This window comes from Streptomyces sp. NBC_01237 (genome assembly GCF_035917275.1).
Lineage (GTDB): Bacteria > Actinomycetota > Actinomycetes > Streptomycetales > Streptomycetaceae > Streptomyces.
Genome location: NZ_CP108508.1, coordinates 6,185,651 through 6,300,993, shown reverse-complemented (window position 1 = coordinate 6,300,993; position 115,343 = coordinate 6,185,651). Strand labels below are relative to the sequence as shown.

Here is a 115,343-nt window from a genome sequence, read left to right as displayed (position 1 = left end):
CGGCCCGCCGGGCAACGACTCCACGAAGAACGGTCCGGCGGAAAGCTGCGCGACGAGCGGGGCGCTGCTTCCGTCACTCGCTCCCCTGCTCCGTGAATGGCTGCCCCGGCAACGGTGGTTCGCCGGCAAGGGGCAGCCGGTCACCGGCTTCTCCCTCCTCTCGGCGACCGAGATGCTGCCGGTGGACAGCGGCTCCACGGGGCCGGGTCTGCTCCATCTGCTCGTGCGGGTCCAGCAGCCGGCCCTGTCCGCCCGCACGGCCGACGACTGCTACCAACTCCTCCTCGGCGTACGGGCATCCCTGCCGCCCCGGCTCGCACCCGCACTGATCGGCCGGGTGACACAGGGGCCGCTGGCCGGGCGCACCGTGTACGACGGGCTGCACGATCCGCGGCTGGCGGGCCTGCTGCTGGAACGATTCCGCTGCCCGGGGGTGCTCGGCCCCCTCCGCTTCGACCGGACCGCGCCGATCCCGCCGGGGCTCACCCCCCGGGTGCTGGACACCGAGCAGTCCAACTCCTCGCTCGTCTACGGCGACGCGTACATCCTCAAGATCTTCCGCCGGGTCTTCCCCGGCACGAACCCGGATCTGGAGCTGCCGCTCGCGCTCACCCGCGAGGGGTGCGGACGGGTGCCCGCCCCGGTCGCCTGGTTCGAGGCCACCGCCCCCGAGCCGCTCACCCTCGGTGTGCTCCAGCCCTTCCTGCACGGCGCCCGGGACGGCTGGCAGCTCGCCCTGGGCGCGCTGGCCGAGGGCCGCGACTTCCTCCCCCAGGCGCGGGCACTGGGCCGGGCCACCGCCGAGGTGCACACCGCGCTCGCCGCCGCCCTGCCGACACCCGCGCTGGGCGGGTCGCAGACCCGGCACCTCGTCGCCGGGATGACCCAGCGCCTGGAGGCCGCCGCCCGGGCCGTCCCGGCGCTCGTGCCCTACGTCCCCGGGCTGCGCACCGCGTTCGACGCCGTCGCGGCCCTCGGGCACCAGGGCCGCGACTGGGCCGCGCAGCGGATTCACGGCGATCTCCACCTCGGCCAGACGCTCTGCTCCGACGACGGATTCTGGTCACTGATCGACTTCGAGGGCGAGCCGTCCCGCCCCCTTCCGGAACGCCGCCGCCCACAGCCGCCGGTACGGGATGTCGCGGGCATGCTCCGCTCCTTCGACTACGCGGCCCGCTCGCACCACCCGTGGAACGCGGAGTGGGCGGCGCACTGCCGTGCCGCGTACTGCGAGGGCTACGCGGAGGCCGCGGGCGCCGACCCGCGCGGCGAACCGGAGCTGCTGCGCGCCCACGAGACCGACAAGGCGGTGTACGAGGTGCTGTACGAGGCACGGCACCGCCCCGACTGGCTGCCGGTGCCGATGGCCGCCATCCACCGCCTGGCCACAGCCACCACGGTCTGAACGCCTTCTCCCCCTTCCCCTCCCCACCCCGCGCTTTCCCCGACACCCTCCGAGGAGGCAGTCCCTGTGACCGCCCGCAAGCCGTCCCGCAATCCGTCCCGATCCCGCAAGACGTCCGATGGCGTCGAGGTCCCGCCCGTCCAGCAGCCGGTGCCCACCGGGATCACCGCACCGGCCGCTGTCTCCGTGGCCGCGTCCCCCGCGACCGCCGACGCCGGCACCGCTGCCGCCCCGCCACGCCCCCGTCGGAGCGGCGGTCACGGTGTCCGGCCGGCGCCGCCCCTGGACGGCGGGGACCGGGGCCGGCTGCTGGCCGGTGAGCACCACGCCCCGCACGATCTGCTGGGGGCACACCTGACCCGGAGCGGGGTGGTGCTGCGGGTGCTGCGCCCGTTCGCCCACTCGGTCACGGTGCTCGGCCAGGGGCTGAGGACCGAGCTGCACGAGGACGGCGACGGCTTCTTCTCCGGGGTGCTGCCGGTGCCCGCCGTACCCGAGTACCGGCTCCAGGTGGCCTACGAGGACGACGAGATCGAGGTGCAGGACCCGTACCGCTTCCTGCCCTCGCTCGGTGATCTCGATCTGCACCTGATCGGCGAGGGCCGCCACGAGGAGCTGTGGACGGCACTCGGTGCGCGGACCATGGAGCACCAGGGTGTCGCCGGGACCCGGTTCACCGTGTGGGCGCCGAACGCTCGCGGGGTGCGGGTGAGCGGTGACTTCAACTACTGGGACGGCACGGGCTTCCCGATGCGTTCGCTGGGCTCCACCGGGGTGTGGGAGCTGTTCGTGCCCGCGGTCGGGGAGGGGACCCTGTACAAGTTCGACATCTGCCGGCCCGACGGTTCGCACACGCTGCGGGCCGACCCGATGGCCCGCCACGCGGAGGTGCCGCCCGCCAACGCCTCGGTGGTCACCGCATCGCACCACGAGTGGCAGGACGCGGAGTGGATGGCGCACCGGGGCGACCGAGCGGTGCACGAGGCCCCGTTCTCGGTCTACGAGGTGCATCTGCCGTCCTGGCGACCGGGCCTGACCTATCGTCAGCTGGCGGCGCAGCTCCCCTCGTACGTCAAGGACCTGGGTTTCACGCATGTGGAGCTGATGCCGGTCTCCGAGCACCCCTTCGGCGGCTCCTGGGGCTACCAGGTCACGGGCTTCTTCGCGCCGACCTCGCGCATGGGCACCCCGGACGACTTCCGGTTCCTGGTGGACGCGCTGCACGGGACGGGCATCGGCGTGATCGCCGACTGGGTCCCCGCGCACTTCCCACGTGATGACTGGGCACTGGCGGAGTTCGACGGGCGCGCGCTGTACGAGCACTCGGACCCGTCGCGGGCCGCGCACCCGGACTGGGGGACGCTGGAGTTCGACTTCGGCCGCAAGGAGGTCCGCAACTTTCTTGTCTCCAACGCCACTTACTGGTGCGAGGAGTTCCATATCGACGGGCTGCGGGTCGATGCCGTCGCCTCGATGCTCTATCTGGACTACTCCCGCGAGGACGGCGAGTGGTCGCCCAACGAGCACGGCGGCCGGGAGAATCTGGACGCGGTCGCCTTCCTCCAGGAGATGAACGCGACCGTCTACCGGCGCAATCCCGGGGTCGTCACCATCGCCGAGGAGTCCACGGCCTGGGACGGCGTCACCCGCGCCACGCACCATGCCGGCCCCGGCGGCTTCGGCGGTCTCGGCTTCGGGCTGAAGTGGAACATGGGCTGGATGCACGACTCGCTCGGCTACGTGGAGAAGGAGCCGGTGCACCGCAAGTACCACCACGGCGAGATGACCTTCTCCATGGTGTACGCGTACAGCGAGAACTACGTCCTGCCGATCTCGCACGACGAGGTGGTGCACGGGAAGCGTTCGCTGGTGAGCAAGATGCCGGGCGACTGGTGGCAGCAGCGGGCCAACCACCGGGCGTACCTCGGCTTCATGTGGGCGCACCCCGGCAAGCAACTCCTCTTCATGGGGCAGGAGTTCGCCCAGGGTGCCGAGTGGTCCGAGGGGCACGGACCCGACTGGTGGCTGCTCGACCCGTCGTACGGGGCGTCGCCGGACCACCGGGGCGTCCGCACGCTGGTCGGCGACCTGAACGCCGTCTACGGGGCGCTGCCGGCCCTCTGGCAGCGCGATACCGTGCCGGAGGGGTTCAGCTGGGTGGACGGCGGCGCGTCCGAGGACAACGTGTTCGCGTTCCTGCGGTACGACGCCGACGGCTCACCGCTGCTGGCGGTCTCCCACTTCTCCCCCGCCGTACGGCACGACTACCGCCTCGGTGTGCCCGGGGCGGTAGAGGCCTGGGTGGAGGTGCTGAACACGGACGCGGCCCGCTACGGCGGCGGCGACGTTCGCAACGAGGAGCCGCTGAAGCCGGAGGCGGTGGCCGCGCACGGCAGTCGGGCGAGCATCACGGTGACGCTGCCGCCGCTGGCGACGGTGTGGTTCCGGCCCGCCTGATCCACCGGAGGGCGCCGGGGGCCGCACCGCCGCGGTGGCGGGCGCGGCCCCTGACGTGAGCGTGGGTTCAGCGCTCGTCGAGCACCTCGACGATGCTCGACCAGGAATCGGGGCCGTGCCCCGCGGCGATGGCCCGCTCGGCGGCCGCCTTGATCGCGACGAGCTGCCCGGTGTCCAGACCCCGCCCCTTGGTGGTGTGCAGGATGTGATCGACGCTCGCGGTCATCATGGCGAGGTTGGCCCCGCTGCCCTCGTACACACGGGAGTGCACATCGGCGCCCGTGCGCTCCACGATGTCCGGGAGAATGCCCGCGATGGTGTTCAGGTAGGGGGCAAGCGCCGCGCCGTCGATGCCCTCGGCCCTGGCCAGCGCGAAGGCGTGGACGAGACCGCCCATGGCGCCGTAGAAGAAGTCCAGCATCGCCATGTCGTAGGCGGCGGCGAGACCGTGGTCCTCCCCGAGGAAGGCGGCGGGCTCCCCGATCGCCCTGAGCGCGCTCCCGCACCTGTCGAACACGGCCCGCTCACCGGCGTAGAGGACCAGCGCCCGCGCCGTGCCGACCACCCCGACGGGGACCATGACCGCCCCGTCCAGATAGTCGAGGGAGTGCTCCTTCGCCCAGGCGGCGGCCTCCCGTGCGCGCTGCGGAATGTCGGAGCCGAGGTTGATCAGGACGCGCCCGGCCAACGCGCCGGCCAGCGGCGTGAGGACCTTGTCCGAGGCGTCGTAGTCGACGAGGCAGACCACGACGAGTTCACCGGCCCGGACGGCCTCCTCCGCGGAGGAGGCCCGCACGGCGCCCCGCGCCACGAGCTGCTCGCCCTTGCCGGTGGACCGGTTCCACACGGCGGTGGGGTGACCGGCGTCCAGGAAGGCACCGGCCAGGGCCTGGCCCATGGCGCCGAGACCGAGGACAGTAATGGGTATGGGGGAGTTGTTCGCATGCGTCATGAGCACGATGGTCATCGGGCGAACACGGCTTGCATAGAACGCACTTGGATGTCAGATGCTGACAATCGGGTAAGTAACCAGCTCAGGGGGGCACCGAGTGGGCACAGCCACATGGACCGCGATCGTGTCGGCCGACGGCGTGGGCGTGGCGGCGCTCTGCGCCCTCATGCTGACGTTCTCCGGGCGGCGCTTCGGCCGCTCGGGCCGCGCCCCGGTCAGGGATCTCGACCCGTACGAGGTGGCGTACCTCGTGGGCGGCCCGCCACGCGTGGTGGAAGCGGCGCTCCATGAGGTGTGGGGCAGCGGCGGTGGGGTCGCCCACCACAACGGACGGCTCCGGCTCCCCCCGCCCCCGGAGGGACGCGACGCCCCCGTGGAGCGCGCGGTGATCACGGAGTGGGGAGCCCCGGGCGGCACCGCACCCGCACGGCTGCGGGCGCGTGCGGTGCGCAGCGGCCCCGTCCGGGAGACCGGGGACCGGCTCGTCGGCGACGGCCTGGTGCTGCGCCCCGGGCGTGCGCGGGCGCGTCGGCTGGCGGGACGGGTGCTCGCCGGCGCGGCGTGCGCGACGACGGCGCTGGCGGCGTGCGCTCTCGTACGGGGCCTTCCGCACCCCACCCCCCTGCTCGCCATCGCCGCCTGCGGCTGGGCCGTCCGCTCGGCGTGCCCCACCCGGGGAACGCTGACCCCGGCGGGACGCCGCCACCTCGTCCGGATGCGGCGGACCGCTCCATGGGCCGCGTCGGACCTCGGAGCCGTGGTCTTCGGCGAGCGGAGCGGACTGCCCGGGGAGCCTCCCGCAGGCCGGTTGCACCACGGGGCCCATCCCGGCCTGCCGTCGGTCGGCCGGACGCTGATCAAGCTCGGCAAGGCCCTGGACCGCGAGGACGAAAGACACCCCGGCCCGGGTGCGGACGACAGAACAGGTGATCACGGCGGCCTGTCCGACGCCCCCGCCCACCACAGCTGCGGATCGGGCAGCAGCTGCGGCAGTTCCTACTGAGGCGCGAACACGTCCTCCAGTTCCTGGAGCAGCTTTCGCTTCGGGCGGGCGCCCACCATCGACTTCACCGGTTCGCCCGCGCGGAACACCATCAGGGTCGGCGTCGAGAGCACTCCGTACCGCACGGTGATGCCCGGGTTGCGGTCGACGTCGAGTTGGACGATCTTGAGCCGGTCGGCGTCCTCCCGCGCGATCGCGCTCAGCACCGGGGCGAGCTGGCGGCAGGGGCCGCACCAGTCGGCGGTGAACTGCACCAGGACGGGCAGGCCGGCCGCCAGTACCTCCTGGTCGAAGGTCTCATCGGTGACGTCGGCGACACCTTCTGCATGGATCATCTGTCATCCTCCCAGTTCACAACGTGGTTCCGGACCGCCGGGCAGCTCGGCGGACGCTTCGAGTTCCGCCCGTGCGAGCTGTGCGCCGACCTCCGTACGGACCGTGCGCAGCTGCTCGATGAGCGCGTCGAGTTCGCCGAGCTTGCGCCGGTAGACGGCGAGCGAGGCGGGGCAGGCGTCGCCCGCCGGGTGACCGGCGCGCAGGCAGTCGACGAACGGCCGGGTCTCCTCCAGATCGAACCCGAAGTCCTGAAGGGTCCGGATCTGCTGGAGCATCCGCAGGTCGCTCTCGTCGTACGTGCGGTAGCCGTTCACCGCGCGCCGTGCCTGAAGAAGTCCGCGTGACTCGTAGTAGCGCAGAGTCCGCGTCGTCGTCCTGGCCCGCTCGGCCAGCTCACCGATTCGCATGCGCCGACGGTAATCCTTGACGCGGACGTCAAGGCAAGGACGACCGACCCCTCACCTTCCGCGAGGGGTCCGTTGCTCTGTGCATTCAAGAAGTTAAAAGTGCGGCGCCATTGACGACTCCTTCGTGTGCATCTACAAAAACTGAGAGCGCTCTCAGAAAACTCACCAGCACCACCTCACCGGAGGTGTCCCTTGAGCACGAGCCGCATCCCCCACAGACGCACCACCGTCCTCGCCGCACTGACCGCGTCCGCCCTCGCACTCGCGGGGCTGGTCACCGTCCTCGGGTCCGGGTCCGCTCGGGGTGACGTACCGCCCGCCCCGGGCTGGAGCCTTCAGTGGAGCGACGACTTCAACGGCGCCGACCGCTCGCTCCCCTCGGCCGCGAACTGGCAGATCGACACCGGCCACTCCTACCCCGGCGGGCCCGGCAACTGGGGCACGGGCGAGGTCCAGAACTACACCTCCAGCCCCGACAACCTCAGCCTCGACGGCAACGGCAACCTCCGGATCACCCCGCTCCGGGACGGTGCGGGCAACTGGACCTCGGGCCGGATCGAGACCAGGCGGGCCGACTTCAAGGCTCCGGCCGGCGGCACCCTGCGCATCGAGAGCCGCATCCAGATGCCGAACGTCACCGGAAACGCGGCGCTCGGCTACTGGCCCGCCTTCTGGGCGCTCGGATCCCCCTACCGGGGCAACTACTGGAACTGGCCGGGCATCGGCGAGTTCGACATCATGGAGAACGTCAACGGGATCAACTCCGTCTGGGGCGTGCTGCACTGCGGGGTGAACCCGGGCGGCCCGTGCAACGAGACCAGCGGCATCGCCAACAACAGGGCGTGTCCGGGGGCGAGTTGCCAGTCGGCGTTCCACACGTACCGCTTCGAGTGGGACCGCTCGGCCACACCGAACGCCCTGCGCTGGTACGTGGACGACCAGCTCTTCCACACGGTCACCCAGAACCAGCTGGACGCCGGCACCTGGGCCAATATGACCGACCACGCCGGGTACTTCGTCCTGCTCAACCTGGCGATCGGCGGCGCGTTCCCCGACGCGCTGGCCGGGAGGACCCCGACCGCCGACACCGTCCCCGGCCGCCCCATGCTCATCGACTACGTCGGTGTCTGGACCCGTGGAGGCAGCGGCCCCACCGATCCCCCGGACCCGACCGACCCGCCCACCGGCTCGTCCACGCTGGCGCTCCGCAGCGGTGGCGGTCTCGGCGCGGCGCAGTCCACCGCATCGGCCGTCACGCTCGCCCCGGCGGGCGGCGCCAACCATGACGGCACCCCGCACAGCCCGCAGACCTTCACCGCCTCCGGCGTCACCAGGACGTACGACGGCGGGTCCACCCAGTTCGACCTGCTCGTCGACGCGGGCACCGCGATCGCCAACGGGCAGCAGGCGAAGGTGAGTTACGACCGCACGGGCGACGGCACCTGGGACCGCACGGAGACGTACGCCTACTTCCCGACCGACCCCGTACCCGGCTACGAGCACTACACCCGGAGCCGGGGTCTGAAGTCCTCGACCGGAAGCCACGGCAATCTGGTGAACGGCACCGTGAAGGTCGAGATCTGGAACGCCATCGGGAACGGCTCCAGCACCGTCGGGGTCGGCAATCAGTCCGTCGTCCGCATTCCCTTCGGCTGACGGGTCCCTTCGGCTGACGGGCCCCTTCGGCTGACGGGTTCGCGCCTCGGTGATGCGTGGCCGGTACGGGGACTCCCGCACCGGCCACACGTCGTTCCCGGTCGGCGAGGGACGACCGCGCCTGGCCCGGCGTGTCCGGATGTGACAGGGAATCGTCATTGCGGTCATCGTGGGCGGACCCGAGGATGGACGCATGCCCCTTCCCCACCGTGTCGTCATCGCGGTCTTCCCCGATGCCGATCTCCTCGACGTCACCGGCCCGGCCGAGGTCTTCGCCCTGGCCAACCGGGAGACCGCGGGCCGCGCCGGGTACGAGGTCCGCCTGGCGGGGCCCGCCGGGGGCGAGGTGCGGACCTCGGCCGGTGTGCGGCTGCTGGCCGACCTGTCGTTCTCCGAGGTCGGCGGCCAGGTGGACACGCTCCTGGTGCCCGGCGCGGTCGACATGACCGAGGACGGCCCCACCGCGCGCATCGACCAGGACGTCGTGGCCTGGGTGAGGCGCACCGCACCGCACGCCCGGCGGGTGGCGTCCGTGTGCGTGGGCGCTCACCTGCTGGCCGCGGCCGGACTCCTCGACGGGAGGACGGCGACCACCCACTGGTCGACCGCCGCCCAGCTCGCCGCCGACCACCCGGCCGTCACCGTCGACCCGGACCCGATCTTCGTACGGACCGACCGGGGGCGGATCTGGACCGGCGCCGGGATCAGCGCCTGCCTGGACCTCGCGCTCGCCCTGGTGGCGGAGGACCAGGGCGAGGACGTCGCCCTGGCGGTGGCGCGGCAGCTGGTGATGTACCTCAGACGGCAGGGCGGCCAGAGCCAGTTCTCCGTGCCGCTCAGCCGGCCCGCCACCTCCCGCCGCGACATCGACGAGCTGCGCCTGTGGATCGCCGAGCACCTCGACGAGGACCTGTCCGCGGAGGCCCTGGCGGCCCATATGTGCCTGAGTGAGCGGCACTTCGCCCGGGTGTTCAAGCAGGAGACCGGCGCGGGCCCGGCCGCCTACGTCGAGGCCGCCCGGGTCGAGGCGGCCCGGCGCCTGCTGGAGACCACCGACTGCCCGCTCGACCGGGTCGCGGCCGCCGCCGGGCTCGGCTCGGTCGAAACCCTGCACCGGGCGTTCAGACGGCAGCTCTCCACCACCCCGGCGGCCTACCGCCGCCGCTTCCGTACCCGGACCGCCTGACCCTCGCCGCCCACCCGCCCCGTCCCGCCCCTACGCATGCGACGCCGACAGCGTCGCCCTGCGTCCTTCCGCCATGCCTCATCGAGCCGAGGCATGCCTCGTTCCCCTACGAAAGGCACACCATGAGCACCGACCAGCACCCCTCCACGACCCTGCGCGACGTGATCGGCCTCGACAGCCGGCCTGCCGCGCTGAGCGACTCCGTCCTGATCCTGATCGACTACCAGAACACCTACCGCACCGGCGTCATGGCCCTGGAAGGCGCCGAGGAGGCCCTCACGGCCGGTGCCCGTCTGCTGGAGCGCGCCCGTGCGGCGGGCACCCCCGTCGTCCACGTCATCAACGACGGCGGCGAGAACACCCCCTACGACATCCGCGCCCATATCGGTGCCCTCAGCGACGAGGTCGCGCCGAAGGACGGCGAGGCGGTCGTGGTCAAGCAGTTCCCCAACGCCTTCCACCTCACCGAACTGGAGAAGACCCTCACTGGCCTGGGCGCCGCTCCGGGCAGCGGGAAGGCGCTGGTCCTCGGCGGCTTCATGACGCACATGTGCGTCAACCACACCGCCCAGGGCGCCTTCAACCTCGGCTACCGCCCCACCGTCGTCGCCGAGACGACCGCCACCCGCGCGCTCGCCGCCCCCGACGGCACCGTCCTGCCCGCCGCCGCGCTGCAGACGGCTGCCCTCACCGCGATCACCGACCTGTTCGGCACCGTCGTCCCCACCGTCGACGCCCTCCCCGCCTGAAACGGGACCCGCCGCCGGGCGGCAGGGCCGGCACCCTGCCGCCCGGCGGCGGCGACGTCACTTGGGAGGCGTACGGGGGTACGGGGCTACTTCCGCACCCCGGTCCGCCTGCGCATCGCGTAGAAGATCCCGCCGCCCGCCGCCACGGCCGCCGCCGCCGCGCCGATCACCGGCACCGTGGAGTCCGACCCGGTCGACGCCAGGCCGCCGCCCGTCGTCGTCTGCGAGCCGGTGCCTCCGGTGGACGTGGAGCCGCCGGACGACCCGGCCGAGGAGCCCGTACCGCCGCCGGCGGCGGAGCCACCTGTGGTGGACGAACCACCCGAGCCGGACGGACCGCCGGAACCCGAGCCGCCCGAGCCGCCCGAGCCACCGCTCGTACCGCCGCTGCCACCGCCCGGACCGGCGGTGATCACGATCTCGGCGGTGTCATTGGCCGCGTTCCTGTCGAAGGGCCGGGCCTTCCCGCTGAACGACACCTTGCCCACCGCCTTCTTCACGGCCTTGTCGATCCGGAGCACGAAGGGGTACGACTCGCCGCCGTTCTCGTCGACCCAGGACTGCGAAGTCCCGCACCGGTAGTGCGACGCGGTGACCTTGTGGCAGAAGCCGTGCGGCTTCACGACCGACGTCCCGGCCGGTATCCGGATGTCGACGGTCGCGGCACCCTGGCCCTGTTCGAGGTAGACCCAGCCCGGCCCCTCGTTGGTGAACTTCACCTCGGCGGTGACCTTGTCGCCCACCTTGCCGGTGACCTTCGCCCCGGACAGCGCGTAGTCGGCGGTGTTGTCCGAGGTGACGTCGGCCACCGCGTAGTCCTCGGAGTGCTTCTCGCGTTCGGCCCCGTCGGCCGGGCCCTTCTCCACCAGTTTCAGCGGGGCGCCCGTGCCCGGTACGGGGTCGGGCCCCCCGTCGTCGCCCGAGGGGGACGGCTCGGTGCCCCTCACCGTCATGTAGACGTCGTCGTACAGCGCGGAGTCCAGCGCCCTGAGCCCGACCGGCCGCTCGGGGACGTAGACGACACCGGGCTTCAGCGGCTGGTCGATGGCGCAGACCGCGTAGTGCGAGTCGGGGTTCTCGTCGTGGGAGGAAACGGTCCCGTAGCGGCAGTTGGAGTACGAGTCGGCGGCACGGAGACCCGGCGACACGGCGTAGGAGACCCAGACCTTCGCCACCTCCTCGGTCCCCTTGTTCAGCACCGAGAACGGCATGCCGAAGCCTTTGCCGGGCTCGGCTCCGGTGATCCGGGCGAGATTCCCGATCCCGAGGTCGGGCTCCCCCTCGTCGGCGAGCGCCGGTGTGGCGCCCAGCCCGATCAGCGCGATCGCCGCGAGCGAACCGACTCCCCCGCGCAGGATGCGACGGACGGTCTGGGTCTGGTTCATATGGGGTCCTCTGTGTGACGCGTGACGGAACTCGTTACCTGTACGGAAGACACCCGCCGTCCCTCCGTGGTTGTACCGCTGTTCAGCAACGGGCCGGGGCAGCCGGGCCGTTGACGGTCCCGCTGCCCCGGCCCGGGTGGCCGAGGACCCGATGACGTCCGTGTTCCGGAGTGTCAGACCTTCGCCGGCAGCTTGCCGTCCCCGCGCGGCTCCGGGACGTCCGCCGCCGGGGCGTGGTCGTCGACGAGCGTCCTCTCGTCGAAGGGGACCTTGCCGGAGAGGACCCGGTCCACGCGCTCCTTGTCGATCTCCTTCGTCCAGGTCCCGACCAGGACCGTGGCGACCGCGTTGCCCGCGAAGTTCGTCAGGGCGCGCGCCTCGCTCATGAAACGGTCGATGCCGACGATCAGGCCGACGCCGTCGACCAGATCGGGGCGGTGCGACTGGAGGCCGCCCGCGAGGGTGGCGAGACCGGCGCCCGTGACACCCGCCGCGCCCTTCGAGGCGATCACCATGAAGACGAGGAGCGAGATCTGCTCGCTCGCGCTCAGCGGGTCCCCCATCGCGTTGGCGATGAACAGGGAGGACATCGTCAGGTAGATCGCGGTGCCGTCGAGGTTGAAGGAGTAGCCGGTCGGCACGGTGATGCCGACGACCGGCTTGCTGACACCCAGGTGCTCCATCTTCGCGATCAGCCGCGGCAGCGCCGACTCGGAGGAGGAGGTGGACAGGATCAGCAGGAACTCGCGTCCCAGGTACTTCAGCAGCGAGATCAGGTTGACCCCGGCGACCAGCCGCAGGATCGTGCCGAGCACCACGAAGACGAACAGCGCGCAGGTGACGTAGAAGCCGATCATGATGATCGCGAGGGACTTCAGCGCGTCCAGGCCGGTCTCGCCGACCACCGCCGCCATCGCTCCGAACGCTCCGACGGGGGCCGCCCACATGATCATGGCGAGGATGCGGAAGACGAGGCGCTGGATGTGGCCGATGCCGCGCAGGACCGGTTCACCGGCCGCGCCCATGGCCTGGAGCGCGAAGCCCGCGAGGAGCGCGACGAGCAGGGTCTGGAGCACTTCGCCCGCGGTGAAGGCGGAGACCATGGTGGTCGGGATGATGCCGAGCAGGAAGTCCACGGTCGACTCACTGGCGCCCGCCGCCTGCTTCTCACCTGCGGCACGGGCCGCCTCGGTGAGGTGGAGACCCGAGCCGGGCTCCAGGATGTTGCCGACGATCAGGCCGATCGCGAGGGCGACGGTCGACATGACCAGGAAGTAGCCGAGCGCGAGCCCGCCGACGGCACCGACCTTGGCGGCCTTGCGGACGGAGCCGACGCCGAGCACGATCGTGCAGAAGATGATCGGGGAGATCATCATCTTGATCAGGTTCACGAAGCCGGTTCCGATGGGCTTCAGCTCCACGGCGACCCCGGGGGCCACGAAGCCCACGAGAACGCCGAGAACCACGGCACCGATCACGGCGATGTACAGATAATGGGTTCGGTCCCGCTGAGCGGCTGACACTGCCACGGGGGCCTCCTCGGCTCGGTCGTGGGCGCTCCCCGTCCCTGGGGGCTCCGGTGACTATCCACCTCCCTGTGACCCCGGTCACCCTTGCGTTCATATCGTTCACAGGCGCTTTCCGGCCATCGGCGGACCGGCCGGCCGGGGCAGGCAGACTGGGGGCCATGCGCCTCCCCCGTACCCGCCCCCGCAGCCTGGCCGGCCAGCTCTTCGCCATGCAGGTCGTGCTGGTGGCCGCCGTGGTCGCCGGATGCGCGTTCTTCGCGTACGTCTCCGGGAGCGGGCAGGCCGAGGAGACCGCGACGAGGCAGGTACGGGCGGCCGCCATCGCGGTGGCCGGTTCCCCCTCCGTACGGGAGGCCATCCGCACCCCGGACCCGTCCGCCGAACTCCAGCCGTACGCGGAACAGGTGCGCAGGGACACCGGGATCGCCTTCGTCACGATCATGGACCCGGACGGGGTGCGCTGGACGCACCCGGACTCCGGGCTGATCGGCGACACCTTCCTGGGGCACACCGAACAGGCGCTGCGCGGCGAGACGTTCACGGAGACGTACACCGGCACGCTCGGGCCCTCGATACGGGTGGTGACACCGGTCCGCGACGGGGGGAGGATCACCGGCCTGGTCAGTGCGGGCATCACCGTGGAGCGGGTCTCCACCCAGGTCCGCGACCAGCTGGGCGCGCTCGGCCTCGCGGCGGGCGGTGCGCTGGCGCTCGGCGGGCTCGGTACGTATGTGATCAACGCCCGGCTGCGACGGCACACCCACGGCATGAACGCCGCCGAACTGAGCCGGCTCCACGACTACCACCAGGCCACGCTGCACGCGGTGCGCGAGGGGCTGCTGATGCTGGACGGGCGGCGCCGGATCGCACTGATCAACGACGCGGGCCGGGAGCTGCTGGGCCTGGCGCCGGGGGCGGTCGGCCGGAAGGTCGACGAGCTGGCGCTGCCCGCCCCGTTGACCGGGGCACTGCTGGATTCCGAAGCGCGGGTCGACGAGCTCCATCTGACGGCGGACCGGGTGATCGTGGTCAACACCCGCCCGGTGGTGGGCGGCGAGCGGCGCGGCACGGTGGTGACGCTGCGGGACCACACCGAGTTGCAGGCGCTGTCGGGCGAGCTGGACTCGGAGCGCGGGTTCACGCAGGCGTTGCGTTCCCAGGCGCACGAGGCGGCGAACCGGCTGCACACGGTGGTCTCGCTGATCGAGCTGGGCCGGGTGGAGGAGGCCGTGGGGTTCGCCACGGCCGAACTGGAGCTGGCGCAGGAGCTGACGGACCGGGTCGTGGGCGCGGTCGCGGAACCCGTGCTGGCGGCGCTGCTCCTGGGCAAGGCGGCGCAGGCGAACGAGCGGGGGGTGGAGCTGGTGCTGGCGGACGACAGCCTGATCGACGACGGGGCACTGCCGGGCGGCCCGGCGCAGCGCGATCTGGTGACGATCCTGGGGAATCTGATCGACAACGCGGTCGAGGCGGCGTCGGAGGCGGCGAGCGGCACCCCGGGACGCGGCGCGGGCCCCGACGCCGTCCCCGCACCCGGCACCGGCTCCGTCCCCGCTCAGCGCGGCTCGTCCCGCGCCCGGGTCACCGTGACCGCCCTCGCCGTGGACGGCCTGCTCCTGTTGCGGGTCGCCGACACCGGGGCGGGCATCGGCCCGGACGACGCGGCCGAGGTGTTCCGGCGCGGCTGGTCGACGCACGGCGCCGGGCGCGGGCTCGGCCTGGCGCTGGTGCGGCAGGCCGCGCACCGCAACGGCGGCACGGTCGAACTGGACCGGGGGCCGGACGGCGGCGCACGGTTCACGGTCCGGCTGCCCCTCGGGGACCGTACGGCGAAGGAGGTCACCGCATGATCCGGGTACTGGTGGTGGAGGACGATCCGGTGGCCGCCGACGCCCATCAGCTGTACGTGGGCCGGGTGCCGGGTTTCGAGGTGGCCGCCGTGGCGCACACGCGGGCGGAGGCGGTGCGGGCGCTGGACCGTACGCCGGTGGATCTGCTGCTGCTGGATCTCTATCTGCCCGACGGGCACGGGCTGCAACTGCTGCGGGCGCTGCGGGCGGCCGGTCACGGGGCCGATGTGATCGCCGTGACGTCGGCGCGCGACCTCGCGGTGGTCCGGGAAGGGGTGTCGCTCGGGGTGGTGCAGTACGTGCTGAAGCCGTTCACGTATCCGACCCTGCGGGACCGGCTGGTGCGGTACGCGGAGTTCCGGGCGGCGGCCGGTGAGGCGAGCGGGCAGGAGGAGGTGGACCGGGCCCTGGGCGCACTGCGCGTCGCGCATCCCGCCTCGCTGCCCAAAGGGCTGAGCGGTCCGACGCTGGAGGCGGTGACCCGGGTGCTGCGGACGGCCCCGGACGGGGTGACCGCGGCGGCCGCCGGGGAGGAGCTGGGGATCTCGCGGATCACCGCGCGCCGTTACCTGGAGCATCTGGTGACGGTGGGCAGCGCCGCACGGCGTCCGCACTACGGTCAGGTGGGGCGCCCGGAGCTGCACTACCGGTGGCTGGCGCACGGCCGCTGACACCACGGGCCCCGGAGCACAACAAGCGCTTGCCGCAAGGGCATTGACCTCCTCGTCGGGCCGGACCTACGGTCACGGTCAGCCCTCGTGGCCATGAGGAGGTCGTGCCCGTGCGCCCCACCGCCCCACTGATCCTCGCCGCCGCAGCCACCGTGCTCGCCGCCGGTTCGCTCACCGCCTGCTCCTCCGGTTCCGACAGTGACCCGGACACCGTGAAGGTCGCGTACAACCGCTCCACGGACAACAAGATCCGCTTCAAGGACAAGCATTTCCAGTCCGTCAAGGAGCAGTTCGAGAAGGAGCACCCCGGCAAGAAGGTCAAGCTGGTGCCGATCCAGGCGCCGGACAACGACTACGCCACCAAGGCGCAGCAGATGATGCGCTCGCCGAAGACGGCCCCGGACCTGGTGTACGAGGACACGTTCCGGATCAACTCCGACATCAAGGCCGGGTATCTGCGTCCGCTGGATCCGTATCTGGCGAGGTGGGACACCTGGGACCGGTTCGTGGACTCGGCGAAGACGGCGGCGAAGGCGGAGGACGGCAGGACGTACGGCGTCCCCGACGGCACCGACACCCGTGGCCTCTGGTTCAACAAGGAGATCTTCGCGAAGGCGGGTCTGCCGGCCGACTGGCGGCCGAAGAACTGGGACGAGCTCCTGGACGCGGCGCGCACGGTGAAGAGGAAGGTCCCCGGCGTCATCCCGTTGAACGTGTACACCGGCAAGGGTCCCGGTGAGGCGGCGGTGATGCAGGGCTTCGAGATGCTGCTGTACGGCACGGGCGCGGACCCGCTCTACGACGCGACGGCGAAGAAGTGGGTGGCGGGCGGCAAGGGATTCAAGGACGCGCTCGCCTTCGTGGAGAGCGTGTACGGGGAGAAGCTCGGCCCGGACCCCTCGGACGCGCTGGACCCGAACATCGGCACCAAGGTGGCCACCGAGCTGTTCCCCGAGGGGAAGCTCGCGATCTCGCTGGACGGCTCCTGGATGGGCCAGAACTGGATCAACGGCGGGCCGAGGGCCTGGCCGGAGTGGGAGACGACGCTCGGGCAGGCCCCGATGCCGACGCAGCACGGCCAGGCGCCCGGGAAGGTGTCGATGTCCGGCGGCTGGGCCTGGGCCATCCCGCAGAAGGCGAAGAACCCCGATCTGGCCTGGGAGTTCATCGAGACGCTCCAGACCGCCCGCAACGCGGCCACCTGGGACGTGGTGGGCGCGCAGATCGCCGTGCGGGAGGACGTGGCGCGGGACCCGGCGTATCTGAGGTCCATGCCGGGCATCGAGTTCTTCACGGCACTCGTGGACCACACGCACTACCGTCCGGCGCTGCCCGTCTATCCGCAGGTGTCGACGGCGATCGGTGAGGCGATGGAGAAGGTGACGACGGGTGACGGCTCACCCGGATCGGCGGCGAAGGAGTACGACGAGCAGCTGAGGACGATCGTCGGCGACGCGGTCGTCGGCGGGTGAGCGGCGCGGAGGCCGGGGCTCCGGAGGGCGCCGGGGACGGGGGCGCTGCCGGGGGCGGACGGGCGCGGGTGGCCCGCTGGCTGCCGGTGACCCCCGCCGTCGTGCTGCTGGTGCTCTTCCTCGCCGGGCCCATCGGCTACTGCGTCTGGATCGCGTTCACCGACACCCAGCTCACCGGGGCGTCCGGCTCGTCCTTCGTCGGCCTCGACAACTTCCGCCGGGCCTTCGGCGACGACGACTTCCGCAACGCCGTCGTCCTGACCCTCGTCTTCACCTTCCTGTCCTCGATCGTCGGCCAGAACACGCTGGGCCTGGCGCTGGCCGGACTGATGCGGGCCGCGTCCCGCCCGGTCCGTACGGTGGCGGGAGCGGTCGTCATCACGTCCTGGGTACTGCCGGAGATCGTGGCGGCCTTCCTGCTGTACGCGTTCTTCCGCCGCGAGGGCACGCTGAACGTGATCCTGGACTGGCTCCATCTGCCGTCCCAGAACTGGCTGTTCACGCTGCCCATCCTCGCGGTGTCGTTCGCGAACGTGTGGCGCGGTACGGCGTTCTCGATGCTGATCTACTCGGCGGCGCTGTCGGAGATCCCGCAGGACATCAAGGAGGCCGCCGAGGTCGACGGGGCGAGCGGGCCGCGCAGGCTGTGGCACGTCACGCTGCCGATGATCCGGCGTTCCATCGGCACCAACCTGATGCTGAACACCCTCTCCACGCTCTCCGTCTTCGGGCTGATCTGGGCCATGACCCGGGGCGGTCCCGGCAACCGCAGTCAGACCCTCCCGGTGTTCATGTACGACCAGGCGTTCGTCAACAGCCTGATCGGCTACGGGACGGCGGTGGCGCTGCTGCTGCTCCTGGTCGGGGCGCTGTTCTCGGTGGTCTACCTGCGGCTGATGAAGGTGGAGGTGTGATGGCGACCCGCCGCACCCGGGCCCGGCTCGCGGCCGACGGGGCCCTGCTGCTGGTGGCCGCGTCGTTCGCGCTGCCGCTGCTGTGGCTGCTGTTCGCCTCGGTGGACAGCGAGGCGAATCTGCGGGTGCGTCCGCCGACGTCCCCCACCCTGGACAACTTCGACGCGGTGCTCACCGACGAGATCACCTTCACCCCGATGCTCAACAGTCTGCTGCTGTGCGGCGGTGCGACCCTGCTGACGGTGGTGTGCGCGGCACTCGCCGCGTATCCGCTCTCCCGCCACCGCTCGCGCTTCAACCGCCCGTTCCTGCTGACGATCCTGTTCACGACGTGTCTGCCGATCACCGCGATCATGGTGCCGGTGTACGGGCTCTTCGTGCGGGTGGACCTGATCGACACGATGCACGGCACGGCGCTGTTCCTCGCCACCTCCCAACTGCCGTTCGCCATATGGCTGATGAAGAACTTCATGGACGGCGTACCGAAGGTCCTGGAGGAGGCGGCCTGGACGGACGGGGCGTCCATGACGCAGACCCTGCTGCGGGTGGTGCTGCCGATCATGGGACCGGGCGTGGGAGTGGTGACGATCTACACCTTCATCATGCTGTGGGGGAACTTCTTCGTCCCGTTCATGCTGCTGCTCTCCCCCGAGCAGCTGCCCGCGTCCGTCTCGATCTTCACGTTCTTCGGCAACTACGGCTCCGTGATCTACGGGCAGCTGGCGGCGTTCTCGATCCTGTACTCCACTCCCGTACTGCTGCTGTACATCCTGATCTCGCGCCGGCTGGGCGGCGGATTCGCGCTCGGAGGTGCGGTGAAGGGGTGAGGGGGGCGACGGAGGGCGACGGGGCGGCAGGGGCGCCGGCCGCCTCGGATTGGCCCCGGTTCGTCCTAGGAGTTTCCTACGAAGCATGTTCTGGGCGGAACGTACCGTAGCCAGGCCCGTTTCCGACTTCTACGGTGGGGCCGTGCACCCCACCCCGCCGTTTCACGCCCCCGCCGCGCGCCGACTTCGCGAGGCTCTGGGGATGGCACCCGGTCATGTCGCCTACGGTCTCGCCGCCCAGTACGGTCTCCGCATCAGCGCCGAGACGGTGATGGCCTGGGAGCGCGGGGCCGCCGCACCGGACGAACGGGAGCTCACGGCACTCGCCGGGGTGCTGTGGTGCGCGCCGGGCGAACTGCTGGCGGCGGCTTCCACGTTGCGGGAGCACCGGATGACCCGGAACCTCACGGTGGACGACCTGGCCCGGCAGCTCGGGATGACCGGGTCCTCGTACCTGCGGATGGAGGAGTCGGGGCGCTGGCGGGGCAACGAGCGGCAGTCCGCCGCGCTGCGCGAGGCGCTGAATCTGTCGCCCGCGCAGTTCCTCACCGTGACCGGCCGCAACGAGGAACTGGCGGAGCTGCTGAACAGTGCCGTCACGACGCGCTGGCAGGCGTATGTGCGCCCGGTGTCCAGGATCGTCCCGCTGGAGCGGCGTCTGGTCCAGGACGTGCTGGAGCAGCTGCACGCCGATTACCAGGCGCTGATGGTGTCGACGCTGAGCTGGAGCAGCACCGGTGGGGAGCGGTCCGGGGCCACCGGGGACGCGGGGCGGGCGTTCCTGTCGCGGATCATCGACCACTTCTGGCGGACGGCGGGCGTGTAGGCGGCCGGCGCGGGCGCGGTCACGGGGAGAGGCGGCCCGCCGTACCGGCGGGGACAGAGGCGGCGAGGAGTTCCACGCGGGGCTCAGGAGTGGATTGCGGCACATACCGGAGGGGGGAACGGTATGCGGCCCTGACCGTCCACGGGGGACGGTCAGGGCCGCAGGTGCTGCCCGGGGGCCGGGCGCGGAGGGGAACGGGCCGTGAGCGGGTCAGAACACCGACTCGGCCTCGTACATCCGGTCGTCGGGCACGGTCTTCAGCCGGGTGACCGCGTCCGCGAGCGGCACCATGACGATCGCGTTTCCGCGCAAGGCGGTCATCCGGCCGAAATCACCGCGGTGGGCGGCCTCCACCGCGTTCCAGCCGAACCGGGTCGCGAGCACCCGGTCGTACGCGGTCGGCGTGCCGCCGCGCTGGACATGGCCGAGAATGACCGGTCGGGCCTCCTTGCCGAGCCGGGTCTCCAGCTCGACGGCCAGGCGGTTGCCGATGCCCTGGAAGCGCTCGTGGCCGTACTGGTCGATCGCGCCCTTGGCGTACGGCATCGAACCCTCGGCCGGGTGCGCGCCCTCGGCGACGCAGATGACGGCGAACTTCTTGCCGCGTGCGAAGCGCTCCTCGACCATTTTGACCAGGTCGTCGACCTGGAACGGCCGCTCGGGCAGGCAGATGCCGTGCGCACCGCCCGCCATCCCGGACTCCAGCGCGATCCAGCCCGCGTGCCGGCCCATCACCTCGACGACCATGACCCGCTGATGCGATTCGGCGGTGGTCTTGAGGCGGTCTATGGCCTCGGTGGCGACGCCCACCGCGGTGTCGAAACCGAAAGTGCGGTCGGTGGCGGAGATGTCGTTGTCGATGGTCTTCGGTACGCCGACGACCGGCATGCCCGCGTCGGAGAGCATCCGGGCGGCGGTGAGCGTGCCCTCGCCGCCGATCGGGATGAGGGCGTCTATGCCGTACCGGCGGCTCAGCTCGCCGCAGTTCTCGGCGGCTTCGCGCAGCCGGTCGCGCTCCAGCCGGGCCGAGCCCAGGATCGTGCCGCCGCGGGCCAGGATGCCGCTGACCGCGTTGAGGTCCAGTGGGCGGAAGTGACCGTCGAGCAGGCCCTTGAAGCCGTCCTCGAACCCGATGACTTCATCGCCGTGACCCACGACGGCACGGTGCACGACCGACCGGATCACTGCGTTCAGGCCAGGGCAGTCGCCGCCTGCGGTGAGAATTCCGATGCGCATCGTGCTGTGTCTCCTGCTCGCTAGTGCCGCGCTGTTCGGGGGCCAGCCGAAGAATCCCCCGTACCGTGAGCCGTGACGATTGTCCCACGCCTGGTCCGGACCTCGCGCTTTCGGCCGGTCCGGCGGGAGAACAACGGGAGAACCGGGGGCGAAGGTCCGCGACGCGGCGGGCCGGAGGTCCTGCCGTCGGGGGGCGTGGGTCCCGGTCCCGGGCAACGGGCGAAGGACCTCGGACCTGCCCTTCGGCCGGCCCCGGGCACGGCGGAACGCCGCGGACACGGCCCGGCTCGGCGATGGGTCACTCCGGCGGGCGGCTCGGCTGTCCGCGCGGGTATCGTCAAAAAGCAATGCCAGCCAAATCCACCCAATCAGGACGGGAGAGCACGCGTGGCGCGCAGCGTGTACGTGACGGGGATCGACCGGGGGGACGGCCGTCAGGTCGTCGACCTGGGAGTCATGGAGCTTCTGACGCGCCAGGTGGACCGGGTCGGTGTCTTCCGGCCGCTGGTCCATGACGGCCCCGACCGGCTCTTCGAGCTGCTGCGGGCCCGCTACCGGCTCTCCCAGAGCCCCGCCACCGTCTACGGCCTGGACTATCACGAGGCCTCGGCGATACAGGCGGAACAGGGTACCGACGAACTGGTCTCCCGGCTCGTCGAGCGCTTCCATCAGGTGGCCCGGGAGTACGAGGTGGTCCTGGTGCTCGGCAGCGACTTCGCCGACACCCAGCTCCCCGACGAGCTGGCGCTCAACGCCCGGCTGGCCAACGAGTTCGGCGCCTCGGTGATCGCGGTGGTCGGCGGCAAGGACCAGACCGCGGAGTCCGTGCGGGCCGAGACGCGCAACGCCTACCGCGCGTACGCCGGGCTCGGCTGCGACGTCCTGTCGATGGTGGTGAACCGGGTGGCGTCCGAGGACCGCGAGATCATCGCCGAGCGGCTCGCCGCCCGGCTGCCCGTCCCCGTCTCGGTGCTGCCCGACGACCCGGCGCTCTCGGCGCCCACCGTCGCCCAGGTCACCGCCGCGCTGGACGGCACGGTGCTGCTCGGCGACGACGCGGGCCTGGCCAGGGACGCGCTGCACTTCGTGTTCGGCGGCGCGATGCTGCCGAACCTGCTGAACGCGCTGACCCCGGGCTGCCTCGTCGTCACCCCCGGCGACCGGGCCGATCTGGTCGTCGGATCACTGGCCGCGCACAGTGCGGGCACCCCGCCGATAGCGGGCGTGCTGCTGACCCTGAACGAGCGCCCCGGCGAGGAGATACTCACCCTGGCCTCCCGGCTCGCACCGGGCACCCCGGTCGTCTCGGTGGCCGGCGGCTCCTTCCCCACCGCCGCGGAACTCTTCACGCTGGAGGGCAAGTTGAACGCGGCGACGCCCCGCAAGGCGGAGACCGCGCTCGGCCTCTTCGAGCGCCATGTGGACACCGGCGCCCTGCTGGAGCGGATCTCGGTGGCCCGCAGCGGCCGGGTCACGCCGATGATGTTCGAGCACGAACTGCTGGAGCAGGCCCGTGCGAACCGGCGCCGGGTGGTGCTGCCCGAGGGCACCGAGGAGCGCGTGCTGCGCGCCGCCGATGTGCTGCTGCGCCGGGACGTCTGCGATCTGACCCTCCTCGGCGACGTCGACGTGATCCGCAAGAAGGCCGCGGACCTCGGCATCGATCTCGCCGGGACGCAGCTGATCGACCCGCAGGCCTCCGAACTGCGCCAGAACTTCGCGGAGCGGTACGCCGAGCTGCGCGCGCACCGCGGAGTGACGGTGGAACTCGCCTACGACGTGGTCGCCGACGTGAACTACTTCGGCACCCTGATGGTCCAGGAGGGCCTGGCGGACGGGATGGTCTCCGGTTCGGTGCACTCGACCGCGGCGACGATCCGCCCGGCCTTCGAGATCATCAAGACCAAGCCGGACGCCTCGATCGTCTCCTCGGTCTTCTTCATGTGCCTGGCCGACAAGGTGCTCGTGTACGGCGACTGCGCGGTCAATCCGGACCCGGACGCCGAGCAGCTCGCGGACATCGCCATGCAGTCCGCGGTGACGGCCGCCCGGTTCGGGGTGGAGCCGCGGATCGCGATGCTGTCGTACTCGACGGGCACCTCCGGCTCCGGCGCGGACGTCGACAAGGTGCGCGAGGCGACGGAGCGGGTGCGGGCGTTGCGGCCGGAGCTGAGCGTCGAGGGCCCGATCCAGTACGACGCGGCCGTCGAGCCGTCCGTCGCGGCGACGAAGCTGCCCGGCTCCGAGGTGGCGGGGCAGGCGACCGTGCTGATCTTCCCGGACCTGAACACCGGCAACAACACCTACAAGGCCGTGCAGCGCTCGGCGGGCGCGGTCGCCGTCGGCCCGGTGCTCCAGGGGCTGCGCAAGCCGGTCAACGACCTGTCGCGCGGCGCGCTCGTGCAGGACATCGTCAACACCGTGGCCATCACGGCGATCCAGGCGCAGGGCGAGGAGTGAACGGCATGTCCCGTACGACCACCACCGACGAAGGTCCGGCCCCTGTGGAACCCCATCGCGTACTCGTCCTCAACTCCGGCTCCTCGTCGGTGAAGTACCAGCTCCTCGACATGCGCGACCACTCGCGGCTGGCGGTCGGCCTGGTCGAGCGGATCGGCGAGGCCGACTCCCGCCTCGTGCACACCCCGCTGAGCGGCGGCGGCGCGGAGCCCCGCGAGCGCGTCGGCCCGATAGCCGACCACGGGGCGGCGCTGAAGGCGGCGGCCGAGGAGCTGGCGGCGGACGGGCTCGGGCTGGACTCCCCCGGACTCGCGGCGATCGGCCACCGGGTGGTGCACGGCGGGCTGCGGTTCACCGAACCGACGGTGATCACCGAGGAGGTGCTGACCGAGATCGAGCGGCTGGTGCCGGTGGCGCCGCTGCACAACCCGGCGAACATCACCGGTATCCGCACGGCGCAGGCGCTGCGTCCCGACCTGCCCCAGGTCGCGGTCTTCGACACGGCGTTCCACACGACGATGCCGGAGTACGCGGCGCGGTACGCGATCGACGTCGAGACCGCCGACGCGCACCGCATCCGCCGCTACGGGTTCCACGGCACGTCGCACGCGTATGTCTCCCGGCGTACGGCGGAGCTGCTGGGCCGCCCGCCGGAGGAGCTCAACCTGATCGTGCTGCACCTGGGCAACGGTGCCTCGGCCTCGGCGGTGGCGGGCGGGCGGTGCGTGGACACCTCCATGGGGCTGACCCCCTTGGAGGGGCTGGTGATGGGTACCCGCTCCGGAGACATCGATCCGGCCGTCACGTTCCACCTCAAGCGGGTGGCGGGCATGTCGGCGGACGACATCGATGTGCTGCTCAACAAGAAGAGCGGTCTGGTCGGGCTGTGCGGCGACAACGACATGCGGGAGATCCGCCGCCGGGTCGACGAGGGCGACGAGCGGGCCGCGCTGGCCTTCGACATCTACATCCACCGCCTGAAGAAGTACATCGGCGCCTATTCGGCGGTCCTCGGGCGGGTGGACGCGGTGGTGTTCACGGCGGGGGTCGGCGAGAACTCCGCGCCGGTACGGGAGGCTGCCGTCGCCGGCCTCTCGGAGCTGGGTCTGGCGGTGGACGCCGGTCTGAACGCCGTGCGGTCCGGCGAACCGCGGCTGATCTCGCCGGACTACGCGCGGGTGGCGGTCGCCGTGGTGCCGACGGACGAGGAGCTGGAGATCGCGAACCAGACCTTCGCCCTCATCGGACGGACCACCGCCGGACAGGCCGGCACCGCCGTCGGACAGGTCGACAACTGAGCACCCCCGCGCCCCTTTGTATCTTCCACCAGACGGAATATTCCGTAGCGAAACAAACCGATAGGATCCGCCTCATGCGCCGTTCCAAAATCGTCTGTACCCTCGGTCCCGCCGTCGACTCGCATGAGCAGCTCGTCGCTCTGATCGAGGCCGGCATGAGCGTGGCCCGCTTCAACTTCAGTCACGGCACCCACGAGGAGCACCAGGGTCGTTACGACCGGGTCCGCAAGGCCGCCGCCGAGACCGGCCGCGCGGTGGGCGTGCTCGCCGACCTCCAGGGCCCGAAGATCCGCCTGGCGAAGTTCGCCGAGGGGCCCGTCGAGCTGGTCCGCGGGGACGAGTTCACCATCACCTCCGAGGACGTCCCCGGCGACAAGTCGATCTGCGGCACGACCTACAAGGGTCTGCCCGGCGACGTCACCAAGGGCGACCCGATCCTGATCAACGACGGCAACGTCGAGCTCAAGGTCATCTCGGTCGAGGGCCCCCGGGTCAGGACCATCGTCATCGAGGGCGGTGTCATCTCCGACCACAAGGGCATCAACCTGCCCGGCGCGGCGGTGAACGTCCCGGCCCTGTCCGAGAAGGACATCGAGGACCTGCGCTTCGCGCTGCGGATGGGCTGCGACCTGGTGGCCCTGTCCTTCGTGCGGGACGCCGAGGACGTCAAGGACGTCCACAAGGTGATGGACGAGGAGGGCCGCCGGGTCCCCGTCATCGCCAAGGTGGAGAAGCCGCAGGCCGTCGAGCACATGGAGGGCGTCGTCATGGCGTTCGACGGTGTGATGGTGGCCCGTGGCGACCTGGCCGTCGAGTACCCGCTCGAAAAGGTCCCGATGGTGCAGAAGCGCCTCGTCGAGCTGTGCCGCCGCAACGCCAAGCCGGTGATCGTGGCGACCCAGATGATGGAGTCGATGATCACCAACTCGCGGCCGACCCGCGCCGAGGCGTCCGACGTCGCCAACGCGATCCTGGACGGCGCGGACGCGGTCATGCTCTCCGCCGAGTCGTCCGTGGGCGCCTATCCCATCGAGACGGTCAAGACGATGTCGAAGATCGTCGTCGCCGCCGAGGAGGAGCTGCTCTCCAAGGGCCTCCAGCCGCTGGTGCCGGGCAAGAAGCCCCGTACCCAGGGCGGTTCGGTGGCCCGCGCGGCCTGCGAGATCGCGGACTTCCTGGACGGCAAGGCGCTGGTCGCCTTCACCAAGTCCGGTGACACGGCCCGCCGCCTCTCCCGCTACCGCGTCGCGCAGCCGATCCTCGCCTTCACCACGGACGAGTCCACCCGCAACCAGCTCTCGCTGAGCTGGGGCGTCGAGGCGCACGTCGTGCCGCACGTGGACAACACCGACGCCATGGTCGAGCTGGTCGACGCGGAGCTGCTGAAGCTGAACCGCTACAACGACGGCGACACGATGGTCATCACGGCCGGCTCGCCCCCCGGCATCCCCGGCACCACCAACATGGTCCGGGTCCACCACCTGGGCGGCGGCGAGCGCGACTAGCCCGCCCGGCTGTACGGTCCCGGCCCCCGGCTGCACACGCTGCCGGGGGCCGGCCCGTGTCCGGGGCCCTGTCCGGGAACAGGGCCGGTCCACGCACTCCACGCGCCGGGCCGTGTCCACGAACGAGGGGAACCACATGTCCCGGACCGACGGGCAGTCTCCGTCCGAACCCTTCCGGATGTACGTCCGGGTCATCAGCGAATCGCTCCGGCCCCAGGAGATCGATGCCCGGCTGGGAATCCGTGCCGACCGCTCGTACGCACGCGGGACCCGCAAGCGTCCGCAGTCGCGGCCGTACGGACACACCGGCTGGCAGCGGCACGTCCCGGCGCCCGGACCGGGGGCCCGCCCGGAGGACCTCGAACGGATCGTTCTCGGCTGGGGCGACGCGTTCGCCCGCGCGCTGGGGGAACTCTCCGACAGCGGCGACGCGGACGTCTCGCTGGTCATGGTCCAGAGCATCCACGATCTCGACGACGGGATGGCGAAGGGCATCGCCCTCGGTGCCCCGCTCATAGCCTGGCTCGCCACGGCTCGCGCCGATCTGGACATCGACCAGTACGTCTTCCACGCGTGCGACGATCCTGCCGCGCCGTGAGACATGACGGTGGCCCGCACCCCTGACTCCAGAGGGTGCGGGCCACCGTCATTCCGTGCGGCTCCCATGACGGGTCGTCGGGCGGCGCGGGCCTAGCCCTTGCCGCCGGTGAAGAAGTTCTCCAGGCCGGGCACCGTGAGCGAGCCGCCGAACTGGCCGGCCTGCGTCACCTTCACCTTGGTGAAGAAGGCGAACGGGACGTTCAACGGCGGCGGGGTCTCCGTGTTGAAGGTGATCGGGATGAGGCCGAAGAGGTTGCCCTTCAGCTCCTCCGTGTACATCGTCACCGTGCCGTTGCGGATGGTCGACGTGGAGCCGGGCCGCGACTTCACATGGCCCGTGGTGCCGGCCACCGGACCGGTCGTCAGCTGGTGGAGGTCCTTGATGTCGATCGAGCTCGCGGTGAACTTCAGCACCTTCTTGATGCTGCCGTCCGCCTTCCGCACCTCGACGATGCCCTTGTAGTCGAGACCGTTGAGCGTGAGCATCGACGATTCCAGGATCCACGGGTCGGTCGGGAGCAGTGGCAGGCCCTGCTCCAGGTCGGCCGCGGCGAGCGCGTCGGGATCGGCGGTCGGGCACGGGAAGCGCGGCTTGGCGCCGTCCGGGATGTCCTCGTCCTTCTTGGGGTCGAGGCCCTTGACGTCCTCGTCGAGCTCCTCGACGTTCTTGCCCGCCCGGTCCGCCGCCTCGCGGATGGCGTCGGCGGTCTTGTCGGCCGTGCCCTTCTCCCGGTCCCCGTCCTTGCCCTTGTCCTTGTCGGCCGGGGCGGTGGTGGCGGAGTCCGACGGCTTCGGGGTCCCGGTGGTGGCACTCGGGGACGGGCTCGCCGTCTCCTTGTCCGGTCCGTCGAAGAGGTCCTTGAGGGCGTCGCCGACACCGAGCGGGTCGAGCGGGTTCTTCGACTTGGTGGGCGTAGGTGTCGGGCCGGGCGTCGGGGCGGACTTCTCCTTCGCCGCGTCGCCCGCCGGGTCCTCACCCGTCGGGGTACTGGCCGACGGCTTCGGGGTCGCGCCGTCGTCCTTGCCGGACTCCTCGCCCTTGCCCGCCTCGTCCTTGGACGTGGCCGACGGGGACGGCGTCGCCTTCGGCGACTCGGACTCGCTCGGCTCGTCGGACCGGGTCACGCACGGGCCGGGAGCGAACGGGATGTCCGCGTGGTCGTCGGCCAGTGCCAGCTTGGGAGTGAGTCCCATGCCGACGAAGACCGCCGTGGGCATCGCGGCGAGCGCGAACGCCTTCTTGCCGTTGGGCATGTGAAGCTTGGTCAGCAGCGACTTCTTGGGGGCCGCGTGGCGCGGTCCTCTGCGTTCGCGAAGGCCCTCGCCGGGGAGGGCGTTCGTCCGCTGTGCGTCGTCACCCCGCATGATGCCTCCCGCCGTCGGCCTCAACTGCCTTGTCGAACCTGACTGGTTGCTGAGGAAGGGCCGCTGGGTGCAGGGCGTCCTCGGGACGCGCGCCGTGCGGCTGGTGCTCCGCGAACGCCTCGCCCGCGGGGGTGGTGCCCTCGCCGAACGCGGCCTCGTCCTTCACCGGTTCGCCCGGGGCCCAGGAGATGGACAGCGCGCCGCCCAGCAGGGCGAAGAGGAAACCGATCAGGAAGCCGCCGATGTTGGCGACGGGGATGGAGATCAGCGCGAGCAGGATCGCGGCGACACCGGCGAACACCCGGACGATGTGGTGGAACCACATGGTCAGGCCCAGTGTCATCAGCAGGATCCCGATGATCAGGGATCCGGCGCCGGCGGTGGTGGACATCGCCAGCGTCATATTGCCGAGATGCATATTGGCGTACGGGAAGTAGGCGATGGGTACACCGCCCACGATGGTGAACAGGCCCGCCCAGAACGGCCGGTTACCCCGCCAGGTGCGGAATCCCCGCCGGAAGACGGTGAGGTAGTGCTCGTTCTGCCCTGTGGACTCGGGGCTCATGGAAAACAGCTCCCTGGAACCGGTACTGCTGTGAGAAGAGAAAGGGTGGGCGGCCGGAGGCCCGCAGGGAGCGTTCCGGCCACCCGGGCGAGTGCTAGAAGCACTCCTTGACGCCCTTGTGCAGCTTCAGACTCAGGTTGCTGAGCTTGAAGGTGCCGGCCGTGGTCGCCCAGGCCGTCTGCTCCACACCGGTCAGCGTGGCCGTGTCGGCCCGCTGCGAGAAGCCGTTGAGGTTGGCCTGAGTGCCAGGCTGGATGCCTATGCTCTCCGGGTTGTTCGGGTCCTTGAGGGAGCCCGCCGCCACACCGATGTCGATCTTCTCGAAGTACGCGTCGGCGTCGAGCTGCGAGATGTCGAGGTACAGGTTGGTCGCCACGACCGGCTTCTTCGGGTCCGTGCCCGCGTTCAGCTCCAGGCTGACGCTGCCGAGACCGAAGGGCAGGTTCGGCGTGACCACCGACTGGCACATGTTGGTGATCGTGGCCTTGCTGAAGCCCGACACCGCGACGGGGTGCGCCGCCGCCTTGCCCTCGAGGTCCTTGCCGACCGCGACGCTGCCGTACTGGACGAAGTTCTCACCGACGAGCTTGTCCGTGCTGACCTTGAAGCTCTGGCCGGACACACTGAACGACGCGGCGAGCGCGCCCTGCGCGAGACCGACACCCACAGCTGCGGTCGCGACGACGCTCGGCACCATGACCAGAGCGAAGCGCTTCCATCTCGTTCCACCGCGAACCTGGGAACTCATAAATTTCCTCCTTCTCGGACGTTCATCTCCGGACGGACATCGTGCCCGCCCCGGGATGGGAGAAGTGCTACGTCCTCGGGAAGGAGAGCGCCCGTACCGGAGGCGTACCGCATCCGATTCACCGGCGTTCACCCCCGAGCGACAACCACTGGCCGCGCGTTCTGCGCGACCGGTCGGACAGGCCCTGCCGGTCGGCAGGAACCCCCCTGTCCGCGACCGGCGCCACTGCCGCCGGCCCACTCGGTGGGGACCCAACAGGCCCTCCCGCACCGGCTGGAGGCCGGGCCGGCGGTATTGGACCGAGCGTGGCCGATCGTGGTCCATTCGCGGCCGGGGCACAAGGGGGTTCGTTACTCGCTAGTAACGGCCCGATAACCGGGCCGCGACGCGGGGCCATCGCCCGGCCACACAGGGTGGCACGAAAGGGGCAGCGGAATGGGAGGAATCAGGGATCGACCCGGACAGAACGCCGAGCGCGATTTACTGCGAGTAACAGCTCGCGCTTTTATCAAGATTTGGTAAAGCACAGGTGTCTCTTATCGTCCGGACGCGAAAACGGCCGCGACACCCGGGGGGTATCGCGGCCGTGTTGTCACATCAGAACAAGACCCGTGCCAGCGCGGTCCTGGCGGAGCTGACGCGCGGGTCCTCGGGGCCGATCACCTCGAAGAGCTCCAGCAGTCGCACCCGCGCCGCGTCCCGGTCGTCACCGAAATTCCGGCGGACCGCCTCGACGAGCCGCCCGAAGGCGTCCTCGACATGGCCGCCGACCAGATCCAGGTCCGCCGCGGCGATCTGGGCCGCCACATCGGCCGGGTCCTCGGCGGCGTCCTTGCGCACCTGCTGCGGGTCCATGTCCTGGACGCGCGCCAGCAGTTCGGCCTGTGCGAGGCCGAGCTTGGCCTCCGGATTGCCCGGGTCGTCGACGAGCACGTTCTTGTACGCCTGGACCGCACCGCCGAAGTCATTGGCGTCCAGCGCCTGCGCGGCCGCCTCCAGCAGCGCGTCGTACGGCCCGGCGGGCACCTCGGCCGGGGCGGCTCCCTCGGTACCGGCGTCCGGGTCGACGACGATGCCGGTGAGGCCGAACCGCTCCTCGCCGACCTGGATCAACTGGTCCAGGGTCTCGCGGATCTGGGCCTCGGGGGCCGCGCCCTGGAAGAGCGGGAGGGCCTGACCGGCGACCACGGCGAAGACCGCGGGAATGCCCTGGATGCCGAACTGCTGCATCAGCATCTGGTTGGCGTCGACATCGACCTTGGCCAGCAGGAAGCGGCCGTTGTACTCGACGGCCAGACGCTCCAGGAGCGGCCCCAGCTGCTTGCACGGCTCGCACCACTCGGCCCAGAAGTCGATGACGACGGGGACCTCGGCGGAGCGCTGGAGGACATCGCGCTCGAAGCCGGCTTCGTCGACGTCGATCACCAGGGCGGCGGGCGCCACGGCACCGGTGCCCCCGTTGCGGGCGGCCTCCGCGCGGGCCTGCTCCGCCTTCACCTTGGCCTCGCCGGCCGCCTTGACGGCGGCGAGGTCGACGACGCCGCTCATGGACATGTTCCTAGGCTGCATACGTACATCCTCCCCCCTGAGCACACCGTTCCGGAAAGCGATACGAGAACCGGTCCGGTCCGCCGCCCCTGCCGGAGTGCGGGGCGGACGGGCGAACACGGTGCCGGAGCCCCTGAAAGACCCCGGTGGGCCCCCGAAAGACCCTGGTGGGCCCCTGAAAGACCCGGTTCGGCGACGGGTCCCCACCCGGCGCCTGTGGCTGTCGCTCGTTCGTGGCGAGGGGAAGGCAGGGCTGCCTTCCTTACGCTACGACCCGTAGCGTAACTGTCAGGTGGCCCTCTCGAACAGGAGTCCCCGGTGATCTGTCTCACGGGGACCGGGCCCGACCGGTTTCCCTACTCACCGGTATGGTCACCGCATGCTGAGCCACAGCGACCCCAAACCCTCCCGAACAGGACGTCCGCGCAGTACCGCGGCAGATGCCGCGATCCTCGAAGCGACCCGCGCGTCCCTGGTCGACCTCGGCTGGTCGAAGCTGACGATGGGTGATGTGGCGACCCGTGCGGGCGTCGCGAAGACGACCCTCTACCGACGCTGGGCGGGCAAGAACGAACTGGTCGTGGACGCGGTGGCGGTCCTCTTCGACGAGCTGGAACTCCCCGACCGGGGCAGCCTCTCGGCCGATGTGCAGGGCGTGGTGCTCCAGTTCGCGGCGCTGCTGGAGCGGCCGGAGACCAGGACCGCGCTGATGGCGGTGGTCGCCGAGTCCACCAGGGACGACCTGCTGCGCGAGCGCATCAGATCGGCGATCGTGGACCGGCAGAAGCGGCTCGTGATCCTCGGGCGGGAACGGGCCCAGGCCCGCGGCGAGTTGTCGTACGAGGACGACGCCGCCTCGGCCGCCCGCAACGCGGACCTGATCTTCGATGTGATCGCCGGCGCCGTCGTGCACCGGACCCTGGTGAGCGCCGAACCGGTGGACGCCGAATGGGCGTGCAGCTTCACCTCGCTCCTGCTGCTGGGGCTGGCCGGCGCTCAGACCTGGTAGCGGCCCGGGGCGAACAGCCGGAGGTTCTCCGCGACCCACGCGGAGGTCCGCTCCAGCCCGTCCGTCAGGGACACTTCCGGCCGCCAGCCCGCCCATTCACGGGCCCGCGTGTTGTCGGACAGCAGCCGGAGCACCTCGCTGCCGTTGGGCCGCAGCCGCGCCGGGTCCACGACCACCTCCGCGTCCCGGCCGGACGCGGCGATCAGTGCCGCCGCCAGATCCCCGATGGAGATCTCCTGCCCGGTACCGAGGTTGACGCTCTCGCCGAGCGCCCGGTCGCAGTCCGCCAGCGCCAGGAAGCCGGCCGCGGTGTCCGTGACGTAGGTGAAGTCCCGGGTGGGGGCGAGCGAGCCGAGCCGGATCTCCCTCGCTCCCGCGTGGAGTTGGGCCAGGATCGTGGGGATCACGGCGCGGGCCGACTGCCTCGGGCCGTAGGTGTTGAACGGCCGCACCACCGTCACCGGCAGTTCGAAGGCGTGCCAGTGCGACAGCGCCATCATGTCGGCGCCGATCTTCGACGCGGAGTACGGGGACTGCGGCTGGAGCGGGTGGCTCTCGCTGATCGGAGCGGTGAGCGCACTCCCGTACACCTCGCTGGTGGAGGTGTGCAGCAGCCTGCGGACGGAGTGGCGGCGGCAGGCCTCCGCGACGTTCTCCGTGCCGACGACGTTCGTGCGGACGTACGCGCCCGGCGCGTCGTAGCTGTAGGGGATGCCGATGAGCGCGGCGAGGTGGAAGACGGTGTCGCAGCCCGCGACCGCGTCCATCACCCGGCCCGCGTCACCGACGTCCCCGGCGATCATCTCGACGGGGCTGTGCGGGTCGTCGAGGTAGCGGGCGAGGTGGCCCTTCTCGGCGTACGGCTTGTAGTGGACCATCGCGCGCACCCGGGCGCCGCGCCCGACGAGCAGGTCCACGAGGGTCGAGCCGATGAATCCCTCGGCGCCGGTGACGAGGACGGTGCGGCCGTTCCAGTCGATGCTCATGAGGTGAACTTCCTTTCGGTTACGGGGTGGTGGCGAGACGGATGACCTTGGCGGCGAGCAGGTCCGCCGCCCGGCCGTGGTTGCCGGGACCGGCGGCGCGGCCCATCACGGCGAGCCGGGCCGGGTCCGCGAGGAGCGGGCCGACGAGCGTGGCCAGCCGCTCGGCGGTGGTCTCGCCGTCGGGCAGCAGATGGGCGGCGCCCGCGTCGGACAGCACCCGGGCGTTGTGGGTCTGGTGGTCGCCGGGGGCGTGCGGGTACGGCACGAGGACGGCCGGTACCCCGGTGGTGGCGAGTTCCGCGACGGTCGCCGAACCGGCCCGGCACACCACCAGATCGGCCACCGCGTAGGCCAGGTCCATCCGGTCGAGGTACGGCACGGCCCGCGCGACCCGGTCCGCGCCCGCTTCGGCGAGCCGCTGCCTGGTCCCGGCCAGCGCCGCCGGACCCGTCTTGATCAGCAGGTGCACATCGGTGCGGTCCCGCCAGGCGGCGGCCAGGCCGGTCGCGGCCGCGGTGAGGCGGGCCGCGCCCAGGCTGCCCCCGTTGAACAGCACGACCCGGGCGCCGTCGGGTATCGCGAAGGCGGCGCGTGCCTCGGCGCGCAGGGCCCCGCGGTCCAGGGCGGCCAGCGTCGCGGCGACCGGCATGCCGACGGTTTCGGCGTCCTGGCCGCCCGTCAGGTGCGCGCGGCTGCCGTCGAAGGCGACCGTGACGTGCGGGGTGAGGCGGGCGGCGAACTGATTGGCCCGGCCCGGTACCGCGTTGGACTCATGGATCACGCTCGGCAGCCCGGCCATCCGGGCCCCGAGGATGACCGGTGCGCTCGGGTAGCCGCCCATGCCCACCGCGACCCGGGCGCCCTGTGTGCGCAGGATGGACCGGCACTGGGCGCCGGACCTGACGAGCGCGGCGGGGAGCAGGAAGCGCTTGGCCCCCAGGGCCGGGTCGAAGGGGATCATGTCGACGGTGTGCAGCCGGTATCCGGCGGCCGGGATCAGCGTGGTCTCCAGCCCGCGTTCGGTGCCGACGAAGGAGACGACCGCGTCCGGATCGGCCCGGCGCAGGGCCTCGGCGAGGGCGAGCCCCGGATAGATGTGGCCGCCGGTGCCGCCCGCACCGATCACGACGGAGAGTGGTGTGCTCATGGCCGCCACACTCACGAAGCGGCTTAAGAAGGTTCTAAGAGTCCCCTTTGGCAGGCTTCGGGGTATGACCAAGATCCTGGTGGCCGACGACGAGCCGGAAGTGCGGGCCGCCGTCGAGGACGGACTGACCATTGAGGGGTACGAGGTGCGGGGCGTCGGCGACGGCCTCGCCGCGCTCTCCGCCGTCGCTTCGTGGCAGCCCGACGCACTCGTCCTCGATGTGATGATGCCGGTCCTGGACGGTCTCGGGGTCTGCCGCAGGCTGCGTGCGCTGGACGACCGGACCCCCGTCCTGGTCCTCACCGCGCTGGGCTCGGTCAGCGAACGCGTCGACGGTCTGGACGCGGGCGCCGACGACTATCTGGTGAAGCCGTTCGCGCTGGACGAACTGGTGGCCCGGGTAAGGGCACTGCTGCGGCGGGCGGCCCCGGCACCGCTGGAGCACGACCTGTCCTTCGCGGACCTGACACTGGACCCGGTGACCCGCACGGGGCGGCGGGCGGGCCGTCCGCTGGAGTTCAGCCGCACGGAGTCCGCCCTGCTGGAGCTGCTGGTGCGCCATCCGGGGCAGGTGCTCCCGCGCGAGGTGATCCTGGAACGCGTCTGGGGTCAGGACTTCGGCCCGGACTCCAACTCGCTGGCGGTGTACGTGGGGTATCTGCGCCGCAAGCTGGAGGCGGGCGGCGAGCCGAGGCTCGTCCACACGGTGCACGGGGTCGGCTACCGGCTGGACGTGGCATGAGCGGCGGGCGCAGACGCGGGCTGGGGGCACGCTGGCGGCGGCGACGGCCGTTGCGTACCCGGCTGGCCGTGGCGGCGTCGGCGGCGGTCGCGCTGGTCGCGGTGGGGATGTGCGCGGCGGCGTTCTTCGTGATCCGGTACGAGATGGTGCACCAGCTGGACCTGAGTCTGACCCAGTCGGCGACCCGGCTGATCCAGGAGCACCGTGGCGGCGGGCCGGAGGTGCTGGCGGGCGAGTGCCGTTATCTGGCGTCGCCCGCGTGTGCGCAGATCGTTCCGGCCGACCCGGCCGCGGACCCCGCCGAGCCGTATCTGCTGCCGGTCTCCGCCCCCGTCAGAGCGGTGGCCGCGGGTGAACGGGCCGCGTACTTCAGCTCCGTCACGCTCTTCGGCCGGCCGATGCGGATGCTGACGACCCGGTTCGGCGAGGACACGGCGGTGCAGCTGGCGCTCCGTTCGGACCCGGTGGACCGGGGAGTCCGGCAGGCGGCGCGGCTCCTGGCGGTGGTCGGCGGGGCGGGCGTCCTGCTGGCGGCGGGCCTGGGCTACGGGGTCTCGCGCACGGGTCTGGCACCGGTCGCCCGGCTGACCGCGACCGCGGAGCGCATCGCCGCCACCCGGGACCCGCGCCACCGCATCGAGCTGCCGCCGGGGCCGCCGGGGCGGCAGGACGAGGTGACCCGGCTCGCCGCGAGCTTCAACACCATGCTCGGCGAGCTGGAACAGTCGGTCACCGCCCAGCGCCGGCTGGTCGCGGACGCCTCGCACGAGCTGCGCACACCGCTCACGGCGCTCCGGACGAACGCGGAGCTGCTGGCCCGCGCCGACCGGCTCACCGACGCGCAGCGCGACCGGGCGTCGGGCGCGCTGGGCCGGCAGATCCGCGAGGTCACGGGCATGGTGAACGACCTGATCGAGCTGGCCAGGGACGAGGAGCCGCTGCCGCTGCTGGAGGAGGTACGCCTCGCGGAGCTGACCGGGCACGCGGTGGCCACGGCCGGGGCGCACTGGCCGGACACCCCGTTCCTGCTGGACGTCGAGGAGCGGGCGGCGGGGGCGATGCGGCCCGGCGTACCGGCCCGGCTCGTCCGGCTGCTCACCAACCTGCTGGACAACGCCGCGAAGTTCAGCCCGCCGGGCGTACCCGTGGAGGTCGCCCTGACCGCGTTCGGGGACGGGGGACGGGGCGCCCTGGAACTCACGGTGCGCGATCACGGCCCCGGGATCGCCGCGGCGGACCTCCCGCATGTCTTCGACCGCTTCTACCGCGCCGAGTCCGCCCGCGCCCTGCCCGGTTCGGGCCTGGGGCTGGCCATGGCCCGGCAGATCGCCCGCGCCCACGGTGCGGACCTCGTGGCGGAGGCCGCACCGGGGGGCGGGGCGCTCTTCCGGCTGACGTTTCCCGGGGCGCCGCGGTCTCAGAAGCCCGGCGGCTCCGTGTAGGTGCCCCACTCCTCGCGCAGGACACCGCAGATCTCGCCGAGCGTGGCCTCGGCCCGTGCCGCGTCCAGCATCGGCACGATCATGTTCGAGCCGTCCCGGGCGGCGGCCAGCATCGCGGCCAGCGCGGCGCTCACCTTGGCGTCGTCGCGGCCGTCCTTGCGGGCGCCGAGCTCGCGCACCTGGTCGCGCTCGACCTCGTGGCTGACCCGCAGGATCTCCAGATCGCCGGTGACGGAGCCGTGGTGGACGTTGACGCCGACGACCCGCTTGTCACCCTTCTCCAGCGACCGCTGGTACTGGAAGGCGGACTCGGCGATCTCCCCGGTGAACCAGCCGTCCTCTATGCCGCGCAGGATTCCGGAGGTGATCGGGCCGATCGGGTGCTGTCCGTCCGGCCGGGCGCGGGTGCCGCGCTCCTTGATCTGGTCGAAGATCTTCTCGGCCTCGGCCTCGATCCGGTCGGTGAGCTGCTCGACGTACCAGGAGCCGCCCAGCGGGTCGGCGACATTGGCGACGCCGGTCTCCTCCATCAGCACCTGCTGGGTGCGCAGGGCGATCTCGGCGGCCTGCTCGGAGGGCAGGGCGAGGGTCTCGTCGAGGGCGTTGGTGTGCAGCGAGTTGGTGCCGCCCAGGACGGCGGAGAGCGCCTCGACGGCGGTGCGTACAACGTTGTTGTACGGCTGCTGGGCGGTGAGGGAGACCCCGGCCGTCTGGGTGTGGAAGCGCAGCCACTGCGCCTTGTCGGTCTTCGCGCCGTACGTCTCCTTCATCCAGCGGGCCCAGATCCGGCGGGCGGCGCGGAACTTGGCGATCTCCTCGAAGAAGTCGAGGTGCGCGTCGAAGAAGAAGGAGAGTCCGGGGGCGAAGGTGTCGACGTCGAGCCCTCGGGAGAGGCCGAGCTCCACGTAGCCGAAGCCGTCGGCCAGGGTGTACGCCAGCTCCTGCGCGGCCGTCGCCCCGGCCTCGCGGATGTGGTAGCCGGAGACGGAGAGCGGCTTGTACGCGGGGATGTCGCGGGCGCAGTGCTCCATCAGGTCGCCGATGAGGCGCAGATGGGGCTCGGGCTGGAAGAGCCACTCCTTCTGCGCGATGTACTCCTTGAAGATGTCGGTCTGGAGCGTGCCGTTGAGCACGCCCGGGTCGACGCCCTGGCGCTCGGCGGCGACCAGGTACATGCAGAAGACGGGGACGGCGGGGCCGCTGATCGTCATCGAGGTCGTGACGTCGCCGAGCGGGATGTCCTTGAACAGGACCTCCATGTCGGCGGCGGAGTCGATGGCGACGCCGCAGTGCCCGACCTCGCCGAGCGCCCGCGGGTCGTCGGAGTCGCGGCCCATCAGGGTCGGCATGTCGAAGGCGACACTGAGTCCGCCGCCGCCGTTGGCCAGGATCGTCTTGTAGCGCTCGTTGGTCTGCTCGGCGTTGCCGAAGCCGGCGAACTGGCGGATGGTCCAGGTGCGGCCCCGGTAGCCGGTGGGGTAGAGCCCTCGGGTGAAGGGGTACTCGCCGGGCCAGCCGATCCGCTCGAACCCCTCGTACGTATCGCCGGGGCGTGGCCCGTACGCGGGCTCCACCGGGTCCCCGGAGAGCGTGGTGAAGTCCGCGTCGCGCTTGCGGGCCTTGTCGTAACGGGCCTGCCAGCGGAGGCGGCCTTCCTCGATCGCGTCAGCGTCCATGGACTCGAATTTACTAGGACGTCCTAGTAAATGTCGATGGCAAACCGCCCGGCGCTTCGCACGGGGCGGTTTCGGGTGGTGCGGCGCGGCGCCAATCAGGCCTTCGCGGTCACCGGGGAACGGTCCGCGATCAACGGCTCCACCTCGGCGACGACCTTGCGCTCCACGAAGAACGCGGCCGTCGGGATGGTGCCCGAGATCAGTACCCACAGCAGCTTGCCGACGGGCCACTTCGCCTTGGAGCCGAGGTCGAAGGCGAAGATCAGATAGATGATGTAGAGCACGCCATGGATCTGCGAGACCACGAGGGTGACGCCCTCACCGGTGTCGAATCCGTACTTGAAGACCATGCACAGGCAGAGGATCAACAACATGACGGCGGTGACGTATGCCATCACCCGATAACGGGTCAGCACGCTGCGTTTCATGGCATCGAGCCTAACCGGGCCGCCGGGGCGATCTTGCAGCGCCCTGCCCCTCACCGCGCGTGGACTACTGGTCCTCGAAATCGTGTGCGGCGACCCGCAACGGGCGCAGCATCGCGAAGATCTCGGCGCACTCCTCGGAGTCGTAGGCCCCCAGACCGAAGTCCATCGCCACCAGGTCCCGGGTGGCCGCCTCGACGACCTCGCGGCCCCTGGCGGTGATGGAGGCCAGGGTGCCCCGCCCGTCGTTCGGGTTGGGGCGCTTGTCGACCAGACCGGACTTCACCAGCCGGTCGACGGTGTTCGTCACGGAGGTGGGGTGCACCATGAGCCGCTCGCCGATCTTGGACATCGGCAGCTCACCCGCCTTGGAGAAGGTGAGCAGCACCAGCGCCTCGTACCGGGCGAAGGTCAGTCCGTACGGCTTGACGACCGCGTCGACCTCGGCGAGCAGGATCTGCTGGGCCCGCATGATCGAGGTGATCGCCCCCATCGAGGGCACGGGCCCCCAGCGCTGATGCCAGAGTTCTTCGGCACGGGCGATGGGATCGAAGGGAAGGCTGAGCGGCTTCGGCACGGCACCGACCTTACCGACTGGTCATATGCCGGTCAGCCCCGTCTCGCCCTTCGGTACCGGGCTTCGGCGCGGGAGCGGTCCTGCGCACCTCGACGATCAGCAGCACCGTGCACGCGGTCCCGAGGGCCCCGGACGCGGCCACCACCTGGTGCACGGGGAGGAACTCGGCCGCCAGCCCGGCCAGTGCCATGCCCACGCCCTGGCCCGTCATCAGCCCGGCGGTGAGCAGGGTCATGGCCCGGCCGCGCAGCTCCGGCGGGACGGCGTCGACGAACCACTGGTCGAGCCCGATGATGTACGCCGCCCCCGCCCCGGCCAGCACGAGGGCCACCACGGTCAGGACCAGCCCGGGGCGGACCGCGTACACCACGAGGGGCAGCAGTCCGGCCGCGGCGACCGGCAGCACGATCCGGGACCGGGTACGGGGGCTGAGGGCGGAGCCCGCGTACAGCTCGGCCCCGATGTGGCCGACCGCCATCGCGCACATCATCAGCCCGAGCGCGGCGGGTCCCGCGCCGATGGCGTCCGCGTACGGGGCGGCGAGCGCCTCCGGGGCGACGACGAACACGGCGGGCACCCAGAAGAGCAGTATCAGCGCGCGGATCCTGCGGTCGGCGAGCACGGTGCGGGCTCCGGCCAGCGACTGCTTCAGCAGCGCGCCGCCCCCGTCTCCCCCGGTCCGGGCGGGCCGGTCACGGGTGCCCAGGCGGAGCAGGGCGGCCGAGCAGAGGAACGTACCGACCGTGATCGTGATCGCCCCGCGCGGGGACACCACGGCGAGCAGCAGTCCGCCGACGCCGAAGCCGACGAGTACCGCGCTCTGCGAGACGATCCGCAGCAGCGAGCGGCCCAGTACGAAGAGGTCCCCGTCGCCGAGGATGTCGGTGAGGGCGGCCATCCGGGTCCCGGTGAACACGGGCGACACCGCGGCGACCAGGCAGCGCAGGGCCAGGAGCCCGGCCACGGGGGTGCCGGGCAGCACCATCACGGCGACGCAGCCCGCGCAGATCAGGTCACAGGTGACGAGGACCCGGCGGGCCGGGTAGCGGTCGGCGACCCCGGCGAAGAGCGTGCCGCCGACGAGGTACGGGAGGAAGCCGAGCGCGAAGGTGAGGGCGCTGAGCAGGGGCGAACCGGTGAGGTCGTACACGAGGACCGTGAGGGCCAGCTCACTGATGACCACCCCGAGGAGCGAGAGGAGGTGCGCGGCGAAGACGGCCCGGAACTCCCGGACACCGAACACGGCCCGGTAGCCGCGCCCGGGTGCGGGGCCGGACGCCACGGGGGCGAGGGGCGCGGGGCCAGCGGGCACGGAGGCGAGGGGCGCGGGGCCGGCGGGTGCGGGGCCGGTGGGTGCGGGGTCGGTGGGTGCGGCTGTGAGGCCGGTGGGCTCCCGGAGCGGCGCCGCGGGGCCCGGGTCGGGGTGGGCGGCGCGCTCCGGGGGCGTAGCCGGAGGCGGTACCTCGGGGGCGGGCCGGTCGCGGGGTGTACCCGCCGGGGTGTCGGTATCGCTCGGCATGGGGCGAGCCTGTCCCGGCCGCGGCCGCAGTCGTTAGACTTTCGGCTGACGCCGAATCTTCGCGAGGCCCCGGTCATGCCGTTCCATCTGCACTTCGACGAGAACGATCTGCTGCGCTGCCGCTTCGCGCTCTCGCCGCTCTGGGAGACCCAGGAAGCCGTGCGCACCCTGGCCCGCGCCTACCGCCACGGCTACCACCTGCCCTGGCTCCGGCAGATCCGGGCGGAGGCCGCGGCGCTGGACCTGGAGCCGCTGTGGCTGCTCATGCCGGACGGGGGCCACAACCCGGACTTCATCTGCCCGCCGCCGCTCGGCCCGCTCGCCACGTTCGAGGAGGAGATCGCGGGCCTCCGGTCGGTCGACCCCGAGGTCGCCCGTGCGGACATGGCGATGGCCCTGGCGGAACGGCCCGGCGGCCTGGTGTCCGCCGCCGGACGGCGGATGCTCGCCGATCCCGCACGGACCGTCCGGGAACTGGCCGATCTGCTGGAACGGGCCTGGCAGGTGCTGGTCGAGCCGCACTGGCCACGGCTGCGCGCGCTGCTGGAGGCCGATATCGCCTACCACTCCCGACGGCTCGCGGAGGTCGGCTTCGAGCGGCTCCTGGGCGAGGTGAGCCCGCAGCTGCGCTGGACGGAATCCACGCTCACCATCGTGGGGACCAAGGGGAACCATTCCCGGGTCCTCGGCGGGCAGGGGCTCGTCCTGATGCCGAGCGCGTTCGTCTGGCCGGAGGTGGTCGGCGGGTACGAGGAACCCTGGCTGCCCGCGGTGATCTACCCGGCGCGCGGGATCGGCGGACTGTGGAGCGAGGCCGCCGACCGGACCCCCGAGGTACTCGCCCGGCTGCTCGGCCGCGCGCGGGCCGATGTGCTGTGCGCGCTGGACGAACCCGCCGGGACGAGCTCGCTGGCGCACCGGCTCTCCCTCGCCCCGTCCTCCGTATCGGCACATCTGTCGGTACTGCGGGAGGCGGGGCTGCTGACCTCACGGCGGTACGGGCACCAGGTGCTGTACGAACGGACTCCGCTCGGGATCGCGCTGGCGGTGTCGCCCTGAGGACGTGCCCGGTGACAACGCGCGCCGGTGACGACACGTGTTGCCGGTGGGCGCGGGACGGTGAGCGCGGGGACGCGGGACGCGGGACGCGGGGACGCGGGGGGACGCGGGACGCGGGGACGGCGGGGACGCGGGGACGCGCGGGGACGCGGGGACGCGGGACGCGGGACGCGGGGACGCGGGACGCGGGGACGCGGGGACGCGGGGACGCGGGACGCGGGACGCGGGGACGCGCGGGGACGCGGGGACGCGGGGACGCGGGGACGCGCGGGGACGCGGGGACGCGGGGACGCGGGGACGCGGGGACGCGGGGACGCGGGGACGCGGGGACGCGGGGACGCGGGGACGCGGGGACGCGGCAAGCCCCCGGCCGTGTGGCACCGGGGGCTTGCCGGGTGAACGCGGAAGCACCGCTCCGCGGACGGGCGTCAGGGCGCCAGGTACCGCTCCACCGTCTCGACCTTGGAGGTCAGGCCGTCGGTGACACCCGGCCGGATGTCGGCCTTCAGGACCAGGGAGACGCGTCCGGCGCGGGCCTCGACGGCGGCGACGGCGCGCTTGACGACGTCCATGACCTCGTCCCATTCACCTTCGATGGAGGTGAACATGGCGTCCGTACGGTTGGGCAGTCCGGACTCGCGGACGACCCGCACGGCGTCGGCCACGTACTCGCCGACGTCCTCGCCGACACCCAGCGGGGAGACCGAGAAGGCGACGATCATGCGCTGACCGTCCCCTCGCGGCGGGCGCGGGCGGCGATGGCGCCGTCGGCCTCGTAGCGCTTGAGGAGCTTGTCGCCGTACAGCCCGCCGAACGGGAGCAGCGCCAGCAGGAAGAACAGGGCGACGCGCTTCAGCGGCCACTTCGCCTTGGCCCATACGTCGACCAGCAGCACGGCGTAGATCACGAAGAGCACCCCGTGCAGCATGCCCAGCGGCATCATCAGGAAGTCGATGTCCGAGACGCGGCTGAGGACCGAGCCGAAGAGGATGAGGGCGGGGAAGGACAGCGCCTCGGGAATCGAGATGAGGCGCAGCCGGTGCAGGGCGGTAGCGGTCTTGATGTCCACGGGGGCACCTTCGGTGGGAGGGTCGTGACGGCTTGTGAACGCGGGCACAAGCGTCCCCCATTGTGGCATCGCCGCCCGGCGCCCCCGGCCCCGGGTGCCGGAAGGGTCCGGGGGGCCTGGTCGGCGTACGGCTCCGGCGGTTACCGTCGGACCGTGGCGATGTTCCGACTCCAAGGCAGCAAGACGCTCGCCGTCGACCTGACCGGCGACGCCGTCAAGGCGAAGAACGGCTCGATGGTCGCGTACGACGGACAGATGGCGTTCAAGAAGATGTCCGGCGGGGGCGAGGGCGTCCGCGGCATGGTGACCCGCCGGCTGACCGGCGAGCAGATGACGGTGATGGAGGTGAAGGGGCAGGGCACCTGTTACTTCGCCGACCGGGCGAGCGAGATCAATCTGGTCTCGCTGCACGGCGACAAGCTGTACGTCGAGGCGAGCAATCTGCTCGCCACCGACGGCGGTCTGCGCACCGGGACGTCCTTCACCGGGCTGCGCGGCGGGGCGAGCGGCAACGGTCTGTTCACCACCACGGTCGAGGGAACCGGCCAGGCCGCGATCATGTCGGACGGCGCGGCGGTGCTGCTGCGGGTGACGCCCCAGTACCCGCTGACCGTCGACCCGGGCGCCTACATCGCCCATCAGGGCAGTCTCCAGCAGCACTTCCAGTCCGGGGTGAACTTCCGCACGCTGATGGGCGAGGGCTCCGGCGAGTCGTTCCAGATCCGCTTCGAGGGCGACGGGCTCGTCTACGTACAGCCCAGTGAGCGGAACACCGTCGGGGGCGATGTCTGATGCCGTTCCGTGAGATCAACGCGAAGATGGTCGAGGCCTCGGTGGCCCCCGGCCAGAAGATGTACAGCCAGCGGGGCGCGATGCTCGCCTACCGCGGCGAGGTCTCGTTCACCCCGAACATGCAGGGCGGCGGAGGCGGTCTCGCCTCCATGATCGGCCGGCGGGTGGCGGGTGAGGCGACCCCGCTGATGACGGTCGAGGGCAGCGGCACGGTGATGTTCGGCCACGGTGGCCACCACATCCAGGTGATCAACCTGGCGGGCGACACCCTGTTCGTGGAGGCCGACCGGCTGCTCGCCTTCGACGGCACCCTTCAGCAGGGCACGATGTTCATGGGTTCGCAGGGCGGGGTGATGGGCATGGTGCGCGGTCAGGTCACCGGGCAGGGCCTGTTCACCACGACGCTCAAGGGCCACGGCGCGGTCGCGGTGATGGCGCACGGCGGGGTGATCGAGCTGCCGATCGCGCCGGGCCGGCCGGTGCATGTGGACCCGCAGGCCTACGTCGCCCACCACGGGGACGTGACGAACAAGCTGTCCACCGCGCTCGGCTGGCGCGACATGGTGGGGCGCGGGGCCGGTGAGGCGTTCCAGCTGGAGCTGAGCGGCAGTGGCGCGGTCTACGTCCAGGCGTCGGAGGAGAAGCTGTGAGCACGCCCGTGATCTTCGATCCGATGACGCTGCCGTCGGACGACAACGTCAACGCGTACACCTTCTGTGTGGAGCTGAAGGGGAGCCAGTGGTTCCTGCAGAAGGGGAAGATGATCGCCTACTACGGGCGGATCGAGTTCAACGGGATCGGGCACGGCCGCTTCGAGCGGCTGATCCGTACGAGCTTCCACTCACCGCTGCACGCGAGCGACTGGGTGGTGGCCGAGGGCAGCGGGAAGATGCTGCTCGCGGACCGGGCCTTCGACGTGAACTCGTACGACCTGGAGAACGGGAACCTGACCATCAGGTCCGGCAACCTGCTGGCCTACCAGCCGACGCTGGCCCTGAAGCAGTCGATCGTGCCGGGCTTCCTGACCCTGATCGGTACGGGGAAGTTCGTGGCGGCGTCCAACGGCCCGGTGGTCTTCATGGAACCGCCGCTGCGGGTCGATCCGCAGGCGCTGGTGGGCTGGGCCGACTGCCCCTCGCCCTGCCATCACTACGACCACGGCTATATGTCGGGGATCATGGGCGGGCTGCGGTCACTGACGGGAATCGGTGGCGCGTCGGGCGAGGAGCACCAGTTCGAGTTCGTCGGGGCGGGCACGGTGCTGCTCCAGTCGACCGAGGTACTGATGCCCGAGCAGACGGTGGGGGCGACTCCGCAGCAGGCGGGAGTGCCCGGTGGTGCGGGTGGTGCCGGTGGGGCGGGTCAACCTGGGTCCGCGCCCCGTCTGCCCGGCCAGCTGGGGGACCTCCAGCGTCGCTTCGGTTGGTGAACGGTAGTCTGCGGAGTGTGACGTCGAACGTGTGCACAGAGCCGATCCCGGCCCCCGGGCCGGGACCCGAACCCCGGCGGTGCCGGGCGTCACACCCCTTACTTTCGTCCGGCTTTCAACTTCTTAGGTAGAATCCATATATGGAGACCGAGACGGCCACGCGCTGGCTGAACGACGCGGAGCAGTGCGCCTGGCGCACCCACCTGGACGTCAGCAGGCTGCTGATGCACCAGCTGGAGAAGGATCTCCAGCCGTTCGGCCTGACCAACAACGACTACGAGATCCTGGTCAATCTCTCCGAGTCGGACGACCAGCGCATGCGGATGAGCGACCTCGCCGCTGCCACCCTGCAGTCCAAGAGCCGGCTCTCGCACCAGATCACCCGCATGGAGACCGCGGGGCTGGTCCGCCGCACCAACTGCGAGTCGGACCGCCGCGGACTGTACGCCGTACTGACCGCGCTCGGCGCCGAGACCATGCGCAAGGTCGCGCCGCACCATGTCGCCTCGGTGCGCAAGCACTTCATGGACCTGCTCTCCCCCGAGGCCCTGGCAGACCTGCACACGGCGCTGACGCCGATCGCGGAGCACCTGCGCGGACGGCGCGGCAAGGCGTAGGGCGCGGCAGCACCACGGCGCGGCAAGGCGCAGGACACGGCACCACGGCGCGAGCGACATCACCGACGGCCGCCCCCTCGTCCAAGGGGGCGGCCCCATCGTGTACGGCCCCGGTGCGGCGGTGTCCTCAGTGCGGGCGGTCCGCGCCGGGCAGCCGCAGCCGGAACAGCGCGCCGCCCTCCGCCGCCCCGTCCACCGTCAGCGTGCCGCCGTGGCGGGTGGCGACGTCCCGGGCGATGGCGAGGCCCAGACCGGCCCCGCCGTCGTCCCTGCTGCGGGCGTCGTCGAGGCGCACGAACCGTTCGAAGATCCGCTCCCGCTCGTCGGGCGGCACACCCGCCCCGTCGTCGCGCACCTCGACGCTCACGCCGTTCGCGTCGGCGCCCACCGAGACCGCGACCACCCGATCCGCGTGACGCTCGGCGTTGTCCAGCAGATTGCCGATCACCCGCGCCAGCTGCCCGCGCGAACCGTTCACCTCGCAGGGGCCCGTGTCCGGCACCGACACCGTCACCGGGATCCGGTCGCCGACGCGCTGCGAGACCTCCTCGCGGACCAGCGCGCCCAGGTCGAGCGGCGTACGCCCCGGCTTCTCCCCCGCGTCCAGCCGGGCCAGCAGCAGCAGGTCGGCCGCCAGCGTCTGGAGCCGTACGGTGTCGGCGACCGCACCCGGCACGTCCAGCAGCTCCGGGTGGGCGGCGCCCACCTCCAGCTGCGTGCGCAGCGAGGCGATCGGGCTGCGCAGCTCGTGCGACGCGTCCGCGACGAAGCGCCGCTGACGGTCCACGGATGCCTCCAGCACGGTCAGGGTCTCGTTGGTCGTACGGGCCAGCCGGGCGATCTCGTCGCGCGAATCGGGCTCCGGCACCCGGCGGCCGAGGTCCTCGGACGCGGTGATCGCGGCCATCTCCCGGCGGATGCCCTCGACCGGCCGCAGCGCCCGACGGGTCACCAGCCAGGTCACCCCCGCGACGACGACCAGCAGCACGGGCAGCCCGGTCAGCATGGCCCCGCGCACGGTGCCCACGGCCTCCTGCTCGGTGGCGAGCGGGGCGCCCGCGTGGACGGTCAGGGTCACCCCGGTGGAGGTGGTCGCCTCGACGGCGGCGAAGCGGTAGTCGGCGGTGTGGCCGTCGACGGTGGCGGTGCCGTTGGTGAAGTCGGGGTCGTCAGAGGACACCTCGCCGCGCGCCGGACGGCCGCCGTCGTCGTCCCCGTCGTCCCGGTCGTCCCGGTCATCGTCGTCGTCATCGCCCGGCGTGCCCGCCGGGGCGGAAGGGACCGGCCGTACGACGCCGCTGTCCGTGCCCGAGATCGCCTCCAGGTCCTGGGAGACGGCCACCACCCGGCCGTCCTCGTCGGTCACCTGGACCGGGTGGTCCTCCTCGTCGTCCAGGTCCAGCGCGCCGTACGCCTTGTCGAGGGCGAGCTGCCCGGCCACCTCGCGGGCCGTCACCTCCGCCTGGAGTCCGGCCTGGTCGGTCAGGTTGGCGCGCAGGACCATGAGGACGGCGAGCCCGGCACCGATCAGCGCCAGGGCGACGACCAGCGTGGCGCCGAGCGCGGCCCTGGCCCGTACGGACCTCACAGCGCCTCCAGCCGGTAGCCGGCACCGCGCACGGTACGGATGGCCGCGGCTCCCAGCTTGCGCCGCAGGGTGCTGATGTAGACCTCGACGATGTTCGGGTCGCCGTCGTAGGCGAAGTCCCACACGTGCTCCAGGATGTCCGCCTTGCTCACCACCTGGCCCGCCCGCAGGGCCAGTTGCTCCAGTACGGCGAATTCCTTCGTGGTCAGCGCGATCTCGTCCTCGCCCCGGTGCACCCGCCGGGCGGCGGTGTCCATCCGCAGGGTGCCCACGGTGAGCACGGGCGAGGCGGAGCCGGTGCCGCGGCGCCGCAGCAGCGCCCGGATCCGGGCGACCAGGACGACGTAGCTGAACGGCTTGGTCAGATAGTCGTCGGCGCCGGTGTCCAGTCCCTCCGCCTCGTCGTACTCCCCGTCCTTCGCCGTGAGCATGAGGATGGGCACCTCGTGTCCCGCGGCGCGCAGGGCGGCGCAGACCCGGTAGCCGTTCATGCCGGGCAGCATGATGTCCAGGACGACGAGGTCGTACGTTCCCCCGCTCGCCAGGTGCAGCCCTTCGAGGCCGTCGTGCACCACATCCACGGCGAAGCCCTCGGCGGTGAGTCCCCCGGCCAGGGACACCGCGAGTCGCTTCTCGTCCTCCACGATCAACAGGCGCATGTGCACAGGGTCGCAAACCCCACCTGAAGAAGGCTTCAGGTGGCTTCAGGCTGCGTTCAGCATCACCCCGGCAGTGTGGAACCCGTCGAACCGGCACATCCCTCGGGGAGGAACCTCATGAAGCGCAACATCGCCGTCGCAGCCGTCACCGCAGCCGTACTCATCGGCGGCGCGGCCGCCACCACCGTCGCCTTCGCGGACGACGACAGCGACCGCACCGCCCGGAGCACGGGCAGCGGCACGGCTCCCAAGACCATCACCACCGACGGGGACGACGACACCGCGCGGACCGTCACGGGCACCACCACGATCTCCCTCGACGAGGCCGTCGCCGCCGCGCTGAAGAGCGTCCCCGGCACGGTCACCGAGGCGGAACTGGACGACGACGAGGACCGCGACGTCTGGGAGCTGGATGTGTACGGCTCCGACAAGGTCTGGCACGACGTGACCGTCGACGCCCGCAACGGCACGGTGCTCAGTGACCGCGACGACAACGACGACGACCGCGACCGCCACGCGCCCAAGTCCGCGTCGCTCCCGCTGGACGCGGCCGTCACGTCGGCGCTGCGGACCGCTCCCGGCAGCGTGACCTCCGTCGACCTGGACAACGACGACGATGACGACGACGGCCGCAGGGGCAACGTCCTGCGCTGGGACATCGACATCGCGGGCAAGGACGGCAGGCACCACGAGCTGCACGTCGACGCGAAGACCGGCAAGGTCACGGTGGACCGTGACGACGACAGCGACGACGACCGCGGGGACGACCACGACGACCATGACGACCGCGGGGACGACGGCGACGACCGCTGACCCGGCGTCCGGCGCGCCCTGAGCCCTTCCCGACGCGGGGCTCGGGGCGCGAAGCCCTTCCGGCGCGGAGCTCAGGGCTCAAGGCCCACGGCTCAGGGCTCAGGGCTCAGGGCTCAGGGCTCAGGGTGCGAAGCCGGACACGACCGATCCGTCGTTGTCGAAGGACAGGAACAGCACGTCCCCGACCGCGATCAGGCGGGAGCTGTCCTCCAACGGTCCGTTCAGGACCTTGCGCTCCGTCATCTCGATGCTCCCCCGGCCGCCCAGCGCGAAGGCGTCCACCACCTCGCCGTCGGCGACGAGGGCGTGATCGCCCGAGACCGACGTACCTCCGGCGAGCGCCAGATCCGAGACATGGCTCCACAGCTCCTCGCCGTCCGAGAGGCGCAACGCGCGCAGCCGGCCGGGCGAGGAGAGGACGACCGTGCCGTCCGCGGAGACGGCGGGCCGGTACGACGCGGTCGCCGCCGTGGCCAGAGTTCTGCGCCGATCGGTGCGGGTCACATCGATCACGGTGATGCCCTCCTCGCCCAGACAGAGCAACTCGGCCTTCCGCAGCACCGGTTCACCGCACGGCACATCGCCCTGGACGATTCCGGGCAGCCGGTCGCCGGAGGCCGCGTCGAAGATCCGGATGTCGCCGCCGACCGCCACCAGCCGCCCCTCGGCGACCAGCAGCGTGAACTGGAACTCGTGGTACTCCACGCTCCACCTCTCCGGCCGCTTCGCGCCCGTCACCTGCTGGGCGACCAGCCGGCCCGTGGAGCCGCCCCGGATCCGCGAGACGTAGTGGACCACCCCGTCCGCGTACACGGCGCCGGTGCCGAGGTACCCCTTCCGCATCGGCTTGCGCCACACCTCCTTGCCGTCGGTGAGACGGAGCCCGAGGAGGGCCTCCGGAACGAACGCGTACACCGTGCCCTCGACGACCGCCGCGATCGACCGGCCGTCCGTGCCCACCGCATCGCCGCCGGTCCGCTCCGGGACGTTCCACCGCTCGGTGCCGGTCGCCGCGTCCAGCGCGGTCACCCCGCGGCTGCCGGAACAGACCAGCGTGTCCCCGGACAGCGCGCAGCCGTGGTCGCCGGTGCCCTTCCCGCCGGTCCACGGCTGCCACCCCGCGGGGCGCGCCGCGCTGTCGGCGCCCCGCTCCCCGAAGTCGCCGGTGCGCCCCGCGTCCGCACCCGGGACGAGCGTGGCGGGGGTGGGCCGCACGGACGGCGAGGGGGACGCGGAGGCACCGGGCCGCCCGCCCGTCGCACCGCCGCTCCCGTCGCCGGTCCCGTCCAGCAGCCCCGGCAGCAGCAGGACGCCGAGCGCCACGCACACCGCGAGGGCGACGGCCGCCACCGCGATCCGCGGGCCGCGCCGCCGGGACGGCGCCGGGTCCGGTGCGAGGGGCGAAAGCGGCGCAGCGGCCGACGGGGCGAGGGGCGCTGGGACGGCAGGCGGCCGGGCGAGGGGCGCCGCCCCAACCGGCGCACCGCCCCCGGGCGCCCCCGGCACCGCACCCGCCTCGACCACCCGGTCCGCGGCGGGCGCCGAGCGCGCGCACTCCCGCGCCTCCCCCGCGTACCGGGAGAACTCCCCGCGCACCGCGTCGTGCCACGGGAACGGCTCCGGGAACTCCCCCGGCCACAGCAGCCCGGCCAGCTCCGGCGGTGTCGGCCGGTCCTCGGCGCGGGCGCTGAGGCAGCGCTCGATCAGCGGCCGCAACCCCACGGGTACGCCGCCGAGTTCGGGCTCCCCGTGAGCGATGCGGAAGATGACCGCCGCCATGTCGGAGTCGTCGAACGGGCCGCGCCCGGACGCGGCGTGAGCGAGCACGGCGCCCAGGCAGAACACGTCGGAGGCGGGCACCAGCGCCCGCGAACCTTCGATGTGCTCGGGCGAGATGTAGCCGGGGGTGCCGACCACCACGCCGGTCCGGGTCAGCCGGGTGGCCTCGAACGCCTGCGCGATCCCGAAGTCGATGACCTTGGGCCCGTCGGCGCCGAGCAGCACGTTGCCGGGCTTGAGGTCGCGGTGCAGCACCCGTACCGCGTGCATGTCGGCCAGCGCACGGGCGAGACCCGAGCCCACCGCGCGCACCACCGGTTCGGGCAGCGGCCCGGTGCGGGAGACGGCCTCGGCGAGCGTGGGGCCGGGGACGTACTCGGTGGCGAGCCAGGGCCGCGGACCGTCGGCGTCCCCGCCGACGAGCGCGGCCGAGTGCGGACTGCGCACCGCACCGGCCGCCGCGATCTCCCGGCGGAAGCGGATCCGGAACCCTTCGTCGAGGTCGAGACCGGTGTGCATCGTCTTCAGCGCGACGAGCCCGGCGAGCGGATCACCGGAAGCGGTCCGCGCCGTGCCGGGCCGGGCGAGGTAGACCTCGCCCATGCCGCCCGCGCCGAGCAGGCCGAGCAGCTGGTACGGGCCGATCCGGGTGCGTACGCCGGGGGCGAGCGGCCCGATCATGAGGCGGCCGGGCCCGGCAGCGGGACGGACAGGACGGTGCCCTGGTCGTAGAGGACGTACACGGCCCCGCCGACCGGCAGGATCTCCGGTGACAGCAGCTCCTGTTCGAACCGCACGCCCCAGTCGAGCTCGTCGTAGGACGGCGGGACCGTGGGGCCGGGCGCGCCCTTGAGCGGGGTGCCGCGGAGCTTGCCGGGCGCGGAGCCGCCGTTGAGCGGGACGCTGTAGAGCGTGGTGGTGTCCGCCCATACGAGGGTGTCGGCCACGATCACCGGCGCGGAGACCGGATTCCTGCGGCCGCCCCCCGCGTCCTTGCGCAGGGGGTAGCGGCCCAGCACCCGGCCGCCTTCCCGCGCGGTCAGGACGATCTCCGGCGCGGTCGTGTCGTCCACCCAGGGCGCACTGCCGCGTGCGAGGACCATGACGTGGTCGTCGACGGCCGCCAGCGTGGTGCCGGTGGTGAGTTCGGGGGTGACCGCGACCTGTCCGGTCAGCCTGAGCGACGGCGCGCGGAGCCGGTAGACGGCGATGCCCTCCTCGTCCGTGGTATGGGTGTAGACGGAGCAGTGGACGAGGGGCAGGCGCACGAGGGCGTCCCGGCAGTCGGCCGTGGTCTCGTCGTCGGCCCGGCCCAGTTCCTCGCCGTCCGTCGTGCGCAGCGCGCGTACCCCGTCCCCGCCGAGGATGTAGAGCACCCCGTCGTCGGTGGCCAGCGGCCAGTAGTCGTACCACTGCGCCTGGGTGATGTCGTCACCGACGAGCGGCTTGCGCCACTTCTCCTCGCCGGTACGGAGGTCGAAGGCGGCGACCTGCGCGCCGTGCGGGGTGTCGCCGATGTCGGCGAACACCAGCCCGTCGGCGACCACCGGGGCGCTCTCCAGCCAGTGCGCGCCGCCGGACCTGCTCTCCCAACGCGTCTTTCCGGTACGGGAGTCCAGCGCGAGCAGCCGGTTGCCGGTGGCCAGGAGGACGGTGTCGCCGTGGATCGCCGGGCGGGTGGAGCCGCCGGGCATGAAGAACTGCCCGGTCGGGCTGACCCGCGCGCCCGGACCGGCGTTCTCCTCGGCTGCCGCGTAGTCCCAGAGCTTCTTCCCGTCGGAGGCGGACAGCGCCTCGTACGATCCGTCGGTCCTGCGGCAGACCACGGCGTACCGGCCGGCCGCGCAGCCCAGCGGCGCGGCGGCGAGCCTGCCCTGCCACGGCTTCCAGCCGGCGGGGCGGATGTCGCGTCCGTAGGGGACGGTGCCGGAGCCCGCGGGTCCGCCCTGGGCGTCGATCCCGGCGAGCACCTGGGCGGGTGTGCCTCCGGTACCCCCGGGGCTTCCGGCGCCGCCGGTCCCGTCCGGATCGTCGTCACGCAGGGCGAGCAGGCCGCCGGTGGCGGCGCCGGCCAGGAGGAGCCCGACGGCCGCGGCGCGTGCGTAGCGGCCCCAGGACGGCAGCGGGGAACGGGCGGCGGACGGCGTGGGCTCCGGGGGCAGGCCCGGTCCGCGGGTGGGCAGCCGATCGGCCGGCACCCTGCTTCCGGTGGCGGCCTCCGTCGGGGTGTACCCCGGCAGCAGGGGCCCCTCCAGCGCCCGGAGGACGGCCAGCTCCCTCTCGTGCTCGGCGATGTGCTCCGCCATCGGTGCCGGCCAGCCGACGGCGGCGTCCGGGGCGAGGCGCGCGGCGAGTTCGGCGGCGGTGGGGCGGGCTGCCGGGTCGGCAGCCAGGCAGTCCGCGAGGACCGCGCGCAGGGCGGCCGGCACCTCGCTCAGGTCGGCCTCGACGTACTTGACCCGGTAGAGCACGGCGGCGACGGGCCCGTCGCCGAAGGGGTCGCGCCCGGTGGCGGCGAAGCAGAGCACGGAGGCGAGGGCGAAGACGTCCGACGCGGACACGACGCGTCCGCTGCCCGCGACATGCTCCGGGGACATGAAGGCGGGGCTGCCGACCATCCGGCCGGTGGTGGTGAGCGGGGTGGCGCTCGGGTTCCGGGCGATCCCGAAGTCGATGAGCCGCGGGCCGTCCGCGGCGAGCATCACATTGCCCGGCTTCACGTCCCGGTGCACCACGCCCGCCGCGTGGACGGCCTCCAGCGCGCGGGCGAGCCCGGCGCCGAGCATCCGCGCCTCCTCCTCGCCGAGCGCCCCCGAACGGCGCACCGCGGCCGAGAGGGTCGGGCCCGCCACATAGCCGGTGGCGAGCCAGGGCACCTCGGCGTCGGCGTCGCCGTCGAGCAGCGGGGCGAGCCAGGGGCCCGTGACGGAGCGGGCGAGGGCGATCTCGCGCCGGAAGCGGGTACGGAAGCCGGGGTCACCGGCCACCTCACGGCGCACCGTCTTGACGGCGACGGGCTCGGCGGCGCCCGGAGCGCCGGGGGCGTCCGGGGCACCCGCACCGCCCGTGGCGCCGGCAGGTGTGTCCGCCCCGCAGGTCGCCTCGTCCCGTACCCCGAGGTAGACCTCCCCCATGCCTCCCGCGCCGAGCCTGGCCCGTATCGCGTACGGCCCGATCCGTCTCGGCGAGTCCTCCCGCAGCGGCCCCGGCATGCGTCGCTTCCCCCCTGGTGCGCACGGTCGGTGCGCACGACCCACAGGACAGGCGCGGCGCGTGTCCCGTGGCATCCTGCCACGCGCGCCGCACGCCCGGCAGGGCCGTGGCGCAACGAACGGCGCACCCGCGTCCCATAACTGACGGCTTCTCAGGGAGAAGGGACGGGGGTGCGCCGTGGGCCGGTTCCCGCGGGCGGCCCGCACGCCGCCCGGGGAACCGTCAGGACTCGCCCGTGAGCCCCGCCACCAGTTCGTCGGCCGCCGCGTACGGGTCGAGACGGCCTGCCACGATGCTTGCCGCCAGGGCGTCCAGGCGGCGGTCGCCGTGCAGATCGGCGATCCGCTCGCGGAGGGCCGTGACGGCGATCGTCTCGACCTCGTGGGCCGCCCGCGCGGTGCGCCGGGCGGCCAGCACCCCGTGCTCGTCCATCCACGCCCGGTGCTTCTCCAGCGCCTCGACGACCTCGTCGATGCCCTCGCCGCGGGCGGCGACCGTCTTGACGATCGGCGGGCGCCAGTCGCCGGGTCCCCGCGACTCCCCGAGGCCCAGCATGTGGTTCAGCTCGCGGGCGGTGGCGTCCGCGCCGTCCCGGTCGGCCTTGTTGACGACGTACACATCGCCGATCTCCAGGATTCCGGCCTTCGCCGCCTGGATGCCGTCGCCCATGCCGGGGGCGAGCAGCACGACGGAGGTGTCGGCCTGGGAGGCGATCTCCACCTCCGACTGGCCGACGCCGACCGTCTCGACGAGGATCACGTCGCAGCCCGCCGCGTCCAGCACCCGGATCGCCTGCGGTGCCGACCAGGCGAGGCCGCCCAGATGTCCGCGGGTGGCCATGGAGCGGATGTAGACGCCGGGGTCGGAGGCGTGGTCCGACATCCGCACCCGGTCGCCGAGGAGCGCGCCCCCGGAGAACGGCGAGGACGGGTCGACGGCGAGGACGCCGACCCGCTTGCCGGCCCGGCGGTAGGCGGAGACCAGCGCCGAGGTCGAGGTGGACTTGCCCACACCGGGCGAACCGGTGAGCCCGACGACGTACGCGTGGCCCGCCAGCGGGGCCAGCGCCGCCATCACCTCGCGCAGTTGCGGTGACGCCCCCTCCACCAGCGAGATCAGCCGGGCCACCGCCCGCGGCCTGCCCTGCCGCGCCTGCTCGACCAGGGTGGGGACGTCCACCATCACCGCTCCGTTCACTCAGTTCTCGGGGTTACGAGTGTCACCTGCCGGGCCAGGGGGCCGCGGCCGCCCTCAGCGGGGAACGCGGATGATCAGCGCGTCGCCCTGACCGCCGCCGCCGCACAGCGCCGCCGCGCCGGTGCCGCCGCCGCGCCGCTTCAGCTCCAGGGCCAGGTGCAGGACCACGCGGGCGCCGGACATCCCGATCGGGTGGCCGAGCGCGATGGCCCCGCCGTTGACGTTGACCTTCTCCGAGGTGACCCCGAGGTCCTTCATCGACTGAACGGCGACGGCCGCGAACGCCTCGTTGATCTCGATCAGATCGAGGTCCTCGACGGTGAGGCCGTCCTTCTTCAGAGCGTGCCTGATGGCGTTGGAGGGCTGTGACTGGAGCGAGTTGTCCGGGCCCGCGACATTGCCGTGGGCACCGATCTCGGCGATCCAGTCCAGGCCGAGCTCCTGCGCCTTGGCCTTGCTCATGACGACGACCGCGGCGGCGCCGTCGGAGATCTGCGAGGAGGTGCCCGCGGTGATGGTGCCGTCCTTGGCGAAGGCGGGGCGCAGCCTGCCCAGCGACTCGACGGTCGTCTCGGCGCGGATGCCCTCGTCCTTGGCGAACAGGACCGGGTCGCCCTTGCGCTGCGGGATCTCGACCGGGGTGATCTCGGCCTCGAAGATGCCGTTCTTCTGGGCGGCGGCGGCACGCTGGTGGGACTGGGCGCCGATCTCGTCCTGGGCGGCGCGGTCCAGGCCGAGGCGGGTGTTGTGCTTCTCGGTGGACTCGCCCATCGGAATGTTCTCGTAGGCGTCGGTCAGACCGTCGTACGCCATGGAGTCGAGCATCTCGATCGCGCCGTACTTGTAGCCCTCGCGGGACTTCGGCAGCAGGTGCGGGGCGTTGGTCATGGATTCCTGGCCACCGGCGACGACGACGTCGAACTCCCCGGCGCGGATGAGCTGGTCGGCCAGGGCGATGGCGTCGAGCCCGGAGAGGCACACCTTGTTGACGGTGAGCGCGGGGACGTTCATCGGGATGCCGGCCTTGACCGCGGCCTGGCGGGCCGGGATCTGCCCCGCCCCGGCCTGGAGGACCTGGCCCATGATCACGTACTCGACCTGGTCGCCGCCGATCCCGGCCCGGTCCAGCGCGGCCTTGATGGCGATGCCGCCGAGGTCGGCCCCGGAGAAGCTCTTCAGCGAGCCGAGGAGGCGGCCCATGGGCGTACGGGCGCCCGCGACGATCACTGAGGTGGTGGTACCGGTCGTTCCTGACATGGGCACGGCCCCTTGGGGTTGTATGTGAACGAGGGTTTACCTGAATGTACTGAGCGGTACCTCGCCCGTCATCCGGCAAAGGGTGTGATGGCGCGCACGTTGCGTAACCATGTCCGGGGCGCTGCACTGGATCCATGCTGACGCGAATCGACCACATCGGGATTGCCTGTTTCGACCTCGACAAGACGGTGGAGTTCTACCGCGCGACGTACGGGTTCGAGGTGTTCCACTCCGAGATCAACGAGGAGCAGGGCGTCAGGGAGGCCATGCTCAAGATCAACGGGACCTCGGACGGCGGGGCCTCCTACCTCCAGCTGCTGGAGCCGACCCGTGAGGACTCGGCCGTGGGCAAGTGGCTGGCGAAGAACGGGGAGGGCGTCCACCACATCGCCTTCGGCACCGCCGACGTCGACCAGGACGCCGCGGACATCCGGGAGAAGGGCGTCAGGGTGCTGTACGACGAGCCCAGGACCGGGTCGATGGGGTCGCGGATCACGTTCCTGCACCCGAAGGACTGCCACGGTGTGCTCACGGAACTGGTCACGTCCCGGACGGAGCACTGACCTCCGCATACCTGGGCCGGTAGAGTGGGCTGTTCCGGGCCGGGGCCGGGTCGGGGCCGCACCGCGTCCCCGTCGTTTGTCTGTCACCATTCCCCGGGGGGCCGTTCGCCGGCGAACGGTGCTCGTTTGGAGAGTTGCGACCAGGGGACGGATGGGACCGCGCAGTGCGGGGCTACGAACGCCAGGAGAGCCACCGAGCTGACGATCATCTCTCGCGGTTCGAAGCCGAGATGGACCGGCTGAAGACCGACCGGGAGAAGGCCGTCCAGCACGCCGAGGACCTCGGTTACCAGGTCGAGGTCTTGCGCGCCAAGCTGCACGAGGCCCGGCGCAATCTCGCGACCCGTCCCGCCTACGACAGCGGGGACCTGGGCTACCAGGCCGACCAGCTGCTCCGTAACGCCCAGATCCAGGCCGACCAGCTGCGCAGCGACGCCGAGCGCGAGCTCCGCGACGCCCGCGCGCAGACGCAGCGGATTCTTCAGGAGCACGCCGAGCACCAGGCCAGGCTCCAGGCCGAGTTGCACACCGAGGCCGTCCAGCGCAGACAGCGGCTCGACCAGGAGCTGGCCGAACGCCGCCAGACCGTCGAGTCCCACGTCAACGAGAACGTCGCCTGGGCCGAGCAGTTGCGCGCCCGCACCGAGTCCCAGGCCCGCCGCCTCCTGGACGAGTCCCGCGCCGAGGCCGAGCAGTCCCTGGCCGCCGCGCGCAACGAGGCCAACCGGCTCGCCGAGGAGACCCGGCGACGGCTCGGCTCCGAGACCGAGTCGGCCCGCTCCGAAGCCGAAGCGGTCCTGCTGCGCGCCCGCAAGGACGCCGAGCGCCTGCTGAACGCGGCGTCCGCACAGGCCCAGGAGGCCAGCAGCCACGCCGAGCAGCTGCGCACCTCGACAGCCGCCGAGACCGGCCAGGCCAGGCAGCAGACCGCCGAGCTGAACCGGTCGGCCGACCAGCGCCTCCAGGAGGCCGAGACCCGGCTGCGCGAGGCCCGCCTGGAGGCCGAGAAGGTCGTCTCCGAGGCGAAGGAGACCGCGGTCAAGCGGCTGGCCGGCGCCGAGTCGCAGAACGAGCAGCGCACCCGTACGGCCAAGTCCGAGATCGCCCGGCTGGTCGGCGAGGCCACCAAGAGTGCCGAGGCGCTCAAGGAAGAGGCCGAACAGGCCCTCGGCGACGCCCGCGCCGAGGCCGACCGGCTGGTCGCCGAGGCGTCCGAGAAGGCCCGCACCACGGCCGCCGAGGACACCGCGGCCCAGCTCGCCAAGGCCGCCCGTACCGCCGAGGAAGTACTGACGAAGGCGTCCGAGGACGCCAGGTCCACCACCTCCGCGGCGAGCGAGGAGGCCGACCGGATCCGCCGCGAGGCGGAGGCCGAGGCCGACCGGCTGCGCGGCGAGGCCGCCGAACAGGCCGACCAGCTCAAGGGCGCGGCCAAGGACGACACCAAGGAGTACCGGGCCAAGACGGTCGAGCTCCAGGAGGAGGCCCGCAGGCTGCGCGGCGAGGCCGAGCAGCTGCGCTCCGAGGCCGTCGCCGAGGGCGAGCGGATCCGCGGCGAGGCCCGCCGGGAGGCCGTCCAGCAGCTGGAGGAGGGTGCCCGCACCGCCGAGGAGCTGCTGACCAAGGCCAGGTCGGACGCCGACGAGCTGCGGACCTCCGCGGGCACCGAGAGCGAGCGGGTGCGCACCGAGGCGTCCGAGCGCGCCGCCACCCTGCGCAAGCAGGCCGAGGAGACCCTGGAGCGCACCCGGACCGAGGCCGACAAGCTCCGGGCCGAGGCCGAGGAGCAGGCGGAGTCCCTCACCGCCGCGGCCGAGCAGGCGGCGGCCGAGCTCCGCGCGGAGACCGAGCGCGCGGTGGCCGCCCGGCAGGCCGAGGCCGCCGACGAGCTGAGCCGGCTGCACACCGAGGCCGAGACCCGCCTCGCGGGCGCCGAGGAGACGCTGAGCGAGGCCCGTACCGAAGCGGAGCGCATCCGCCGCGAGACGAACGAGGAGTCCGAGCGGCTGCGCACGGAGGCCGCCGAGCGGCTGCGCACCCTCCAGGAGCAGGCCGAGGCGGAGGCCGAGCGGCTGCGCGACGAGGCCGCGGCCGATGCCTCGCAGTCCCGCGCGGAGGGCGAGAACGTCGCCGTACGGCTGCGCGGCGAGGCCGCCGCCGAGGCGGAGCGGCTCAAGTCCGAGGCGCAGGACAGTGCCGACCGGGTACGGGCCGAGGCCGCCGCCGCCGCCGAGCGGGTCGCCGCCGAGGCGGCCGAGGCGCTGTCCGCCGCCCAGGAGGAGGCCAACCGGCGCCGCCGGGAGGCCGAGGAGACCCTGGGTTCCGCGCGCACCGAGGCGGAGCGGGAGCGGGTCAGGGCCCGCGAGCAGAGCGAGGAGCTGCTGGCCTCCGCCCGCAAGCGCGTCGAGGAGGCCCAGACCGAGGCCCAGCGGCTCGTCGAGGAGGCGGACTCCCGGGCGACCGAGCTGGTCGCCGCGGCCGAGCAGACCGCCCAGCAGGTACGTGACTCCGTCGCCGGTCTCCAGGAGCAGGCCGAGGAGGAGATCGCCGGGCTGCGCTCCGCCGCCGAGCACTCCGCGGACCGGACCAGGACCGAGGCGCAGGAGGAGGCGGACCGGGTCCGCGCGGATGCCTACGCCGAGCGGGAGCGGGCCGCCGAGGACGCCAACCGCGTCCGCCAGGTGGCGGGCGAGGAGGCCGAGGCCGCGAAGGCGCTGGCCGAGCGTACGGTCTCCGACGCGATCGCCGAGTCGGAGCGGATGCGCGCCGACACCTCGGAGTACAGCCAGCGGGTCCGTACCGAAGCGTCCGACTCGCTCGCCTCGGCGGAGCAGGACGCCTCGCGCGCCCGTGCGGAGGCCCGTCAGGACGCGAACCGCATCCGTTCGGAGGCAGCGGCGCAGTCCGATCTGCTCATCGGTGAGTCGACGGCCGAGAGCGAGCGGATCCGTACCGAGGCCGGCGAAGCGGCCAACCAGCTCGTCGGGGAGGCCACCACCGAGGCCGAGCGGCGACGCGCCGACGCGGCCGAGAAGGCGGAACGCCTCGTCGCGGAGGCCACCGACGAGGCGGAGCGGCTGCGCGCGGAGGCGGCGGAGACCGTCGGTTCGGCACAGGAGCACGCGGCCCGGACCCGCGAGGAGTCCGAACGGGTGCGGGCCGAGGCGGAGTCGGCGGCCGAGCAGATGCGCGCCGAGGCCCGCCAGGAGGCGGACCGGATGCTCGACGAGGCCCGGGAGGCCGCGGCGAAGCGGCGTGCCGACGCCGCCGAGCAGGCCGACCAGCTGGTCAACAAGGCCCAGGAGGAGGCGCTCCGCTCCGCCACCGAGGCCGAGGCGCAGGCCGACACGATGGTCGGCGCGGCCCGCAAGGAGGCCGTGCGCATCACGTCCGAGGCGACGGTCGAGGGCAACACCCTGGTGGAGCGTGCCCGTACGGACGCGGACGAGCTGCTGGTCGGCGCGCGGCGCGACGCCACCGCGAACCGGGAGCGGTCCGAGGAGTTGCGGGCCCGGCTGGAGAGCGAGATCGAGGAGCTGCACGAGCGGGCCCGCCGGGAGACCTCCGAGCAGATGAAGACCGCCGGTGAGCGCGTCGACAATCTGATGAAGGCGGCGACCGAGCAGCGTGACGAGGCCGCGGCGAAGGCCAAGGAGCTGCTGGCGGAGGCCAATTCGGAGGCGAGCAAGGTCCGGATCGCGGCGGTGAAGCGGGCCGAGTCGCTCCTGAAGGAGGCCGAGTCCAAGAAGGCCGAACTGGTCCGCGAGGCCGAGAAGCTGCGTGCCGACGCCGAGACCGAGTCGAAGCAGATGGTCGACGAGGGCAGGCGGGAGCTGGACGTACTGGTACGCAGGCGGGCGGACATCAATACGGAGATCTCACGGGTCCAGGACGTACTGGAGGCGTTGGAGTCCTTCGAGGCACCGACCGGGGGCACCAAGCCCGCCAACGGCAGTTCCCCGGGGAGCACCAAGGCCACGGCGGCGGCGGGTACACGGTCCGGTGGCAAGTCGTCCGAGGGGTGAGCGGACCGGCGATGTCCGATACTTCGTCAGGAGTGTCCGGACCGCGATGTCCCGTGCTTCGTCATGGACATTCAACCCTTCGGGGAGCAAGTACTCCGGAGGTCAGCCACTCAAAAGGGGTGTCATTCTCCAGATCAAACCGGCATCTGCACGCTGACACGCCGTTCAGGCCCCTAGGATTCCCTCTATCACCTCACCGGTCTCATTCGACAGGAACCCCATGAGCGACCCTTCCTCCCCCTTCGGCTTCGAGCTCGTGCGACGTGGTTACGACCGCGGTCAGGTGGACGACCGCATCACCAAGCTCGTCGCCGACCGTGATAGTGCTCTGGCCCGAATCACCTCTCTGGAAAAGCGCATCGAGGAACTCCACCTCGAAACGCAGAACGCCCAGGCCCAGGTCAACGACGCAGAGCCGTCGTACGCCGGTCTCGGTGCCCGTGTCGAGAAGATTCTCCGCCTCGCCGAGGAGGAGGCCAAGGACCTGCGTGAGGAGGCCCGTCGCGCCGCCGAGCAGCACCGTGAGCTGGCCGAGTCGGCCGCCCAGCAGGTGCGCAACGACGCCGAGTCGTTCGCGGCCGAGCGCAAGTCGAAGGCCGAGGACGAGGGCGTTCGCATCGTCGAGAAGGCCAAGGGCGAGGCGACCACGCTGCGCACCGAGGCGCAGAAGGACGCCCAGTCCAAGCGCGAGGAGGCGGACGCCCTCTTCGAGGAGACCCGCGCCAAGGCCGCTCAGGCCGCCGCGGACTTCGAGACGAACCTGGCCAAGCGCCGCGAGCAGTCGGAGCGCGACCTCGCGTCCCGTCAGGCCAAGGCCGAGAAGCGTCTCGCCGAGATCGAGCACCGCGCCGAGCAGCTCCGCCTGGAGGCCGAGAAGCTCCGTACGGACGCCGAGCGCCGGGCCCGTCAGACGGTGGAGACCGCGCAGCGCCAGGCCGAGGACATCGTGGCCGACGCGAACGCCAAGGCCGACCGGATCCGCAGCGAGTCCGAGCGCGAGCTGGCGGCGCTCACCAACCGCCGCGACTCGATCAACGCGCAGCTGACCAACGTCCGCGAGATGCTGGCGACGCTGACCGGTGCCGCGGTGGCCGCGGCCGGTTCGCCGGCGGACGACGAGCCCGTCACCCGTGGTGTCCCGGCTCAGCAGGGCCGCTGACCCTTCGGGTACCTCAGCCGTACCGCTCGTGCGCCCGGTTCCGCCCTTGTGGTGGCGCCGGGCGCGCGGCCGTTCTAGCGTGAACGCATGATCGAGCTTGACGGACTCACCAAGCGATTCGGCGACAAGGTCGCCGTCGACCAGTTGTCCTGCCTGATCCGGCCCGGAATGGTGACGGGTTTTCTGGGCCCTAACGGGGCGGGCAAGTCCACGACGATGCGGATGATGCTCGATCTCGACAACCCCACCAGCGGCTCCGTGCGCATCGACGGCAAGAACTACCACGAGCTGCGGGAGCCGCTGAAGTACATCGGGGCGCTGCTCGACGCCAAGTCGATGCACGGCGGTCGCAGCGCGTACAACAATCTGCTGTGCCTCGCGCAGAGCAATCGCATCCCCGAGAGCCGGGTCGCGGAAGTTCTCGACACGGTCGGCCTGAGCGCGGTGGCGAAGAAGAAGTCCAAGGGTTTCTCCCTCGGTATGGGCCAGCGGCTCGGAATCGCGTCCGCGCTGCTCGGTGATCCCGAGATCCTGATGTTCGACGAACCCGTCAATGGTCTGGACCCCGAGGGCATTCACTGGATCCGCAATCTGATGAAGACACTCGCCGGCGAGGGCCGGACGATCTTCGTCTCTTCGCACCTGATGAGCGAAATGGCACTGACGGCCGACCATTTGATCGTGATCGGTCAGGGCAGACTGCTCGCCGACACCTCGATGGCCGACTTCATCCACGAGAATTCGCGCAGTTACGTACGGCTGCGCTCCCCGCAGCAGGAACGGCTGCGCGATGTGCTGCACGCGGAGGGCATCGTCGTGATCGAGTCGGGGAACGGCACCCTGGAGATCGACGGCGCCTCCACCGAGGCCCTGGGTGAGCTGGCCGCCCGGCACCAGCTGGTGCTGCACGAGCTGAGCGCCCAGCGGGCCTCACTGGAGGAAGCCTTCATGCAGATGACCGCGGGCTCCGTGGAGTACCACGCCCACTCGGAACGGGACGGGGCGCCGCCACCGCGGGTGGGAGCGGGCTGGGGCGACCAGTGGAACCGACCGGGCGGCAGCGGCGCTTCCGGCGACGGCAAGGAGGCGTGACGACGATGGCATCGGTAACCGCGGTCCTGACCTCCGAATGGACCAAGATCCGCACGGTCTCCTCGACGACATGGACGCTCATCTCCGCGTTCGTCGTCACCGTCGCGATGGGCGCGGCCCTCTGCGCCCTGATGAACTCCCAGTTCGACGATCTCTCCGACGCGGAGCGCGCCACCTTCGACCCGACCTTCGTCAGCTTCTCCGGAATGATCCTCGGCCAGCTCGCGATGGTCGTGTTCGGCGTGCTGGTGGTCGGTACGGAGTACAGCTCCGGCATGATCCGCACCTCGCTGGCGGCCGTGCCGCAGCGAGCCACGTTCCTCTTCAGCAAGATCGCGGTGGCCGGGGTCCTGGCGCTGGTCGTCGGCCTCGCCACCAGCTTCATCTCGTTCTTCCTGGGCCAGGCCCTGCTGGGGGACCACCGTACGGACATCGGCGCCGACAACGTGCTGCGCGCGGTCTTCGGCGGCGGCATCTACATGGGCCTGATCGCGATCTTCTCGATGGGCGTGGCGGCGATGCTGCGCAGCTCCATGCTGTCGCTCGGCATCCTGATGCCGTTCTTCTTCCTCGTCTCGCAGATCCTGTCCGCGGTCCCGGGCGCCAAGAGCGTGGCCCGGTACTTCCCCGACCAGGCGGGCTCCAAGATCATGCAGGTGGTCCCGGACGCCATGAACAGCGATCCGGCACCGTACGGACCCTGGGGCGGTCTCGGGATCCTCCTCGCCTGGGTGGCGGCGGCGGTGATCGGCGGATACGTCGTCCTGAGAAAGCGGGACGCGTAGGAAATCGCGCCCCGGCACCTGCCGTCCGGCAGCGGAACTTGGCCGGAACCGTCAAGCGCTGGTTATCCTCCTAACTCTTACGGGGGCGTGCGGCCAGGCAGCCCGGGCCCCGACGACAGATAAGTCGATGGGGCTGGAGAATGATCGAGGCAGTCGGCCTGACCAAGCGCTACGGCGCGAAGACGGCCGTGTACAACCTTTCGTTCCAGGTGCGGCCGGGGGCCGTCACCGGTTTCCTCGGTCCCAACGGGTCGGGCAAGTCCACCACCATGCGGATGATGCTCGGCCTCGACCGGCCGACCTCGGGCCATGTGACGATCGGCGGCCATGCCTTCCGCAGTCTGCCGAACGCTCCGCGCCAGGTGGGCGCGCTGCTGGACGCCAAGGCGGTGCACGGCGGCCGCAGCGCCCGGAACCACCTGCTGTCGCTGGCGCAGCTGGGCGGTATCCCCTCCGCCCGGGTCGACGAGGTGCTGGGTGTCGTGGGGCTCCAGGACGTGGCCAAACGGCGCTCCAGCGGCTTCTCGCTCGGTATGGGGCAGCGGCTCGGCATCGCGGCGGCGCTCCTGGGCGACCCGCAGGTGCTGCTCTTCGACGAACCGGTCAACGGACTCGACCCCGAGGGCATCCTCTGGGTCCGCAACCTGATGAAGATGCTGGCCTCCGAGGGGCGGACCGTCTTCGTCTCCAGCCATCTGATGAGCGAGATGGCCCTCACGGCCGACCATCTGATCGTGATCGGGCGGGGTCAGCTGCTCGCCGACATGGGTATCACCGACTTCATCTCCGCGAACTCCGCCGACTTCGCCCGGGTACGCGTCCCGGAGGGCGCGCCCGAGCAGCGGGAGAAGCTGACCGCCTCGCTCACCGAGGCGGGCGGCCGGGTCATGCCGGAGCCGGACGGCGCCCTGCGTGTGACCGGACTCCCGCTGCCCCGGATCAGTGATCTGGCGCACACCTCGGACGTCCGGCTGTGGGAGCTCTCGCCGCACCAGGCCTCGCTGGAGGAGGCGTACATGCGGATGACGCAGGGCGCCGTGGACTACCGCTCGACGGCGGACGCGAAGGCGGGGCTCCTGGAGCCGCCGCCGGGGGCCCACGGGCCCCTGGGAGCCGGCTACGGGGACCGCCCCGGATACGGCGGCGGATACGGGCAGCCGCAGGCCCCCGAGGCGCCGCAGCAGGGCTGGTACGCCCCGCCGCCGCCCGGACCGAACCCGTACGCGGCCCCTCCGGCCGCTCCCGTGCCGCCCGCCGCCCCCGCGGCCCCCGCGGCTCCCCCGGTGGCTCCCCCGGCCCCCGCGGTGGAGCCCGCGGCCCCCGCCGCAGCCCCGACCGAGCGCAAGACCAGCGAGGACCCCCGATGACGACGCCGGCCACCCCGCAGGCCCCCCAGCAGCAGCCGCAGGGGGCCTGGCCCGCCCCGCACGGCACGTACGCCTCACCGATCCCGGTCCGGGTCCCCACGCTCGGGGACGCCATCGCCTCCGAGTGGACGAAGATCCGCTCCGTACGCTCCACCCTGTGGACGCTCGGTGTGATGATCGCGCTGATGTTCGCCGTCGGGCTGCTGTCCGCGTTCGCCGTCGCCGCGACCGACGCGAACCTGAGCGACGAGCCGGTGCTCAGCCTCGGCTTCTTCGGAGTGCTCCTCGGGTCGATCTGTGTGATCACCCTCGGTGTGCTGACGATCTCCTCCGAGTACGGCACCGGCATGATCCGTACGACGCTGACGGCCTGCCCGAGCCGGGGCCGGGTGCTGACCGCCAAGGCGGCCGTCTTCTTCCTGCTGTCCTTCACCATCACCACGGTGACGGCCGCGATCGTCGCGGTGTTCCAGACGGTGGTCCTGGACGGTGCGGACGCCACGGGCAGCGACTGGCTGCGCGCCACCGTGGGCGTGGGGCTCTACATCGCGCTGCTCGGCCTGCTCTCGATGGGGCTCGGCGCGATCGTCCGGCACTCCGCGGGCGCCATCACCATCATGATCGCGGTGGTGCTGCTGCCGCTCGTGCTGGCGATGTTCATGTTCTACGAGAGCCTGTCCGGCCTCCAGCGGGCGCTCTTCGAGTACTCGATCCCCAACCAGCTCGGTGCCCTCTACGGGGCCGCGATCAGCAACTCCGGGCCGTCCGGCTGGGAGCCGCTGTGGATCATGCTGGGGGTGGCGGCCGTGGCCATGGCCGGCGCCTTCGTCTCGATGGACCGGCGCGACGTCTGAACCCTCAGTAGCGCGGCGCGTTCCTGGACCGCTGCACCCGTGTGGTGCGGCGGTCCCTCGCGTTCCAGCACGCCTTGTGCCAGTGCCGCCGGTCGTCGATGCCACCGAACTCGGGCCAGGCGACGAGGTGCGGGACGCCGGACGGGATCTCCTGGTCGCAGCCGGGGCAGCGGTAGCGCTTGCCCTGCGCGCTCGCACCGCTCACCGGGCGCACCGACCAGTCCTCGCCCTGCCAGTTCTCGCTGGACCCGCCCCCGCCGTACCGCTCCCCCGGCGTACTCGCACTGTCGGTGGAGCTCTCGCCGCCTCGGGGGCGGTTGCGGCGCGGGGACACGTGACACCTCACGGGCTGAACGGGCAGGGTCCTTCCAGCCTAGAGCCATCGCGCCGGGGCAGACGTCCCGTGGGGCACGCGGCGGCCTCCGGCAACGGGGTGAGTTAGCGGAAAATCGCAACAACTTCGGTGCGGACCGTGCCTTTGGCACGTGTCAGACGTTGTTGCCGACAGGGGAGAACCGCGCCGGCCGCAAGGAGGCAACAGGCGATGCGCGTGGGAACGTTCGTACTGGCAGCACAGTTTCCGGGGCAGGGGCAGGGGGAAGCCCTGCACCGGGCGGTCAGGTCCGCCGAGGTGGCGGAGGAGTCCGGACTCGATTCCGTCTGGCTGGCAGAGCATCACTTCGTGCCGTACGGGGTCTGCCCGTCCGCCGTCACCCTGGCCGCGCTGCTGCTCGGCCGTACCCGCAGAATCCGTGTCGGTACGGCGGTGAGCGTGCTGCCCAACCACCACCCGGTGGCGCTCGGCGAGCAGGCGGCACTGCTGCACCTCACCAGCGGCGGACGGTTCTCCCTCGGGGTGGGCCGGGGCGGTCCGTGGGTGGACCTGGAGGTGTTCGGGGGCGGTCTCGACGCGTACGAGAACGGCTTCCCGGAATCGCTGGAGCTGCTTCTCGACTGGCTGCGCGCACCACGGGTGGCGGGGCGCGGCGAACGGTTCGGTTTCCGTGAGGTGGCGGTGGTGCCGCGCGCCGACGAACTGCTGAGCGACGGCCCCGCGGGCCCGCGGGGGCCCGAGGTGGTCGTCGCCTGCACCTCGCCGAACAGTGTGAGGCTGGCCGCGGGCAAGGCGTTGCCGATGCTGCTGGGCATGCACTGCGGCGACGAGGAGAAGGCCGGGATGGTCGAGCTGTGGCGCACGGCGGCCCGGGAGGCGGGTCATCCGCCGGAGGTCGTGGCGGGGGCCGGACATGTCTCCGCGGGGGTGGCCCAGATCGCGGACGATCCCGTCGATGCCACCGAGACGCTGGTGAAGGCCATGCCCGGCTGGCTGCGCCAGGGGCTCGGCGCCCATGTGACGGTCGACAACAGGCACCGGGTGATGCGGGACCCCGTCGCGTACACGGAACTGCTGTGCGGGCTGCATCCGGTGGGTCCGCCCCGGCTGGCGGCGGACCGCCTCGCGGCGACGGCCGAACGGACCGGCATCACGCGCTTCGCGCTTCTCGTGGAGGGTTCGGGCGACCTCGCGGCGACCGAGGAGAACGTGCGTCGGCTGGGCACCGAGGTACTGCCGCTCCTGAAGTGACCGCAGCGCGCCGACGGTGTTGATGGTGCCGGTGGTCCGGATGGTCCAGGTAGTGCCGACGGAGCCTTCGGTGCCGGTGGCACCCTGTGATCCTGGTGGTGCTGGTGGTATCGGTGGTGCTGGTGGTACGGGAGCTGCCGCCCCGGAGCCAGTTGCACCTCCTGCGGCCGGGACGGCAGCAGAAGCGTTCAGCAGTCCCGTAGTTCGGGCGACTGGTTGAGCAACTGACCCCTCACCGAGGTGAATTTGGCCAGTCGCTCGTCGACCGAGGCATCCAGCGGGAACACCGCGACACGGTGGCAGTTCTGGAATGCCAGACGCACCCCGAAGTGCCGCTGCAGCGCGCCGCGGATCGCATCACTCGCGAGCGCACGCAGCAGCTGGCCACGTGCCTGCTCGTCCGGCGGCGGCGTCTGGTTGTCGGCGAACTGTCCGCCGTCGACCTTCAGCTGGGCCACCAGAGAGCTGATCATCTCCCATGCGTAGGGCAGGGAGGTCCGGACGCAGTCGACGAAGTCGGCTTCATCGACCTCGCCTCGCTCGGCCTGTTCCAACAGCGCCGGTGAGACGTCGAGCGACATGGGTTCTCCTCTCGCGACCCCGGCGGGCGGCCGGGGCCTTACGGGCATGGAAGGAGGACGGCGACGCAGCGTACACGGACGGCGACCTCCTGCTTCCACGGTAAGGGTGCAGTCCGGGCCGCACCAGGAGATTGGGAACACAACCGGCCACCTGATGAAGGGGCTCAAAGAGGGGCAAGTTCGCGGGCCGCTGTCAAGAGCGCCTTCGGGTGCGAAGGCGGTGAATCGCGTGGAACCCCGGTAGTCGAGTAGCGTGCCGACCATGCGTCTCGTCATCGCCCGTTGCTCCGTCGACTATGCGGGCCGGCTCACAGCCCACCTCCCCTCCGCCCCTCGTCTGATCCTGGTGAAGGCGGACGGCAGCGTGTCGATCCACGCCGACGACCGGGCGTACAAACCCCTCAACTGGATGTCCCCGCCGTGCACCCTGAAGGAGGGCGCCGACGACAGCGAAGGCGTCTGGACCGTGGTGAACAAGGCGGGCGAGAAACTGATCATCACGATGGAGGAAATCCTCCATGACTCGTCCCACGAACTGGGCGTCGACCCGGGTCTCATCAAGGACGGCGTGGAGGCACACCTCCAGGAACTGCTCGCCGACCGGATCGAGATCCTCGGCGAGGGCCACACCCTGATCCGCCGCGAGTACCCCACCGCGATCGGCCCCGTGGACATCCTGTGCCGGGACGCGGACGGGGCGACGGTGGCCGTGGAGCTCAAGCGCCGCGGTGACATCGACGGCGTGGAACAGCTGACCAGGTACCTGGAGCTGCTGAACCGCGATCCCCATCTCGCACCGGTCAGGGGCGTCTTCGCCGCCCAGGAGATCAAGCCGCAGGCCCGCGTCCTGGCGACGGACCGCGGGATCGGCTGTGTGGTCCTGGACTACGACGCGATGCGCGGCATCGAGGACGACAAGCTGCGCCTGTTCTGATCCCCGCCCCTCGTCCTTCGCCGGACCGGCCCGTTCCCACGGCCGGTCCGGCGTCGGCGTTCCCGGGGGCGCTCCCTTCCCCGTACGGGCCAAGGGCCGTCCCGTCATCCCTGGTGGATCGGCGCGCGGCGTCGGATGCGGTGCGTCGCAAGGCGGAGGGACGTCCGCATACGGGATGGACGCGGGCGATGAGACAACGCCGCGAGGTGCCGTGGCTGTCGTCGCGCGCCCGCCAGGGATTTCGGGACAGCCCTTACGACGGGATGCCCTGGACCGTGTCCGGGGCGCTGCCCGAAGCCGCCGGGCCGCTCGCCGACATGGAGGTGTCCGGCTCGGTCGGCCCGTCGGTCGGCTCGTCCGTGGGCGGCGTCGTCGGGGGTGTGGTGGGAGGCGTGGTCGGCGGCGTCGTGGGCGGCGTCGTCGGGGGCTTGGTCGGCCGGTCCGTCGGCTTCCCCGTCGAGGACGGACCGGACGAGGAGGGGCCGGTCGGCAGCCCGCTGGTCGGCTCGCCGGTGGACGGGGTCCCGTCCGGTCCGGAGGTCCCCGGTGACGGGGTGCCGCTGCCGCTCGGGGTGGCTTGATCCGACGGGCCCGGGGACAGGGAACCGCTGCCGGCGGGCGCACCGCCGCCGGACGCGGAGCCGTCCGTCGGCTCGTCCGCGGGGAACCCGTCCTCGCTGTCCCCGTCGTCGGCCGACTGCTCGGTGGTGACCTTCTGACCCTCCGGCGTATCGCCGCCGGACGTCGCGCCGAGCGTCACCACCGTGCCGAGCACGGCGACCAGCAGGACCCCCGCACCGACCGCGACCAGGTTGCGCCGCGCGCCGCCCAGGACCGTGCGACGCAGCGACCGGGCGGATCCGGTGCCCTGCGCAGACACCTCGGCCTGCCGGGAGACCAGGGTCGCGGACTCCTCGGTCCGCTGCGGGAACAGCGGCAGCACGGGAATTCCGCCGTGCGGTGTGGCCGTCTCCTCCTGGCGTGCGGCGGGCAGTTCCTCGCCCACCGCGCTCCCGGCCACCGGCGCGAGGCTGCCGGAGCGGTCGGCGACCAGTGCCAGCGCGCGGCGTCCGGCCACCGCACCGGACTTGTCGGCCAGCGCACCGCGCATACCGATCGACGTCTCCAGTTCGGCCCTGGCCCGGTCCAGATTTCCGGTGCAGAGCGCCAGGACACCCAACTCGTGGTGGAAGTAAGCCTCTTCGGCGACCTCACCGGCGATCCTGGCGGCCTCCTGGCCGATCCTGAGGACCCTCTCCCAGGCACCCCAGTGCATCCCCGCCGCGAAGGCCGGAGCGGCGCTGCGGGCCAGCAGGACGGCGGCGCTGGCCTGTCCGGCCTCGTCGCCCGGTACCAGCCGGGTCATCGCGGCGATGACGGCGTCGGCCTCGGCGGCGGCCCGCTCTGGGGTGACCGAGGGGTGGCCCGCCCACCAGGCGTAGTGCTGGGCGGCGCTGCGGGCGTGGGCGGCGGCGTCCTCGCCGTAGCCGCCCGTCTCCAGCTGGGCGAGGACCCCGGCGGCCAGCCGGAAGCGGGGTCCGGCCGGGGAGAGCAGACCGCACCCGGCGAGTTCGCCGAGCGCGGCGTCGGCGTGGGTGTCCCCCACGAGCGCCGGCAGGTGCGCCTGGTGCGGTACCTCGCCGCCGAGCGCGACGGCGATGCGCAGGGTGTCCCGGGCCGCCCGGCTCAGTCCGGAGGCCAGCAGGGCGGCGGGCGCCGCGCCCTCACCGAGGCTCGGCAGATCCGGGGAGGGGGACGCCGCCGTGAGGGGCAGCGGAGACGCGTCGCCCGGCCGTGGCTCGGAGGAGCCGTACGTCTCGGGACCGGTGCGCGCGTGGTCGCGCCGCCGCAGCAGGGCGCCCGCCTGGACGAAGCGCAGCGGCAGCCCCTCGGACTCGAACCAGAGGTCGCCCGCCCAGTTCGCCTCCTCGTCGGTGAGCGGGCGTTCGACGACCCGCTCCAGCAGTTCCAGGGAGGCGCCCCGGCCGAGCCCGGCGAGGAGGACCTCTTCGAGGTGGGCGTCGTCGGTGGGCGCCGTCACATCGGGGGTGGTACCGAGGAGAAAGGCGCACTCGGGGGTGGCGTCGAGCAGTTCGTCCAGCGCGGCACCGCCGAACTCCAGGTCGTCCACCACGACGACGGCGCCGATACCGCGCAGCAGTCCGAGCAGTTCCGCACGGTCCGGGCGGTGCAGCGGGGCCAGGTGGACCGCGTCGAAGAGTCCGTACAGCAGGTCCGTGATGGTGCGCTTGTGACCGCTGAGGCGTACGACGCCGTCGGGCGCCAGCTCCGCGCAGTCGGCGGCGACGGCGCTCAGCAGGGCCGTACGGCCGGATCCGGCCGTGCCGGTGAGCCGTACGGAGCGGCCGCGGGCCAGCAGGCGTACCAGCCGCTCGCGTTCCTCCTGGCGCTCCAGGAGGGGCAGCTGCGGACCGGGCGGGCCCGGCGGGACGGGCGGTGCGGTGGCGCGCTCGCGGCCGGTGCGCTGGGCGGCGGTGCGCCGGACGGGCGCGGCGGGGTGTTCGCCGGGCGGGCAGGGTTCGACCTCGCTGCCGTCGACCGGGTTGACCGTGAGCAGCAGGTCGCCGGAGACGAGCTGGACCATGCGGGCCTGCTGCGGTGTGTGCCGGCCGAAGTCGGGGGTCATCGGTTCGGGTGACTGCCGCCGCTCGCCGGCGTCTTCCCCCTGGCGCTCGCGGTCATGCCCGTACTCTTCCGGTCCCCGGTGTGTCGGGTCCATCGCCAAGTCCCCCAGACGCGTCGCGCTCGGTTGCCCCTCCCGGCCTCACACGCCCCGCTGTCGCTGCTGGTCCGGTGTCCGCCCATGGGTTCCGTGTATCGGCGGACGGCCGAACCCTAGACCTTCGCACAGTATCCCCGAACCGGCGGGGTGCCGCGCCGCCCAGGACGTCACCTTCCGTCAGCGATTGTGCGACTTCTGCCGTGGGGTACCTCTACACACGCGGCAGGGAGTCTGCGGCGATTCCACCCTCGATGGCCAGAATGCGATGCAGTCTGGTGGCCACCAGCAGCCGCTGCATCTGCGGCGGTACGCCGCGCAGCACCAGGCGTCGCCCGGCCCGGCCGGCCCGGCGGTGCGCGCCCATGATGACGCCGAGTCCGGTGGCGTCCCAGGAATCCAGCTCGGTCAGGTCCAGCACCAGATCGCCGACTCCGTCGTCGACGGCCGAATGCAGGACCGTACGGGCGTCCGCCGCGCTTCGGACGTCGAGGCGGCCCCCGACGACCAGCTCGGCGTGGTCGCCCCTGATATGCATATGCGCTCCCCGGGATTGCTCCGTTGCAAGGTCCGTCTGTCTGTCCTGTTCTCTGCCACAACTGACTGCCGCAACGACAGAGAAGTTGCCGTCTGTGAGCGAACCGATACCGAATTCACCCCCTGGGGTGACAACAGTCCGCTGAGATCCGACCGCGGCCGGGGGGTGACCCCCGGCGCCCCCCGGCCCCGGCTGACGGCGGATCAGGCGGCCGGGGGCGGAGAACGGTCAGTACGTGTAGAAGCCCTGCCCGCTCTTGCGGCCGATGTCACCTGCATCGACCATCCGGCGCATCAGCTCCGGGGCGGCGAACTTCTCGTCCTGCGACTCGGTGTAGATGTTTCCGGTGGCGTGCAGCAGGATGTCGACGCCGGTCAGGTCGGCCGTGGCGAGCGGGCCCATGGCGTGCCCGAAGCCCAGCTTGCAGGCGGTGTCGATGTCCTCGGCGGAGGCGACGCCCGACTCGTACAGCTTGGCGGCCTCCACGACCAGCGCGGAGATCAGCCGGGTGGTGACGAAGCCCGCGACGTCCCGGTTGACGACGATGCAGGTCTTGCCGACGGACTCGGCGAACTCCCTTGCGGTGGCGAGGGTTTCGTCGCTGGTCTTGTAGCCCCGTACCAGTTCGCAGAGCTGCATCATTGGGACCGGCGAGAAGAAGTGCACGCCGACGACGCGCTCCGGGCGCTCCGTCACGGCCGCGATCTTGGTGATCGGGATGGCGGAGGTGTTGGAGGCCAGCACGGTGTCCTCGCGGACGACCTTGTCGAGGCTCCGGAAGATCTCGTGCTTGACCTCCAGCTTCTCGAAGACGGCCTCCACGACGACATCCGCGTCGGCGACGGCGTCGAGATCGGTGGTCGTGGTGATGCGGGCGAGCGCGGCCTCCGCGTCGGCCGCCGACAGCTTGCCCTTGGAGACGAACTTGTCGTACGAGGCCGTGATGCCGTCGCGGCCGCGGGTCAGCGCCGCGTCGGTCACATCGCGCAGCACGACGTCCCAGCCCGCCTGGGCGGACACCTGCGCGATTCCGGATCCCATGAGTCCGGCCCCGATGACGGCGAGCTTCCTGGCCACGTTCGCACCCCTTGGTTTCTGTTCGCCGCGATGGGCTGGTCCCAGCAGTTGTTCACATGTTCTTCGGCGGAGGTTAGTACCCGTGAGGGACCGTGGGGCGGCGAAGAGATGCGCGTCACGTCTCAAATGACGGACATCACACCGGCACACGTCATTCGGTGGCACGCCGCGCGTAGTTGAGGACCTTCTCGCCGAGCATCTCCTCGATCTCGTCCAGGACGGCCAGGGCGTCGCGGGAGACCTCGACCGCCTTGCGGCCCGCCGTCATCTCCTGGCTGATGTAGCCGACGAGCGCGCCCTCGATCCAGGTGATCTGACCGCCGACGAGGAGCGGCATCGGGTCGTCCGGCGCCGCGCCGGTCTCCTCGCGCAGGGCGCCGACGACGGCCTGGAGGATCTCCTGCTGGAGGTACCAGAGGCGGGCCTTGAGGGTGGGCGCCTCCTCGATGACCCGCATGAAGTCGGCGAAGCCGTCCATCAGTCCGTACTCCGGGGAGACGGCGACGACGGCGGCGCGCAGTTCGCGCAGGACCGCCTCGGCAGCGGACTCCCCCTTGTCGCGGGCGCGGACGAAACGGGCGACGCGCTGGCTGACGCCCTTCATCCGGTCGAGGAAGAGGTCCTCCTTGGCCGGGAAGTAGTTGTAGACGGTGTTCACGGAGACATCCGCCAGCTCCGCGACCTCGGCGACGGTCACCGTGACGAAGCCGTACTTGAGGAACAGCCCGGTCGCCAGATCCGAGATGTGCTGCCTGGCCTGGCGCTTCTTGCGTTCCCTGAGTCCCTCAGCCATGGGCTCATCGTAGGGCGGATACGGGAACGGCACGGAATCCGGACACGTAACTGGAGTCGATTAAAGTTTGGGGTCATTGCAATTTTTCAGTGGATCTGTTTTTGTGGTCGCCATGCCCATCATCAGTACGGCCGGACTCGCCCAGACCTTCCGGACCCCGAACGGCCCGGTGGAGGCCGTGCGCTCCATCGACCTGACCGTCCTCCCGGGTGAGATCGTCGGCCTCCTCGGCCCCAACGGCGCGGGCAAGACCACCACCCTGCGCATGCTCACCACCCTGCTCACCCCCACCGGCGGGGCCGCCACCGTCGCGGGCCACGACCTGTTCGACGACCCCGGCGGCGTACGCGAGAAGTGCGGATACGTCGCCCAGTCCGGCGGCGTCGACCCCCAGCTGACCGTGCGGGAGGAGCTCGTCACCCAGGGGCGGCTGTACCGGCTGAGCAAGGCGGAGGCGATCGCCCGCGCCGGGGAACTGGCCCGCGAACTCGGCCTCGACGAGCTGCTCGACCGCAAGGCGGTCACCCTCTCGGGTGGTCAGCGGCGGCGCCTCGACATCGCGATGGGCCTCACCCACCGCCCCGCCGTCCTCTTCCTCGACGAGCCCACCACCGGCCTCGACCCGGGCAGCCGTGCCGACCTGTGGGACCTGGTGCGGCGGCTGCGCGACGACCACGGCACGGCCGTCGTCCTGACCACCCACTACCTCGACGAGGCCGACGCCCTCGCGGACCGGCTCGTCGTGATCGACCGGGGGACGGTCGTGGCCCAGGGCACGCCGGACCGGCTGAAGGCCACCCACGCGGGCTCCGCCACCGCCTCGCTCCAGGAGGCGTTCCTCGCGATCACCGGGCGCGCCGCCGCCCCCGCCGATGCCGCCCCTCTCACCGTTTAGGACCTCTCCGTGCTCTTCCGCGACACCGCGCTGATCTTCGGGCGGTATGCCCGGCAGACCCTGCGCTCCCGGTTCCAGATGCTGTTCGGCACCCTGATGCCACTGCTCTATCTGCTCCTCTTCGGCCCCCTGCTCAGCGGTCTGCCGCTCGGCTCGTCCGGGGACTCCTGGCAGGTCCTCGTACCAGGACTACTGCTCCAACTCAGCTTGTTCGGGGCCTCGTTCGCCGGATTCTCGGTGATCATCGAGAAGTCGACCGGGGTGGTGGAGCGGATGCGGGTGACGCCCGTGAGCCGGCTCGCCCTGCTGCTCGGGCGGGTCCTGCGTGACGCGCTGCTGTTCATGTTCCAGGCCGTCCTGCTGGTGCTGGCCGCCCTGGTCATGGGGTTGCGGGCGCCGCCGGCGGGAGTCCTGATCGGCTTCGCGTTCGTCGGCCTGCTGACCGTCGCGCTCGCCTCGCTGTCGTACGCACTGGCCCTGAAGGTCCGCACCCCGCAGGAGTTCGGGCCCGTCATCAACGCACTCACCCTGCCGGCCATGCTGCTCTCCGGGCTGATGCTCCCGATCACGCTCGGCCCGGCCTGGCTGGACGTGCTCTCGCACTTCACGCCGTTCCGCTATCCGGTGGACGCGGTGCGGGACGCCTATGTGGGCTCGTACGCCTCGGCACACATGCTGTACGGGGTCCTGGTCACCGCCGGCTTCGCCGCCCTGGCCGTGACGGTGGGCACACGCGTCTTCCGCAGGGCCGGGGCGTGACCCCAGCCCTTAGGCTGGCCGCATGGTCAATCTGACGCGTATCTACACCCGTACCGGCGACCAGGGCACCACCGCCCTCGGCGACATGAGCCGGACCGCCAAGACCGATCTGCGGATCTCGGCCTACGCCGACGCCAACGAGGCCAACGCCGTCATCGGTACGGCCGTGGCGCTCGGGCAGCTGTCCGAGGACGTCGTGAAGGTGCTCGTACGCGTCCAGAACGACCTCTTCGACGTGGGCGCCGACCTCTCGACCCCGGTCGTCGAGGACCCGAAGTACCCGCCGCTGCGCGTCGAGCAGTCCTACATCGACAAGCTGGAGGCGGACTGCGACAGCTTCCTGGAGGAGCTGGAGAAGCTGCGCAGCTTCATCCTTCCCGGCGGCACGCCGGGTGCGGCGCTGCTGCACCAGGCGTGCACGGTGGTGCGCCGCGCCGAGCGGTCCACCTGGGCGGCGCTGGAGGTGCACGGGGACGTGATGAACGCGCTGACGGCGACGTACCTCAACCGCCTCTCCGACCTCCTGTTCATCCTCGCGAGGACAGCGAACAAGGAGGTCGGGGACGTGCTGTGGGTGCCGGGCGGGGAACGCTGACCCCACGCCGGCACCCTGCGCGCCCTGAGCGGGAGGCCCCGGACCGTGTCCGGGACCTCGACGAGACCGTCTAGTGGTCGATCCGTTCCCGGTCCCGGTCCCGCACGCCCTTCGGCTCCGGCTTCGGGAAGACCGTGTAGCTCACGGCGATGATCAGGTTGATGCCGATCACCCACAGCATCGTCTGCTGCCAGCCACGCAGCGTACTGGTGTCACCGGCTCCCCCGACGTACCAGATCGCCGCCTGGAGCAGAGCCAGCGCCGTCGCGGCGGCGACGGTCCAGCGGGCGGCCGTACGCCATTCGTGGACGGCGCGCGCCTTGCCGTACTTCGGCGGCTTCACGGGCGGCGGGCCGCCGGCGAACCGATGGGCCACGCGTGCGTCGACCCACTTGATGGTGGAGTGGCCGAGGCCCACCGTGAAGCCGATGTAGACGGCGGCCAGTCCGTGCTTCCAGTCGGGCACGGTGCCGTTCTTCAGGTCGATCGCCGTCACCACCAGCAGCACCACCTCCAGCAGCGGCTCGCACAGCAGGACGGCCGCGCCCAGCCTGGGCTTCTTCGCCAGGTACCGCAACGCGAGTCCCGCGGCGAGCAGCACCCAGAAGGCGACTTCGCAGAGCACGATCAGAGTGACGATCACGGCACTTCTCCTTCCGGTTGCTTCCAGACTCCCCTCCGCGGGGCGCCGATTCGTCGTCGGCAGTGACGAATCACGACTGCATCGTTCGATGTAGCCACGCCTCACCCGCCGTAGGGACGTCGTGCGGGAACCCTGCGTGTTGGATGGAGGGGTGTTCTCCGTAACCCGCCCGCACCGCGACGACGTCATCATCGCGTCCGCCGGGCTCCTCTGCGGTGTGTTCCTCTGGCTGCTCGGTCTGCATACGCAGGCCGGCCGCCTCTTCGACGCCCCCTGGGTCACCCTGGTGCCGCTCACGGTGCTGGCGGGGCTGGAGCTGTTGCGGCGCAGCGCACCGCAGACCGCGCTGGTCATCGGCACAGTCGCGCTGGTCTCGGACCAGTTCACCCGGGGAAACCTGGCGAGCGTGGTGATGTTCACCGACCTCGTCTACGCGGCCGTGCTGTACGGGCCACCGTCCGCGGCCCGCCGTATCCCGGTGACCTCGTTCCTGATCACGGTCGGGGTCACCATCGGCTTCCTGGCCTGGTTCCGCGATGCCGAGGCGCTGCTGATCGGCATCGTCACCGGCCTGGTCTCGTTCGCACCCGCGATCACCGGGGTCAGCGTGCGCAACCACCGCGACGCGGCGGAGACGGCCCGGCTGCGGGCCGATCAGACGGCGCTGCTGGCCGAGATGGACCGTGCGCAGGCCGTGGTCGCCGAGCGGTCCCGGATGGCGCGGGAGCTGCACGACATGGTCGCCAACCATCTGTCGGCGATCGCCATCCACTCCACCGCCGCCCTCTCCATCGACGACCCGGAGACCTCGCGCGGCGCGCTCGGGGTGATCCGGGAGAACAGCGTCGCCGGGCTGGCCGAGATGCGCCGGCTGATCGGGCTGCTGCGCCAGGGCGGCGCGGACGCGGAACCGAGCGCGGCGCCGACACTCAACGGGCTGGACTCGCTCATCGAGCAGGCCCGGACGAACGCCACTTCCAGCGGGTTGACCTGCACACTTGAGGACAACCGCGGGGAGTCGGGGGCGCTGCCCGCGCCGGTCGAGCTGGCCGGGTACCGCATCGCCCAGGAGTCCCTGACCAACGCGCTGAAGCATGCCGCGCCGGGCCCGGTCGTGGTGCGGCTCGAACTGACGGGGAGGGTGCTCGTGGTCGAGGTCACCAGTGTGTTCGGGGACCGTCCGGGACCGCGGGCGCCGGGGGCGGGGGCCGGGCTCGTGGGCATGCGGGAGCGGGTGGCGCTGCTCGGCGGGAGCATCACGGCGGCGGCCGAACCCGGCGCCGACGGTACGAAGATCTGGCGGGTACGGGCCGAACTGCCCGTCGAGGACGGAGCGGTGAGGGAATGACGATCCGGGTACTGGTCGCGGAGGACCAGTCCGCGGTGCGCGCGGGGCTGGTGCTGATCCTGGGCAGCGCGGCGGACATCGAGGTCGTCGGGGAGGCGGGGGACGGCGAGGAGGCCGTGCGGCTCGCCCGCGAACTGCGCCCCGATCTGGTCCTGATGGATGTGCAGATGCCACGCCTGGACGGGGTGTCGGCGACGAGGCAGGTGGTGGCCGAGGGGCTGGCCGATGTGCTCGTGCTGACCACGTTCGACCTGGACGAGTACGTCTTCGGGGCGCTGCGCGCGGGGGCTGCGGGCTTTCTGCTGAAGACCACCGACGCACGCGATCTGCTCGAAGCGGTACGCACGGTGGCGCGCGGCGAGGGGCTGATCGCCCCGGCCGTGACCCGTCGGCTGATCGCCGAGTTCGCCGGGAACACCCCCGCGCGCACGGCCGATCCGGCGGCGCTCGACGCACTCACCCGGCGGGAGCGCGAAGTTCTGGGCTGCCTGGGTGAGGGGATGTCGAACGCGGAGATCGCGGTGCGGCTCTCGATGGCGGAGGCGACGGTGAAGACGCACGTCAGCAGGCTGTTGGGGAAGCTGGGGCTGCGCAGTCGGGTACAGGCCGCCGTGCTCGCGCAGGAGTTGGGGATCAAGGGTTCGTCCGACCCCCGGTAACTGATCTTTGGTCCAGACCTCTTGACGATTGGTCCAGACCTTCCTAATCTCACCGAACACACTGCGGTGAGTACGCCATGACAAAGCGTGCTCAGGGCGGCGCAGGGTTTGCAGTCCACGGATCACCCCCGCATGTCGGACCTCACCCGAGGAGCACCGTTGAGCACTGAGACCCCCCAACGCCGGACCAGATTCAGATGGAGCCTCACCCGGAACGGCAGGGCGAAGGCAGTAGCGGGCTTCACCGCCCTGCTGCTCCCCCTCGCCGCGATGGTCGGCCTCGCATCCCCGGCATCGGCAGCCACCTCGGCCACCGCCACCTACCTCAAGAAGTCCGACTGGGGCAGTGGCTTCGAGGGCCAGTGGACGGTGAAGAACACCGGCACCACCGCCCTCTCCTCCTGGACGATCGAGTGGGACTTCCCCGCGGGCACCGCGGCCGGATCCGCCTGGGACGCCACCGTCACCAGCTCCGGAAACCACTGGACCGCCAAGAACCTCAGCTGGAACGGATCGATCGCCCCGGGCGCCAGCCTCAGCTTCGGCTTCAACGGCACCGGCTCCGGCTCCCCCACCGGCTGCAAGCTGAACGGCGCCTCCTGCGACGGCGGCAGCGTTCCCGGTGACAACGCCCCGTCCGCGCCCGGCACCCCCACCGCGAGCGCCATCACCGACACCTCGGCGAAGCTCGGCTGGAGTGCCGCCACGGACGACAAGGGCATCAAGAACTACGACGTCCTGCGCGACGGCGCGAAGGTCGCCACGGTCACCGGTACGACGTACACCGACACCGCTCTCACCGCGGGCACCGACTACTCGTACACCGTGCAGGCCCGCGACACCGCCGACCAGACCGGCCCGGTCTCCGGCGCCGTCAAGGTCCGCACCACCGGTGGCGGCACGGGCCCCGGCCCCGGCGGTGACAAGGTCAACCTCGGCTACTTCACCAACTGGGGCGTCTACGGACGCAACTACCACGTCAAGAACCTGGTGACCTCGGGCTCCGCCCAGAAGATCACGCACATCAACTACGCCTTCGGCAACGTCCAGGGCGGCAAGTGCACCATCGGTGACTCCTACGCCGACTACGACAAGGCGTACACCGCCGACCAGTCCGTCGACGGCGTCGCCGACACCTGGGACCAGCCGCTGCGCGGCAACTTCAACCAGCTGCGCAAGCTGAAGGCCAAGTACCCGCACATCAAGATCCTCTGGTCCTTCGGCGGCTGGACCTGGTCCGGCGGCTTCGGTGCCGCGGCCCAGAACCCGGCCGCGTTCGCCCAGTCCTGCTACGACCTGGTCGAGGACCCCCGCTGGGCCGATGTCTTCGACGGCATCGACATCGACTGGGAGTACCCCAACGCCTGTGGTCTCACCTGTGACACCAGCGGCCCGGCCGCGCTGAAGAACCTCGCCTCGGCGCTGCGCACCAAGTTCGGCACGAGCAACCTGGTCACCGCCGCGATCACCGCGGACGGCTCGGACGGCGGCAAGATCGACGCCGCCGACTACGCGGGCGCCGCCCAGTCCATGGACTGGTACAACGTGATGACCTACGACTTCTTCGGCGCCTGGGCGGCCAAGGGCCCGACGGCCCCGCACTCCCCGCTCACCTCCTACGCCGGCATCCCGCAGGCGGGCTTCAACTCCGCCGACGCGATCGCCAAGCTGAAGGCCAAGGGCGTACCGGCCAAGAAGTTGCTCCTCGGCATCGGCTTCTACGGCCGCGGCTGGACCGGCGTCACCCAGGCCGCACCCGGCGGCACGGCGACCGGCGCGGCCCCCGGCACGTACGAAGCGGGCATCGAGGACTACAAGGTCCTGAAGAACACCTGCCCCGCCACCGGCACCGTCGCGGGCACCGCGTACGCCCACTGCGGCACCAACTGGTGGAGCTACGACACCCCGGCCACCATCGGCGCGAAGATGACCTGGGCGAAGAACCAGGGCCTGGGAGGCGCGTTCTTCTGGGAGTTCAGCGGTGACACCGCCAACGGCGAGCTCGTGAGCGCGATGGGCAGCGGTCTCCAGTAATCCCCACGCCGTAGGAACCGCGATACCGGCACCACTCGCACCACCGGTGCCACCCCGAAAGCACCGGGGAGACAGGTCCGCCCCCTGTCTCCCCGGTTTTTCGCGTGTCCCCGTACGGGCGCACGACCTTCCGGGCCCACGCGACGGAACGCGCGGGCCTGAGGTCATGTACGCCGGGTCGCCTCAGGACGTCCACGCCGGGTTGCCCTCAGGCTGTGTACGCCGGGTCGCCTCAGGACGTCCACGCCGGGTTGCCCTCAAGCTGTGTACGCCGGGTTGCCCTCAGGTCATCCACGCCGGGTTGTCCTCAGGCTGTGCACGCCGGGTCCAGCCCACGCGTCAGGACCGTCGGGTCCAGCCCACGCGTCAGGACCCACGGGCCCTGTTCGCCGGGGCCGCAGGTCCGGTAGGACGGTGGGCCTCAGGCCACATTCACCCGCTGGCCGGGCGGTGCCGCCTCCAGCCAGGCGAGGAAGCCGGTCAGGGCGTCCTCGCTCATCGCCAGCTCCAGGCGCGTCTCACGGTGGAGACAGCCGAGCACGACGGAATCGGACAATAGCGCGAGCTCCTCCTCGCCTTCGGGCAGACGGCGGGAGACCACCTCGATCGACGAGCGCTCCAGGGCACGACGGGGGCGGGGCGCGTAGGAGAAGACCCGGAACCAGTCGACCCGGTCGCCGCTGTACCGCGCGACGCCGTACACCCAGCCCTTGCCGGAGGAATCCGGCTCCTCGGACACGTTCCAGCGCAGACTGCAGTCGAAGGTTCCGCCGGAACGCTGGATCAGCCGTCGGCGCAGACCGAAGACGAACAGACCCACCACGACCAGCACGACGACCAGACCGCCCACCCACAAAGCGAGGACCATCTCACCGACCTCCTCGCATCGTCGAGTAACGGATACCGAACCGAACCGAATTGCACCTGCATCGCCTCAGCCGCGACACGGTCTGGATAATTCCAGCTCGGGCCGCGGCTGAGGAAAAAACTTCTTGCGGGGGTGCTAGTGCACCGCCACCGCACGCAGTCGCACATCGGCGCGCCGCTCGGCAGCGGCGTCCGTGTCCGACTTCGCGCGCTCCAGCGCACGCTCGGCGCGCTGGACATCGATCTCGTCCGCCAGCTCGGCGACTTCCGCCAGCAGCGACAGCTTGTTGTCCGCGAACGAGATGAACCCGCCGTGGACAGCGACGACGACGGTCTCGCCGGCGCTCGTACGGATCGTCACCGGGCCCGATTCCAGCACACCGAGAAGCGGCTGGTGACCGGGCATGACGCCGATGTCGCCGGACGTGGTACGCGCGACGACCAGGGTGGCCTCGCCGGACCAGACGCTGCGGTCCGCGGCGACCAGCTCGACATGCAGCTCAGCAGCCAAGGGTGGCTCCTCGGGTCACCACCCGGCCGTCGAGCCGGGTGTTGGGTCAATTCTACGGGGCGTGGTGAGGGGGGCGGGACACACCCACCCCCCTCGGTGAGCCGGAGGCTCAGGAGACGCCGAGCTCCTTGGCGTTGGCCTTGAGGTCCTCAATGCCACCGCACATGAAGAACGCCTGCTCCGGGAAGTGGTCGTACTCACCGTCGCAGATCGAGTTGAACGCGGCGATCGACTCGTCGAGCGGCACGTCCGAACCGTCCAGGCCGGTGAACTGCTTGGCGGCGTGGGTGTTCTGCGACAGGAAGCGCTCGACGCGACGGGCACGGTGGACAACGAGCTTGTCCTCCTCGCCCAGCTCGTCGATACCGAGGATCGCGATGATGTCCTGGAGGTCCTTGTACTTCTGCAGGATTCCCTTGACACGGCTGGCCGTGTCGTAGTGGTCCTGCGCGATGTAGCGCGGGTCCAGGATGCGGGACGTGGAGTCCAGCGGGTCCACGGCCGGGTAGATGCCCTTCTCGGAGATCGGACGGGAAAGAACCGTCGTCGCGTCGAGGTGGGCGAACGTGGTGGCCGGGGCCGGGTCGGTCAGGTCGTCCGCGGGGACGTAGATCGCCTGCATCGAGGTGATCGAGTGACCACGCGTCGAGGTGATGCGCTCCTGGAGCACACCCATCTCGTCGGCCAGGGTCGGCTGGTAACCCACCGCGGACGGCATACGGCCGAGCAGCGTGGAGACCTCGGAACCGGCCTGCGTGAAGCGGAAGATGTTGTCGATGAAGAGCAGCACGTCCTGCTTCTGCACATCGCGGAAGTACTCCGCCATGGTCAGGGCGGACAGCGCGACCCGCAGACGGGTGCCCGGCGGCTCGTCCATCTGGCCGAAGACCAGCGCGGTCTTCTCCAGGACGCCCGACTCGGTCATCTCGTCGATGAGGTCGTTGCCCTCACGGGTGCGCTCACCGACACCGGCGAACACCGACACACCGTCGTGCAGCTTCGCCACACGCATGATCATTTCCTGGATGAGGACCGTCTTGCCGACGCCCGCACCACCGAACAGACCGATCTTGCCGCCCTTGACGTACGGGGTCAGCAGGTCGACGACCTTCAGGCCGGTCTCGAACATCTCGGTCTTCGACTCGAGCTGGTCGAAGGCCGGGGCCTTGCGGTGGATCGGCCAGCGGTCGGTGATCTGCGCCTCGGCCTCCGGCTCGTTCAGGATCCGGCCGAGGGTGTTGAACACCTTGCCCTTGGTGATGTCACCGACCGGGACGGTGATGCCCGCGCCCGTGTCGGTCACCGGGGCCTGGCGGACCAGACCGTCGGTGGGCTGCATCGAGATCGCACGGACCACGCCGTCACCCAGGTGCTGGGCGACTTCGAGGGTCAGCGTCTTGCGAGCGCCCTCCTCGGCCGGGTCGTCGACCTGGACGTGCAGCGCGTTGTAGATCTCCGGCATCGCGTCGACGGGGAACTCCACGTCGACGACCGGGCCGATGACCCGGGCGACGCGGCCCGTGGCAGCGGCCGTCTCAACTGTGGTCGTCATTACTTGTCACTCCCCGCGGTCGCGTCGGCCAGAGCACTGGCACCGCCGACGATCTCGCTGATTTCCTGGGTGATTTCGGCCTGGCGGGCCGCGTTGGCAAGCCGGGAGAGGCTCTTGATGAGATCCCCGGCGTTGTCGGTGGCCGACTTCATCGCGCGGCGACGGGCAGCGTGCTCGGAAGCGGCGGCCTGCAGCAGCGCGTTGTAGATGCGGCTCTCGACGTAGCGCGGCAGGAGGGCGTCGAGGACGTCCTCCGCCGACGGCTCGAAGTCGAACAGCGGAAGGATCTCGCCCTTCGTGCTGCTCTCCTCCACGACCGTGTCGAGCGACAGCGGCAGCATCCGGTTGTCCACCGGGTTCTGCGTCATCATCGACACGAATTCCGTGAAGACGATGTGCAGCTCGTCCACGCCGCCCTCGGCCGTCGGCGCCGTGATGGCCTCGATCAGCGGCGCGGCGATGTTCTTGGCATCCGAGTACGCCGGGCTGTCGGTGAAGCCGGTCCACGACTCCTCGACCTTGCGCTCGCGGAAGCCGTAGTAGGCGACGCCCTTGCGGCCGACGATGTAGGTGTCGACCGCCTTGCCCTCAGCCGCGAGCCGCTCCCTCAGCCGCTCCGCCGCCTTGATGGCGTTGGAGGAGTAGCCGCCGGCCAGACCGCGGTCGCTCGTGATGAGCAGGACCGCGGCCCGGGCCGGGGCCTCGGCCTCGGTGGTGAGCGGGTGCTTGGTGGTGGAGCCGGTCGCGACCGCGGTCACCGCACGGGTGAGCTCGGTCGCGTACGGCATCGACGCCGCCACCTTGCGCTGCGCCTTGACGATGCGCGAGGCGGCGATCATCTCCATCGCCTTGGTGATCTTCTTGGTCGCGGTGACGGCTTGGATGCGGCGCTTGTAAACGCGAAGCTGAGCGCCCATCGATCAGCCCTCGCCCAGAAGCTTGCCGTCCGAGGTCTCGAACTGCTGCTTGAAGGCGGCGATCGCGTCGGCGATCGACTGCAGCGTGTCGTCGGACATCTTGCCGCCCTCGGCGATGCTGGTCAGGAGGTCCTTGCGCTCACGGCGCAGGTACTCCAGCAGCTCGCCCTCGAAGCGACGGATGTCCTCGACCGGGACGTCGTCCATCTTGCCCGTGGTACCGGCCCAGACCGAGACGACCTGCTCCTCCATCGGGAACGGGGCGTACTGCGGCTGCTTCAGCAGCTCGACCATGCGCTTACCGCGCTCCAGCGACGCCTTGGACGCCGCGTCCAGGTCGGAACCGAAGGCGGCGAACGCCTCCAGTTCGCGGTACTGGGCGAGGTCCACGCGAAGCCGGCCGGAGACCTGCTTCATGGCCTTGTGCTGGGCGGAGCCACCGACTCGGGAGACCGAGATACCGACGTTGAGCGCCGGACGCTGACCCGCGTTGAACAGGTCGGACTCCAGGAAGCACTGGCCGTCGGTGATGGAGATGACGTTGGTCGGAATGAACGCCGACACGTCGTTCGCCTTGGTCTCGACGATCGGCAGACCGGTCATCGAACCGGCACCCATCTCGTCGGAGAGCTTCGCGCAGCGCTCCAGCAGACGCGAGTGCAGGTAGAAGACGTCGCCCGGGTAGGCCTCACGGCCCGGCGGACGGCGCAGCAGAAGCGACACGGCGCGGTAGGCGTCGGCCTGCTTCGAAAGGTCGTCGAAGATGATCAGGACGTGCTTGCCCTGGTACATCCAGTGCTGGCCGATGGCCGAACCGGTGTACGGCGCCAGGTACTTGAAGCCGGCCGGGTCGGACGCCGGGGCGGCGACGATGGTCGTGTACTCCAGCGCGCCGGCCTCTTCGAGCGCACCACGCACGGAGGCGATGGTGGAGCCCTTCTGACCGATGGCGACGTAGATGCAGCGCACCTGCTTGTTCACGTCGCCCGAGCGCCAGTTGTCGCGCTGGTTGATGATCGTGTCGACGGCCAGAGCGGTCTTGCCGGTCTGACGGTCACCAATGATCAGCTGACGCTGGCCGCGGCCGATCGGCACCATGGCGTCGACGGCCTTGTAGCCGGTCTGCATCGGCTCGTGCACCGACTTACGGACCATGACGCCAGGGGCCTGCAGCTCGAGGGCGCGGCGGCTGTCGGTCGCGATCTCGCCGAGACCGTCGATCGGGTTGCCGAGCGGGTCGACGACGCGGCCGAGGTATCCCTCGCCGACGCCGACGGAGAGCACCTCACCGGTGCGCTGCACCGGCTGGCCCTCCTCGATGCCGCTGAACTCGCCGAGGACGATGGCACCGATCTCGCGCTCCTCAAGGTTGAGGGCGAGACCGAGGGTGCCGTCCTCGAACTTCAGCAGCTCGTTCGCCATGGCGGAGGGCAGGCCCTCCACCTTTGCGATGCCGTCACCGGCAACGCTGACCGTACCGACCTCCTCGCGCGAGGCCGCGTCCGGCTTGTACGACTGGACAAAGTTCTCCAGCGCGTCCCGGATCTCCTCCGGCCGGATCGTGAGCTCCGCCATCTGGGTTCCCTGCTCTCCTTGTTGGGCCCGAAGTTTCTTAAGGGGGTCTGGGGGCCGACCCCCAGGAATCTTCTGCAATTTCTGCACGGCCCAACCGGGCCGCTGGTCTTGCTTGGTTTCTGTTGCGCTGCGCTGTGTCAGCCGGCCATGCGACGGGTCGCCTCGTCGAGGCGGTCCGCGATGGTGCCGTTGATGACCTCGTCACCGACGCGCACCGAGATCCCGCCGAGGACCGCGGGGTCCACGTCCAGGTTCAGGTGCATCTGCCGACCGTAGATCGTGGCGAGTGCGGCGCCGAGGCGCTGCTTCTGCCGGTCGCTCAGCGGTACCGCCGAGGTGACCACGGCGACCATGCGGTCCCGTCGCTCCGCGGCGAGCCTGGACAGGGAGTCGAGTCCCGCCTCCAGGCTACGTCCCCGGGGCTGGGTCACGAGGCGCGTGACGATGCGCTCGGTCACCGGCTGTGCCTTGCCACCGAGCAGGCTGCGCAGCAGCTCGCTCTTGGCGGCGGTGGTGGCCGTACGGCTGGTGAGCGCGGAACGCAGGCCCGTGTCGGAGCCGACGATCCGGCCGAACCGGAACAGCTCGTCCTCGACGTCGTCGAGTGCGCCGCTGCGCTGGGCCGCGGTGAGGTCTGCGGTGTTCGCCAGCTCCTCGACCGAGTCCACCAGTTCGCGGGACTGCGACCAGCGGGAGCGGACCATGCCGGAGATCAGGTCCACGGCTTCGCCGCCCACCTGACCGCTCAGCAGTCGTCCGGCCAGCTCGGCCTTGCTCTCGCCGCTCTGCGCCGGGTCGGTGAGGACCCGCCGCAGGGAAACCTCGCGGTCGAGCAGCGCGGTGACGGCTGCCAGGTCCTCGGCGAGCTTCGCCGCGTCGACCGACGTGTTGTCGGTCAGCGCGTCGAGACGCTCACGTGCGGCTGCCAGTGCCTCGCGGCTCGCGCCGTTCATCGGACAGCCTCGGCCTTCGCCTCGAGCTCGTCGAGGAACCGGTCCACGGTGCCGCTCTGCCGGGCGTGGTCCTCGAGGGACTCGCCGACAAGCTTGCCGGCCAGGTCGGTGGCGAGCTTGCCCACGTCCTGGCGCAGCGCGGACGCCGCGGCCTTGCGGTCGGCCTCGATCTGGGCGTGGCCGGCGGCGATGATCTCTTCGCGCTGCCGCTGACCTTCCGCCTTCATCTCCTGGATGATGACGGCACCCTGCTCCTGCGCCTCCTGGCGCATGCGGGCGGCCTCGTGGCGCGCCTCGGCGAGCTGAGCCTTGTACTGCTCAAGAACGCTCTGCGCCTCGGTCTGGGCTGCATCGGCCTTCTCGATACCGCCTTCGATGGCCTCGCGGCGCTCTTCCAGAACCTTGTTGATGTTCGGGAGGAGCTTCTTGGCGAGGATGCCGAAGACGATGGCGAAGGCGATCAGACCAATGACGATCTCGGGGACCGCCGGGAGCAGAGGGTTCTGAATCTCCTCTGACGCCAGCTGGTGGGCGATCACATCAATGCCTTTCGTCGAATCGGGCGGTAAGGAATGCCGCGATTAGTCGACCGGGTAGACGAAGGGCATGACGAGGCCGATCAGGGCCAGCGCCTCACAGAGCACGAAGCCGAGGATCTGGTTGGCACGGATCAGACCGGCAGCCTCGGGCTGGCGGGCCAGCGCCTGGGTGCCGTTTCCGAAGATGATGCCGACGCCGACGCCGGGGCCGATGGCGGCCAGGCCGTAGCCGATGGAACCGAGGTTGCCCTGGATGTTGACGGCGGCGAGGGTCTCAAGAGCGGACATGCCGTTTCTTCCTTCTCTTTCAGGACCGGTGGGGGTTGGCCACCGGACGACTATCGGGGTGTGGCCGGCCGGTCAGTGGTGCTCGGCGAGAGCGCCCTGAACGTAGTTGCAGGCCAGGAGGACAAAGACGTAGGCCTGCAGCGCCTGGATGAACAGCTCGAAGACGGTCATCAGCAGGACCATCACGAAGGAGACACCGGCGTAGGCGATGCCGATGCCGTTCAGCAGGTACCAGCTGGCGATGGTGAAGATCAGCAGCAGCACGTGACCGGCGAACATGTTCGCGAAGAGTCGCACGGCGTGCGTGAACGGCCGGATCAGCAGGTTCGAGAAGAGCTCGATGACCATGACGAACGGAAGTGCCGGGCCGAGCGTTTTGTCGTAGCCCGCGATGTTCTTCCAGCCACCGACGAAACCGTGACGCTTGAAGGTCAGACTGACCCACAGGACGTACACGATCGCGGCCAGGGCCACCGGGAAGCCGATGACCGAGGGCACCGGGAACTGGGCGAGCGGAATGATCGCCCAGATGTTCATGATCCAGATGAAGAAGAACAGCGAGACCATGAGGGGCACGTACTTCTTGCCCTCGCGCTTGCCGAGCGTCTCGTACACCACACCGGTGCGGATGAAGTCGTAACCCGTCTCGGCCACCATCTGCAGCTTTCCGGGCACCAGCTTCGGCTTGTTGAAAGCCGCCCAGAAGAAGCCGACGACGACAACGGTGCTCAGGACCGCCAGCAGCATCGGCTTGCTGATGTCGATGCCGCCGACGGTGAACATCGGCTCGAATACAAAGGAGTGCAGGCCAGGAGCCGGGAAGCCACACCCGTCGAAGATGTGGCAGTCGGTCTCGAAGGCGAGCACCGTCGTCGGGTCAGCACTCACCGCGGGCTCCTTCAGCGTGGCGCATAGGTACGGCAACCTCGTTGTGTCGGCGCGGCAAGAAGCCGCTGGTCGGCACTGGACTTGGTGTTACGGATGGGGGGGCGGCTCAGGCACAGAGCCTCGCGATGAAGCAGGCGTCAGCTTGGATGCCCGCGCCCGCAGTGCCGCAGTTGGCACCGGACGATAGCAGGATCGCGTACGCGCTCTTATCCCGGCCCTACCCTTCACGTCGATGACCCCGTGTTCTCGGGCTTCTTGCCCTTGGACGAGTCCGGCTCGACGTAAAGGATCTTGGTCTTCATGTGTACACGAACCTGGGCCGCGACCCACACAACGGTCGCGACGACCAGCGAGATGGCAAAAGCCCTCGGATTGAACAGCGTCGTGTTCTTGAACACGGCGATAAAGATGAAGAGCAGCAGCAACTGTGCCGTGTAGAGCATCAGCCCCATGGACTGGAACAGGTGCGGCATGGACCTCGCGGTTCGCTGCAGAACAGAGAGGCCGATACCCATGAAGAGAATCACGACCAGCGTCCCGACAGCCGCCCCGATCGCTCCCTTGCCGCCCGCGACCACAGCGCTGACAGCGACGGCGAGAGCACCGGCGGCAGCGGTGGGTACGGCGGCATGAAGGAGAGTCCGGGCGTCGTTGGACGGCATGGCGGCAGCTCCGCTTGCAGGGGGTGGGCAAATGGTGTCGTCATGGACGAGCGTAGGCCCGGTCCGAGAGTGGTCACCTCGGGCCAACGGACCGTGTCACTAGGGTCCTTCGGCCCTGTCACCGGGTCTCGTGAACGGTATCACAAACTATTTGATGAGGTCTTTACCTGGAAAGTGTGCCAACTGTCACACGTGAGAGTTAGTCCGCGCGTGTGTGCAGGACAGGGCGGCACATTGTCTGGTAATGCATGGAGACATCCGAATCGTCAACGCGCCGAGTCCGCCTTCCGGCGATCGGACGGGCGCGAACGGTGACCGACGGCGGTCGCTCCGTTGACGCCGGAGACCCCCACGGCCACAGGGGTCCGTTCCGCGCTCTCCCGCGCCATCTCCGGGTCCTCGGACGCCTGTTGCTCCGGACCCCGCCCCGGCTCCGGCTTCTCCTCGTACGCGAGCGAGGGGACCGGTCCGCGATCGCGCCGGTAGCGCGGCGGAACAAAGCGTTCCGCCCAGTACGGGGTACGCGGGGTGAAGCGCGGCATCAGCAGCAGCACCAGGCCCACGGCGCTGAGCCCCATGATCGCGAGCACGATCCACATCGACGCCGAGTGGACCGAGTAGCCGACCGCGCCGAAGGCGATCAGCGCGGACCAGAAGTACATGATCATCACGGCCCGGCTGTGCGAGTGGCCGATCTCCAGCAGGCGGTGATGCAGGTGACCGCGGTCGGCCGCGAACGGCGACTGCCCGTTCCAGGTACGCCGCACGATCGCCAGCACCAGGTCGGCGGCCGGGATCGCGATGATCGTCAGCGGCAGGATCAGCGGAATGAAGACCGGCAGCATCGCGTGGGTCGCCTGCCGCTCGCTGCCCTCGAACAGCTTCATCGTGTCCGGGTCGACCTGTCCCGTCACGGAGATCGCACCCGCGGCCAGGACCAGCCCGATCAGCATCGATCCGGAGTCGCCCATGAAGATCCGCGCGGGATGCATGTTGTGCGGCAGGAACCCGAGGCACATGCCCATCAGGATCGCCGCGAAGAGCGTCGCGGGGGCGGCCGCCTCGATTCCGTACCCGTACCAGAGCCGGTAGGCGTACAGGAAGAACGCCGCGGAGGCGATGCACACCATGCCGGCCGCCAGGCCGTCCAGACCGTCGACGAAGTTGACCGCGTTGATCGTGATGACGACCAGGGCGACCGTGAGCAGCGTGCCCTGCCACTGGGTGAGGGCGACCGTGCCCACACCGGGGATCGGCAGCCACAGGATCGTCAGACCCTGGATGACCATGACGGCGGCGGCGATCATCTGCCCGCCGAGCTTGATCAGGGCGTCGATCTCGAACTTGTCGTCGAGGACGCCGATCAGCCAGATCAGGGCGGCGCCGGAGAGCAGCGCCCGTGGTTCGTTGGAGAGTTCGAAGACGCCGTTCAGATTGAACAGGTGGTCCGCGACGATCAGTCCTGCGCACAGTCCGCCGAACATGGCGATGCCGCCGAGCCGCGGTGTCGGTTCTCGGTGTACATCACGCGCACGGATCGCGGGCATGGCCCCGATCGCGATGGCGAACTTTCGCACCGGCCCGGTCAGCAGGTAAGTCACTGCGGCCGTGACACAGAGCGTCAGCAGATAATCACGCACGGGCTGCCCCACAGAATTCGCCGACCATCTCAGCCCCACACCCTAGCCTCATGAACAAGGACCCCACGGTACGGGTGATGGTTCCACATGCCGCACTCAAGGGCCGCCTCATCATCGCCTACCCCGGGTACGGGGGATTCCTCTCGGCCAGTTCGCGCACTTCCGACCGCAGATGGGCGGCATCGCCCGTCTCCCGTACCGCCGCTCCGAACAGTGCGGCGAGCCGCGCCATGTCCGCCTCGTCCATGCCCTGGGTGGTGACCGCGGCGGTTCCGAGCCGGATGCCACGGGCGTCCGGGTAGGGCAGCGCGCAGGTGTCGAGGACCATGCCCGCCGCCGCCAGACGTTCGCGTGCGGTGCGGCCGTCGACCCCGAGCGGGGCCGGGTCCGCGACGACGATATGGGTGTCCGTGCCGCCCGTGGTGACCTCGAAGCCCTCGGCCTCCAGACCCGCGGCGAGCACCCGCGCGTGGGTGACCACCCGGTGGGCGTACCTCGTGTACGCGGGTGTCGCCGCCTCCCCGAACGCGACCGCCTTCGCCGCGATCGTGTGCATCTGCGCGCCGCCCTGGGTGAAGGGGAACACCGCCCGGTCGATCCGCTCGGCCAGCTCCGCGCCGCACAGGATCATCCCGCCGCGCGGGCCGCGCAGCACCTTGTGCGTGGTCGCGCAGACCACATCCGCGTACGGGACCGGGCTGGGCGCCGCTCCCCCGGCGATCAGGCCCATCGGGTGGGCGGCGTCGGCGATCAGATAGGCGCCGACCTCGTCGGCGATCTCCCGGAACGCCTCGTAGTCGGGGTGGCGCGGATACGAGATCGAGCCGCAGACGATCGCCTTGGGCCGGCGGGCCCTGGCCAGGGAGCGGACCCGCCCGTAGTCGATGAGCCCGCTGTCGGGGTCCACCCCGTAGCCGACGAACTCGAACCAGCGGCCGGAGAAGTTGCCGGGCGCCCCGTGGGTGAGGTGTCCCCCGTACGGGAGTCCCATCGCGAGCACCGTGTCCCCCGGGCGCAGCAGCGCCGCGTAGGCGGCCAGGACGGCGGAGGAGCCGGAGTGCGGCTGGACGTTGGCGTGCTCGGCGCCGAAGAGGGCGCGGGCCCGCTGGATCGCGAGGCGTTCGGCGGCGTCGGCGTGCTCGCAGCCGCCGTGGTGGCGGGCGCCCGGGTAACCCTCGGCGTACTTGTTGGCGAGCGGCGAGCCGAGGGCGGCCAGCACCGCGGGCGAGGTGAAGTTCTCGGCGGCGATCAGCTGGAGGGTGCCCGACTGCCGGCGGACCTCACCGAGGAGTACGTCGGCGATCTCCGGGTCCTCGCGGCGCAGGGCGTCGAAGTCCTGCGGAAGGACGGCGTGCGAGGCGGACACGGGTGCGGGTGCGGCTGGAGTGGTGACCGGCATCTGACGGCTCCGGGCCTGGGGAGGGGTGCGCTGGTGTCAGATCCAATGTAGGACGCGCCGGGGCGCTGTGCCCGCTGCCGGGGCGCCCCGTACGCCGGTCGGCGCACGAGCCCGTCAGTGGGGGGCCCGGACGCCCGTCAGTGCGGTGACGACGGGATCGAGTGCCTGGTTGATCTCGTCGCCGATGGAGCGGAAGAAGGTGATCGGGGCGCCGTAGGGGTCGTAGACCTCGTCCGCCTCGGCGGTGGGGGCCAGCAGCCAGCCGCGCAGCGCGGCGGCGGCGCGCACCAGTGCGCGGGCGCGTTCGACGACGCCCTCGTCGCGCGTGTCGGGCAGGGTGGCCGGATCTATGGCCCGGACCAGCCGGGTGAACTCCTTGAGGGTGAACGTCCGCAGGCCGGCCGAGTGGCCCATGGAGATGACCTGGGCGCGGTGGTCGCGGGTGGCGGTGAGGACCAGGTCGGCGCGGATCACGTGCTCGTCGAGCAGTTCGCGGCCGACGAAGCCGGTGGCGTCGGCGCCGAAGTCGGCGAGGACGACCTCCGCGTTGGCCTCCATCGGGGCGCCCTCGTGTCCCCAGGTGCCCGCGCTCTCCACGATGAGCCCGCCGCTGAGCGGGTCGCCGAGGCGGTCCACCAGGGCATGGCGGGTCAGCCGCTCGGTGATGGGCGAGCGGCAGACGTTGCCGGTGCTGACGTGGAGGATGCGGAAAGTGTCGGTCTGCCCCGCTATGCCACGCCCCTGCGGGGTGGTCAATTGGCCACCTCAAGGTCGGGTACCACCTTGCGCAGCTCCTCCAGGGAGAGCGCGCCGGCCCGCAGGAGTACCGGCGTCCCGCCGGTCACGTCGACGATCGAGGACGGCACGATGCCGGGTGTCGGACCGCCGTCGAGGTAGACGGAGACGGAGTCGCCGAGCATTTCCTGGGCGGCGTCGCAGTCCTCGGGCGAGGGGTGGCCGGTGAGGTTGGCGCTGGAGACGGCCATCGGGCCGACCTCGGTGAGCAGTTCGATGGCGACCGGGTGCAGCGGCATCCGGATGGCGACGGTGCCGCGGGTGTCACCGAGGTCCCACTGCAAGGAGGGCTGGTGCTTGGCGACGAGTGTGAGGGCGCCGGGCCAGAAGGCGTCGACGAGCTCCCACGCCTGTTCGGAGAAGTCGGTGACCAGGCCGTGCAGGGTGTTCGGGGAGCCGATCAGGACGGGGGTCGGCATGTTGCGGCCGCGCCCCTTGGCGTCCAGCAGGTCGGCGACGCCCTCGGAGCTGAAGGCGTCCGCACCGATCCCGTACACGGTGTCGGTGGGCAGCACGACCAGTTCGCCGCGGCGGACGGCGGACGCGGCTTCACGCAGGCCGGTCGTACGGTCGGTCGCGTCGTTGCAGTCGTATCGCCGTGCCATCAGCCGGCCTCCTCAAGCATGTACGGGTATGGCGTGTACGGGTCTGACGGGTGCGGGCCCGGCAGCTGCGGGTCCGGCGGGAGCTGGTGCGGGCCGCCGGTCACGGCATGGCCTTGCGGGCGGTGGCGAACCGGGGCCGCTTGTTCAGGTCCGGGTGGTCGGCGGCATCCGCCCAGCCCCGTTCCTCGGTGAAGATCCACGGCACCTGGCCGCCCTGGGTGTCGGCGTGCTCGATGACGACGAGACCGCCGGGGCGCAGCAGCCGGTGTGCGGTGCGTTCGATGCCGCGGATGGTGTCGAGTCCGTCCTCGCCGGAGAAGAGGGCCATCTCCGGGTCGTGGTCGCGTGCCTCGGGTGCCACGTACTCCCATTCGGTGAGCGGGATGTACGGCGGGTTGGAGATGACCAGGTCGACCTGGCCGTCGAGCTCGGGAAGGGCGCTCAGGGCGTCTCCCCGGTGGACGGTGACCCGTGACCCCTCGGCGTTCTTCCTGGTCCATCTGAGGGCGTCCTCGGACAGCTCCACGGCGTGTACGCGCGAGCGCGGCACCTCCTGCGCCATGGCGAGGGCGATGGCGCCGGATCCCGTGCAGAGATCGACGATGAGCGGCTCGACGACGTCCATCGCGCGGACCGCGTCTATGGCCCAGCCGACGACCGACTCGGTCTCCGGGCGGGGCACGAAGACCCCGGGCCCCACCTGGAGCTCCAGGTAGCGGAAGAAGGCGCGGCCGGTGATGTGCTGGAGGGGCTCGCGGGCCTCGCGGCGGGCGATGGTCTCCCAGTAGCGGGCGTCGAAGTCCGTGTCGGGCACATGGTGCAGCTCGCCCCGCTTGACGCCGTGCACGAACGCGGCGAGTTCCTCGGCGTCGAATCGCGGTGAAGGGACACCGGCGTCGGCCAGCCGCTGGGTGGCCTGGGCCACCTCGGCGAGCAGCAGGTTCATCGCGGTTCTCCGTACGGGGTTACGGGCGGCGGGGCGGGCTTGGTCTACGCGTTGGCGAGCTTGGCGGCGGAGTCGGCGTCGACGCACGCCTGGATCACGGCGTCGAGGTCGCCGTCGAGCACCTGGTCCAAGTTGTACGCCTTGAAGCCGACGCGGTGGTCCGAGATCCGGTTTTCCGGGAAGTTGTACGTACGGATCTTCTCGGACCGGTCGACGGTACGGACCTGGCTGCGGCGTACGTCGGAGGCTTCCTGCTCGGCCGCTTCCTGGGCGGCGGCCAGCAGCCGGGAGCGCAGGATACGCATGGCCTGCTCCTTGTTCTGGAGCTGGCTCTTCTCGTTCTGGCAGGAGGCGACGACACCGGTCGGCAGGTGCGTGATGCGGACCGCGGAGTCGGTGGTGTTGACGGACTGGCCGCCGGGGCCCGAGGAGCGGTAGACGTCGATCCGGAGGTCGTTGGCGAGGATCTCGACGTCGACCTCCTCCGCCTCGGGTGTGACGAGCACACCGGCGGCGGAGGTGTGGATACGGCCCTGGGACTCGGTGGAGGGCACGCGCTGCACACGGTGCACGCCGCCCTCGTACTTCATCCGGGCCCAGACGCCCTGGCCGGGTTCGGTGGCCCCGTTGCCGCCCTTGGTCTTCACCGCGACCTGGACGTCCTTGTAGCCGCCGAGCTCGGACTCGGTGGAGTCGATGATCTCGGTCTTCCAGCCGATGCGTTCCGCGTACCGCAGATACATGCGCAGCAGGTCACCGGCGAACAGGGCCGACTCGTCGCCGCCCGCGCCCGCCTTGATCTCCAGGAGCACGTCCTTGTCGTCGCTGGGGTCGCGCGGGACGAGGAGGAGGCGGAGCTTCTCGGTGAGCTCTTCGCGCTGCTTCTCCAGGTCCTTGACCTCGGCGGCGAAGTCGGGGTCGTCCGCGGCGAACTCGCGGGCGGTCTCGATGTCCTCACCGGTCCGCTTCCAGGACCGGTACGTGGAGACGATCGGGGTCAGCTCCGCGTAGCGCTTGTTCAGCTTGCGCGCGTTGGCCTGGTCGGAGTGGACCGACGGGTCGGCGAGCTTCTTCTCAAGACCGGTGTGTTCACCGATCAGTTCCTCGACCGCCTCGAACATTCGGGGGCTCCTGGTTGGTTACGTCTACGGGCCTGCTGGAGGGCGTACTGCCGGGGTGAGGCGTCCGGGGGCACCCCCGGACGCCCGGCCGGAAAAAACGCCGGTTCCGACGCCCCCGGTGAGAGGGCGCCGAGAACCGGCGCAGTGGCTCGCTACTTGCTGGCGGAGCCGGCAGCCTTGCCGAAGCGGGCCTCGAAGCGGGCCACACGGCCGCCGGTGTCGAGGATCTTCTGCTTGCCCGTGTAGAACGGGTGGCACTCGGAGCAGACGTCGGCACGGATGGCGCCGCCGTCGATGGTGCTCCGGGTGGTGAACGACGCACCGCAGGTGCAGCTGACCTGCGTCTCGACGTACTCGGGGTGGATGTCGCGCTTCAAGGTGTCTCCTAGTTTCGGGAGGGCGCCGGGTCGTCCGCGCGGATTGCGCGTCCGTGAACCGGGGCCGACGTACCAGTCTGCCAGGACCGGCCGTATCTCCCAAAACCGGGGTCGGGCCGCACCTATTCCCGACCCCGGTCACACGTTCGGTGACCGTCCGCGCACCCCCTGGCGTCCTCGCAGGCGGCAGCCCTACCGGACGATCTGGCCGGCCTCGCCCTTGTCGCCCGCCGACTTCTCGGTGGCGGACGCGGGGATCGGCCGGTCGTGCTTGAGCGCCGTCCACACCTGCTGGGCCGACTCCTCCAGCGGTATGACGCGGTTGGGGTCGGCGGGGTCGTACTCCACGGGCAGCGTGACCATGTGGACGTTCTTCGCACCGAGGCCCTTGAGCCCGTTCGCGAAGCTCGTGAGCTCCGGGACCGAGGCCAGATCGGAGTCGGTGGTGATGGCCTTGGTGGCGGTGTCGGCGAGGTCGTACAGCTTCTTCGGGCTGGAGAACACCCCGACGTTCTTCGCCTGTTCCATCAGCGCCTTGATGAACGCCTGCTGGAGCTGGATGCGTCCGAGGTCGCTGCCGTCGCCGACGCTCTTGCGGGTGCGCACCAGACCGAGCGACTGCTCCCCGTTCAGGGTGTGGGTGCCGGGCTCCAGGTCGAGATGGCTCTTGGAGTCGTTGATCGCCTCGTTGGTGGTGATCTCGACACCGCCGAGCTCGTCGATGAGCTTCTTGAAGCCGGTGAAGTCGACCTCGACGTAGTGGTCCATGCGGATCCCGGACATCGCCTCGACGGTCTTCACCGCGCAGGCCGGTCCGCCGACCTCGTACGCCGTGTTGAACATCGCGTGGGTCTCGGCGGAGACCGGGTCACCGGACGCGTCGCTCGTGCAGGCGGGGCGGTCGACGAGGGTGTCGCGCGGGATCGAGACGACGCTGGCCGCCTTGTGGCCCTCGTTGACGTGCACGATCATCGCCGTGTCCGAACGGGCGGCCCCTTCGTCGGCGCCGTACTCGGAGTTGTCCCCGGAGCGGGAGTCGGAGCCCAGCACCAGGATGTCCTCGGAGCCGTCGTCCACGTCGTCGGGGCGGTCCGCGCCGAGCGCGGCGTTGATGTCGACACCCTTGAGGTTGCCGTTGAGCGTGAAGTACGCGTATCCGAGCCCCGATCCGCCCGCGACCACGACCCCGGCCACCACCCAGGCGGCGACGACCTTCGCGCGGTGCCGCCCCGAGGGCCTCCTGCGGCGGCTGCCGGAGCCGCGTATTCGGCCCGTCCCCCTGCTCTGCTCGCTCATGGGTCTCCCTCGTTCCTGGTGCCTCGCTGCTCCCCGCTCCCCCGCCCCTGAATGGTTCGGCACGGTTTGTCGTCTCCTGCTCAGACGTCGAAGCACCAAGAAGGGTTGCACAGCGGCCTGTGACCCCTGTCCGGGACGGGGTCGCGGACCGCGCCGGGCGAACTGCCCGTGATGCGGCGCTCACCTGGGGTTTCTTTCGTGGTACAGCCATCCTCCGGGCGGGCGCCCGGCGGCCCGGGGTGTGGCTGAAGTCTCAGACCGTCCGGATCGGCGGTCCCGGGCCCCCTGGTCCGGGTCGGCCGCCGCGCCGGGCCCTCCTGGTCCGGGCCGGCCGCCGCGAACCCGGACGGGGGCCATGGGTGGCGCTCGCTGTCGCGGTTCCGGCCGACCTGACGCACTCCCCCGGCGCCGTCCCGGACGCCGCACGGGACGGGCAGGGTGAACAAGGTGACCGTCGCGGCACAACGCGGCCCGGGCGCCCGTCAGTTGCCCGCGCGGGGAGAGGAACCGCCCCCACCCGTGACCCGACTGAGTGGGCGTACGAATTGACGTTCCCCCGCCTGCGGCCCGCCGACGCCGCACCACGACGCAGAACCGCCCTCGTCACCGGAGTGACGAGGGCGGCCGGGTACGGCTGCTGAGGCGACGTCAGTCGTTGCCGTTGCCCGGCGTCGTCTTCTGGATCTGCAGCAGGAACTCCGCGTTGGACTGCGTCTTCTTCATGCGGTCCAGCAGGAGTTCGATCGCCTGCTGCTGGTCGAGCGCGTGCAGCACCCGGCGCAGCTTCCAGACGACCGCCAGCTCGTCGGTGCCGAGCAGGATCTCTTCCTTACGGGTGCTGGACGCGTCGACGTCCACCGCCGGGAAGATGCGCTTGTCCGAGAGCTTCCGGTCGAGCTTGAGCTCCATGTTGCCGGTGCCCTTGAACTCCTCGAAGATCACCTCGTCCATGCGCGAGCCGGTCTCGACGAGCGCGGTGGCCAGGATGGTCAGCGAGCCGCCGTCCTCGATGTTGCGCGCGGCACCGAAGAAGCGCTTCGGCGGGTACAGCGCGGTCGAGTCGACACCACCGGACAGGATGCGGCCGGAGGCGGGCGCCGCGAGGTTGTACGCGCGGCCCAGACGGGTGATGGAGTCCAGCAGGACGACCACGTCGTGACCCAGCTCGACGAGACGCTTGGCGCGCTCGATGGCCAGCTCGGCGACCGTGGTGTGGTCCTCGGCCGGGCGGTCGAAGGTCGAGGAGATGACCTCGCCCTTCACCGACCGCTGCATGTCGGTGACCTCTTCCGGACGCTCGTCGACCAGGACGACCATCAGGTGGCACTCGGGGCTGTTGACCGTGATGGCGTTGGCGATGGCCTGCAGGATCATCGTCTTGCCGGTCTTCGGCGGGGCCACGATCAGACCACGCTGGCCCTTGCCGATCGGCGCGACCAGGTCGATGATCCGCGTCGTCAGCACATTGGAGTCGGTCTCCAGGCGGAGCCGGTCCTGCGGGTAGAGCGGGGTCAGCTTCTGGAACTCCGGACGGCCGCGGCCGGTCTCGGGCGCCATGCCGTTGACCGAGTCGAGGCGCACCAGCGCGTTGAACTTCTCGCGGCGCTCGCCGTCCTTGGGCTGACGCACCGCACCGGTGACGTGGTCACCCTTGCGCAGGCCGTTCTTGCGGACCTGGGCGAGCGAGACGTACACGTCGTTCGGGCCCGGCAGGTAGCCGGAGGTCCGGATGAACGCGTAGTTGTCGAGGATGTCCAGGATGCCCGCGACGGGGATCAGGACGTCGTCGTCGGCGACCTGTACGTCGCTGGCGAAGTCCTCACGGCCACGGCGGCCACGACGGTCGCGGTAGCGGCCGCGACGGCCGCGACGGCCGCCCGCCTCGTCGTCGTAGCCGTCGTCCGGCCCGTTGTCACGGTTCTGCTGACCCTGACCCTGGCCCTGGCCCTGGGTCTGCCCCTGGCCCTGGCTCTGGGTCTGGCCCTGGCCCTGGCGCTGCGGGCGCTGCCCGCCGCCCTGCTGGCCCTGGTCGTCGCCCTTGCTGCGGCGGTCGCGCTGGCGCTCGCGACGGTCACCGCGCTCACCGCGCTCGCCGCGCTCGCCGCGGTCCCGGCGGTCGCCGCGGCGGCCTTCGGCGCTGTCGGCGGCGGACTCGGCCTTGGCGTCGCCCTTCGCCTCGCCGCGGTCCTCGTTCTTCTGCTCGGCCTGCGGCTCCGACTTGGCCTCGGCCTTGGTGTCGGGGCTGCCGGCCTGCGCGGTCGCCCGGCGCCGACGACGCTCGCCCGCGGGCTGGTCGTCACTGGCCGGCTGACCGGGGATGTCGATCTGCTGCTGGGCGTCGGCCTTGTCGGCCGGTGCGGCGGCCTCGTCCCCGGTGCGCGCCTTGGAGGTGGCGCGCCGCTTCGGCTTGCTCTCGGCGTCCGTACCGGCGGGGGCCGCAGCGGCCTTGGAGGAGGTCTTGGGCGCGGCGGAACCGCCCGCCTGTGCCTCCTTGATGACCTCGATCAGCTGGCTCTTGCGCATGCGCGCAGTTCCCCTGATGCCGAGGCCGGACGCGACCTGCTGCAGCTCGGCCAGGACCATGCCCTCGAGGCCGGTGCCGGAGCGGCGGCGCCGTGCGGTGGTGCCAGTGGCAGCACCTTCGGCGGGCGCGGCGCTGTCGACGCTCTTGTCGGCAGTCACGCCCATCAGATCGGTGGTGTCGCTCACGAAGGGTCCTTCCCTGGAGCGGACGTCGGCCTTCTGGCTCGGCGACCGGTTGTGCTGTCCGACTGCGGTCTGTGATCTTGCGGATCGCGGACCTTGCCGGGGCGGTGGTCCGCCGGGTACGGCGGAGAGATGAATGTGCGGGGTCCGGCGCGAGATCCCCCTGCTCGGCCCACTCCTGGAAGAGCGAGGGGTGTCGTGCCGGTTCCGGAGCGTGCTCGAAACTGCTCAGGCAGGCTGCTCAGGCAGTTGGGGAGGCTCCCGGAAGAATGGTGGTCCCGGAGGGGGACACGAAGCAACGCGCCACAAAGACGTCGGTTGCAGACTTGAGGTTAACACTACCGGCTCCAACAAACATTCCCCCTCTCACTCACCGGCAATCACATGCGGCTACGGGGCGAGCGGCAGAACACTCGCGCCCGTGGCGTCGAGGGCGAGCCTGTTCGCCGCCCATCCCTCGCCCGCCAGTCGAGCGACCTTGTCGGCCGAACCCTCCTCGGTCAGCGCGAGCACCGTGGGGCCCGCGCCGGAGATGACAGCGGGGACGCCGTCGGCGCGCAGCCGGTTCACCAGCTCCAGGCTCTCCGGCATCGCGGGCCCGCGGTACTCCTGGTGGATCCGGTCCTCGGTGGCGGCGAGCAGCAGCTCGGGGCGCTCGGTCAGCGCCGCTACGAGCAGGGCCGCACGACCGGCGTTGGCCGCGGCGTCGACATGCGGGACGGTGCGCGGCAGCAGCCCGCGGGCGGTCTCGGTGAGCACCGGCCTGCCCGGCACGAAAACCACCGGAACGACGGAATCCGCAGCATCCATCCTGATGGCCCTGGCCGCTCCGCCGTCCATCCAGGCGAGCGTGAAGCCCCCGAGCAGACAGGCCGCGACATTGTCGGGGTGCCCCTCGATCTCGGTGGCCAGCTCCAGCAGCGCCGCGTCGTCGAGGCGGGCGTCGCCGCCTATCGTCACGGCGCGGGCGGCGACGATGCCGGCGCAGATCGCGGCGGAGGAGGAGCCGAGGCCGCGCCCGTGCGGGATGCGGTTGGCGCAGACGATTTCGAGGCCGCGGGGCTGTCCGCCGAGCAGATCGAAGGCGGTGCGCAGGGAGCGTACGAGCAGGTGGCTCTCGTCGCGCGGCAGCGACTGCGCGCCCTCACCCGCGATGTCGATGTGCAGCCCGGAGTCGGCGACCCGGACGACGACATCGTCGTACAGCCCCAGCGACAGGCCGAGGGTGTCGAAACCCGGGCCCAGATTGGCGCTGGTCGCGGGGACGCGCACCCTGACGGCGGCAGCTCGGAACGCGGGACCGGCCATCGGTTGGACGACTCCTTGTAAGACAGCGGGGATGCGGTGCGGTGTGGCTGTGCGGCGGTGGGGGTGATGGGGGGGCAATGACTGCGGGTCGCGGCTGCGGGGCAGGGGCGCCGGACGATGAGACATCCGATCGCCGGCCCGACGGCCACGGCGGCACCGCACCGCGGCACATGCGGCGGGGCGGTTGCATACAGCTTATCGAAGGAAGGTTCTGTCGCGACATAGGGCGCACAGGAGGCGCACGATGCGTGTCGCACGCCTCCTATGCGCTCTCCGCCCCGAAAAGGGGCGGTTGAGCGGGTTTCCCGCGATCGGACGCGAGAGTTACGCGAGGCCGAGCTTCTCGGCCGCGGCGGCCGCGTCGACCGGCACCGTCACCGGCTGCGGGGCGCCCGCGACGGCCCAGTCCGGGTCCTTGAGGCCGTTGCCGGTGACCGTGCAGACGATCTTCTGGCCGGGGTCGACCTTGCCCTCCTCGGCGGCCTTGAGCAGACCGGCGACGGAGGCGGCCGAGGCCGGCTCCACGAAGACGCCCTCCTGGGAGGCCAACAGCCGGTACGCGGACAGGATCTGCCGGTCCGTCACCTCGTCGATGAAACCGCCCGATTCGTCCCGCGCGGCCAGGGCGTACTGCCAGGAGGCCGGGTTGCCGATACGGATCGCGGTGGCGATCGTGGACGGGTCCTTGACGATCTCCCCGCGCACGATGGGCGCGGAGCCGGAGGCCTGGAAGCCCCACATGCGCGGCGCGTGGGTGGAGACCCGGTCGCCGGCGTACTCCGTGTAGCCCTTCCAGTACGCGGTGATGTTGCCCGCGTTGCCGACCGGCAGGACATGGATGTCCGGGGCGTCGCCGAGCGCGTCGACGATCTCGAACGCGGCGGTCTTCTGGCCCTCGATACGGACCGGGTTGACCGAATTGACCAGCGCCACCGGGTAGTTGTCCGAGAGCGAGCGGGCCAGGGTCAGGCAGTCGTCGAAGTTGCCGTCGACCTGGAGGATCTTGGCGCCGTGGACGAGCGCCTGGCCCATCTTGCCGAGCGCGATCTTGCCCTGCGGTACGAGGACGGCACAGACCATTCCGGCCCGTACCGCGTACGCGGCGGCGGAGGCGGAGGTGTTGCCGGTCGAGGCGCAGATGACGGCCTGCGCGCCCTCCTCCTTGGCGCGGGTGATCGCCATGGTCATCCCGCGGTCCTTGAACGAACCGGTGGGGTTGGCGCCCTCGACCTTGAGGTGCACCTCGCAGCCCGTGCGCTCGGAGAGGACCTGCGCCGGAACGAGCGGCGTACCGCCCTCACGAAGCGTGACAACGGGCGTCGTGCTCGTGACCGGAAGACGGTCCCGGTACTCCTCGATGATGCCGCGCCACTGGTGGGTGCCCTTGCTGGTCATGGGTCCTTACTCCCCTTCAACACGCATGATGCTGGCGACACCGCGCACGGTGTCGAGCTTGCGCAGCGCTTCGACGGTCCCGGAGAGGGCGGCGTCGGGCGCGCGGTGGGTGACGACGACGAGAGATGCCTCGCCGCCTCCGTCCTGACGGCCTTGCTGGCGCACCGTATCGATCGATACGCCCTGCTCGGCGAAGACCGTCGCGACCTGGGCGAGTACGCCAGGCTTGTCGGCCACGTCGAGGCTGATGTGGTACCGCGTGACGACGTCGCCCATCGGGCTGACCGGCAGACGCGTATAGGCGGACTCGCCGGGGCCGGGGGCCTCGTTGAGCTTGTTGCGGCAGACCGCGACGAGGTCGCCCAGGACCGCGGAGGCGGTGGGCGCGCCACCGGCGCCGGGGCCGTAGAACATCAGCTGCCCGGCGGCCTCCGCCTCGACGAAGACCGCGTTGTACGCCTCGCGGACGGAGGCCAGCGGGTGGCTGAGCGGGATCATCGCGGGGTGCACGCGGGCCGTGACCGACTGCCCGTCGGCGGCGCGCTCGCAGATGGCGAGCAGTTTGACCGTGCAGCCCATGCGGCGGGCGGACGCGATGTCGGCGGCGGTGACCTCGGTGATGCCCTCGCGGTGCACGTCGCCGATGCGTACGCGGGTGTGGAAGGCGATACCGGCGAGGATCGCGGCCTTCGCGGCGGCGTCGAAGCCCTCGACGTCGGCGGTCGGGTCGGCCTCGGCGTACCCGAGGGCGGTGGCCTCGTCGAGCGCCTCGGAGTAGCCGGCTCCGCTCGTGTCCATCCGGTCGAGGATGAAGTTGGTGGTGCCGTTGACGATGCCGAGGACCCGGTTGACCTTGTCCCCGGCGAGGGACTCGCGCAGCGGGCGTACGAGCGGGATGGCGCCGGCCACGGCCGCCTCGTAGTAGAGGTCGCGGCCGTGTTTCTCGGCTGCCGCATGCAGTGCGGCGCCGTCCTCGGCGAGCAGCGCCTTGTTGGCCGAGACGACGCTCGCGCCGTGCTCGAAGGCGGTCGTGATGAGTGTGCGGGCCGGCTCGATGCCCCCGATGACCTCGACGACGACGTCGATGTCCCCCCGTTCGACGAGGGCGGTCGCATCGGTGGTGACCAGTGCGGGATCGATTCCCTCCCGCACCTTCGAGGGCCGGCGGACGGCCACTCCGGCGAGCTCCACCGGCGCGCCGATGCGCGCGGCGAGGTCGTCGGCGTGCGTCGTCATGATGCGCGCCACCTCTGAGCCGACCACTCCACAGCCCAGCAGCGCCACCTTCAGCGGACGCGTACGCATCATCCGACCTCGTTTCTCATACATACTCATGTGTGGACCAGTCTCACTCACCGGACGGGGGTTTCTGCCACCCGTCCGGATCCTGAGACGACTATTTCATCACCCGACATCGAGACGCAGGAGATCTTCCTCCGTCTCCCGTCGGACGATCACGCGCGCCTCTCCGTCCCGCACGGCTACGACCGGCGGGCGCAGCGCATGGTTGTAGTTGCTCGCCATGGAACGGCAGTACGCGCCGGTGGCGGGCACCGCGATCAGGTCGCCGGGAGCGAGATCGGCCGGCAGGAACGCGTCCTTGACCACGATGTCCCCGCTCTCGCAGTGCTTGCCGACCACGCGGACCAGCATCGGTTCGGCGTCCGAGCTGCGCGAGACGAGCGCGACGCTGTATTCGGCGTCGTACAGCGCGGTGCGGATGTTGTCCGACATGCCGCCGTCGACGCTGACGTACGTACGCAGTCCTTCGAGCGGCTTGATGGTGCCGACCTCGTAGAGCGTGAACGCGGTCGGCCCGACGATGGCCCGGCCCGGCTCGACCGAGATGCGCGGGGTGCTCAGATTCGCGGACTCGCACTCGCGGGTCACGATGTCGCTGAGCGCCTTGGCGATCTCGTGCGGCTCGCGCGGGTCGTCCTCGGAGGTGTACGCGATGCCCAGCCCGCCGCCGAGGTCGATCTCGGGCAGCTCGACGCCGTGCTCGTCGCGCACCTCGGCGAGCAGCTGCACCACACGCCGTGCGGAGACCTCGAACCCGGCCATGTCGAAGATCTGCGACCCGATGTGCGAGTGGATGCCGATCAGTTCGAGCCCGTCGAGGGTCAGCGCCCGCCGCACCGCCTCGGCGGCCTGTCCGCCGGCCAGCGCGATACCGAACTTCTGGTCCTCGTGGGCGGTGGCGATGAACTCGTGGGTGTGCGCCTCGACACCGACGGTGACCCGGATCTGGACGCGCTGGCGCAGGCCCCGGCCCTGCGCGATGTGGGCGACCCGGGCGATCTCCTGGAAGGAGTCGAGCACGATGCGCCCGACGCCCGCCTCGACGGCCCGCTCGATCTCCGCGACGGTCTTGTTGTTGCCGTGGAAGGCGATCCGCTCGGCCGGCATCCCGGCGTCCAGCGCGGTGGTCAGCTCCCCGCCGGAGCAGACATCGAGGTTGAGCCCTTCCTCCTGGAGCCAGCGCACGACGGCGCGCGACAGGAACGCCTTCCCGGCGTAGAAGACATCGGCACCGGGCCCGAAGGCGTCCGCCCAGGCGCGGCAGCGGGCGCGGAAGTCGCTCTCGTCGAGGAAGTACGCCGGAGTGCCGAACTCCTCCGCGAGGCGGGCGACTTCGATCCCGCCGACGGTGAGGGCACCGTTCGCGTCGCGGGTGACGGTACGGGACCAGACCTTCTCGTCCAGGACGTTCAGATCGGTGGCCGGGGCGGTGTAGTGCCCTTCCGGAAGGACGTCGGCGTGACGGGGCCCGGCGGGGTGTGCGGATCGGCTCATCGTGTTGCTCTCTCGGGTCTCTCAGAGGTGTTCGGGCGCGCTGATACCGAGCAGGGACAGGCCGCCGGCCAGCACCGTCCCGGCGGCTTCGGCAAGGGCCAGCCGGGAGCGGTGGGCGGCCGAGGGTTTCTCGTCGCCGATGGGGAGCGGAGGGCAGGAGTCGTGGAAGGCGAAGAAGGCGCGCGCCACCGCTTCGAGATGCCGGGCGAGCCGGTCCGGCGCCCGGTGCCGGGCGGCGGCCAGGAGGACGCCGGGGTGGTCGGCGAGGAGGTCGAGCAGGGCGTGGGCATCGGGGTGGCGGGCGTCGGAGTCGGCGTCGTACGCGCCGTCGAAGCCGAGGAGCGCGGCGCCGCGGGTGAGGGAACGGGCCCGGGAGTGGGCGTACCTCACCAGGAAGAGGGCGTTGGCCTCGCCCTGGACGAGAAGGTCGTCGCCGAGCGGCGCCCGGTCGTGCCCGGCGGGCCGCAGCAGCCCCCACCGGGTGGCGTCGGGCCCGAGCCGCTCCAGCAGCTCCCCCGCGTCCGCACCCGCGGGCACGGGCCGTATCGCGGTCAGCGGGGTGGGCGGAACCCCGTGGGCGTCGACGCCGACTCCGAGCCGCTCCCAGTCGGGGTCGGACGCCTCGTCGCAGCTGACCCGCACCCGGGCCCCCTGCGAGACGACCAGCGCGCGCACCGCGTGGGCGCTGACGGCGGCCCGTACCTCCCGGGCGTGCCGGAACTGGAGCACCTCCGCACGGAGCGCGTCGCCGTGCCCGTACCGCGGCCCCCGCTCCCGCACCTCGCGCACCAGTTCATGTCGGGCGGCGGTATCGGCACCGGCGTCGAGGGTGAAGCTCAGGAATCCGGGCCCGGTGATGTCCACACGCCCGATCCCGGGCTCGGCGGCGACCCGGTCGCGCAGGATCCGTGCGACCTCCAGCGCGGGCAGCGCGGCGGGCCCGGCGAGCTGGAGCGCGACGGCGCAGGCGTAGTCGCCGCTGCCGCCCGGCCGTGTCCTTTCGATCCGCACGCGCGCGGGCACGGGCGCGCGCAAGGCATCCTCGTCGACCGCGCGGCGCACAGCGTGCAGCACGGTCCGGGAGAGATCGACGGGGGTCACGGGACAAGCGTATGGGAGACAGGGGGGCACTCCGCGACCCTGTTTCGCCATCCGGTCAGCCGGCCGTCCTCCCCGCCCGCCCCGCACCGTGCCGCCCGTCCAGCTCCGGCGGGTCCTCCCGGCGCACCAGCCGGTGGACGATCCGCACCAGCTCACTCGGCTCGAACGGCTTCTCCAGGAAGACATCGACCCCGGCCGAGGCCCCCGCGTCCACCTCGTACTGCGTACAGGCGCTGATGATCGCGACGGGCAGATGGCTCGTCCGCGGATCGGCCCGCAGCCGCGCGGCGGTCTGGAGACCGTCGAGCCGGGGCATCACGACATCGAGCGTGATCGCATCCGGGCAGACCTGATGCACCAGATCCAGACACTCGACACCATCGGCCGCGGTCACGACCTCGAAGCCCTCAAGCTCGAGATTGACCCTGATCAACTGCCGGATGACCTTGTTGTCGTCGACAACAAGCACGCGGCCGTACGCCCCTGACACGCTACGAGAGTAGGTCGGCCGGAGGGGCTGCGTCCGGGTTTTGCCCACTTCCGTCCCCGGAAGAGTGGCGAGAAACCGCGCCGACCGCCCGTTCGGGCGTGGCCGGAAGGGTTTCCCGCGCCACGGAAATACCTGTTCACGGACACCCTGCGGGAGCTGGTAGTGTTTCACCCGTCGCAGAGCAACACCGCGATACGCCCCCGTAGCTCAGGGGATAGAGCATCGGCCTCCGGAGCCGGGTGCGCAGGTTCGAATCCTGCCGGGGGCACTTCCGGATAGACCCTCTGACCAGCGGAAACGCTGAGCAGAGGGTCTTTTTTTGTGGCTGCGGACTCTTCGCGCCTTGACTCACCAGGACGTGACGCCGACGGCGGAGCGCGCCGCTTCGCCGACGTGTACGCCAGAGATCCTCGCCGCTCACCCCGGGGACCCGCACCACGCGGAGCTGTGGAAGCAAGTCCGGTCTCGTCATCGCCGGCTGCCTGCGCAAGAGCAAGGGACTGCGGCGGATCACCAACCTCGGCCGGGCCGCGCTGCGCGACCATCGCGAGGCGGCTTCCCTGTCCGGGCTACCGCACCACAGACAGCGCTCCGGCCGTCGTACGCGGACGAATCCTGGAGGGCGACCGGCGCGATGACGAGTTCTTCGCGGGCGTGCGTGGTAGCCACGAAGACGAGGGAACGAGGCCACTGCTCATCCTGGACCCGCACAACTGAGCCATACGTCCGTGCTCTCACTGCCTCCACGTCGACATCGGCCAAACCCCGCCGTCGCCATGCCCGTTCCCCGCGGGGCCCGGCCCGAGATCGGACAGAGTCAGCCGAACGTCCGACAGGGTCATCAAGTTTGAGTAGCCTGGCATGCCGGTACGGACTGGGTGGGGGAAAGATGACGTTCGTCAGCGATTGGGCACAGCTCAAAGCGGACGCGCAGGAGGGTCAATCCGCGCATATGCAGCTCAACGCGGCTGAGCCCAAGCCTGACGGCTCACAGTCCGGGTTGGACGCCGACCTGGTGGTTCATCAAGACGACCTGGGCGCGGTAGGCAACGAGGCGTTTCGCATCCACGGAGAGCTTGGGAAGTGCTCCGACATCGCCGGTGCCGGAATGGACAGAGATGGCGCCGGGACGACTGCTCGGGGTGCAGCAGAGTTACAGGGACGGAACTTCAGCTCAGGCACCGAGTTGTACACCACACTCGAAGTCTGGAGCTCGCAGGTCAAGACTGTCCTGCAGATGTGCGCACACATCTCCAATCACTTGGACTACACGAAAAAGCTGCATGCCAACGACGAGGCGGAGATCGCCACCGCTCTCAGACGAAGAGATGGTGCGGCGGTCCCGGTGTCGGAACTGTTGCAGTACGTGAAGTGAGCATGGAAGCGGGGAACAATGGGCGCGTTGACCTATACGGATCTCATCGAAGTGGACCTGGGCAAGCTGAGTGCTGCCACCGGTGACTGGAAGGCAACCGCTGCCCGCTTGGAGAGGCTGAGGACCGACGTCTACAGCGGCCTCCTGCAGATGTCGGACGGGGCGCAGTGGGCGGGCGTGAATGCTGCGGTCACCAAGGAATTCGTCCGCAAGACAGCCAAAGAGATCTCGGACTTACATCTGGAGGCAAAGAGTGTCGCCGCTGTTCTCGAAGATTCACACAGCGAGCTGACGCACATCCAGAAACGAGCCCAAGAGCTGACTGCGGAAGCCCGCAAGGGAGATCCGAACCGGGCCGCGGGCGCGGATCCGGGCCTCCTGGTGGTGGACGGCCCCAACGGCACAGTGAAGGTCACAGAGGCATTCTGTGACGCAGAGGGAGCCTCGCAGCGGACGAAAGACTTGATGCAGTGGTACGCCGATACCCTCACGGGGCTCGTGTCCCATGCCTCGGAGATCGACGCAGCCATGACCCGTGCCTTGAAGAAGAGCCACGGCGGCGACCCTCACAACGCGGGGCATGCCACGTACACCTCTCTCGATGAGGACCAACTGCCACGTGCCATGAAGCTGGCCTCGCACGGTGGCGACGCGAGCGCCGCGCAGCGGGCCGAGCTACGGCGCCTTTGGCTGTCGTTGAGTCCTCGGGCTCGTGCTGAGTTGTGGACCGGGCACAAGGACGATCTCCTGGCTGCGGGGCTGCTCTCGCCGTCCGTCAAACAGGCCGCCCCCGACCGGGGCTCCGGGCCCCACGGCGTCGAGGAACCGGGAGCGGAGGAGCGCAGGACTCGGGAGAAGATGAATCTGATCGCCGAGACGGCCGACTGGACGGGCGACAACGACGCTGCACGGCACATGGCCCACTACCTGGGGAACAGCGGAACGGACATGAACCTGCCCGTGGACAAGATGATGTCCGAAGTCCCTGGATTCCGTACACACATCGATGATGACATCAAGGGGCACCGAGACGAATGGCGCGAGCAGGCGCTTGCAGAGTTCAGGAGAAACGGCGGGCAGCCGGTCTCCATACCGGTGGAAACCATTAATCGGGACTTCAGCTTCACCAAGGAAACCAATGAGAACTGGTTCTACGCGGTCGGTTCCACCAGGTCGAACGTGACTGGAGTGGTCACCGTCGTGCCGGAGGCGAACGGCGAACCCAGGGTGGGCCTCGACTATCAGTCCAACGCGTGGGACCGCTACAACTGGGACCAGGACAAGGGGGTGACCATCGACCTCCCCGGAGGAGGAGACATGAGCATCCCCGATGGCCAGATGGCCCGCCTGCACACCACGGGCGTTGCTCGCGAATTCGATATGGCGGGCACCAGTTCAGTCAAGCACTACGATCTGGGCGGATCCGCCTCGCATTACGGTCCACTCCCGCAGCCGAATGAGCCAGGGCGTGAGGGCGACCGTACGGACCCCGGCCGTGAGCAGCAGGAAGGGCGATAGAGGTCCACCGATGAACAACTCCAGCAAGGACGGAGTCGGCGAGCGGCCCACACGGCGGCGTCGGGTGCCGATCGTGGCTGTCGTCGCTCTGGTGTTCCTCGCATGCGTCGCCGCCGCGATCGGCGTGGTCTCCCACGTCTCCGACAAGGTCTCGTCCGACCTGTCGAAGCAGGAGATGACGTGCTGCTGGGAGGACGGGGCCACCCCGGTCTGGATGAGCGGGCAGATGGGCATCCGCATTCCGGATGCGGCAGCGGACCGACGCGCGGGCTACAAGGTCGGACAGCGCTACGACACAGGCCTGCTGTCTTTCGTTCTGCCCAGCGAACAGGCCGGGGTGTACACGGGCCGACTCGTACGTGAGGGAACCGAGATGACGGGGAACTCGCTTCCAGAGAAGAAGGATTACCGGCCCGCTGCCGCCTTCGCGCACCTCGGACTGACCGAGCCGGAAACGTTCGTCCGAGGTCTGCGGAAAACCAGCCTTTGCCCCGATGAGCTCGAAACTCCTGAAGGCAAGTACCTTCAGCGTTGCATCGACTTGTTCGCGCACGAGTTCAAGCCCGGTGCCACGCGGATCTATGTCAGGTCGACCATCGAACCGTCCGTGACTCCGCCTCCGGCGAGCGCCGGTCCGTAGCTCGCCGGACACCGGTTCCTGTATCGCACCGCCCCGCCTCAGCCCACCGGCAGGCCCGGGGCCGGGTGGCTGTCCATCAGGGCCTTCACCTCGGACCGGATCCTGGTGATGGTGGATTCGTCGCCCGTACGGGATGCCTCGACCACCTGGTCGATCCACTGCGCGACCGCGGCCATCGCGGCGGCGGGGATGCCGCGGGAGGTCAGGGCCGGGGTGCCGATGCGGATGCCGGAGGGGTCGAAGGGCTTGCGGGGGTCGTAGGGGACGGTGTTGTGGTTGACCACGATGCCGGCGCGGTCCAGGGCCTTGGCCGCGGTCTTGCCGGGGACGTCCTTGGCCGTGAGGTCGATCAGGAGGAGGTGGTTGTCCGTGCCGCCGGAGACCAGGTCGAAGCCGCGGGCGGAGAGTTCGTCGCCCAGGGCGCGGGCGTTGGTCACCACCTGGTGGGCGTAGGCGCTGAAGTCGGGGGTGGCGGCTTCCCTGAGGGCGACCGCGATGGCGGCGGTGGTCTGGTTGTGGGGGCCGCCCTGGAGGCCGGGGAAGACCGCGCGGTCGATCGCACGGGCGTGTTCCGCCGTGCTCAGGAGCATCGCGCCGCGCGGGCCGCGCAGGGTCTTGTGGGTGGTGGTGGAGACCACGTCCGCGTAGGGGGCGGGCGAGGGGTGGGCGCCGCCCGCGATCAGGCCGGCGATGTGGGCGACATCGGCCACCAGGACCGCGCCGGTCTCGCGGGCGATCTCGGCGAAGCCCGCGAAGTCGATCGTGCGGGGAACCGCCGTACCACCGCAGAAGATGACCTTCGGGCGCTCGGCGAGGGCCAGTTCGCGCACCTCGTCCAGGTCGACTCGGCCCGTGTCGCGGCGGACCCCGTACCGCACGCCGCGGAACCAGCTGCCGGTCGCGGAGACGCCCCAGCCGTGGGTGAGGTGGCCGCCCATCGGCAGTCCCATGCCCAGCACGGTGTCACCGGGCTTGAGGAAGGCCATGTACACGGCGAGGTTGGCCGGGGAGCCCGAGTACGGCTGGACGTTGGCGTGGTCCATGCGGAACAGCGCGCGGGCGCGCTCGGCGGCCAGCGTCTCCACCTGGTCGATGATCTGCTGGCCCTCGTAGTAGCGCTTGCCGGGGTAGCCCTCGGAGTACTTGTTCTGGAGCACCGTGCCGGAGGCTTCGAGGACCGCCGCGGAGACGTAGTTCTCGCTGGGGATCAGCCGCAGGGTGTCCGCCTGGAGCTGCTCCTCGGCCACCACCAGGGCGGCGAGGTCCGGGTCCGCCGAGGCCAGTGCCGGGTGGCGCGGGGCAGTGGTGGGTGCGGGACCGTTGGCGGTGGGGATGCCGGGTGCGTGGGTGGTCATGGAAGTGGTCCTTCCGGGTCGGCCGCGTCGTGCGGCGTGGACCCGGATGCCCAGGCGGACGGCCCTCCGGAGGATGACGCCCCGGGCGCGCCCGGGGTGTGCCGCTCCCTCGTGGTCGTTTCCACGGAGCGCCCCTGCCGGGGCACGCGCCAGTCGCGGCAGGTCGAAGTCTAGGGGCTGTCGCGGGTCCGGGACCAGCGTCGAATCGCGGGCGAAGCGTGCGTGAATGGTGACGGAACGGGGCAGGTTCAGGGGGACCTTGTGAGGCTCGACGGTGGGGGGACCGTTATGGAGTCCGGCGATCAGTACCCGGGATCCGGCAGTGGCGCGGGCGGCGGGCCCGGTGGTGGAGCGGGAAGCGGGTTCGGTGGCGGGCCGGGGCAGGAGCCCGAGGTGCCGCCTTCCGTTCCGCCTCCGCCTCTGCGGCCGCCCTCGATCGGGCCGCCCCCTCCCGGCTCCGCCCTGCGTTCCGTGGCGGTCGGGCTGCTCAATCTGACCGGGCTCGGCCTCGGTTACGCCCTGATGCGCAGATGGTTCCGGGCCGCGCTGTGCTGGGCGGCGGCCGGTGGGCTGCTGCTGGCCGCGCTGCCCGCCGATCCCGACGGGGTGCCGGGCGGTGTGCTCGCCGGCTTCCTCGTCGTGCTGGCCGCCGCGGTCGCCGACGGGGCCCGGACCGCCCGGCGTTCGCCCGTGGCCGGGTCCTGGCGACCGGTTCTGGCGGCTGCGCTGGGGGTGCTGCTGCTGGCCGTCCCGGCGGGCGGGTTCGCCGTCTACGGCTCCGAGCGCGACGAGGCCGTCGAGCAGATGCTGCTGGACCGGCTGGAGCGGGGTGACGAGGCCGTCCGGGCCGCGTCGGGACAGCCGTTCGGCACCGCGCGGGCGGAATACCGGTCCGCGCTCGCCGTCTACCGCGAGCTGGGCGAGAAGCATGCCGGTTCACGGGCGGGCAAGCTCGTCCCGGCCCGGCTGAAGGCGTATTACGAGGCCGTCTCAGCGCCGTACCGGGAGAAGCAGCACTGCGCGGCCGTCGAGCCGTTGACCTATCTGCGGACGGTTCCCGGCTCCGTCGACGCCGAGTTGCTGGGCGATCTGGCCGCCTGGCCCGACGAGCCGCTCGCCGATTCGCTGTACGTGTGCGGGGTGTCCCGGCTCGGCGGTGTGGGCGGCGGCGGGACCGAACTGGGCGAGCTGCTGCGCACGTTCCCCGATTCCGCCTCGGCGAAGCAGGTGGGACCGGCGATATCCGGGAAGATCGGGGCGCAGGTCGCGGCGCTGAAGGGCGACGGGCCCTGTGAGGCCACCGCGGTGCTGCGCGGCCTCGGCACCACGGTCTCCGGGCTGCCCGGATCGGACATGCCCGCGCTGCGGGCCGACGCCGACAAGGGCGTCCAGGACGGGGTGTACGCCTGCGGGGTGGACGAGTTCGAGGACAAGAAGTTCACCGAGGCGCAGGAGACCTTGACCGGTTTCACCCGTACGTACAAGGACGACAAGCGGGTGCGGCGGGCGCGGAACATCGCCATAGCCGCGGAGATCGCCGACGACCGGCCCTCGGCCGGCAAGCGGCTGCCGCCGTCCCGCAAGCCGGGCGGCGCCCGGATGGAGCTCGTCATCAGCAACGACGCGCCGAATGCCGTCGAGGTGCTCTACACCGGTCCGGTCACCGGCACCGTCAAACTGCGGGCCTGCGGCAGCTGTGAGCGCTACAGCGCGTCCAGCGGATCGGCGCGGGCGTGCAAGGACGGTGGCAGGAGCTACCCGAAGGCGAGGCTCCGGCTCCCGGCGGGCACGTACCACTTCCTGTACAAGCACGGCTCAGGAGCGACCGCGGCGGTGGACAGCTACACATCGGGGTCGAAGATCCAGCCCGGCTACACGTATACGAGCTGCACGTATGTCATCGAGCGGGACCCGCTGGGCCTCGACCTGCCCACGCTCCGGGACCCGTTCACTCCCGCTTCGGCTCCGCGGGGGTGAACGGGGACAGTCATCAGCCCTTCGCCCGCGGGTTCTTCTCGATGACCCGTCCGTCGAGGTGCGCGGTGAGGAAGGCGCCGCCGTACTTGTCCGAGACGTAGACCCGCAGGACCGGCTGGTCGTCGTGGAAGGGGGACGACGGGTCCACGATCACGTATCTGTACTCCGGGTCGGGGACGTTGAGGGTCTTGTCCGCCGTGCGCAGCAGGGCGGGAAGCGCGTCCCAGTCCACGGAGAGCAGGTCGACGGAGGTCTCCCCCGAGGGGAGCGTGCCGCCCATGTCGTCGTTGGTGGCCTCGCCGTCCCGGTAGCTGAACTGGTCGTACAGCGTGGAGTTGGACTTGAGGGGCGCCTTGGCCGAGGCGTGCTCCTCGTGGACGGTGAAGTCGGTGACCCTCGTTCCGCCCATCAGCGGCTTCAGGGCCTTGATGGCGCCGCGTACGCCCTTCGGGGTCAGCAGATTCGCCGGCTCGGCCGGAGTGTCCGGCGTGTCCGCGACGGGAGTCCCCCCGCCGGTGGACGTCTTCGGCGTCGGGTTGCCGCTCCGGTCGCCCGAGGGAGTGCTCGCCGCGACCGACGGACGGTCGCCCTCGTCGCCGGTGCCCCCGGCGCGAGGGACCAGCACCCAGATCAGGACGGCCGCGGACACCGCGGTGGTCACGAGGGAGCTGGTGACGGCGATCGTACGGATACGGCGCCGGAGGCGGCGCTGCCGCTCCTGGTCCTCCGGCGTCAGGTTCTGCGTGGCGTAGGGGTTGCCCGGCGCGGCGGGCGACGCGG

102 protein-coding genes and 1 tRNA gene (2 of these 103 running past the window's edge) are annotated in these 115,343 nt (G+C 71.1%); 45 read left to right on the top strand and 58 right to left on the bottom strand.

Translation table 11 applies throughout. From position 1 onward, the window contains the following. Together OG251_RS28205 and glgB are read left to right on the top strand one after the other, a co-directional pair. Positions 1-1,405, top strand: partial view of a maltokinase N-terminal cap-like domain-containing protein gene (locus OG251_RS28205; protein ID WP_442818382.1) — the 3' portion only. Its footprint begins 110 nt before the window's first position; 1,405 of the gene's 1,515 nt are visible here — the last part of the coding sequence; its start codon lies beyond the left edge, outside the window; its stop codon occupies positions 1,403-1,405. Positions 1,406-1,471: 66 nt separating this feature from the next. Beyond that, entirely contained in the window at positions 1,472-3,862 is a 2,391-nt protein-coding gene (gene glgB / locus OG251_RS28200; protein WP_326679745.1) for a 1,4-alpha-glucan branching enzyme, read from the top strand. Between the two features lie 67 nt (positions 3,863-3,929). Here the strand turns inward: glgB and OG251_RS28195 are convergent, their stop codons facing one another. Next, positions 3,930-4,814, bottom strand: a complete 885-nt coding sequence (locus tag OG251_RS28195) for an NAD(P)-dependent oxidoreductase (protein ID WP_326679744.1) — start codon at positions 4,812-4,814, stop codon at positions 3,930-3,932. 97 nt (positions 4,815-4,911) lie between these two features. On the opposite strand from OG251_RS28195, the gene OG251_RS28190 reads away from it, so the two are divergent. Then, the gene (locus tag OG251_RS28190) at positions 4,912-5,817 is read left to right on the top strand and encodes a TIGR04222 domain-containing membrane protein (protein WP_326679743.1); all 906 of its coding nucleotides are present in this window, start codon (positions 4,912-4,914) and stop codon (positions 5,815-5,817) included. On the opposite strand, the gene trxA is transcribed toward OG251_RS28190, so the two are convergent. Then, on the bottom strand, positions 5,811-6,152 hold the full coding sequence (gene trxA / locus OG251_RS28185) for a thioredoxin (protein ID WP_326679742.1): 342 nt from the start codon (positions 6,150-6,152) through the stop codon (positions 5,811-5,813). The genes OG251_RS28190 and trxA overlap by 7 nt on opposite strands. A 3-nt stretch (positions 6,153-6,155) precedes the next feature. Beyond that, positions 6,156-6,560: a MerR family transcriptional regulator gene (locus OG251_RS28180; protein WP_326679741.1), complete on the bottom strand. Its 405-nt coding sequence runs from the start codon at positions 6,558-6,560 to the stop codon at positions 6,156-6,158. A gap of 192 nt (positions 6,561-6,752) precedes the next feature. Between OG251_RS28180 and OG251_RS28175 the strand changes: the two genes are divergently transcribed. The 3 genes from OG251_RS28175 (at position 6,753) to OG251_RS28165 (ending at position 10,151) form a co-directional block, all read left to right on the top strand. Then, positions 6,753-8,216, top strand: a complete 1,464-nt coding sequence (locus OG251_RS28175; protein WP_326679740.1) for a glycoside hydrolase family 16 protein — start codon at positions 6,753-6,755, stop codon at positions 8,214-8,216. A gap of 193 nt (positions 8,217-8,409) precedes the next feature. Then, positions 8,410-9,402 (top strand): GlxA family transcriptional regulator, encoded by a 993-nt coding sequence (locus OG251_RS28170; RefSeq protein WP_326679739.1) that lies wholly within the window; start codon positions 8,410-8,412, stop codon positions 9,400-9,402. 122 nt (positions 9,403-9,524) lie between these two features. Further along, positions 9,525-10,151, top strand: a complete 627-nt coding sequence (locus OG251_RS28165) for a cysteine hydrolase family protein (protein WP_326679738.1) — start codon at positions 9,525-9,527, stop codon at positions 10,149-10,151. Between the two features lie 86 nt (positions 10,152-10,237). Here OG251_RS28165 and OG251_RS28160 read toward each other — a convergent pair whose 3' ends face one another. Further along, positions 10,238-11,536, bottom strand: a complete 1,299-nt coding sequence (locus tag OG251_RS28160) for a peptidase (RefSeq protein ID WP_326679737.1) — start codon at positions 11,534-11,536, stop codon at positions 10,238-10,240. A 173-nt stretch (positions 11,537-11,709) separates the two neighbouring features. Continuing rightward, positions 11,710-13,065 (bottom strand): cation:dicarboxylate symporter family transporter, encoded by a 1,356-nt coding sequence (locus OG251_RS28155; RefSeq protein ID WP_326679736.1) that lies wholly within the window; start codon positions 13,063-13,065, stop codon positions 11,710-11,712. 158 nt (positions 13,066-13,223) lie between these two features. Between OG251_RS28155 and OG251_RS28150 the strand changes: the two genes are divergently transcribed. The 6 genes from OG251_RS28150 to OG251_RS28125 all read left to right on the top strand — a co-directional run bounded on the left by OG251_RS28150 (position 13,224) and on the right by OG251_RS28125 (position 19,625). After that, entirely contained in the window at positions 13,224-14,915 is a 1,692-nt protein-coding gene (locus OG251_RS28150; RefSeq protein ID WP_326679735.1) for a sensor histidine kinase, read from the top strand. Further along, entirely contained in the window at positions 14,912-15,586 is a 675-nt protein-coding gene (locus OG251_RS28145; protein ID WP_266802728.1) for a response regulator, read from the top strand. Before OG251_RS28150 ends, OG251_RS28145 begins: the two co-directional genes overlap by 4 nt. A gap of 110 nt (positions 15,587-15,696) precedes the next feature. Then, positions 15,697-17,058 carry an ABC transporter substrate-binding protein gene (locus OG251_RS28140; protein ID WP_326679734.1) on the top strand — a complete coding sequence of 454 codons (1,362 nt, stop codon included), beginning with the start codon at positions 15,697-15,699 and terminating at the stop codon, positions 17,056-17,058. A gap of 68 nt (positions 17,059-17,126) precedes the next feature. Next, the gene (locus tag OG251_RS28135; protein WP_326681440.1) at positions 17,127-17,972 is read left to right on the top strand and encodes a carbohydrate ABC transporter permease; all 846 of its coding nucleotides are present in this window, start codon (positions 17,127-17,129) and stop codon (positions 17,970-17,972) included. Further along, on the top strand, positions 17,972-18,799 hold the full coding sequence (locus tag OG251_RS28130) for a carbohydrate ABC transporter permease (RefSeq protein ID WP_326679733.1): 828 nt from the start codon (positions 17,972-17,974) through the stop codon (positions 18,797-18,799). Before OG251_RS28135 ends, OG251_RS28130 begins: the two co-directional genes overlap by 1 nt. A 202-nt stretch (positions 18,800-19,001) precedes the next feature. Continuing rightward, the gene (locus tag OG251_RS28125) at positions 19,002-19,625 is read left to right on the top strand and encodes a helix-turn-helix domain-containing protein (RefSeq protein WP_326679732.1); all 624 of its coding nucleotides are present in this window, start codon (positions 19,002-19,004) and stop codon (positions 19,623-19,625) included. A gap of 210 nt (positions 19,626-19,835) precedes the next feature. Here OG251_RS28125 and OG251_RS28120 read toward each other — a convergent pair whose 3' ends face one another. Then, positions 19,836-20,861 (bottom strand): ATP-dependent 6-phosphofructokinase, encoded by a 1,026-nt coding sequence (locus tag OG251_RS28120; protein WP_326679731.1) that lies wholly within the window; start codon positions 20,859-20,861, stop codon positions 19,836-19,838. 387 nt (positions 20,862-21,248) lie between these two features. On the opposite strand from OG251_RS28120, the gene pta reads away from it, so the two are divergent. The 4 genes from pta to OG251_RS28100 all read left to right on the top strand — a co-directional run bounded on the left by pta (position 21,249) and on the right by OG251_RS28100 (position 26,722). Then, positions 21,249-23,321 carry a phosphate acetyltransferase gene (gene pta, locus OG251_RS28115; RefSeq protein ID WP_326679730.1) on the top strand — a complete coding sequence of 691 codons (2,073 nt, stop codon included), beginning with the start codon at positions 21,249-21,251 and terminating at the stop codon, positions 23,319-23,321. Positions 23,322-23,326: 5 nt separating this feature from the next. After that, positions 23,327-24,619, top strand: a complete 1,293-nt coding sequence (locus tag OG251_RS28110; protein ID WP_326679729.1) for an acetate kinase — start codon at positions 23,327-23,329, stop codon at positions 24,617-24,619. A gap of 74 nt (positions 24,620-24,693) precedes the next feature. Then, entirely contained in the window at positions 24,694-26,124 is a 1,431-nt protein-coding gene (pyk, locus tag OG251_RS28105; protein ID WP_326679728.1) for a pyruvate kinase, read from the top strand. Between the two features lie 136 nt (positions 26,125-26,260). Further along, entirely contained in the window at positions 26,261-26,722 is a 462-nt protein-coding gene (locus tag OG251_RS28100) for a DUF4279 domain-containing protein (RefSeq protein WP_326679727.1), read from the top strand. A 92-nt stretch (positions 26,723-26,814) separates the two neighbouring features. On the opposite strand, the gene OG251_RS28095 is transcribed toward OG251_RS28100, so the two are convergent. From OG251_RS28095 to OG251_RS28080, 4 genes are all read right to left on the bottom strand, one after another. After that, a complete protein-coding gene (locus tag OG251_RS28095; RefSeq protein ID WP_326679726.1) occupies positions 26,815-28,089 on the bottom strand; it encodes a hypothetical protein in 1,275 nt (424 codons plus the stop codon). After that, positions 28,079-28,654, bottom strand: a complete 576-nt coding sequence (locus OG251_RS28090; protein ID WP_326679725.1) for a DUF6114 domain-containing protein — start codon at positions 28,652-28,654, stop codon at positions 28,079-28,081. Before OG251_RS28090 ends, OG251_RS28095 begins: the two co-directional genes overlap by 11 nt. A 94-nt stretch (positions 28,655-28,748) precedes the next feature. Continuing rightward, positions 28,749-29,402 (bottom strand): DUF6230 family protein, encoded by a 654-nt coding sequence (locus OG251_RS28085; RefSeq protein WP_326679724.1) that lies wholly within the window; start codon positions 29,400-29,402, stop codon positions 28,749-28,751. A 597-nt stretch (positions 29,403-29,999) separates the two neighbouring features. Continuing rightward, positions 30,000-30,971, bottom strand: a complete 972-nt coding sequence (locus OG251_RS28080) for a tetratricopeptide repeat protein (RefSeq protein ID WP_326679723.1) — start codon at positions 30,969-30,971, stop codon at positions 30,000-30,002. Positions 30,972-31,329: 358 nt separating this feature from the next. Between OG251_RS28080 and OG251_RS28075 the strand changes: the two genes are divergently transcribed. Next, positions 31,330-31,959, top strand: a complete 630-nt coding sequence (locus tag OG251_RS28075; protein WP_073727197.1) for a TetR/AcrR family transcriptional regulator — start codon at positions 31,330-31,332, stop codon at positions 31,957-31,959. Here the strand turns inward: OG251_RS28075 and OG251_RS28070 are convergent. Both OG251_RS28070 and OG251_RS28065 read right to left on the bottom strand, forming a co-directional pair. Beyond that, positions 31,947-32,945 (bottom strand): GDP-mannose 4,6-dehydratase, encoded by a 999-nt coding sequence (locus OG251_RS28070; RefSeq protein ID WP_326679722.1) that lies wholly within the window; start codon positions 32,943-32,945, stop codon positions 31,947-31,949. The two genes, OG251_RS28075 and OG251_RS28070, sit on opposite strands and share 13 nt — an antisense overlap. A 19-nt stretch (positions 32,946-32,964) precedes the next feature. After that, entirely contained in the window at positions 32,965-34,092 is a 1,128-nt protein-coding gene (locus tag OG251_RS28065; protein ID WP_326679721.1) for a UDP-N-acetylglucosamine--N-acetylmuramyl-(pentapeptide) pyrophosphoryl-undecaprenol N-acetylglucosamine transferase, read from the bottom strand. A 64-nt stretch (positions 34,093-34,156) separates the two neighbouring features. Between OG251_RS28065 and OG251_RS28060 the strand changes: the two genes are divergently transcribed. Both OG251_RS28060 and OG251_RS28055 read left to right on the top strand, forming a co-directional pair. After that, positions 34,157-34,834: a response regulator transcription factor gene (locus tag OG251_RS28060; protein ID WP_198953513.1), complete on the top strand. Its 678-nt coding sequence runs from the start codon at positions 34,157-34,159 to the stop codon at positions 34,832-34,834. Then, positions 34,831-36,276, top strand: a complete 1,446-nt coding sequence (locus OG251_RS28055) for a sensor histidine kinase (RefSeq protein ID WP_326679720.1) — start codon at positions 34,831-34,833, stop codon at positions 36,274-36,276. Before OG251_RS28060 ends, OG251_RS28055 begins: the two co-directional genes overlap by 4 nt. Here OG251_RS28055 and OG251_RS28050 read toward each other — a convergent pair. The 4 genes from OG251_RS28050 to OG251_RS28035 form a co-directional block, all read right to left on the bottom strand. After that, complete coding sequence (locus OG251_RS28050) at positions 36,252-37,952, bottom strand: acyl-CoA mutase large subunit family protein (RefSeq protein WP_326679719.1); 1,701 nt, start codon at positions 37,950-37,952, stop codon at positions 36,252-36,254. The genes OG251_RS28055 and OG251_RS28050 overlap by 25 nt on opposite strands. Before the next feature lie 95 nt (positions 37,953-38,047). Then, a complete protein-coding gene (locus tag OG251_RS28045) occupies positions 38,048-38,380 on the bottom strand; it encodes a DUF3817 domain-containing protein (RefSeq protein ID WP_326679718.1) in 333 nt (110 codons plus the stop codon). Between the two features lie 64 nt (positions 38,381-38,444). Continuing rightward, positions 38,445-38,954, bottom strand: coding sequence for a MarR family winged helix-turn-helix transcriptional regulator (locus tag OG251_RS28040; RefSeq protein ID WP_326679717.1), 510 nt, complete (start codon positions 38,952-38,954; stop codon positions 38,445-38,447). A 10-nt stretch (positions 38,955-38,964) separates the two neighbouring features. Further along, positions 38,965-40,473: an MFS transporter gene (locus OG251_RS28035; RefSeq protein WP_326679716.1), complete on the bottom strand. Its 1,509-nt coding sequence runs from the start codon at positions 40,471-40,473 to the stop codon at positions 38,965-38,967. Positions 40,474-40,548: 75 nt separating this feature from the next. Here OG251_RS28035 and OG251_RS28030 point away from each other — a divergent pair, with 75 nt between their 5' ends. Further along, positions 40,549-41,532, top strand: coding sequence for an ArsR/SmtB family transcription factor (locus tag OG251_RS28030; RefSeq protein WP_326679715.1), 984 nt, complete (start codon positions 40,549-40,551; stop codon positions 41,530-41,532). A gap of 428 nt (positions 41,533-41,960) precedes the next feature. Here the strand turns inward: OG251_RS28030 and OG251_RS28025 are convergent, their stop codons facing one another. Further along, the gene (locus tag OG251_RS28025; RefSeq protein ID WP_015611413.1) at positions 41,961-42,254 is read right to left on the bottom strand and encodes an MTH1187 family thiamine-binding protein; all 294 of its coding nucleotides are present in this window, start codon (positions 42,252-42,254) and stop codon (positions 41,961-41,963) included. Then, the gene (locus OG251_RS28020) at positions 42,251-42,601 is read right to left on the bottom strand and encodes a DUF3817 domain-containing protein (protein ID WP_326679714.1); all 351 of its coding nucleotides are present in this window, start codon (positions 42,599-42,601) and stop codon (positions 42,251-42,253) included. Before OG251_RS28020 ends, OG251_RS28025 begins: the two co-directional genes overlap by 4 nt. Before the next feature lie 159 nt (positions 42,602-42,760). On the opposite strand from OG251_RS28020, the gene OG251_RS28015 reads away from it, so the two are divergent. The 4 genes from OG251_RS28015 to OG251_RS28000 all read left to right on the top strand — a co-directional run bounded on the left by OG251_RS28015 (position 42,761) and on the right by OG251_RS28000 (position 45,439). Then, the gene (locus OG251_RS28015; RefSeq protein WP_266809838.1) at positions 42,761-43,393 is read left to right on the top strand and encodes an AIM24 family protein; all 633 of its coding nucleotides are present in this window, start codon (positions 42,761-42,763) and stop codon (positions 43,391-43,393) included. Further along, the gene (locus OG251_RS28010; RefSeq protein ID WP_326679713.1) at positions 43,393-44,043 is read left to right on the top strand and encodes an AIM24 family protein; all 651 of its coding nucleotides are present in this window, start codon (positions 43,393-43,395) and stop codon (positions 44,041-44,043) included. Before OG251_RS28015 ends, OG251_RS28010 begins: the two co-directional genes overlap by 1 nt. Next, positions 44,040-44,822, top strand: a complete 783-nt coding sequence (locus OG251_RS28005) for an AIM24 family protein (RefSeq protein ID WP_326679712.1) — start codon at positions 44,040-44,042, stop codon at positions 44,820-44,822. Before OG251_RS28010 ends, OG251_RS28005 begins: the two co-directional genes overlap by 4 nt. 140 nt (positions 44,823-44,962) lie before the next feature. Continuing rightward, positions 44,963-45,439 carry a MarR family winged helix-turn-helix transcriptional regulator gene (locus OG251_RS28000; protein WP_073727226.1) on the top strand — a complete coding sequence of 159 codons (477 nt, stop codon included), beginning with the start codon at positions 44,963-44,965 and terminating at the stop codon, positions 45,437-45,439. Positions 45,440-45,566: 127 nt separating this feature from the next. Here OG251_RS28000 and OG251_RS27995 read toward each other — a convergent pair whose 3' ends face one another. After that, positions 45,567-47,027, bottom strand: coding sequence for a sensor histidine kinase (locus tag OG251_RS27995; RefSeq protein ID WP_326679711.1), 1,461 nt, complete (start codon positions 47,025-47,027; stop codon positions 45,567-45,569). After that, positions 47,024-47,686, bottom strand: coding sequence for a response regulator transcription factor (locus tag OG251_RS27990; RefSeq protein WP_326679710.1), 663 nt, complete (start codon positions 47,684-47,686; stop codon positions 47,024-47,026). The genes OG251_RS27995 and OG251_RS27990 overlap by 4 nt, the downstream gene beginning before the upstream one ends. 117 nt (positions 47,687-47,803) lie before the next feature. On the opposite strand from OG251_RS27990, the gene OG251_RS27985 reads away from it, so the two are divergent. Beyond that, entirely contained in the window at positions 47,804-48,499 is a 696-nt protein-coding gene (locus OG251_RS27985; RefSeq protein WP_326679709.1) for a PepSY domain-containing protein, read from the top strand. A gap of 120 nt (positions 48,500-48,619) precedes the next feature. On the opposite strand, the gene OG251_RS27980 is transcribed toward OG251_RS27985, so the two are convergent. The 4 genes from OG251_RS27980 to OG251_RS27965 all read right to left on the bottom strand — a co-directional run bounded on the left by OG251_RS27980 (position 48,620) and on the right by OG251_RS27965 (position 55,945). After that, positions 48,620-50,959: a protein kinase domain-containing protein gene (locus OG251_RS27980; protein ID WP_326679708.1), complete on the bottom strand. Its 2,340-nt coding sequence runs from the start codon at positions 50,957-50,959 to the stop codon at positions 48,620-48,622. Next, complete coding sequence (locus OG251_RS27975) at positions 50,956-53,490, bottom strand: serine/threonine-protein kinase (protein WP_326679707.1); 2,535 nt, start codon at positions 53,488-53,490, stop codon at positions 50,956-50,958. Before OG251_RS27975 ends, OG251_RS27980 begins: the two co-directional genes overlap by 4 nt. Before the next feature lie 223 nt (positions 53,491-53,713). After that, the gene (gene meaB, locus OG251_RS27970; protein ID WP_326679706.1) at positions 53,714-54,673 is read right to left on the bottom strand and encodes a methylmalonyl Co-A mutase-associated GTPase MeaB; all 960 of its coding nucleotides are present in this window, start codon (positions 54,671-54,673) and stop codon (positions 53,714-53,716) included. Between the two features lie 69 nt (positions 54,674-54,742). Continuing rightward, positions 54,743-55,945, bottom strand: coding sequence for an acetyl-CoA C-acetyltransferase (locus OG251_RS27965; protein WP_073727236.1), 1,203 nt, complete (start codon positions 55,943-55,945; stop codon positions 54,743-54,745). A gap of 134 nt (positions 55,946-56,079) precedes the next feature. On the opposite strand from OG251_RS27965, the gene mce reads away from it, so the two are divergent. The 7 genes from mce (at position 56,080) to OG251_RS27930 (ending at position 65,790) form a co-directional block, all read left to right on the top strand. Continuing rightward, positions 56,080-56,508 (top strand): methylmalonyl-CoA epimerase, encoded by a 429-nt coding sequence (gene mce / locus OG251_RS27960; protein WP_326679705.1) that lies wholly within the window; start codon positions 56,080-56,082, stop codon positions 56,506-56,508. A 164-nt stretch (positions 56,509-56,672) separates the two neighbouring features. Beyond that, on the top strand, positions 56,673-60,533 hold the full coding sequence (gene scy, locus OG251_RS27955; protein ID WP_326679704.1) for a polarized growth protein Scy: 3,861 nt from the start codon (positions 56,673-56,675) through the stop codon (positions 60,531-60,533). 220 nt (positions 60,534-60,753) lie between these two features. Beyond that, complete coding sequence (locus OG251_RS27950) at positions 60,754-61,692, top strand: cellulose-binding protein (protein WP_266802785.1); 939 nt, start codon at positions 60,754-60,756, stop codon at positions 61,690-61,692. Between the two features lie 87 nt (positions 61,693-61,779). Continuing rightward, entirely contained in the window at positions 61,780-62,784 is a 1,005-nt protein-coding gene (locus OG251_RS27945; RefSeq protein ID WP_326679703.1) for an ATP-binding cassette domain-containing protein, read from the top strand. Between the two features lie 5 nt (positions 62,785-62,789). After that, on the top strand, positions 62,790-63,569 hold the full coding sequence (locus tag OG251_RS27940; protein ID WP_326679702.1) for an ABC transporter permease subunit: 780 nt from the start codon (positions 62,790-62,792) through the stop codon (positions 63,567-63,569). Positions 63,570-63,709: 140 nt separating this feature from the next. Beyond that, the gene (locus OG251_RS27935) at positions 63,710-64,936 is read left to right on the top strand and encodes an ABC transporter ATP-binding protein (protein ID WP_326679701.1); all 1,227 of its coding nucleotides are present in this window, start codon (positions 63,710-63,712) and stop codon (positions 64,934-64,936) included. Beyond that, on the top strand, positions 64,933-65,790 hold the full coding sequence (locus tag OG251_RS27930; protein ID WP_326679700.1) for an ABC transporter permease subunit: 858 nt from the start codon (positions 64,933-64,935) through the stop codon (positions 65,788-65,790). The genes OG251_RS27935 and OG251_RS27930 overlap by 4 nt, the downstream gene beginning before the upstream one ends. Before the next feature lie 4 nt (positions 65,791-65,794). On the opposite strand, the gene OG251_RS27925 is transcribed toward OG251_RS27930, so the two are convergent. Further along, positions 65,795-66,124, bottom strand: a complete 330-nt coding sequence (locus OG251_RS27925; RefSeq protein ID WP_266802790.1) for an ATP/GTP-binding protein — start codon at positions 66,122-66,124, stop codon at positions 65,795-65,797. 210 nt (positions 66,125-66,334) lie between these two features. Between OG251_RS27925 and OG251_RS27920 the strand changes: the two genes are divergently transcribed. Continuing rightward, positions 66,335-67,375, top strand: coding sequence for an LLM class flavin-dependent oxidoreductase (locus OG251_RS27920; protein ID WP_326679699.1), 1,041 nt, complete (start codon positions 66,335-66,337; stop codon positions 67,373-67,375). A 188-nt stretch (positions 67,376-67,563) separates the two neighbouring features. On the opposite strand, the gene OG251_RS27915 is transcribed toward OG251_RS27920, so the two are convergent. Beyond that, positions 67,564-67,956, bottom strand: coding sequence for an SCO5389 family protein (locus OG251_RS27915; protein ID WP_014048365.1), 393 nt, complete (start codon positions 67,954-67,956; stop codon positions 67,564-67,566). Between the two features lie 262 nt (positions 67,957-68,218). Here OG251_RS27915 and nucS point away from each other — a divergent pair, with 262 nt between their 5' ends. After that, positions 68,219-68,890, top strand: coding sequence for an endonuclease NucS (gene nucS / locus OG251_RS27910; RefSeq protein ID WP_073727256.1), 672 nt, complete (start codon positions 68,219-68,221; stop codon positions 68,888-68,890). 253 nt (positions 68,891-69,143) lie between these two features. Here nucS and OG251_RS27905 read toward each other — a convergent pair whose 3' ends face one another. The 4 genes from OG251_RS27905 to OG251_RS27890 form a co-directional block, all read right to left on the bottom strand. Then, positions 69,144-71,630, bottom strand: coding sequence for an ATP-binding protein (locus OG251_RS27905; RefSeq protein WP_326679698.1), 2,487 nt, complete (start codon positions 71,628-71,630; stop codon positions 69,144-69,146). Between the two features lie 214 nt (positions 71,631-71,844). Then, positions 71,845-72,168: an STAS domain-containing protein gene (locus OG251_RS27900; protein ID WP_030117666.1), complete on the bottom strand. Its 324-nt coding sequence runs from the start codon at positions 72,166-72,168 to the stop codon at positions 71,845-71,847. Positions 72,169-72,396: 228 nt separating this feature from the next. Then, on the bottom strand, positions 72,397-73,245 hold the full coding sequence (locus OG251_RS27895; protein ID WP_326679697.1) for a 3-hydroxyacyl-CoA dehydrogenase family protein: 849 nt from the start codon (positions 73,243-73,245) through the stop codon (positions 72,397-72,399). A 151-nt stretch (positions 73,246-73,396) separates the two neighbouring features. Further along, on the bottom strand, positions 73,397-74,038 hold the full coding sequence (locus OG251_RS27890; protein ID WP_326679696.1) for a TetR/AcrR family transcriptional regulator: 642 nt from the start codon (positions 74,036-74,038) through the stop codon (positions 73,397-73,399). A 112-nt stretch (positions 74,039-74,150) separates the two neighbouring features. Here OG251_RS27890 and OG251_RS27885 point away from each other — a divergent pair, with 112 nt between their 5' ends. Genes OG251_RS27885 through OG251_RS27875 form a run of 3 tightly spaced genes read left to right on the top strand, consistent with a single transcriptional unit; the run spans position 74,151 to position 76,287 of the window. Continuing rightward, positions 74,151-74,933, top strand: a complete 783-nt coding sequence (locus OG251_RS27885; RefSeq protein WP_326679695.1) for an ABC transporter ATP-binding protein — start codon at positions 74,151-74,153, stop codon at positions 74,931-74,933. Between the two features lie 9 nt (positions 74,934-74,942). Then, positions 74,943-75,692, top strand: a complete 750-nt coding sequence (locus OG251_RS27880) for an ABC transporter permease (protein ID WP_326679694.1) — start codon at positions 74,943-74,945, stop codon at positions 75,690-75,692. A gap of 22 nt (positions 75,693-75,714) precedes the next feature. Continuing rightward, complete coding sequence (locus tag OG251_RS27875) at positions 75,715-76,287, top strand: cob(I)yrinic acid a,c-diamide adenosyltransferase (protein WP_073727266.1); 573 nt, start codon at positions 75,715-75,717, stop codon at positions 76,285-76,287. A 70-nt stretch (positions 76,288-76,357) separates the two neighbouring features. Here OG251_RS27875 and OG251_RS27870 read toward each other — a convergent pair whose 3' ends face one another. Next, a complete protein-coding gene (locus OG251_RS27870; protein WP_326679693.1) occupies positions 76,358-76,930 on the bottom strand; it encodes a hypothetical protein in 573 nt (190 codons plus the stop codon). A 151-nt stretch (positions 76,931-77,081) separates the two neighbouring features. Here OG251_RS27870 and OG251_RS27865 point away from each other — a divergent pair, with 151 nt between their 5' ends. The 3 genes from OG251_RS27865 (at position 77,082) to OG251_RS27855 (ending at position 80,971) form a co-directional block, all read left to right on the top strand. Next, positions 77,082-78,278: a sensor histidine kinase gene (locus tag OG251_RS27865; protein ID WP_326679692.1), complete on the top strand. Its 1,197-nt coding sequence runs from the start codon at positions 77,082-77,084 to the stop codon at positions 78,276-78,278. Next, positions 78,275-78,937, top strand: coding sequence for a response regulator transcription factor (locus tag OG251_RS27860; RefSeq protein WP_326679691.1), 663 nt, complete (start codon positions 78,275-78,277; stop codon positions 78,935-78,937). The genes OG251_RS27865 and OG251_RS27860 overlap by 4 nt, the downstream gene beginning before the upstream one ends. A 159-nt stretch (positions 78,938-79,096) precedes the next feature. Then, on the top strand, positions 79,097-80,971 hold the full coding sequence (locus tag OG251_RS27855) for a glycoside hydrolase family 18 chitinase (protein WP_326679690.1): 1,875 nt from the start codon (positions 79,097-79,099) through the stop codon (positions 80,969-80,971). A 421-nt stretch (positions 80,972-81,392) separates the two neighbouring features. On the opposite strand, the gene OG251_RS27850 is transcribed toward OG251_RS27855, so the two are convergent. The 25 genes from OG251_RS27850 to OG251_RS27730 all read right to left on the bottom strand — a co-directional run bounded on the left by OG251_RS27850 (position 81,393) and on the right by OG251_RS27730 (position 107,698). Continuing rightward, the gene (locus OG251_RS27850; RefSeq protein ID WP_326679689.1) at positions 81,393-81,839 is read right to left on the bottom strand and encodes a DUF2550 domain-containing protein; all 447 of its coding nucleotides are present in this window, start codon (positions 81,837-81,839) and stop codon (positions 81,393-81,395) included. Between the two features lie 135 nt (positions 81,840-81,974). Then, a complete protein-coding gene (locus tag OG251_RS27845; RefSeq protein WP_073727278.1) occupies positions 81,975-82,349 on the bottom strand; it encodes a F0F1 ATP synthase subunit epsilon in 375 nt (124 codons plus the stop codon). Between the two features lie 109 nt (positions 82,350-82,458). Continuing rightward, on the bottom strand, positions 82,459-83,901 hold the full coding sequence (atpD, locus tag OG251_RS27840) for a F0F1 ATP synthase subunit beta (protein ID WP_326679688.1): 1,443 nt from the start codon (positions 83,899-83,901) through the stop codon (positions 82,459-82,461). Next, positions 83,901-84,818, bottom strand: a complete 918-nt coding sequence (locus OG251_RS27835) for a F0F1 ATP synthase subunit gamma (RefSeq protein ID WP_073727282.1) — start codon at positions 84,816-84,818, stop codon at positions 83,901-83,903. The genes atpD and OG251_RS27835 overlap by 1 nt, the downstream gene beginning before the upstream one ends. Before the next feature lie 3 nt (positions 84,819-84,821). Further along, the gene (atpA, locus tag OG251_RS27830) at positions 84,822-86,393 is read right to left on the bottom strand and encodes a F0F1 ATP synthase subunit alpha (RefSeq protein WP_266802808.1); all 1,572 of its coding nucleotides are present in this window, start codon (positions 86,391-86,393) and stop codon (positions 84,822-84,824) included. A gap of 137 nt (positions 86,394-86,530) precedes the next feature. Further along, positions 86,531-87,346 (bottom strand): F0F1 ATP synthase subunit delta, encoded by an 816-nt coding sequence (locus tag OG251_RS27825; RefSeq protein ID WP_326679687.1) that lies wholly within the window; start codon positions 87,344-87,346, stop codon positions 86,531-86,533. Further along, positions 87,343-87,885, bottom strand: coding sequence for a F0F1 ATP synthase subunit B (locus tag OG251_RS27820; RefSeq protein ID WP_442818381.1), 543 nt, complete (start codon positions 87,883-87,885; stop codon positions 87,343-87,345). The genes OG251_RS27825 and OG251_RS27820 overlap by 4 nt, the downstream gene beginning before the upstream one ends. 42 nt (positions 87,886-87,927) lie before the next feature. Beyond that, positions 87,928-88,173 (bottom strand): F0F1 ATP synthase subunit C, encoded by a 246-nt coding sequence (locus tag OG251_RS27815; protein ID WP_326679686.1) that lies wholly within the window; start codon positions 88,171-88,173, stop codon positions 87,928-87,930. A gap of 72 nt (positions 88,174-88,245) precedes the next feature. Then, positions 88,246-89,061 (bottom strand): F0F1 ATP synthase subunit A, encoded by an 816-nt coding sequence (gene atpB, locus OG251_RS27810; RefSeq protein WP_326679685.1) that lies wholly within the window; start codon positions 89,059-89,061, stop codon positions 88,246-88,248. A gap of 224 nt (positions 89,062-89,285) precedes the next feature. Then, positions 89,286-89,723: a hypothetical protein gene (locus OG251_RS27805; protein ID WP_326679684.1), complete on the bottom strand. Its 438-nt coding sequence runs from the start codon at positions 89,721-89,723 to the stop codon at positions 89,286-89,288. 266 nt (positions 89,724-89,989) lie between these two features. Next, positions 89,990-91,375 carry an MraY family glycosyltransferase gene (locus tag OG251_RS27800; protein ID WP_326679683.1) on the bottom strand — a complete coding sequence of 462 codons (1,386 nt, stop codon included), beginning with the start codon at positions 91,373-91,375 and terminating at the stop codon, positions 89,990-89,992. A 106-nt stretch (positions 91,376-91,481) separates the two neighbouring features. Beyond that, the gene (gene glyA / locus OG251_RS27795; RefSeq protein WP_326679682.1) at positions 91,482-92,762 is read right to left on the bottom strand and encodes a serine hydroxymethyltransferase; all 1,281 of its coding nucleotides are present in this window, start codon (positions 92,760-92,762) and stop codon (positions 91,482-91,484) included. A gap of 114 nt (positions 92,763-92,876) precedes the next feature. Beyond that, positions 92,877-93,518 (bottom strand): arsenate reductase/protein-tyrosine-phosphatase family protein, encoded by a 642-nt coding sequence (locus tag OG251_RS27790; RefSeq protein ID WP_326679681.1) that lies wholly within the window; start codon positions 93,516-93,518, stop codon positions 92,877-92,879. Beyond that, a complete protein-coding gene (locus OG251_RS27785; protein ID WP_073727304.1) occupies positions 93,515-94,162 on the bottom strand; it encodes an L-threonylcarbamoyladenylate synthase in 648 nt (215 codons plus the stop codon). Before OG251_RS27785 ends, OG251_RS27790 begins: the two co-directional genes overlap by 4 nt. A 100-nt stretch (positions 94,163-94,262) precedes the next feature. Next, positions 94,263-95,108 (bottom strand): peptide chain release factor N(5)-glutamine methyltransferase, encoded by an 846-nt coding sequence (gene prmC / locus OG251_RS27780; protein WP_073727306.1) that lies wholly within the window; start codon positions 95,106-95,108, stop codon positions 94,263-94,265. 44 nt (positions 95,109-95,152) lie between these two features. Further along, the gene (gene prfA / locus OG251_RS27775; RefSeq protein ID WP_326679680.1) at positions 95,153-96,229 is read right to left on the bottom strand and encodes a peptide chain release factor 1; all 1,077 of its coding nucleotides are present in this window, start codon (positions 96,227-96,229) and stop codon (positions 95,153-95,155) included. Between the two features lie 152 nt (positions 96,230-96,381). Beyond that, the gene (rpmE, locus tag OG251_RS27770; protein WP_030915942.1) at positions 96,382-96,606 is read right to left on the bottom strand and encodes a 50S ribosomal protein L31; all 225 of its coding nucleotides are present in this window, start codon (positions 96,604-96,606) and stop codon (positions 96,382-96,384) included. 192 nt (positions 96,607-96,798) lie between these two features. Further along, positions 96,799-97,902, bottom strand: a complete 1,104-nt coding sequence (locus OG251_RS27765) for an LCP family protein (RefSeq protein WP_326679679.1) — start codon at positions 97,900-97,902, stop codon at positions 96,799-96,801. Between the two features lie 648 nt (positions 97,903-98,550). Beyond that, positions 98,551-100,611 (bottom strand): transcription termination factor Rho, encoded by a 2,061-nt coding sequence (gene rho / locus OG251_RS27760; protein WP_326679678.1) that lies wholly within the window; start codon positions 100,609-100,611, stop codon positions 98,551-98,553. Positions 100,612-100,998: 387 nt separating this feature from the next. Beyond that, positions 100,999-101,916 carry a homoserine kinase gene (thrB, locus tag OG251_RS27755; RefSeq protein ID WP_326679677.1) on the bottom strand — a complete coding sequence of 306 codons (918 nt, stop codon included), beginning with the start codon at positions 101,914-101,916 and terminating at the stop codon, positions 100,999-101,001. A gap of 324 nt (positions 101,917-102,240) precedes the next feature. Next, positions 102,241-103,311, bottom strand: coding sequence for a threonine synthase (thrC, locus tag OG251_RS27750; protein ID WP_266802821.1), 1,071 nt, complete (start codon positions 103,309-103,311; stop codon positions 102,241-102,243). 6 nt (positions 103,312-103,317) lie between these two features. Continuing rightward, a complete protein-coding gene (locus tag OG251_RS27745; RefSeq protein WP_198953519.1) occupies positions 103,318-104,619 on the bottom strand; it encodes a homoserine dehydrogenase in 1,302 nt (433 codons plus the stop codon). A 96-nt stretch (positions 104,620-104,715) separates the two neighbouring features. Beyond that, the gene (gene lysA, locus OG251_RS27740) at positions 104,716-106,107 is read right to left on the bottom strand and encodes a diaminopimelate decarboxylase (RefSeq protein ID WP_326679676.1); all 1,392 of its coding nucleotides are present in this window, start codon (positions 106,105-106,107) and stop codon (positions 104,716-104,718) included. A 21-nt stretch (positions 106,108-106,128) separates the two neighbouring features. Next, positions 106,129-107,208 (bottom strand): ArgS-related anticodon-binding protein NrtL, encoded by a 1,080-nt coding sequence (gene nrtL, locus OG251_RS27735; protein WP_326679675.1) that lies wholly within the window; start codon positions 107,206-107,208, stop codon positions 106,129-106,131. Positions 107,209-107,263: 55 nt separating this feature from the next. Then, positions 107,264-107,698, bottom strand: coding sequence for a response regulator (locus OG251_RS27730; protein WP_326679674.1), 435 nt, complete (start codon positions 107,696-107,698; stop codon positions 107,264-107,266). A 196-nt stretch (positions 107,699-107,894) separates the two neighbouring features. On the opposite strand from OG251_RS27730, the gene OG251_RS27725 reads away from it, so the two are divergent. The 4 genes from OG251_RS27725 (at position 107,895) to OG251_RS27710 (ending at position 111,231) form a co-directional block, all read left to right on the top strand. Continuing rightward, positions 107,895-107,966 (top strand) — tRNA-Arg (locus tag OG251_RS27725). Between the two features lie 621 nt (positions 107,967-108,587). Then, positions 108,588-109,073, top strand: a complete 486-nt coding sequence (locus tag OG251_RS27720) for a hypothetical protein (protein WP_326679673.1) — start codon at positions 108,588-108,590, stop codon at positions 109,071-109,073. Between the two features lie 18 nt (positions 109,074-109,091). Next, positions 109,092-110,591, top strand: coding sequence for a hypothetical protein (locus tag OG251_RS27715; protein ID WP_326679672.1), 1,500 nt, complete (start codon positions 109,092-109,094; stop codon positions 110,589-110,591). Positions 110,592-110,601: 10 nt separating this feature from the next. After that, positions 110,602-111,231, top strand: coding sequence for a hypothetical protein (locus OG251_RS27710; protein ID WP_326679671.1), 630 nt, complete (start codon positions 110,602-110,604; stop codon positions 111,229-111,231). Positions 111,232-111,269: 38 nt separating this feature from the next. Here the strand turns inward: OG251_RS27710 and glyA (OG251_RS27705) are convergent, their stop codons facing one another. Beyond that, positions 111,270-112,586 carry a serine hydroxymethyltransferase gene (gene glyA, locus OG251_RS27705; RefSeq protein ID WP_326679670.1) on the bottom strand — a complete coding sequence of 439 codons (1,317 nt, stop codon included), beginning with the start codon at positions 112,584-112,586 and terminating at the stop codon, positions 111,270-111,272. A gap of 288 nt (positions 112,587-112,874) precedes the next feature. Between glyA (OG251_RS27705) and OG251_RS27700 the strand changes: the two genes are divergently transcribed. Then, on the top strand, positions 112,875-114,563 hold the full coding sequence (locus tag OG251_RS27700; protein WP_326679669.1) for a hypothetical protein: 1,689 nt from the start codon (positions 112,875-112,877) through the stop codon (positions 114,561-114,563). Between the two features lie 13 nt (positions 114,564-114,576). Here OG251_RS27700 and OG251_RS27695 read toward each other — a convergent pair whose 3' ends face one another. Then, a protein-coding gene (locus OG251_RS27695) for a serine/threonine-protein kinase (protein WP_326679668.1) crosses the window boundary here: on the bottom strand, positions 114,577-115,343 show its 3' end. It continues 997 nt past the right edge of the window; 767 of the gene's 1,764 nt are visible here — the last part of the coding sequence; its start codon lies off the right edge, out of view — the gene reads right to left on this strand; its stop codon occupies positions 114,577-114,579.

Coding starts and splice junctions, on each gene's coding strand:
- OG251_RS27875 (WP_073727266.1), top strand. CDS start 75,715: ATGGTCAATCTGACGCGTATCTACACCCGTACCGGCGACCAGGGCACC.
- OG251_RS27940 (WP_326679702.1), top strand. CDS start 62,790: ATGGCATCGGTAACCGCGGTCCTGACCTCCGAATGGACCAAGATCCGC.
- OG251_RS28035 (WP_326679716.1), bottom strand. CDS start 40,473: ATGCCGAGCGATACCGACACCCCGGCGGGTACACCCCGCGACCGGCCC.
- OG251_RS27945 (WP_326679703.1), top strand. CDS start 61,780: ATGATCGAGCTTGACGGACTCACCAAGCGATTCGGCGACAAGGTCGCC.
- OG251_RS27805 (WP_326679684.1), bottom strand. CDS start 89,723: ATGCCGTCCAACGACGCCCGGACTCTCCTTCATGCCGCCGTACCCACC.
- nucS (WP_073727256.1), top strand. CDS start 68,219: ATGCGTCTCGTCATCGCCCGTTGCTCCGTCGACTATGCGGGCCGGCTC.
- OG251_RS28065 (WP_326679721.1), bottom strand. CDS start 34,092: ATGAGCACACCACTCTCCGTCGTGATCGGTGCGGGCGGCACCGGCGGC.
- OG251_RS28000 (WP_073727226.1), top strand. CDS start 44,963: ATGGAGACCGAGACGGCCACGCGCTGGCTGAACGACGCGGAGCAGTGC.
- OG251_RS27815 (WP_326679686.1), bottom strand. CDS start 88,173: ATGTCCGCTCTTGAGACCCTCGCCGCCGTCAACATCCAGGGCAACCTC.
- OG251_RS28025 (WP_015611413.1), bottom strand. CDS start 42,254: ATGATCGTCGCCTTCTCGGTCTCCCCGCTGGGTGTCGGCGAGGACGTC.
- OG251_RS27765 (WP_326679679.1), bottom strand. CDS start 97,902: ATGAGCGAGCAGAGCAGGGGGACGGGCCGAATACGCGGCTCCGGCAGC.
- OG251_RS27980 (WP_326679708.1), bottom strand. CDS start 50,959: ATGATCGGGCCGCTCGCCCCCGGCGTACGCACCCGGATCGGCCCGTAC.
- OG251_RS28110 (WP_326679729.1), top strand. CDS start 23,327: ATGTCCCGTACGACCACCACCGACGAAGGTCCGGCCCCTGTGGAACCC.
- OG251_RS28010 (WP_326679713.1), top strand. CDS start 43,393: ATGCCGTTCCGTGAGATCAACGCGAAGATGGTCGAGGCCTCGGTGGCC.
- OG251_RS27900 (WP_030117666.1), bottom strand. CDS start 72,168: ATGCATATCAGGGGCGACCACGCCGAGCTGGTCGTCGGGGGCCGCCTC.
- atpD (WP_326679688.1), bottom strand. CDS start 83,901: ATGACGACCACAGTTGAGACGGCCGCTGCCACGGGCCGCGTCGCCCGG.
- OG251_RS27915 (WP_014048365.1), bottom strand. CDS start 67,956: ATGTCGCTCGACGTCTCACCGGCGCTGTTGGAACAGGCCGAGCGAGGC.
- glyA (WP_326679670.1), bottom strand. CDS start 112,586: ATGACCACCCACGCACCCGGCATCCCCACCGCCAACGGTCCCGCACCC.
- OG251_RS27715 (WP_326679672.1), top strand. CDS start 109,092: ATGGGCGCGTTGACCTATACGGATCTCATCGAAGTGGACCTGGGCAAG.
- OG251_RS27950 (WP_266802785.1), top strand. CDS start 60,754: ATGAGCGACCCTTCCTCCCCCTTCGGCTTCGAGCTCGTGCGACGTGGT.
- OG251_RS28120 (WP_326679731.1), bottom strand. CDS start 20,861: ATGCGCATCGGAATTCTCACCGCAGGCGGCGACTGCCCTGGCCTGAAC.
- OG251_RS28050 (WP_326679719.1), bottom strand. CDS start 37,952: ATGGACGCTGACGCGATCGAGGAAGGCCGCCTCCGCTGGCAGGCCCGT.
- OG251_RS28070 (WP_326679722.1), bottom strand. CDS start 32,945: ATGAGCATCGACTGGAACGGCCGCACCGTCCTCGTCACCGGCGCCGAG.
- OG251_RS28165 (WP_326679738.1), top strand. CDS start 9,525: ATGAGCACCGACCAGCACCCCTCCACGACCCTGCGCGACGTGATCGGC.
- OG251_RS27890 (WP_326679696.1), bottom strand. CDS start 74,038: ATGGCTGAGGGACTCAGGGAACGCAAGAAGCGCCAGGCCAGGCAGCAC.
- OG251_RS28060 (WP_198953513.1), top strand. CDS start 34,157: ATGACCAAGATCCTGGTGGCCGACGACGAGCCGGAAGTGCGGGCCGCC.
- OG251_RS28085 (WP_326679724.1), bottom strand. CDS start 29,402: ATGAGTTCCCAGGTTCGCGGTGGAACGAGATGGAAGCGCTTCGCTCTG.
- mce (WP_326679705.1), top strand. CDS start 56,080: ATGCTGACGCGAATCGACCACATCGGGATTGCCTGTTTCGACCTCGAC.
- OG251_RS27990 (WP_326679710.1), bottom strand. CDS start 47,686: ATGCGCCTGTTGATCGTGGAGGACGAGAAGCGACTCGCGGTGTCCCTG.
- OG251_RS27835 (WP_073727282.1), bottom strand. CDS start 84,818: ATGGGCGCTCAGCTTCGCGTTTACAAGCGCCGCATCCAAGCCGTCACC.
- OG251_RS28145 (WP_266802728.1), top strand. CDS start 14,912: ATGATCCGGGTACTGGTGGTGGAGGACGATCCGGTGGCCGCCGACGCC.
- OG251_RS28150 (WP_326679735.1), top strand. CDS start 13,224: ATGCGCCTCCCCCGTACCCGCCCCCGCAGCCTGGCCGGCCAGCTCTTC.
- thrB (WP_326679677.1), bottom strand. CDS start 101,916: ATGGCCGGTCCCGCGTTCCGAGCTGCCGCCGTCAGGGTGCGCGTCCCC.
- OG251_RS27965 (WP_073727236.1), bottom strand. CDS start 55,945: ATGTCAGGAACGACCGGTACCACCACCTCAGTGATCGTCGCGGGCGCC.
- OG251_RS27785 (WP_073727304.1), bottom strand. CDS start 94,162: ATGGCACGGCGATACGACTGCAACGACGCGACCGACCGTACGACCGGC.
- OG251_RS27905 (WP_326679698.1), bottom strand. CDS start 71,630: ATGGACCCGACACACCGGGGACCGGAAGAGTACGGGCATGACCGCGAG.
- OG251_RS28015 (WP_266809838.1), top strand. CDS start 42,761: ATGTTCCGACTCCAAGGCAGCAAGACGCTCGCCGTCGACCTGACCGGC.
- OG251_RS28195 (WP_326679744.1), bottom strand. CDS start 4,814: ATGACGCATGCGAACAACTCCCCCATACCCATTACTGTCCTCGGTCTC.
- OG251_RS27935 (WP_326679701.1), top strand. CDS start 63,710: ATGATCGAGGCAGTCGGCCTGACCAAGCGCTACGGCGCGAAGACGGCC.
- OG251_RS27745 (WP_198953519.1), bottom strand. CDS start 104,619: ATGATGCGTACGCGTCCGCTGAAGGTGGCGCTGCTGGGCTGTGGAGTG.
- OG251_RS27920 (WP_326679699.1), top strand. CDS start 66,335: ATGCGCGTGGGAACGTTCGTACTGGCAGCACAGTTTCCGGGGCAGGGG.
- OG251_RS27825 (WP_326679687.1), bottom strand. CDS start 87,346: ATGAACGGCGCGAGCCGCGAGGCACTGGCAGCCGCACGTGAGCGTCTC.
- OG251_RS27850 (WP_326679689.1), bottom strand. CDS start 81,839: ATGGTCCTCGCTTTGTGGGTGGGCGGTCTGGTCGTCGTGCTGGTCGTG.
- OG251_RS28125 (WP_326679732.1), top strand. CDS start 19,002: ATGGCACCCGGTCATGTCGCCTACGGTCTCGCCGCCCAGTACGGTCTC.
- OG251_RS28180 (WP_326679741.1), bottom strand. CDS start 6,560: ATGCGAATCGGTGAGCTGGCCGAGCGGGCCAGGACGACGACGCGGACT.
- OG251_RS28130 (WP_326679733.1), top strand. CDS start 17,972: ATGGCGACCCGCCGCACCCGGGCCCGGCTCGCGGCCGACGGGGCCCTG.
- OG251_RS27930 (WP_326679700.1), top strand. CDS start 64,933: ATGACGACGCCGGCCACCCCGCAGGCCCCCCAGCAGCAGCCGCAGGGG.
- OG251_RS28095 (WP_326679726.1), bottom strand. CDS start 28,089: ATGCGGGGTGACGACGCACAGCGGACGAACGCCCTCCCCGGCGAGGGC.
- OG251_RS28045 (WP_326679718.1), bottom strand. CDS start 38,380: ATGAAACGCAGCGTGCTGACCCGTTATCGGGTGATGGCATACGTCACC.
- prmC (WP_073727306.1), bottom strand. CDS start 95,108: ATGAACCTGCTGCTCGCCGAGGTGGCCCAGGCCACCCAGCGGCTGGCC.
- OG251_RS28030 (WP_326679715.1), top strand. CDS start 40,549: ATGCCGTTCCATCTGCACTTCGACGAGAACGATCTGCTGCGCTGCCGC.
- OG251_RS27975 (WP_326679707.1), bottom strand. CDS start 53,490: ATGCCGGGGCCGCTGCGGGAGGACTCGCCGAGACGGATCGGGCCGTAC.
- pyk (WP_326679728.1), top strand. CDS start 24,694: ATGCGCCGTTCCAAAATCGTCTGTACCCTCGGTCCCGCCGTCGACTCG.
- OG251_RS27885 (WP_326679695.1), top strand. CDS start 74,151: ATGCCCATCATCAGTACGGCCGGACTCGCCCAGACCTTCCGGACCCCG.
- OG251_RS28160 (WP_326679737.1), bottom strand. CDS start 11,536: ATGAACCAGACCCAGACCGTCCGTCGCATCCTGCGCGGGGGAGTCGGT.
- meaB (WP_326679706.1), bottom strand. CDS start 54,673: ATGGTGGACGTCCCCACCCTGGTCGAGCAGGCGCGGCAGGGCAGGCCG.
- OG251_RS27700 (WP_326679669.1), top strand. CDS start 112,875: ATGGAGTCCGGCGATCAGTACCCGGGATCCGGCAGTGGCGCGGGCGGC.
- OG251_RS28055 (WP_326679720.1), top strand. CDS start 34,831: ATGAGCGGCGGGCGCAGACGCGGGCTGGGGGCACGCTGGCGGCGGCGA.
- thrC (WP_266802821.1), bottom strand. CDS start 103,311: ATGACCAGCAAGGGCACCCACCAGTGGCGCGGCATCATCGAGGAGTAC.
- atpA (WP_266802808.1), bottom strand. CDS start 86,393: ATGGCGGAGCTCACGATCCGGCCGGAGGAGATCCGGGACGCGCTGGAG.
- OG251_RS28075 (WP_073727197.1), top strand. CDS start 31,330: ATGCTGAGCCACAGCGACCCCAAACCCTCCCGAACAGGACGTCCGCGC.
- OG251_RS27720 (WP_326679673.1), top strand. CDS start 108,588: ATGACGTTCGTCAGCGATTGGGCACAGCTCAAAGCGGACGCGCAGGAG.
- lysA (WP_326679676.1), bottom strand. CDS start 106,107: ATGAGCCGATCCGCACACCCCGCCGGGCCCCGTCACGCCGACGTCCTT.
- OG251_RS27860 (WP_326679691.1), top strand. CDS start 78,275: ATGACGATCCGGGTACTGGTCGCGGAGGACCAGTCCGCGGTGCGCGCG.
- OG251_RS28090 (WP_326679725.1), bottom strand. CDS start 28,654: ATGAGCCCCGAGTCCACAGGGCAGAACGAGCACTACCTCACCGTCTTC.
- glyA (WP_326679682.1), bottom strand. CDS start 92,762: ATGCCGGTCACCACTCCAGCCGCACCCGCACCCGTGTCCGCCTCGCAC.
- OG251_RS28100 (WP_326679727.1), top strand. CDS start 26,261: ATGTCCCGGACCGACGGGCAGTCTCCGTCCGAACCCTTCCGGATGTAC.
- OG251_RS27710 (WP_326679671.1), top strand. CDS start 110,602: ATGAACAACTCCAGCAAGGACGGAGTCGGCGAGCGGCCCACACGGCGG.
- prfA (WP_326679680.1), bottom strand. CDS start 96,229: ATGTTCGAGGCGGTCGAGGAACTGATCGGTGAACACACCGGTCTTGAG.
- OG251_RS28080 (WP_326679723.1), bottom strand. CDS start 30,971: ATGCAGCCTAGGAACATGTCCATGAGCGGCGTCGTCGACCTCGCCGCC.
- OG251_RS28170 (WP_326679739.1), top strand. CDS start 8,410: ATGCCCCTTCCCCACCGTGTCGTCATCGCGGTCTTCCCCGATGCCGAT.
- trxA (WP_326679742.1), bottom strand. CDS start 6,152: ATGATCCATGCAGAAGGTGTCGCCGACGTCACCGATGAGACCTTCGAC.
- OG251_RS27985 (WP_326679709.1), top strand. CDS start 47,804: ATGAAGCGCAACATCGCCGTCGCAGCCGTCACCGCAGCCGTACTCATC.